Source organism: Cohnella lupini, from assembly GCF_003386205.1.
Taxonomy (GTDB): domain Bacteria; phylum Bacillota; class Bacilli; order Paenibacillales; family Paenibacillaceae; genus Cohnella; species Cohnella lupini.
Genome location: NZ_QRDY01000017.1, coordinates 1 through 112965 on the forward strand (window position 1 = coordinate 1; position 112965 = coordinate 112965).

General features: G+C 51.5%; 99 protein-coding genes. 28 read left to right on the top strand and 71 right to left on the bottom strand.

Annotation, left to right across the window (positions count from 1 at the left end; genetic code table 11):
• The first annotated feature begins 160 nt into the window (after positions 1–160).
• Complete coding sequence (locus DFP95_RS21430; RefSeq protein ID WP_115994744.1) at positions 161–379, top strand: hypothetical protein; 219 nt, start codon at positions 161–163, stop codon at positions 377–379.
• 82 nt (positions 380–461) lie between these two features.
• On the opposite strand, the gene DFP95_RS29495 is transcribed toward DFP95_RS21430, so the two are convergent.
• The 4 genes from DFP95_RS29495 to DFP95_RS21450 all read right to left on the bottom strand — a co-directional run bounded on the left by DFP95_RS29495 (position 462) and on the right by DFP95_RS21450 (position 3510).
• The gene (locus DFP95_RS29495) at positions 462–599 is read right to left on the bottom strand and encodes a cysteine-rich CWC family protein (protein WP_245987845.1); all 138 of its coding nucleotides are present in this window, start codon (positions 597–599) and stop codon (positions 462–464) included.
• Positions 600–689: 90 nt separating this feature from the next.
• On the bottom strand, positions 690–1571 hold the full coding sequence (locus DFP95_RS21440) for a sugar phosphate isomerase/epimerase family protein (RefSeq protein ID WP_115994746.1): 882 nt from the start codon (positions 1569–1571) through the stop codon (positions 690–692).
• A 2-nt stretch (positions 1572–1573) separates the two neighbouring features.
• On the bottom strand, positions 1574–2452 hold the full coding sequence (locus DFP95_RS21445) for a sugar phosphate isomerase/epimerase family protein (RefSeq protein ID WP_115994747.1): 879 nt from the start codon (positions 2450–2452) through the stop codon (positions 1574–1576).
• A complete protein-coding gene (locus tag DFP95_RS21450) occupies positions 2449–3510 on the bottom strand; it encodes a Gfo/Idh/MocA family protein (RefSeq protein ID WP_115994748.1) in 1062 nt (353 codons plus the stop codon). Before DFP95_RS21450 ends, DFP95_RS21445 begins: the two co-directional genes overlap by 4 nt.
• Before the next feature lie 118 nt (positions 3511–3628).
• On the opposite strand from DFP95_RS21450, the gene DFP95_RS21455 reads away from it, so the two are divergent.
• Positions 3629–4528: a helix-turn-helix transcriptional regulator gene (locus DFP95_RS21455; protein ID WP_245987830.1), complete on the top strand. Its 900-nt coding sequence runs from the start codon at positions 3629–3631 to the stop codon at positions 4526–4528.
• Positions 4529–4563: 35 nt separating this feature from the next.
• Here DFP95_RS21455 and DFP95_RS21460 read toward each other — a convergent pair whose 3' ends face one another.
• On the bottom strand, positions 4564–5133 hold the full coding sequence (locus tag DFP95_RS21460) for a ribonuclease H-like YkuK family protein (RefSeq protein ID WP_115994749.1): 570 nt from the start codon (positions 5131–5133) through the stop codon (positions 4564–4566).
• 198 nt (positions 5134–5331) lie between these two features.
• Here DFP95_RS21460 and DFP95_RS21465 point away from each other — a divergent pair, with 198 nt between their 5' ends.
• Both DFP95_RS21465 and DFP95_RS21470 read left to right on the top strand, forming a co-directional pair.
• The gene (locus tag DFP95_RS21465) at positions 5332–5985 is read left to right on the top strand and encodes a futalosine hydrolase (RefSeq protein WP_115994750.1); all 654 of its coding nucleotides are present in this window, start codon (positions 5332–5334) and stop codon (positions 5983–5985) included.
• Positions 5982–6818, top strand: a complete 837-nt coding sequence (locus DFP95_RS21470; protein WP_115994751.1) for a 1,4-dihydroxy-6-naphtoate synthase — start codon at positions 5982–5984, stop codon at positions 6816–6818. Before DFP95_RS21465 ends, DFP95_RS21470 begins: the two co-directional genes overlap by 4 nt.
• 93 nt (positions 6819–6911) lie before the next feature.
• Here the strand turns inward: DFP95_RS21470 and DFP95_RS21475 are convergent, their stop codons facing one another.
• The 6 genes from DFP95_RS21475 to DFP95_RS21500 all read right to left on the bottom strand — a co-directional run bounded on the left by DFP95_RS21475 (position 6912) and on the right by DFP95_RS21500 (position 13835).
• The gene (locus DFP95_RS21475; protein ID WP_115994752.1) at positions 6912–8306 is read right to left on the bottom strand and encodes an S-layer homology domain-containing protein; all 1395 of its coding nucleotides are present in this window, start codon (positions 8304–8306) and stop codon (positions 6912–6914) included.
• A 132-nt stretch (positions 8307–8438) separates the two neighbouring features.
• On the bottom strand, positions 8439–9524 hold the full coding sequence (locus DFP95_RS21480) for a Gfo/Idh/MocA family protein (RefSeq protein WP_115994837.1): 1086 nt from the start codon (positions 9522–9524) through the stop codon (positions 8439–8441).
• Between the two features lie 95 nt (positions 9525–9619).
• Positions 9620–10138, bottom strand: coding sequence for a CcdC protein domain-containing protein (locus DFP95_RS21485; RefSeq protein WP_115994753.1), 519 nt, complete (start codon positions 10136–10138; stop codon positions 9620–9622).
• Positions 10139–10285: 147 nt separating this feature from the next.
• Positions 10286–11566 carry a GyrI-like domain-containing protein gene (locus tag DFP95_RS21490; RefSeq protein WP_115994754.1) on the bottom strand — a complete coding sequence of 427 codons (1281 nt, stop codon included), beginning with the start codon at positions 11564–11566 and terminating at the stop codon, positions 10286–10288.
• 20 nt (positions 11567–11586) lie between these two features.
• Positions 11587–12345, bottom strand: coding sequence for an RNA polymerase sigma factor (locus tag DFP95_RS21495; RefSeq protein WP_115994755.1), 759 nt, complete (start codon positions 12343–12345; stop codon positions 11587–11589).
• A 194-nt stretch (positions 12346–12539) separates the two neighbouring features.
• Entirely contained in the window at positions 12540–13835 is a 1296-nt protein-coding gene (locus tag DFP95_RS21500; RefSeq protein WP_181907553.1) for a flagellin hook IN motif-containing protein, read from the bottom strand.
• Between the two features lie 309 nt (positions 13836–14144).
• Between DFP95_RS21500 and DFP95_RS21505 the strand changes: the two genes are divergently transcribed.
• Together DFP95_RS21505 and odhB are read left to right on the top strand one after the other, a co-directional pair.
• A complete protein-coding gene (locus tag DFP95_RS21505) occupies positions 14145–17039 on the top strand; it encodes a 2-oxoglutarate dehydrogenase E1 component (protein ID WP_115994757.1) in 2895 nt (964 codons plus the stop codon).
• A 6-nt stretch (positions 17040–17045) separates the two neighbouring features.
• On the top strand, positions 17046–18314 hold the full coding sequence (gene odhB / locus DFP95_RS21510; RefSeq protein WP_115994758.1) for a 2-oxoglutarate dehydrogenase complex dihydrolipoyllysine-residue succinyltransferase: 1269 nt from the start codon (positions 17046–17048) through the stop codon (positions 18312–18314).
• A 389-nt stretch (positions 18315–18703) separates the two neighbouring features.
• Here the strand turns inward: odhB and DFP95_RS21515 are convergent, their stop codons facing one another.
• The 10 genes from DFP95_RS21515 to DFP95_RS21560 all read right to left on the bottom strand — a co-directional run bounded on the left by DFP95_RS21515 (position 18704) and on the right by DFP95_RS21560 (position 32048).
• On the bottom strand, positions 18704–19168 hold the full coding sequence (locus tag DFP95_RS21515) for a DinB family protein (RefSeq protein WP_181907554.1): 465 nt from the start codon (positions 19166–19168) through the stop codon (positions 18704–18706).
• A 169-nt stretch (positions 19169–19337) separates the two neighbouring features.
• Positions 19338–21407: a serine hydrolase domain-containing protein gene (locus DFP95_RS21520; protein WP_115994760.1), complete on the bottom strand. Its 2070-nt coding sequence runs from the start codon at positions 21405–21407 to the stop codon at positions 19338–19340.
• 151 nt (positions 21408–21558) lie between these two features.
• Positions 21559–23133 (bottom strand): FAD-dependent oxidoreductase, encoded by a 1575-nt coding sequence (locus tag DFP95_RS21525; RefSeq protein ID WP_115994761.1) that lies wholly within the window; start codon positions 23131–23133, stop codon positions 21559–21561.
• On the bottom strand, positions 23126–24352 hold the full coding sequence (locus DFP95_RS21530; RefSeq protein ID WP_115994762.1) for a glycoside hydrolase family 130 protein: 1227 nt from the start codon (positions 24350–24352) through the stop codon (positions 23126–23128). Before DFP95_RS21530 ends, DFP95_RS21525 begins: the two co-directional genes overlap by 8 nt.
• Positions 24353–24397: 45 nt before the next feature.
• Entirely contained in the window at positions 24398–25222 is an 825-nt protein-coding gene (locus DFP95_RS21535; protein ID WP_115994763.1) for a carbohydrate ABC transporter permease, read from the bottom strand.
• Positions 25219–26106 carry a carbohydrate ABC transporter permease gene (locus tag DFP95_RS21540; RefSeq protein WP_115994764.1) on the bottom strand — a complete coding sequence of 296 codons (888 nt, stop codon included), beginning with the start codon at positions 26104–26106 and terminating at the stop codon, positions 25219–25221. Before DFP95_RS21540 ends, DFP95_RS21535 begins: the two co-directional genes overlap by 4 nt.
• Positions 26107–26182: 76 nt before the next feature.
• A complete protein-coding gene (locus DFP95_RS21545) occupies positions 26183–27499 on the bottom strand; it encodes an ABC transporter substrate-binding protein (protein ID WP_181907555.1) in 1317 nt (438 codons plus the stop codon).
• Positions 27500–27656: 157 nt separating this feature from the next.
• Positions 27657–29438 carry a cache domain-containing sensor histidine kinase gene (locus DFP95_RS21550; RefSeq protein ID WP_115994766.1) on the bottom strand — a complete coding sequence of 594 codons (1782 nt, stop codon included), beginning with the start codon at positions 29436–29438 and terminating at the stop codon, positions 27657–27659.
• On the bottom strand, positions 29435–30454 hold the full coding sequence (locus DFP95_RS21555) for a response regulator (RefSeq protein ID WP_115994767.1): 1020 nt from the start codon (positions 30452–30454) through the stop codon (positions 29435–29437). Before DFP95_RS21555 ends, DFP95_RS21550 begins: the two co-directional genes overlap by 4 nt.
• A 109-nt stretch (positions 30455–30563) precedes the next feature.
• Positions 30564–32048, bottom strand: a complete 1485-nt coding sequence (locus DFP95_RS21560) for an amidase family protein (protein WP_115994768.1) — start codon at positions 32046–32048, stop codon at positions 30564–30566.
• A gap of 433 nt (positions 32049–32481) precedes the next feature.
• Here DFP95_RS21560 and DFP95_RS21565 point away from each other — a divergent pair, with 433 nt between their 5' ends.
• Positions 32482–32745, top strand: a complete 264-nt coding sequence (locus DFP95_RS21565; protein WP_115994769.1) for a hypothetical protein — start codon at positions 32482–32484, stop codon at positions 32743–32745.
• A 142-nt stretch (positions 32746–32887) separates the two neighbouring features.
• Here the strand turns inward: DFP95_RS21565 and DFP95_RS21570 are convergent, their stop codons facing one another.
• The 15 genes from DFP95_RS21570 to speD form a co-directional block, all read right to left on the bottom strand.
• Positions 32888–33586 (bottom strand): DUF4367 domain-containing protein, encoded by a 699-nt coding sequence (locus DFP95_RS21570; RefSeq protein ID WP_115994770.1) that lies wholly within the window; start codon positions 33584–33586, stop codon positions 32888–32890.
• Positions 33567–34130, bottom strand: a complete 564-nt coding sequence (locus DFP95_RS21575) for a sigma-70 family RNA polymerase sigma factor (protein ID WP_115994771.1) — start codon at positions 34128–34130, stop codon at positions 33567–33569. Before DFP95_RS21575 ends, DFP95_RS21570 begins: the two co-directional genes overlap by 20 nt.
• Before the next feature lie 121 nt (positions 34131–34251).
• On the bottom strand, positions 34252–35439 hold the full coding sequence (locus DFP95_RS21580) for an epoxide hydrolase family protein (protein WP_115994772.1): 1188 nt from the start codon (positions 35437–35439) through the stop codon (positions 34252–34254).
• A gap of 123 nt (positions 35440–35562) precedes the next feature.
• Positions 35563–36906, bottom strand: a complete 1344-nt coding sequence (locus DFP95_RS21585; protein WP_115994773.1) for a 6-phospho-beta-glucosidase — start codon at positions 36904–36906, stop codon at positions 35563–35565.
• Positions 36903–37883, bottom strand: coding sequence for an N-acetylglucosamine kinase (locus tag DFP95_RS21590; protein WP_115994838.1), 981 nt, complete (start codon positions 37881–37883; stop codon positions 36903–36905). The genes DFP95_RS21585 and DFP95_RS21590 overlap by 4 nt, the downstream gene beginning before the upstream one ends.
• A gap of 180 nt (positions 37884–38063) precedes the next feature.
• Positions 38064–39725, bottom strand: a complete 1662-nt coding sequence (locus tag DFP95_RS21595; RefSeq protein ID WP_115994774.1) for an extracellular solute-binding protein — start codon at positions 39723–39725, stop codon at positions 38064–38066.
• 66 nt (positions 39726–39791) lie between these two features.
• Positions 39792–40685, bottom strand: coding sequence for a carbohydrate ABC transporter permease (locus tag DFP95_RS21600; protein WP_115994775.1), 894 nt, complete (start codon positions 40683–40685; stop codon positions 39792–39794).
• 22 nt (positions 40686–40707) lie between these two features.
• A complete protein-coding gene (locus DFP95_RS21605; protein ID WP_115994776.1) occupies positions 40708–41661 on the bottom strand; it encodes an ABC transporter permease in 954 nt (317 codons plus the stop codon).
• 130 nt (positions 41662–41791) lie between these two features.
• The gene (locus DFP95_RS21610; RefSeq protein WP_115994777.1) at positions 41792–42691 is read right to left on the bottom strand and encodes an AraC family transcriptional regulator; all 900 of its coding nucleotides are present in this window, start codon (positions 42689–42691) and stop codon (positions 41792–41794) included.
• Positions 42692–42759: 68 nt separating this feature from the next.
• A complete protein-coding gene (locus DFP95_RS21615; protein ID WP_115994778.1) occupies positions 42760–43716 on the bottom strand; it encodes an ROK family protein in 957 nt (318 codons plus the stop codon).
• Positions 43717–43734: 18 nt separating this feature from the next.
• Positions 43735–44919, bottom strand: coding sequence for an ROK family transcriptional regulator (locus tag DFP95_RS21620; RefSeq protein WP_115994779.1), 1185 nt, complete (start codon positions 44917–44919; stop codon positions 43735–43737).
• Positions 44920–45033: 114 nt separating this feature from the next.
• A complete protein-coding gene (locus tag DFP95_RS21625) occupies positions 45034–46647 on the bottom strand; it encodes a putative bifunctional diguanylate cyclase/phosphodiesterase (RefSeq protein ID WP_115994780.1) in 1614 nt (537 codons plus the stop codon).
• Positions 46648–46876: 229 nt separating this feature from the next.
• Positions 46877–47821 carry a ribonuclease Z gene (gene rnz / locus DFP95_RS21630; RefSeq protein WP_115994781.1) on the bottom strand — a complete coding sequence of 315 codons (945 nt, stop codon included), beginning with the start codon at positions 47819–47821 and terminating at the stop codon, positions 46877–46879.
• 145 nt (positions 47822–47966) lie between these two features.
• Positions 47967–48182, bottom strand: a complete 216-nt coding sequence (locus DFP95_RS21635) for a hypothetical protein (protein WP_115994782.1) — start codon at positions 48180–48182, stop codon at positions 47967–47969.
• Between the two features lie 54 nt (positions 48183–48236).
• Positions 48237–49043, bottom strand: coding sequence for an adenosylmethionine decarboxylase (speD, locus tag DFP95_RS21640; RefSeq protein ID WP_115994783.1), 807 nt, complete (start codon positions 49041–49043; stop codon positions 48237–48239).
• 194 nt (positions 49044–49237) lie between these two features.
• On the opposite strand from speD, the gene DFP95_RS21645 reads away from it, so the two are divergent.
• From DFP95_RS21645 to katA, 4 genes are all read left to right on the top strand, one after another.
• On the top strand, positions 49238–49615 hold the full coding sequence (locus DFP95_RS21645) for a hypothetical protein (protein WP_147304203.1): 378 nt from the start codon (positions 49238–49240) through the stop codon (positions 49613–49615).
• A 24-nt stretch (positions 49616–49639) separates the two neighbouring features.
• On the top strand, positions 49640–51142 hold the full coding sequence (locus DFP95_RS21650; RefSeq protein ID WP_115994785.1) for a sensor histidine kinase: 1503 nt from the start codon (positions 49640–49642) through the stop codon (positions 51140–51142).
• A gap of 4 nt (positions 51143–51146) precedes the next feature.
• The gene (locus DFP95_RS21655; RefSeq protein ID WP_115994786.1) at positions 51147–52721 is read left to right on the top strand and encodes a DUF3369 domain-containing protein; all 1575 of its coding nucleotides are present in this window, start codon (positions 51147–51149) and stop codon (positions 52719–52721) included.
• A 369-nt stretch (positions 52722–53090) separates the two neighbouring features.
• Positions 53091–54548 (top strand): catalase KatA, encoded by a 1458-nt coding sequence (katA, locus tag DFP95_RS21660; protein ID WP_115994787.1) that lies wholly within the window; start codon positions 53091–53093, stop codon positions 54546–54548.
• An 807-nt stretch (positions 54549–55355) separates the two neighbouring features.
• Here katA and DFP95_RS21670 read toward each other — a convergent pair.
• The 8 genes from DFP95_RS21670 to DFP95_RS21705 form a co-directional block, all read right to left on the bottom strand.
• On the bottom strand, positions 55356–56231 hold the full coding sequence (locus tag DFP95_RS21670) for a carbohydrate ABC transporter permease (protein ID WP_115994789.1): 876 nt from the start codon (positions 56229–56231) through the stop codon (positions 55356–55358).
• Entirely contained in the window at positions 56228–57133 is a 906-nt protein-coding gene (locus tag DFP95_RS21675; protein WP_115994790.1) for a carbohydrate ABC transporter permease, read from the bottom strand. Before DFP95_RS21675 ends, DFP95_RS21670 begins: the two co-directional genes overlap by 4 nt.
• Positions 57134–57214: 81 nt before the next feature.
• Positions 57215–58663, bottom strand: a complete 1449-nt coding sequence (locus tag DFP95_RS21680; RefSeq protein ID WP_115994791.1) for an ABC transporter substrate-binding protein — start codon at positions 58661–58663, stop codon at positions 57215–57217.
• Between the two features lie 129 nt (positions 58664–58792).
• Entirely contained in the window at positions 58793–60124 is a 1332-nt protein-coding gene (locus DFP95_RS21685; RefSeq protein WP_181907556.1) for a response regulator, read from the bottom strand.
• 34 nt (positions 60125–60158) lie between these two features.
• Positions 60159–61907 carry a cache domain-containing sensor histidine kinase gene (locus DFP95_RS21690; protein WP_181907557.1) on the bottom strand — a complete coding sequence of 583 codons (1749 nt, stop codon included), beginning with the start codon at positions 61905–61907 and terminating at the stop codon, positions 60159–60161.
• A 141-nt stretch (positions 61908–62048) separates the two neighbouring features.
• On the bottom strand, positions 62049–62654 hold the full coding sequence (locus DFP95_RS21695; protein ID WP_115994794.1) for a DUF2087 domain-containing protein: 606 nt from the start codon (positions 62652–62654) through the stop codon (positions 62049–62051).
• A 311-nt stretch (positions 62655–62965) separates the two neighbouring features.
• Positions 62966–63544: a YcxB family protein gene (locus DFP95_RS21700; protein ID WP_115994795.1), complete on the bottom strand. Its 579-nt coding sequence runs from the start codon at positions 63542–63544 to the stop codon at positions 62966–62968.
• Positions 63545–63974: 430 nt separating this feature from the next.
• Positions 63975–64532, bottom strand: a complete 558-nt coding sequence (locus DFP95_RS21705) for an SLOG family protein (protein ID WP_115994796.1) — start codon at positions 64530–64532, stop codon at positions 63975–63977.
• Positions 64533–64845: 313 nt separating this feature from the next.
• Between DFP95_RS21705 and DFP95_RS21710 the strand changes: the two genes are divergently transcribed.
• From DFP95_RS21710 to DFP95_RS21745, 9 genes are all read left to right on the top strand, one after another.
• Entirely contained in the window at positions 64846–65970 is a 1125-nt protein-coding gene (locus DFP95_RS21710) for a Gfo/Idh/MocA family protein (protein ID WP_115994797.1), read from the top strand.
• Between the two features lie 36 nt (positions 65971–66006).
• A complete protein-coding gene (locus DFP95_RS21715; protein ID WP_181907558.1) occupies positions 66007–66777 on the top strand; it encodes a sugar phosphate isomerase/epimerase family protein in 771 nt (256 codons plus the stop codon).
• Between the two features lie 13 nt (positions 66778–66790).
• Complete coding sequence (locus DFP95_RS21720) at positions 66791–67723, top strand: helix-turn-helix domain-containing protein (RefSeq protein WP_245987839.1); 933 nt, start codon at positions 66791–66793, stop codon at positions 67721–67723.
• A 19-nt stretch (positions 67724–67742) separates the two neighbouring features.
• The gene (locus DFP95_RS21725) at positions 67743–68567 is read left to right on the top strand and encodes a sugar phosphate isomerase/epimerase family protein (protein ID WP_115994799.1); all 825 of its coding nucleotides are present in this window, start codon (positions 67743–67745) and stop codon (positions 68565–68567) included.
• A 24-nt stretch (positions 68568–68591) separates the two neighbouring features.
• Positions 68592–69422: an MATE family efflux transporter gene (locus DFP95_RS21730; protein ID WP_342768276.1), complete on the top strand. Its 831-nt coding sequence runs from the start codon at positions 68592–68594 to the stop codon at positions 69420–69422.
• Entirely contained in the window at positions 69308–69631 is a 324-nt protein-coding gene (locus DFP95_RS29730; RefSeq protein WP_342768278.1) for an MATE family efflux transporter, read from the top strand. The genes DFP95_RS21730 and DFP95_RS29730 overlap by 115 nt, the downstream gene beginning before the upstream one ends.
• Positions 69632–70312: 681 nt before the next feature.
• Complete coding sequence (gene lplA / locus DFP95_RS21735) at positions 70313–71305, top strand: lipoate--protein ligase (protein WP_115994800.1); 993 nt, start codon at positions 70313–70315, stop codon at positions 71303–71305.
• 306 nt (positions 71306–71611) lie between these two features.
• Positions 71612–73381, top strand: a complete 1770-nt coding sequence (locus DFP95_RS21740) for an ABC transporter ATP-binding protein (RefSeq protein ID WP_115994801.1) — start codon at positions 71612–71614, stop codon at positions 73379–73381.
• Positions 73374–75149, top strand: coding sequence for an ABC transporter ATP-binding protein (locus DFP95_RS21745; protein ID WP_115994802.1), 1776 nt, complete (start codon positions 73374–73376; stop codon positions 75147–75149). The genes DFP95_RS21740 and DFP95_RS21745 overlap by 8 nt, the downstream gene beginning before the upstream one ends.
• A 223-nt stretch (positions 75150–75372) precedes the next feature.
• On the opposite strand, the gene DFP95_RS21750 is transcribed toward DFP95_RS21745, so the two are convergent.
• The 13 genes from DFP95_RS21750 to DFP95_RS21810 form a co-directional block, all read right to left on the bottom strand.
• On the bottom strand, positions 75373–75675 hold the full coding sequence (locus DFP95_RS21750) for a hypothetical protein (RefSeq protein WP_115994803.1): 303 nt from the start codon (positions 75673–75675) through the stop codon (positions 75373–75375).
• A gap of 419 nt (positions 75676–76094) precedes the next feature.
• A complete protein-coding gene (locus DFP95_RS21755) occupies positions 76095–77669 on the bottom strand; it encodes an MDR family MFS transporter (protein WP_147304204.1) in 1575 nt (524 codons plus the stop codon).
• Between the two features lie 9 nt (positions 77670–77678).
• Complete coding sequence (locus DFP95_RS21760) at positions 77679–78785, bottom strand: TetR/AcrR family transcriptional regulator (protein WP_181907559.1); 1107 nt, start codon at positions 78783–78785, stop codon at positions 77679–77681.
• 14 nt (positions 78786–78799) lie between these two features.
• Positions 78800–79324 (bottom strand): NAD(P)H-dependent oxidoreductase, encoded by a 525-nt coding sequence (locus DFP95_RS21765; protein ID WP_115994806.1) that lies wholly within the window; start codon positions 79322–79324, stop codon positions 78800–78802.
• A complete protein-coding gene (locus tag DFP95_RS21770) occupies positions 79324–79827 on the bottom strand; it encodes a flavin reductase family protein (RefSeq protein ID WP_115994807.1) in 504 nt (167 codons plus the stop codon). The genes DFP95_RS21765 and DFP95_RS21770 overlap by 1 nt, the downstream gene beginning before the upstream one ends.
• A 50-nt stretch (positions 79828–79877) precedes the next feature.
• Positions 79878–81197, bottom strand: coding sequence for a zinc-binding metallopeptidase family protein (locus DFP95_RS21775; RefSeq protein WP_220376434.1), 1320 nt, complete (start codon positions 81195–81197; stop codon positions 79878–79880).
• Positions 81198–81200: 3 nt separating this feature from the next.
• Positions 81201–81830, bottom strand: coding sequence for a cysteine hydrolase family protein (locus DFP95_RS21780; RefSeq protein WP_115994808.1), 630 nt, complete (start codon positions 81828–81830; stop codon positions 81201–81203).
• A gap of 44 nt (positions 81831–81874) precedes the next feature.
• A complete protein-coding gene (locus DFP95_RS21785) occupies positions 81875–82939 on the bottom strand; it encodes an LLM class flavin-dependent oxidoreductase (protein WP_115994809.1) in 1065 nt (354 codons plus the stop codon).
• A 42-nt stretch (positions 82940–82981) separates the two neighbouring features.
• A complete protein-coding gene (locus DFP95_RS21790) occupies positions 82982–84139 on the bottom strand; it encodes an ABC transporter substrate-binding protein (protein ID WP_115994810.1) in 1158 nt (385 codons plus the stop codon).
• 178 nt (positions 84140–84317) lie between these two features.
• On the bottom strand, positions 84318–85181 hold the full coding sequence (locus DFP95_RS21795) for an ABC transporter permease (RefSeq protein WP_115994811.1): 864 nt from the start codon (positions 85179–85181) through the stop codon (positions 84318–84320).
• Position 85182: 1 nt separating this feature from the next.
• Positions 85183–85962, bottom strand: a complete 780-nt coding sequence (locus DFP95_RS21800; RefSeq protein WP_115994812.1) for an ABC transporter ATP-binding protein — start codon at positions 85960–85962, stop codon at positions 85183–85185.
• A gap of 353 nt (positions 85963–86315) precedes the next feature.
• Positions 86316–88196 (bottom strand): molecular chaperone HtpG, encoded by a 1881-nt coding sequence (htpG, locus tag DFP95_RS21805; RefSeq protein ID WP_115994813.1) that lies wholly within the window; start codon positions 88194–88196, stop codon positions 86316–86318.
• Positions 88197–88446: 250 nt separating this feature from the next.
• Positions 88447–89460 (bottom strand): AraC family transcriptional regulator, encoded by a 1014-nt coding sequence (locus tag DFP95_RS21810; RefSeq protein WP_245987841.1) that lies wholly within the window; start codon positions 89458–89460, stop codon positions 88447–88449.
• Positions 89461–89634: 174 nt separating this feature from the next.
• On the opposite strand from DFP95_RS21810, the gene DFP95_RS21815 reads away from it, so the two are divergent.
• The 5 genes from DFP95_RS21815 to DFP95_RS21835 all read left to right on the top strand — a co-directional run bounded on the left by DFP95_RS21815 (position 89635) and on the right by DFP95_RS21835 (position 94754).
• Entirely contained in the window at positions 89635–90231 is a 597-nt protein-coding gene (locus DFP95_RS21815; protein ID WP_115994814.1) for an NAD(P)H-dependent oxidoreductase, read from the top strand.
• A gap of 72 nt (positions 90232–90303) precedes the next feature.
• Positions 90304–91002 carry a metal-dependent hydrolase gene (locus tag DFP95_RS21820; protein ID WP_115994815.1) on the top strand — a complete coding sequence of 233 codons (699 nt, stop codon included), beginning with the start codon at positions 90304–90306 and terminating at the stop codon, positions 91000–91002.
• A 520-nt stretch (positions 91003–91522) separates the two neighbouring features.
• Complete coding sequence (locus DFP95_RS21825; RefSeq protein WP_115994816.1) at positions 91523–93097, top strand: histidine kinase N-terminal 7TM domain-containing diguanylate cyclase; 1575 nt, start codon at positions 91523–91525, stop codon at positions 93095–93097.
• A 202-nt stretch (positions 93098–93299) separates the two neighbouring features.
• On the top strand, positions 93300–94094 hold the full coding sequence (locus DFP95_RS21830; protein ID WP_115994817.1) for a carboxylesterase family protein: 795 nt from the start codon (positions 93300–93302) through the stop codon (positions 94092–94094).
• A 75-nt stretch (positions 94095–94169) separates the two neighbouring features.
• Positions 94170–94754: a hypothetical protein gene (locus DFP95_RS21835; RefSeq protein WP_115994818.1), complete on the top strand. Its 585-nt coding sequence runs from the start codon at positions 94170–94172 to the stop codon at positions 94752–94754.
• Here DFP95_RS21835 and DFP95_RS21840 read toward each other — a convergent pair.
• Positions 94744–95838: a threonine aldolase family protein gene (locus DFP95_RS21840; protein WP_115994819.1), complete on the bottom strand. Its 1095-nt coding sequence runs from the start codon at positions 95836–95838 to the stop codon at positions 94744–94746. The genes DFP95_RS21835 and DFP95_RS21840 overlap by 11 nt on opposite strands.
• Before the next feature lie 219 nt (positions 95839–96057).
• Between DFP95_RS21840 and DFP95_RS21845 the strand changes: the two genes are divergently transcribed.
• Positions 96058–97137, top strand: coding sequence for a family 43 glycosylhydrolase (locus DFP95_RS21845; protein WP_115994820.1), 1080 nt, complete (start codon positions 96058–96060; stop codon positions 97135–97137).
• Positions 97138–97228: 91 nt separating this feature from the next.
• On the opposite strand, the gene DFP95_RS21850 is transcribed toward DFP95_RS21845, so the two are convergent.
• The 11 genes from DFP95_RS21850 to DFP95_RS21905 all read right to left on the bottom strand — a co-directional run bounded on the left by DFP95_RS21850 (position 97229) and on the right by DFP95_RS21905 (position 110095).
• Entirely contained in the window at positions 97229–97516 is a 288-nt protein-coding gene (locus tag DFP95_RS21850) for a hypothetical protein (protein WP_115994821.1), read from the bottom strand.
• 62 nt (positions 97517–97578) lie between these two features.
• Positions 97579–99207 carry an extracellular solute-binding protein gene (locus DFP95_RS21855; RefSeq protein WP_115994822.1) on the bottom strand — a complete coding sequence of 543 codons (1629 nt, stop codon included), beginning with the start codon at positions 99205–99207 and terminating at the stop codon, positions 97579–97581.
• A gap of 35 nt (positions 99208–99242) precedes the next feature.
• Positions 99243–101594, bottom strand: a complete 2352-nt coding sequence (locus tag DFP95_RS21860; RefSeq protein WP_245987843.1) for a helix-turn-helix domain-containing protein — start codon at positions 101592–101594, stop codon at positions 99243–99245.
• A 142-nt stretch (positions 101595–101736) separates the two neighbouring features.
• The gene (locus DFP95_RS21865) at positions 101737–102864 is read right to left on the bottom strand and encodes a glycoside hydrolase family 88 protein (protein ID WP_115994824.1); all 1128 of its coding nucleotides are present in this window, start codon (positions 102862–102864) and stop codon (positions 101737–101739) included.
• A gap of 39 nt (positions 102865–102903) precedes the next feature.
• Entirely contained in the window at positions 102904–103785 is an 882-nt protein-coding gene (locus tag DFP95_RS21870) for a carbohydrate ABC transporter permease (protein WP_115994825.1), read from the bottom strand.
• 10 nt (positions 103786–103795) lie between these two features.
• Entirely contained in the window at positions 103796–104698 is a 903-nt protein-coding gene (locus DFP95_RS21875) for an ABC transporter permease (RefSeq protein WP_115994826.1), read from the bottom strand.
• Positions 104699–104766: 68 nt separating this feature from the next.
• Positions 104767–106419: an extracellular solute-binding protein gene (locus DFP95_RS21880; RefSeq protein ID WP_115994827.1), complete on the bottom strand. Its 1653-nt coding sequence runs from the start codon at positions 106417–106419 to the stop codon at positions 104767–104769.
• 230 nt (positions 106420–106649) lie between these two features.
• Positions 106650–107417: a peptidylprolyl isomerase gene (locus tag DFP95_RS21885; protein WP_115994828.1), complete on the bottom strand. Its 768-nt coding sequence runs from the start codon at positions 107415–107417 to the stop codon at positions 106650–106652.
• 258 nt (positions 107418–107675) lie between these two features.
• On the bottom strand, positions 107676–108203 hold the full coding sequence (locus DFP95_RS21890; RefSeq protein WP_115994829.1) for a hypothetical protein: 528 nt from the start codon (positions 108201–108203) through the stop codon (positions 107676–107678).
• 557 nt (positions 108204–108760) lie between these two features.
• On the bottom strand, positions 108761–109306 hold the full coding sequence (gene epsC, locus DFP95_RS21900; protein ID WP_115994831.1) for a serine O-acetyltransferase EpsC: 546 nt from the start codon (positions 109304–109306) through the stop codon (positions 108761–108763).
• Between the two features lie 249 nt (positions 109307–109555).
• Positions 109556–110095, bottom strand: a complete 540-nt coding sequence (locus DFP95_RS21905) for an NADPH-dependent FMN reductase (protein ID WP_115994832.1) — start codon at positions 110093–110095, stop codon at positions 109556–109558.
• 222 nt (positions 110096–110317) lie between these two features.
• Here DFP95_RS21905 and DFP95_RS21910 point away from each other — a divergent pair, with 222 nt between their 5' ends.
• Entirely contained in the window at positions 110318–111025 is a 708-nt protein-coding gene (locus DFP95_RS21910; protein ID WP_115994833.1) for a DNA alkylation repair protein, read from the top strand.
• Here the strand turns inward: DFP95_RS21910 and DFP95_RS21915 are convergent.
• Entirely contained in the window at positions 111022–111552 is a 531-nt protein-coding gene (locus tag DFP95_RS21915) for a GNAT family N-acetyltransferase (protein ID WP_115994834.1), read from the bottom strand. The genes DFP95_RS21910 and DFP95_RS21915 overlap by 4 nt on opposite strands.
• Positions 111553–111763: 211 nt before the next feature.
• Here DFP95_RS21915 and DFP95_RS21920 point away from each other — a divergent pair, with 211 nt between their 5' ends.
• Complete coding sequence (locus DFP95_RS21920; protein WP_115994835.1) at positions 111764–112369, top strand: GNAT family N-acetyltransferase; 606 nt, start codon at positions 111764–111766, stop codon at positions 112367–112369.
• 44 nt (positions 112370–112413) lie between these two features.
• On the opposite strand, the gene DFP95_RS21925 is transcribed toward DFP95_RS21920, so the two are convergent.
• A partial coding sequence (locus DFP95_RS21925; protein WP_147304205.1) for an ABC transporter permease occupies positions 112414–112965 on the bottom strand: 552 nt, incomplete at its 5' end.

Consider the following 112965-nt stretch of genomic DNA (forward strand, 5'->3'; position numbering starts at 1 on the left):
TAGATTGTCGAACGCATTTTCGGGTATATTAGTCATCGAGTAGGGCTCCTTCTTGGTTGGCTTCGTAACCCCGAGAATACCCTACTTTTTTGTTGCTTGAGAAGGCGCCAAATTTTGGTACACAGACTACTTTACATCACCTACTTTCGGCATAATAGCCGTGCGGGGCACGCTTATTTCCGTCGCGGGCGGTACTTTCGGCATAATAGCCGTGCGGGGCACGCTTATTTCGGCCGTGGACGGTACTTTCGGCGTAATAGCCGTGCGGGGCACGCTTATTTCCGTCGCGGGCGGTACTTTCGGCCAAATAGCCGTGCGGGGTACGCTTATTTCCGTCGCGGGGGGTCTTCGGCATAATAGCCATGCCCGGCACGGTTAATCATCATGCGATTTATTCTGCCGGGTTCGCGGTGCCGATGTGATTTTATGCTTTCTTAAATGACGAAAAAACCGCGAGCGTCTTATCGCTCGCGGTTTCCCGCCTTGTCGATGCATGCTTGGCATATGCATGCCTTGTTACGTTGTTCCGCCGGAATAAGTTCCAATATTTCTCGCGGAAACTCGACAACTTTACTGCACCAGCATTCCCCATGCGGCAAGCCCGCTTCGTTCCCGCAATGGTTGTCTTCTCCGCATAGAGGGCAAATCTTCGCGTTGCTCGCTTCCCCGCTCAAATGGCGACACCTCGATCATTTCCCCTTAAGGAATTGAACCGCGGCGGTTATATCCGCTTCCGGATTCGTCCCGACCTCGCGTTCAATCGTTAGATACCCATTATAGCCAATATCCCTAAGCGCCTTCAAATAAGAATTCCAATCGACGCCGCCTTGTCCGAGCGGAACTTCCCTGAAGGAATCTCCCGACTCCGCCTGCTCCGCCATCTTCTCATGATCCAGCGGCACGAAGCCTAATGCCCCGTAAACTTCCCGAGGATCGACTTCGCGCAATCGAATGCCGTCCTTCGCATGCGTATGAACGATGTAATCCCGCAGCGTGTATACGCCTTGTACGGGATCGTCGCCCGTTACCATGACCATGTTGGCCGGATCGAAATTCACCGAAACTCCCTTGGAGCCGAGGCCGTCCAAAAATTGCTTCAGATGAGCCGAAGTTTCCGGGCCGGTCTCGATGGCGAAATAGGCGTTCATCCCGGTGGCATACCGGCTTAGCTCATCGCATGCCAGATGCATCGACTCGTACACCTCGCCGTTTCGATCTTCCGGAACGATTCCGATATGCGTCGTCACGATGTTCGTTCCGAGCTCGACGGCCAGGTCGAGAATTCGCTTCGACTTCTCGATTTTCTCGGCATTTGCCCGTTTATCCTGAAAGCCATGGCCGCCAAGATCTCCTACCAATGCCGAGATTTGCAATCCTAGAGATTGGATATAGTCCTTCCATTCCTTGCGCGCCGCCGCGGAGAGATTCGCGGGATCCATCTCTCCCGTAACGGCATAGATTTGCACGCCGTCGGCTCCAACAGCTCTCGCTTTCAATAAACCCTCGCGAACGCCTACCCGAAAGCTGTCCACGATGACTCCGATTTTCCAAGGTTGGATAATTTCCGTCATGATTAACGCGCTCCTTCCGCTTGTTTGGTTTCTTCCCACAACCGACGCGCGTTGCTCAGCGCCAGCTTCGTTGCGTCGACGCAAGATTCCATTCCTTCGAACTCGATCGAGACGTAACCGTCGTAACCCGACTCTCTAACGATGCGGACCGCGGAACGGATGTCCAAATCTCCGTGCCCTACGATAGCCCCGCGCAAGTAAGCGCCTCCGCTAGAACGGAACCAGCCCTCTCCCGGATCGAGCGCCGCCGGTCTGATATAGAAATCCTTGAAATGCACGATGGAAGCAAAGGGAATATTATTGCGAACGGCTACGGTCGGATTCTCGTCGACGCATACGAAATTTCCGATATCCAGAGTCGTACGGAAATTATCGCGGCCGACTTCGTTGACTAACGCCTGAACTCTATCGCTGGCCTGGATATAATAGCCGTGGTTTTCCACGCTTGTCGTGATTCCGAGCGGCGCGGCATAATCGGCGATCCTCCTGCAAGCTTCCGCGAGTTTAGGCAGATCCTCCATGAATCGACCAATGGAGGTATCCCGGGATGAAGCTACGTCATGACGCATGAGCTTCGCTCCCAGCGCGGCCGCTATGTCGACCTCCCGCTTCACCCTGTCTATTTCCCGTTCGTAAGCTTCCGCGTCCAAGCCCGCGAAGTTGGCTCCGATCGCGTAATTGGATATCGCGATGCCGACCTCCGTCGCCTTGGCTTTAATGGCGTCTATCAGCTCCGGATTGGCGGTCAGATCGAACCCCATCGGAACGATCTCGACGTGTTCGCCGCCCATGTCCCCGATGTGGCCGATCGCTTGGATGACGTCCATCTCGCCGGTTTGCATCGCCTGCCAGAAGGAATAAGTACTTACTCCCCATTTCATAGCCGGATCTCCTCGCCTTTCGCCGCTGATTCGTATATTCCGCATAGGATCTTCATGATTTCTACACCGTCTTCTACCGGGCTGATCTGCTTGGTACCGTTAACGATACAATCGATGAAATGATTGATTTCCTCGACGAATGCCGGGTCTCCCGTAAATCCGGCCTCGCTGTCGGTTTGAGGCTGGATGTTCAGGATCGTATCGTACTTCTCCGTCACGATGGAAATCTTCGGATCGATTTCGAATCCGCCCTTGTCCCCGTATAGCTTAACCGAGCCCTCGTCCTGCTTGGCATGCAGCGAAAAGCTGACATCGACCATCAATGAAGCGCCGTTCTCGAAGCGGATGATTGCATTGGCCAAATCTTCGACCGTATTCTTGGAAGCATCGTAATCGGCCGCTTTGTAGAAGGATAGGTGCTTGACGTTCGACCGGTTTCCAAGCTTATGGTAAGTATTCGCGCTGATCGTCGTCGCCTTCGGGCGTCCCATCAAGTACCAGCATAGATCGATGACATGTACTCCGATATCGATCAGCGGTCCGCCGCCGGAGCGCTCTATGTCCGCGAACCAGCCCCCCGGATTGCCGAGACGGCGGATCGTCGACGCTTTGGCATAATACAGCTCTCCGAACTCTCCGTTATCGGCGAACCGGCGCAGCATCTGAACGTTGGGGTCGTACCTGCGGACGAACCCTACTTGAAGCAGCTTGCCGGAAGCGCGTACGGCCTTCTCGATAAGAAGAGCTTCCTCGACCGTGCGCGCAAGCGGCTTCTCCACGAGTACGTGCTTGCCTGCTTCCAAAGCGGCTATGCTGATCGGCGCGTGCGTATTGTTCCAAGTACAGATGCTCACGGCGTCGATATCGGGGTCGGCCAACAGCTCGCGATAGTCGGAATACGTCTTATCCGCTCCGTATTTCTTCGCGACTTGCCGAGCCCTCTCTTCGTTGACGTCGCAGATTGCCGTGATGACGGATTTGGGATTGCGGGAATAGGCGTTCAAATGCGATTCCGAGATCGAACCGGTGCCGATGACACCTATGCGGATGGGTTTCATTACTCTCAACGCTCCCTTTCAGTGGTTGTTAATTCGTATTATAATGGGATGAGCTTCGCAAACCATGAAGAAGCATGCTCTTTATTTGTACAATCGTGCGATTCAGGGAGTGAACCCATTGAACAGACTTGACTTGGATTCCTTGCGCGAATCCATGCCGATGCCGGATCCGTCCTTTCCGATCAAGATCCACCCTCGCCAGACGCACAAAATGGTCGTAGGCTCTACTTTGTTCCCCCATCATTGGCACGAGCATTTGGAGTTTCTGTATTTCGTGTCGGGAACGGCCACCATCGAGTGCGGCTCCGTTCCGATTTCTCTTCAATCCGGAGACCTGTGCGTCGTAAATAGCAATGAGCTTCATTATGGAATTAGCACCTCCGAGGATTTATCCTTTTATGCGATGATCGTGGATATCTCGTTGCTTCACAGTCACTCCGCGGACGCCATAGAAACGAAGTTCATTACTCCGATTATCCAGAACCGGATTTTGTTCCAGAACCGGATAACGGAAGACGCGGAGATCACTCGTTGCATGGTCTCGATAATCGGGGAGCTGGAGCGGAAGGAATTGGGGTACGAGCTATCCATTAAATCGCATCTTTACGGTCTGCTGTCGCTCCTCGTGCGCAATTACGTCGCCACGCTGAAGGAGTTGGACGTGTATCGGCACAAGTTAAAGGACTTGGAACGCCTTGCGCCCGTCTTTACTTATATCGACGAATATTATCGGGATAAAATTACCGTGGAGCAGCTTGCGAATATCGCCGGTCTAAGCAGATTCCATTTCAGCCGACTATTCAAGCAAGTAACGGACAAATCTTTGGTCGAATATATCAATTTGGTCCGAATCAATAAATCGGAAAGCATGCTCCGCGGTACGGGCATGACCATCTCGGAAATCGCTCTCGCTTCCGGATTCAGCGACATCTATTATTTCAGCCGCACGTTCAAGAAATTAAAAAAAACGCCCCCTACGGAATGGAGAAAAACCGAGCATAACGGAGTCGATAAATGAAGCGCGCAAGCCTCTCGGCCGGCGCGCTTCGTCTTTTACAGCACCATACGATGCTTAGTGAACCGATTGGCGTACGAAGACGCGACGCAGGCTTCCGGCTTAACTCTCGGCGCGTACATTCCCATCGCCTCAACCCGGTCGACCATCTCCTGGACGTATAGCGCCGTCTTATTAACGACCGGCTCCGTCCCCGCATCGATGTCGATGAACGTTTCGAGCATAGCTCCTTGATAGATGTAGGGGAGCAGCAAATCTTCCATCCGGTTAACCGCGCATGCGTCGAAGTAACCCGCCACTCTCTGCGAGAACGAGGTTTCTAGCGTCAGCTTCTCCCTAATAGACGTTAATTGCCTCGGGACGGCCAATTGTCGATAACAAGCCCAAGCTCCCCTCCCGATCCGATGGATCACGATACCCGTCACGAATTTGGTATGGCCGCGATGGACCTGGCTATCCGTGCCGATCACGAAATGATAGGAACCCTTGGGATCCATGCTAATAAAGCGAAGAATCCGCTCGTATACGTCATCAAGACTCAGGTTGTTTTCCGACAAATTCTGAAAGCTCAGCTCGTCGCATCCGGAAATCGTGCTCATCATGGTCATGCCATCACCTCTGCTATGCATGCTGTGTTTATAGATTATTGTATGGCGAGGTCGACCGGACTCGAACCTTTACCTTTTCTGAAACCGACACCAGTTGCGTTGGCTTGTTCGCCGGCTATTTTACTCCTCATCCGCAGGGGTCTATAATAAGTAAAGTCGTTTTCGATTCCGAACTGAATAAAGGGGATTCATCTTCTTATGAAAATACTTATCATGACCGCCGTGGAGGCGGAAAAGGATGCCGTGTGCAGAGGACTTCGAGGTGATAGCCGATTCGAGGTTCTGACCGCGGGCGTCGGCCCGGTCGCCGCCGCGGTGAGCACGGCGACTGCTCTAACCACGGCACCGCAAGGCGTACGCTACGACCTCGTCGTAAGCGCCGGGATAGCCGGAGGCTTCGCGGATCAAGCCGCGATAGGCACGATCGTCGTCGCCAGCGATGTCGTCGCCGCGGATCTGGGCGCGGAAACTCCGGACGGATTCGCCGGAGTGGACAAGCTCGGCTTCGGCTCGAATCGTATTCCCGTGGAGCGCCTTCTATCCTCCAAGCTGGCCGATGCTCTGAACCTGGCGGGAATAACGGTTCGATTCGGTCCGGTTCTCACGCTCTCGACCGTCACGGGCACGGCTGCAAGCGCCGTCGAGCTGGCGGAACGAGTCCCGGGAGCCGCCGCGGAAGCGATGGAAGGTTTCGGAGTGGCCGCGGCCGCGCAAAGCCGAGGTATTCCGTTCATGGAAATTCGCGCCATCTCGAATGCGGTCGGACCGCGCGACCGATCGGCGTGGCGCATCGGAGATGCTCTTGACGCTTTGGAAGCCGCATGTACACACTTACCGGAGGTACTCTCATGAAAATCGCCTATTCTCCATGTCCCAACGACACTTTCGTATTTCATGCACTTGTCCACGGACTCATTCCGGACGCGCCTTCGTTTGAAGTCGCCTATGCGGATATCGATATCACGAACCGGTTAGCCGCGACTACGAACGATCTCGATATCATGAAAATTTCATATGCCGCGTTACCGTGGATTCTCCCCGAATACAAGCTCATTCCATGCGGCGGAGCGCTCGGTCGGGGATGCGGGCCGTTGGTGCTAACCGCCGGCGGCGAGAATATCGACGCAACCGCCCTCTCGGGCAAAAGAGTCGCCGTACCGAGCGAACGCTCGACCGCTTATCTTCTATTCCGGCTATGGGCTACTCGGAACGTACCGGGCGGCGTCGGCGAAATCGTCGTCATGCCGTTCCATGAGATTATGCCCGCCGTGCGCGACGGTCTCATCGACGCGGGTCTCGTCATTCACGAAGCCCGTTTCACCTATCAGAATTACGGACTCTCCCAGGTCGTCGACTTGGGAAGTTGGTGGGAGTCCGATACGGGCCTGCCTATTCCTCTAGGCGCGATCATTGCCCGCCGGACGCTTGATCTTCCCTCGATTACGAAATGGATTCAGGCCTCCGTCGCCTACGCATGGGAGCATCCGGACGCTTCGAGAGAATACGTACTGGCTCATTCTCAGGAGATGGAGCCGAGCGTAGCCCAGTCGCACATCGATCTCTACGTGAACGAGTTTACGGCGAGCTTGGGAGAAGACGGTTTTGCCGCCGTATCCAGCTTGCTACAGCGCGCCATGGACGAACAACTCGTTCCGCGAATGGACTTGTCGACCCTGTTAGGGTAATGTCGAGCCGACGCGAAGAAGACCCCCGACCGCCATAGAGGCGATACGGGGGTCTTCTTTTTGTTTTGTTGGCGGTTTTACGGAAGCCCGGTGTTAGGTGGATTCGCCGTTCAAGTATCTAAAGAACGGTGCATCTACCCAGAAGTCGTAGTTGATGACCGTAATCGAAGGATCGAGCTTTTTGAATCCTTCTGTGACGGCTGCCGATTTTTCTTTCAAGGAGAACGACTGAGCGTAATAATGGCCTTTTTCGATTTTGTTGTTGGAGATTTTCTCATAGCCGGTTAGTTCAGTCAAAGAGAAGTAAAGCGGCTGCCACCAAGATCCGTAGATGAGACCAGGTTGCTTGTCTTCGTTCTTCTTCGCGTAGTAGAGAATGACTTTGTCGAACCGGGCTTTGTCTGCCGCGGTGGAAAATTCGAAAGCAATATCGTATTCTTTGGCATATTCGATATAATTGCCGTTCTCGATTTGGACGACCTCGTACAAGTCGGAGACACCCGGCTCGCCCCATTCCTTCAAGTAAATGAAGGCGGAGGTTTTAGGCTCGAACTGTACCTTGGCGTTTATTTTCTCGCTGCGCAGAAGACCGATCAATTGAAGCGCATGCTGGAAATCCGAATGGCCGTAAACCAGAGAAAGCGAATCTATGAAGCCTGCGTCGTAACGGGCGTCTTTCAGGTTGTAGCCCGTTACCAAATCCTGCTTCAGCGCTTCGTCGACGATTTTCTGCAGCTCGGGGGATTTAATGATGTCCGAAGTGGCGTATGCATCGTTCAGCTTGGCGTAGATGTCGGAATCGGACGAGTAGCCGAGGTAGTGCTTGTATTGGCCTTTGATCTCCAAAACCTTGCCTATCAGATAGGTGGAAAGAGACGCGGAAGCGGCTGCTCCGCTTGTAACGTCCTTATAGAATTCCGCGGGAATCAAGCCGGTATCTACTGCGGCAGCCAACTCTTGGGCGCCTTTAGTTCCATAGACATCCGGCTTCCAAGTCAATTTCAGCTTGGTTAGCGATGCTTTTACTTTAGCTGCAGGATAAGTGTAAGCAAGCTCTTCTAAGTCCGCTGCTCTCAAGGCGAACTGCACCGCATTCAAGGAAGTCAAACGCGCGGAGGCTTTCACGGTCGTCGAGGACAAGATTCCTTTCTCGTAAGCTGCGGCGGCATCCTCGTAATAAGGAGAGCTAGCCGCGACGTCCGTGAAGGAAACGGCTTCTGCAGGTGCTTCGTAACCGAGGGAATCGGCGATCGCGGAAATGAACTGGCCTCTCGTCAATTGATCTTGAAGAACGACGTCGTGCTTCTCCTTCAAGAACGTCGCGTATTCCTTAACGACGGGCGAAGCAGCGGGTGCTACTGGCGGTTTAGCCGCGACGGCGGCTTGGGCGGAACCGGACCAAGCGATGGCACCGACGGATGAAGACGTTAGCAGGACCGAAGCGGCTAGCGCAAGCTTGGTTCCTACTTTGTAAGTATGACTTTTCATTACTAAAACCTCCATAACCTATATGTATAATAAGAATTATTGAGGATGATCATATCATCCTCTCTTAAATTCTGTCAAACCAAAAAAACAAAATCTCTCAAGCCTGCGATATCGCAGCTCCGGCGCCGGTCGTTACGATTCGGACCAGGGTTGCCGAACCGACTTTACCGTCTCTCCGCTCGCAACGGCTTGTTCGATCAGCATTCCGATATAGTGATCTTGAGACGCATCCGGAAGACCGTAAAATTCGGGGCCACCCGCGGCATAAATCGCCATCTTGCTCAAGCAGGAGGCAATCGCTATTTCATCGTCGTAGAGCCTTGCCGGCATGAACGGGTTTTCGTACACCCATCGTTCTCCCGCCGTAATACCCTTTAGGAAGTAACCTTCCGCGTTCTCGTATTCGCCTTTGTTCATTCGCTTCAATTCCATGCTTATTTGTGTGCAGGAAGGATCCTGAATGCTAATCCGGTTGTCGAATATTTCCCCCCGCTCTCCCCTAACGCTTAAATGATTAGAACGGATCCATGAACGGTGTTGGTCCTTGGTGAAATCATAAATGCCCAGCTTACCGCCGAAATCCAACCATGCCAAGTCCCGCTCCGACTTGACGATCCGGTCATCCGTAGGCGGTCCCCCGCGGTTGGGTCCGGCTACCCAATCGGATTCGAACCTCATTCCTTTAACGGCCACATCCTCGAATCGGATTCCAAGAATCTTCCTTATGAGACTTACGGCATGATACATATGGGATATGGACACGGACACCTGATTTACTTTGCCTAGCCGCCCGGACTCGATGATCGATTGACGGGCTTCTTGAACGGGGTGGAACTGATATTGTTCGGCGATTTGGATCTTCGCTCCTTGAAGCGTGAGCTTATCATGTAGCTGCAGCAAACCCTCCAAAGTAGGCGCGGGGGGCGTTTCCGCAAGAACGGGAATCCCTCGTTCCGCAAGCTGCAGCATATACTCCATGGCGGCCGACGGGGCAACCGAGAGAACGACGAAATCCGGTTTTTCGTTATCAAGTAGTTCATCTAAAGTTCTGTATGTACCTACTTTCCATTGTTCTTCTAATACCTTGCCTTTGTGCTCCTCACGGACTACCATGCCGCTTACTCGGAATCGTTCCGGAAGCGCTTTCGATATTCTCAGAAAATACTGCGCTCGAAACGATCCGCCGCCAACGATACTGAAGCTAACCGATTTGTGCATACATGTCTCCGCCTTCGAAGTTTTCATAAAAACCGTGAAAGCCCCTCCGGATTGCGGCGTCAAACGCATCGGAAGGGGCTTCCACGGTTAGGGTATCAGAGTTCCTTTAAACTATAATGCTTTTCCTGCCGCAACAGGAACACGTAGTAACCCAAGTAATAGGCTACCAGAATGAAAAATATCGCTGCCGTCCACGGATCGGAGGAAAATTGCTGCGTAAATTCCTGACCCGAGCCAGTCGGCGTCGATCCGTCGTACATGAAGATTAGTCGGTAAGCCAGCCTGCCGACGAACAGAATGACAACGGCCGCTTGAATGCCCGTGTGCGTGTTATAGTACAGATTGCCATCGCCACTCCGCTCGAATTCGGAATAACGAATGGCCAAGTAAGCAAGCACGGCTCCGATCGCGATGCCTGCCGCGTCCGCGATGTACCGGATCGGGTGGGAAAACCCTGTAGCTATCAGCAGCACGCCGATCACCGCGAATATCCCGATGCGAAATTTCATTCTTCTCGCGCTGTATTTCTGAAACCCGATCGATCTTCGGATTCGGCGATACATAATTAATCCGATAAGCAACACGGGAATCGCGACCGAGCCGAAATGGTTCATACGATTGTGCCTCCTGCAGCGGTTATTGGCTGTTCTCTCGCCGCTATTGTAACATACGTAACGCCTAGCGAAAAAGCCGCTTACGTCCTAAGAAGCAACGTAAACGGCTAGCGTTATTCCATGAGATGGCGCATGAATCCGAATCTGCTACGGGTGGGATTTGAGTAGCTTAAGCATACTCTCCAGAGTCTCCACTCCCTGCCTCTCGGCTTCCCGCGCTCGTTCCAGATAATCGATCGAATAGGCCGCGTTCGCTTCCACGTTAGGATTGCCTCCCTGCGGGAATGGATACAACGACGGCAATCGGACCAGAGCGTTGAATACGTCCCGATAATGATTCTCCGCCAGCGCGGCTAGCCTCGATACTTCTTGCTCTTCCCGCGAGTCGCCGTCCCATCTCTGTTGAAGTTCCTGCAAGAACCGAACCGCGTAAGCGCGCGAATCGCAGACGACCGCGACGTTATAGGCATTGCCGAAGGGATCGACCGTACCTTTGCGGAAGGCTTCGATCCAAGCATCGTATGCGTCAAGTCCGTTCTGGAACGGAGGTTCGGAATGAAGATGATAGCGGACGCGGGCATGTTCGACTATCGATTCGAGCGTTTCGACTAAAACCGTTCTCTTATCCGTTTCGAAGAATCCGTCAAACGTCAGCACGAACAGTTCGCCGACCTGACCGCGTCCGAGCTTGGCGTACGGTAAAACACCTTCGCCGCTGACGTCCTTTACGTGGAGCTCCTGTTTGTCGTCGTCATATCCGTAGATAACGCCGAATTCCGGGATCAACAAGTCCCAGGCCACGGCAGGAATACCGCGGTCCAGGCTCGATTGAACTTTCTCGATGGCTTGGCCGAGAAGCTCCGGCGTCGGTGGCGTATAATTCGGCTCGCCCACGTATGAGCAACGGATGCCCAACCGGAGCAAATCTTTTTCGAGCACGGGTCCCCAATCCCATGCGGTCGGACCCGCAGGATCCACGTTGTTTCCGTTAATGTTGATCCGGAAGGCGTGTCCCGTATAGCCCATGACGTCGACCAACGACAGCTCCTTCTTCGGAGTAAACTTAATCGCTTCCCTCAGCGCCTGCGCGATCGTCGTCCAACTATTCTGATAGCTTCCGCAATGGGCAGGTTTCGTATAATCGACTGGAATCCATACCTCGTCCGCGGATTGTTCATCTGGCCCCTTTTCGCCACGCGCTTCTACATAATAGGGGCCCGGAACGTACATCGTCTTGGTGAACCATTCTTCGTATATTCGCTTGATAAACGACTCGAAAGCTTCACTAGGATCTTCATGTTTAAACACCGCGTAAGTTCCCGCTTCCGCGACATGCGGATCAACCGTCGTTTGACCGTCTCGAACGCGTAAACGTTTCTTTACTCCGTCGATGGCCACTCGTTCCTGCCAAATCATCATCGCTTCCATTGCCTTGATCTCCTCCGTCGCTAATTAAAATGGATAATGGAAACATCGAGGATTTTTTTGACCGGCAGCCCGCGAGTCCGACGCTGCCGCACGTAACCGTTAACGTAGACCCGTAGCCGCTCGTTCTGAAGCTTCGCTTTAGCCCGGGAAATGTTGTTGTACACGTTCGCCGGCGTTATCCGGAAAAGCTCGGCGATTTCCTTGGGCGACAATTCTCCGAAAAAATGCGCCTCGAAAATCTCGCGTTCTTTGCCGCTCAGACAAACCAACAAGCCGCCGATCGTATCCAACATCTCCTTGCGAAGAAGTTCCTCGGACGGATCTCCCGAGATCCGGATTCGTTCCTCCGAACGCCGACGCATATGGAACAAGACGCGGTCTAAACTCTCCCAATGCCCCCTATCGGAATCGACCCCCGTAGCAGTAGGAGCGATCAGCCCGGAAAACGGCATTTCCCGGCGGTACCGCCCTCCTCTTCGCAGCTTCATCCACGCTTGCGTTCTCACGATGCGATGAAACCACGGAAGAAACCGATTGCCGTCGACGAGGGTTCCCAGCCTAAGAAAAGCTCTCACCAAGGCTTCCTGGACGATATCCTCGGCCAAATGTTCGTCCTGCATCATAGAACGCGCAATGCCGCATGCTTTGGCCCGGTGGCGCCTGACCAGATCATAGAACGCGGCATGATCTCCCTCGCGGGCTCTTGCGACGAGTTGTCGATCATCCGGCTCTTCGGTATTTTCGTCGACTTCCGGGAACGTTATCGATAACGGCTTCATGGCGTCCTCCCTCCGATTCCATTACCCTAGATGCCATAACTTCGGAAAATCTATCAGAACGAAAACGCCTCTTTCCATATTCATCGGATTTCGCCTTAGGCGTGATTACCAATGTTTACTGAAAGAGGCGCGTTTCTTCGCGCGGAACGCCTAATCGGCGGTTATCCGCTATCGGATTCGTTTCCATATTCCAATTAGATGATGCCGTTCAACAATAAGCCCTTGGCCGGAATCTGCAAAACTTGCTGCATGGATGCTTGATAAGACGCGAATTGCTGCATATCGCGCATTTGCTTATTAAGAAGACTGCTCGCCGGAATGTCGTTGAACCGGGCCGTCGCCTTTTCCAGGCTTTGGGCCAATCCGTTAAAGCCGGCCAATGCTTTGCTCGTTCGCTCGAAGTTAAGCTCCAAGCTAGCCGAGAGCTTCGTCGCGTCGAACCTGAGAGATCCGTCGGAATTTCGTCCGACGATGCCGATCTGCTCGAACGAGTTGGAATCGATCGAATGATCGAAGCTTCTCTTCACCGCCGGGCTCAGATATCCCCCGGCTTCGCTCAGCCGTTCCTGCATGGCGTTGTAGTCGGACACGAGCTTTCCGATCTGCTTCGTCACTTGACCTTCGTCCGGACGGATTCGAACCTCGACCGCATCGGTAGTCGGTTTGAGCAATGTAGCGCTAGCTTTTCCCTTCTCCAGCTCGATCATATTGGAACCCGAGGTTTGCGTCGCGCCTCCGTTAACCGAATATTCGGCGTCCGACGCCGTCGTCGTTGCCGAAACGATCCCGCTTTTCGCCGCAGCATCGCCGACCTCGTCCGCGATCTCGAACCGACTGCCCGCCCCCGTCGCGTCGCTTCTAAGCTCAAGTCTACGGGTTCCGGCATTCGAATCGGATACGATAACGGCGGTTACTCCCGTCTTCGCATCGTTAATAGCGTTCCTCAGCTTGGTTAACGCCTGTTCGTTCGTATCCGTCGAGGAAATATTACTCGTTATCGTTGAGGATTTGCCGCCGATCGTCAGCTTGAACCGATTTGTCCCGCTCTGAATCGACGTGAGATCTTCCTTGTCCAGATCCGAACCGATATTCGTTTGCGCCCGGGCAAGAGACTGTACCTTCACTTGATAAGACTTTACGGTTGCCCCGCTCTGAGCCGCTCCCCATATCGAAGATCGATCGGACGAGTCGGCCTCTCTCGATTGCAGGGCCGAGGTGTTTTTCTGCAAAATATCTTTCGCCGAGGCTTGTACGGTCTGTACGGATTTAAGAAAATTAGCGATCACAGACGCCGCCGTTTTCGCGATTTGTTCGAAAGGTTGAGAATAAGACTTAGAAGGAGGCTTTAGCCAAGCTCCCGAAGCCATAGGCTGCCAGAACGCCGTTTGGTTAAACGGAGTCGGCATGTAAGGAGTTACCGGCGGTACGGCGTTATTGACCGTTCTTGCCGAATAATACCCGACGGGATACAAACCTGCGGAATAAATCATCCTGTCACCACCCTTAATCGATAAGAGCATCTGTATACCAACTATATCACCCTGTATTTTTTTACACAATCATCCAGTTATCGAAACAAAAGCCGTTCGCCGGATCTAAAAATCGGGAGAGTCAAATCCGTCCGAATGGCGCAATCTATCTTTATTGAGGGAATTTACGGATCGATCTACTTATTAGATCATTCTAATGCATAATAATGTCTATTTCCGAACATAAAAATGCTTTAGAATGGAATCAGGTGCGCAAGGCTTCATAGTTGGCACCCGAGTATGACTAACATGAATGCAGAGGGATGCACAATGTCTGACGACAATGAAAAGATGCAAGGACTATGGCAGCAATTTTTCGGCCCTAATCTAGGCTACATCCAAGAGCAATACGATATTTACTTACAGAATGCGGACTCGGTAAGCCCGCAGTATCGCGATTTATTCGCGCAATACGGTGCTCCGCCACGGACCGAATCGGGAATCGCTGCATCGGAACCTGCGCAGCAGCAAGGCGGATCAGCTTCCGCACCGACGGATACCCAGTTACTTAAGAAAGCAATAGCTGCCGGCCAGTTGGCCTGGAATATACGCGCCTTCGGCCATCTTGCCGCCGATATCGATCCGCTCGGCCTTAGCATTAAAGCAAGCTCCGAGATGATCGAGCCCGGCACGTACGGTTTAACCGAAGCGGATCTAACGAAGCTTCCGCCCGAATGCGTTTGGGAGGATGCTCCTTATGCGTTCAAGAACGCTTGGGAAGCCGTCGGAAAGTTGCGGGAGATTTACACGGGACCGATCGCTTTCGAATTCGGCCACGTACACTCCGAAGCGGAACGCAAATGGTTGAACCATCGCGCGGAAACCGTTATCCCATCCAATAAACTGCTCGCCTCCGAACGCGAAGCGTTGCTCCGGAAGTTGCTCGAAGCGGAACAATTCGAGGATTTCCTTCAACGCACGTTCGTCGGACAGAAGCGTTTCTCCGCCGAAGGGATCGAAGCGCTTATTCCGCTTGCGGACGAAATCGTGCACGAGCTTACGAACGACGGCGCTCGCCACATCGTCATGGGCATGGCGCATCGCGGTCGTCTGAACGTGCTTGCCCATGTGTTGGGCAAGCCATACGGCAATATATTCTCGGAGTTCCATCATTCTCCGAACAAGAATCTCATTCCGTCCGAAGGTTCGATCGGCATCAACTACGGCTGGACCGGAGACGTGAAATACCATCTGGGAGCTAACCGTTCCATCCAAACCGGCGAAACGGCGGAAACTCGCCTGACCTTAGCCAACAATCCAAGCCATCTCGAGTACGTAAACCCGGTCGTCGGCGGATTCGCCCGCGCGGCGCAAGAAGACCGGAGCAAACCCGGATATCCGGTGCAAAACCTTGATCTTGCTGCTTCCATCGTCATGCATGGCGATGCGGCATTCTCCGGCGAAGGCATCGTTGCCGAGACGCTTAACTTCAATAACCTTAGAGGATATACGAGCGGCGGAACGATCCACATCATCGCGAACAACCGGATCGGCTTCACGACGGAGAGCCACGACTCGCGTTCGACTCATTACGCCAGCGACTTGGCCAAGGGCTTCGAAATTCCGATTATCCACGTCAACGCCGACGATCCGGAAGCTTGCATCGCCGCGGCGCGTATGGCCAGCGAATATCGGACCCTGTTCAAGAAGGATTTCCTGATCGACTTGATCGGTTATCGCCGATATGGTCATAATGAAACTGACGATCCGGAAACGACGCAGCCGTTGATTTACAAAAAAGTCAAAGCGCACCTGCCTGTAAGCCGCCTGTATGCGGACAAACTCGTTCGCGACGGCTCTCTTTCGGCGGAAGGCGCGGAGCAAATCAAACGCGACGTACAGAACAAGCTGAAAACCGCTTACGAGCAAGTTAAAGGGCAAGAGCACAAGGATCCCGTCCATCAGTCTCATCCGACGGTGTACAATCCCGGCGAAGCCAAGCCTGCGACCGCCGTCTCCATGGAGAAGCTCCGCCAAATCAACAAAGGCTTGCTGACATGGCCCGAAACTTTCAAGGTTTACGGAAAATTGCAACGTATTCTCGAACGGCGCGCAGATGCGCTGAACGATGGCGAGAAGGTCGATTGGGGCCATGCCGAAACGCTCGCGTTCGCATCCATCTTGGCGGACGGTACTCCGATTCGCTTGAGCGGGCAGGACGTGGAGAGGGCAACTTTCGCGCACCGGAATCTCGTCCTTCACGATTCCGAGACGGGCGATACATTCTCCCCGTTACATGAATTGCCGGAAGCTCGAGCGTCCTTCGCCATTCATAACAGCCCGTTGTCCGAGGCCGGCGTGCTTGGCTTGGAATACGGATACAACGTGTACGCTCCCGAAACGATGGTCATCTGGGAAGCGCAGTACGGAGACTTCACGAATGCGGCTCAAGTCCTGATCGACCAATTCATTTCCGCCGGACAGTCCAAGTGGACGCAACGCTCCGGCTTGATCATGCTGTTGCCGCACGGATACGAAGGTCAAGGGCCGGAGCACTCCAGCGCGCGGATGGAACGATTCCTCCAATTGTCCGGCGAGGAGAACTGGACTGTCGCTTATTTGTCCAGCGCTGCCCAATATTTCCACTTGCTTCGCAGGCAGGCTTCCATCATGAATACGGAGTCGGCACGTCCGCTAGTCGTTATGGCTCCCAAGAGCATGATTCGCAACCCGTACGTTGCTTCCCCCGCTTCTCTGTTAAGCGAAGGTTCATTCCAAACCGTCGTCGAGCAGCCGGGGCTCGGAGAAAATCCGCAACGCGTGGAAAGACTGGTTCTTTGCACGGGTAAAGTCGCCATTGATTTGGCGGAAGAGCTCGACAAGTCGGCCGACGTCAACCGCGATTGGCTGCACATCGTCCGTATCGAGCAGTTGTATCCATTCCCGCAGCAAGAGGTTCAAGCGATCATCGATCGCTTCCCGAACTTGATTGACGTCCAATGGGTTCAAGAAGAACCGAAGAACATGGGCGCATGGAGCTACATGGAACCTCGCATCCGCGAGTTGCTCGAGTCCAAGAAAGACGCCACGGTAGGCTACAACGGACGTCCTAAACGTTCGAGCCCTGCGAGCGGATATCAGCAAATCCATAGCTTCGAGCAACAATTCATTATCAATCAAGCATTGGTCCAGAAGAAGAAAGCGGCCATTAAAACCGGGAGGTAAACAGCAATGCATGACATTATAGTACCAGCGATGGGCGAATCCATTACCGAAGGAACGATTTCGAAATGGATCGTCAAGGTAGGAGACTCCGTCAGTCAAGGCGACCTTCTGCTGGAGCTGGAAACCGACAAAGTAAACTTGGAGATCAGCGCCGAGCAAGACGGCGTTATTACTGAAATCCTGATGAACGAGGGCGACAACGTGAAAATCGGCGAAGCCGTCGGCAGAATCGGCGAAGCCGGCCAAGCCGCAGCTCCTAAAGCGAATGCACCGGCTGCAGCTCCGCAAAAAGAAAGCGTTCCGGCACCGGCTCAAGTCGCCGCTCCGGTCGCGACGCCAGCCGCACCTGCTGCCGCAGTGAACAGCGTCGACGCTAACTCTACGCTCGCGACTCCCGCGGCTAGGAAGCTCGCTCGGGAAAAAGGCATCGATCTGAACGCTGTCTCTGCTCGCGATCCGATCGGACGCATTCATTCCAGCGACGTGCAATCCGCTGGATCCGCGCCTGCTGCTGCGCAACCTGCCGCTGCCGCCGCTAAACCGGCCGTGGACAAACCGACTTCGAATTCGAATAAGCCGGAAGAGCGCAAACGCATGTCGCGCCGCCGCCTGACGATAGCTAAGCGCTTGGTCGAAGCCCAGCAAACCGCGGCGATGCTTACGACTTTTAACGAAGTCGATATGACCGCCATTCTCGAAGTTCGCAAACGCCGCAAGGATTCGTTCAAAGAGAAGCATGACGTCGGCTTAGGCTTCATGTCCTTCTTCACGAAAGCGGTCGTCGGCGCGTTGAAAGCATTCCCGCATCTGAACGCGGAAATCAACGGCGAAGATATCATCGTCAAGAAGTACTACGACATCGGAATTGCCGTATCCGCCAAAGAAGGACTCGTCGTTCCGGTACTTCGCGAAGCGGATCGCCTCGGATTCGCCGAGATCGAGCGTACGATCGTTGAATTGGCCGGCAAAGCCCGTAACAATACCCTGGAATTGTCCGAGCTTCAAGGCGGAACGTTCACGATCACGAATGGCGGCGTATTCGGTTCCCTGCTGTCCACTCCGATCCTTAACGCACCGCAAGTCGGAATTCTCGGCATGCACAAAATCCAGCTTCGTCCTGTTGCGCTCGACGCGACTCGCATGGAGAACCGCCCGATGATGTACATCGCGCTTTCCTACGACCACAGAATCGTCGACGGCGCCGAAGCCGTGCAATTCCTCGTGAAGATCAAGGAAATGCTCGAAGATCCGGAAACCCTTCTTCTTGAAGGTTAATTCTTAAGAGAACAAACCCACATCCTCGTTGCCTTATCGGCGCGCGGATGTGGGTTTTTTGTTGGGTCCTTGCAGTGTTACCGTGAGTGAGGTTTCGCCGAACTGCGGAATCATTTTGGTTTTTTCGATCGCTCCAGCTATAAAATTTATGGTTGCGGTACGTTTGTTAGGTGCACGTCCGCTCCAGCTATAAAATTTATGGTTGCGATACGTTTGGTCGGGTGCATGTGCGCTCTAGCTATAGATTTTATGGTTGCGGTACGCTTGGTGGAATGTTCGTCTGCTATAGCTATAGATTTTATGGTTGCGGCACTTTAGGCGGCATTGGCCTTAACCAATTATGTCTTTCGGATGCTTGTCCTTTATCGAGTATAATCGGTTCCCATTGGTTACGCGCGCATCATCGCAACGATCTGCCCTACATGGAAGGCTTCATGAACAATGACAAATCCTGCGATCTCGCCGTAATTAGAAAAGCCGTAGTAAGGGGCATCCAAGATGCTGTCAAATTCCTCTGGGGCAATGTCAAGAATACGCTTTTGCTGACTTCTCAACATCGTAATCAACTCCGTTAGAGAAGGAGGCTGTTCTACCCAATCGCTCGGCCTCGATCCCGAATCGAACCACTTTGTGAATGCGGAAGGCAGCATTCCCGTCGATGGAGGGACATGGAACAACATCCGTTCAGCTACCGAAAGGATATGCCCCGTCTGCCAGCGAATCGTATTGTTGAAGGCTTTCAACTGAACGTCGACACTCTCTGCTGGACATATCTCCAAGATTTCGATACACCAATCCCGTGCCATCTTCAACTGATAACTGATTGGATGCAGTATAGCCCCTCCTGTTTCCATTGGCATTTGCACTTCCTTAGCGTTGTGAACAGGTTACCCGCTGATAATCCTTCGGTGCCTGCTCCTGACATAGATATCTGCAATTAAACGCCGTAAAAAAAGGAGGACCGCCGAACCTGGCAAGTCCTCCGCTATAGAGAATATTCCGAGAAGCTTATATGATTAAGAATTATTTCAGTGAAACGTTGTATGCCGATCCCGCTTCTCCCGCGAAAATAAGGACGCCTTTTTGAGGCAGAACGACTTTATTGTTGCCGCTGATTACGCTGAAGTTGACTAATGCGCCGTTCGCGTCGTACACGGTAAACGAGCCTTTTGCCGGCAGCTTCACCGTCATCGTCTTGCCCGCCGCCTTTTCGGGAATCGTATACCATTTGGCCAAGCCGCTCCGCGGAATCGTTGCCAACGATTTTTTGCCGGCATAGATGGGCTTTAACGCGTCCTCGCTTACATACAGACTGCCGGCGGCTTCGAGATATTCCACGCCGTCCTGCATCAAGAATCGATACTCCATCGTATCTCTTCCGCCGACCATCGGAATTTGCAGGTCACTCGCCGCCGTGTCTGGTCCCGTTATTTTTTTGTCCTTGACGTAACCGGGAGCTTCTTCGAGCAAATCGATTTGTAGGGCCGGCAACAGCAGATACGCCAGCGACGTATATTTCTCGTTTACGAGATAATATTTGTTGCCGTCGCGCTTCTCCCAAGCCGCCGCCGTCGCGTCCGTGATTTCATTGGCCGAGAGTTTCTCCGCGGAATAATGCGACAGCGCCGTTTGGCCCAGATTCGGCAACGAAGCATACATTCTTACCCAAATGTAGGTACGACCGTTCTCTTCCGTCACGAAGCTGACCTTGGCCGTACCATCCTCGCTCATGAACGAGCCGTCCGTCGTATAGACGTACTTTTCCGCCGGCAGGTTTGGCATGAGAGGCAGGGATACCGACAATTCGCCGGTCTTGGCAATGTCGACCTGAATCAACTGATTCGTCGAGCCGTACATGCCCGCATAGTTCGGCACATCCTCCGGCATAACCGCTTTCGCCGCTTCGCCGAACGACTTTTCGTGCTTGAACTCCGCGATCTCGCCTTTTTCCTTAAGTGCGTGCAGCAGCATTTCGTTCGCCAGCAGCTGATTGGTCGAGCTGGATCCTCCGGAGGATAGAACGGCTGCCGCCATATTTTCCTCGGGAAGTACGACTAGCGCTGCATGATAGAGAATCGTGTCTCCGCCTTTGGCTACCGCCTGAATGCCGTATTCGTCGAACGGGTACAGGTCGACGCTGTCCCAGCCTAGCCCGAAGCCGAAAGAGTTGTCTGCTTCGTCCGGCCACATGCCGTTGTTATACTCGGCTTGTTCCATGGCCTCCACCGACTCGTCGGAGAGGATACCCTCTTTTTGCCCGCTGAAGATTTGCGAGAACCGGACCAGGTCCTCCGCCGTCGAATAGATACCGCCCGCGCCGATCGCATTAATCGTCTCGGTTGGCAGCTGCCCTTGATAAACCGGGAAATAAGTGGCTGCCATGCCGAATCCGTCCGTATTATCCAGGGGCGTCTTCGTATCGGCCATGCCGAGCGATTCAGTGAAATTTGTATGGATATAGGCCGAAAAGCCCGTGCCGCTGACTCTTTCCACTATAATTTCGGCTAACGTAAAACCGTCGTTGCAGTAAACCGAGTACGCTCCCGGGTCCGCCTTCAACGTTTGGTCGGCCAATTGCTCCAGTAGGCGATCATGGACGTAAGTATCGTTGTCTTCGAATAAGAAAGAGTTGGCGAACGAAGAACCTTGAAGACCGGAAGAGTGATTCAGCAGCATGCGAGTCGTGATTTCCTTGTAACGTTCGTCCTTCATCTTAAACTCGGGGACGTATGCCGTAACCGGGTTATCCAAGTCGATTTTGCCATCGTCCACCAGTTTCATCACGGCAGCCGTCGTGAACATCTTGCTTGTCGAACCTGTACCGTACGTCGTTTTTGCCGTCAGCGGCACCTTTCCTTCTTCGTCGTTCTTTCCGGATTGGCCAGATACGAGGATCCTTCCTTGATCGATCAAGGCGTATTGTACGCTTGTCGTTCCGTAGGTTCCCGTAAGCAGAGCAGCTTTCTCCGCCACCGCCTTTTGCGTTTCCACGTAGGCTTGTCCCTGGCTTGGTTCGGCCGCGATCGCCTCCGTCGGAACGAGCAAGGCTGCTACAAGTGCGGCAGTCAGCATCCCATTTTGTTTCATTCTCATTATTAACCTCCTTAGGCAAGTTTATAGTAATACGGGAAAAGAGCGGTAAGATTTCATTTTATTCCATATTATACGAGATCTTTATAAAGAAAATAAGGCTGCCCCCTCATTAAGAGGGGACAGCCTTATTTTCTTTAACGAATCGACAGCGTTACATTATCCACATTGAAGGCTCGGCGTCCAGAACCTGACCCGCTTCCAGCAGCTTGGCTCGAAGCACTTCGTACGGCAGGTCTTGAACCGTTACGCCAAGCTCCAAGCATAGCGAGGCTGCGATCGCCGCGGATTGCCCCAGCACCATATAGACAGGCTCCATCCGGATGGAACCGTAGGCCGCATGCGAGGATGACAGCGTCACGGGCAGGAGCAGATTCGTGCATTCCTCCCGCTTCGGACGGATCGACTGATAGCTGATCGGATAGAGAAGCTCATCATCCTCCCAGAAGGTACCCTCGAGATGAACCAGTCCGTCTCTAGCATAATGAGATACGTAGTGAGAGTCGAAATAATAAGTGCCGAGCCCGACCGATTCCGGCGCGGTTCGTTGCTTCACAGACATCTCCGTCATGACATAGTCGCTTACCATCCGGCGCCCTTCCCGCACATAGATCTGCACGGGAAACCCGCCGTTGTCCGTAAACTCATCGGCTGCGAGTCCCCATCCGCGCATATCGGCGCGGACAAGCTCAGGTACCCGTTCGTCATTAGCCAGGAACCATAGCGTTCCGAGCGTGAATGCCCTATGCTCCGCTTCGATCCGCTCTCTGTCCGCGTAATGGCCATTCGCGTAAGCATAGTTAGCCCCGACGAAATCGACATGATTCGTATCCGTCTTCCGGTTCGGAATCGGCGTAAGCGTCAGAATATCGTCCAGCGTCAGCTTCGGGTTCACGGCGAACCGACGGGCTAACAGCTCGTGATGCTTCGGATCATATCCTTCCGGCTTCTCGATCGGCAGCCGATTGTCCGGATCGGAGCTTAACGTGAATCGATAGCAATACGCTTGTACGCGATGATCCGCTTCTCCCTTCTCGCCCGGACTATTCGGCAGGACGTAAGGAAGCAGGCCGCTATCCGGATCCCCGCTTACATGATACGCGCTGACTCCTCCGCCTTCCAGCGGGCCGTTGTCGAAGACGCCGTTCGTCTTCTCGCCATACTGCGAGTTAGCTTCGCGGCCTGTCGTATACGAGACTCCTGCCAGCGCCATCAGGTCCCCTTCATAACCGGCATCTATATAGAGATCGGCAGCGTAGACCTTACCGCTCTCCATCCGGATACCGACAATCCGCCCGTCCTTCTTCTCGACGGCGTCCTCCGCGCCAAGCGCAAGCCGCTCATTCCGGATGACCTCCACGCCAGCCTCGGTCAACATGTTCAGATAGATTGCGGTAGCCACCTTCGGCTCGAACATCCAGCGTATCTTAAGCTCTTCATCGCGTCCGAACCAGAATCGGGTTCCCAACAGCCGATCGTAAGTCTCGGGCGTCTGACTAACCCAACTCTTCGCAGACTCATAGTGACGGTACACCTGTCCGTAAAATTCCCGGGCAATCCCGCCGATCCCCCGGCGGTTATTGATGTCGGTTGCGCCAAGCCCCGAACTGGTCATTCCTCCGATATGTTCGGTATTCGCGATCAGGAGGACCTTCCGGCCAAGGCGGGCAGCTTGAACGGCTGCCGCAACGCCTGCGCTTGTAGCGCCATAAACGATGATGTTATACATGAGCGAGACTGCCTCCTTGCGCGTCGAAGCGTTTGACGTAAGCAATCAGCGACTCGAAGTTAACCCATGAGATGCCTACCTTCTGATCGGCGGCGCCATAAGCCATGATCAGCTCGTCGCCCACCACGATTCCCCCCGTCGTGAACAGGCATGGCGTCGGATAATCCGTAGGAAGCTCCCACTCCTGCTGAGCATACATAAGGCGATCCGGGCAGCGGTGAATAATCTCGGGAAACGAACCCGGAACGTTCCGGGCAATCATGAACGACTGCGTATACCCGAATTCGGCATCCTTCTTGCCATGATAGGAGATCAACCACTCCTCGTCCTTGATCGCAATAGGAGGCCAGCTGGCCCCGATCCGGTTCTCCTCCCAATCCAGAATGCTGGAAGCCAGCAACTGATGGACGGCTTGATCCGTTGCCAAGTCTTCCAGCCGCTCCGCAGCGGCTATATAGATCGAGGGCGTCGATACAGCGTCTCCACCCGGGAAAGCGCTTGGCGTCATCGGACGATGCAGCGTTACGTATTGCGGTCTCCCATCTATCTGCATTCGCTGTGGGAATAGGAACACATCGCGATTATCGCTTCGGCTACCGTCCGTCAAAGGGCAAACGTAGGTGAACGCATCTTCATATTGCCCCGCCGTCAGCTTAGCCAGATCCAGCTTGAACAACACCGTAACCGTGTTGTTCGTGCGGGCCGCTTGGTGGAACGGCGTGTCCTGTTCATGCACCCAGGACGGAATATAGTCATATCGGGTTTCGATCGGCGGATCCTGATCCAACATCCAGTAAGGTCCCGGCGGAAACATCCGGCAGGCTACCGAGACGTACAGTTCGTCCTCGACGGGGAATATGCGAGGATCCTCAATACAACCGTTCGCGTAATTACGGACGCGTTCGCCTCTAATATCGGTAATATAAATTTCTTCTTTCGCTTGCTTCAATGCCGGAGCCAACGCCGGGCGGCTAAAGTCCGCCGACCAGTTCTCGCCCCGGTCATCGCTATATGCATAACCGAGAAAGATCGGATACGGATCATAAGAGCCTTCCTTGCGCGCCTCGGGCCACGGGCCGGTCGCGCGGAAGAGCATGTGCAGACGGCTGCTGTCCGGATCTTGGATAATGGCAGGGTTCAGCACCATTTTGCTTGCCCAATCGCAACCGGGCTGAGGCACGAGTACGGGACCGGGAGAATATTTGAATTGCGGGATCATAGATGAACCTCACCTTCCTAATCATTGTTGTGTAATGCTATTAACCTAGCCTTTCAACGCGCCGCTGCTAACCCCGCTTATAATATATTTCTGCAGGAACAGGTAGACGAGCACGAGCGGAGTGACCACGATAACGATACCTGCCGCAAGAACGGTCCAATCGGTCGAGAACTCCCCGACGAACAAATACAAGCCCGAAGTGAGCGGACGCTTCTCTTTATCCGTCAGATATAGGTACGGATTAATGAAGTCATTCCAGACATTAATAATCTTAAGCATGGCCACGGTCGTAAGGGCCGGCTTCAACAATGGCATGATAATCGTCAGAATGTAACGGAAATAGCCGCATCCGTCGAGTGCTGCCGCTTCGTCGAGCTCTGCCGGAATGTTTTTGACGAAACCAACCAGAATGAACACCATCAACGCCATATTAATGCCGGAGCTGAGCAGGATATACCCTGTGTACGTATTCAGCAAAGCCGTATATTTCATGAAGAAGAGCATGGGGACTATCCCATCCGGAAGAAACAGCGTGATGCCGATCAACCCGAGCAGGAATCCCGTGCCTCGAATATGCTTACGTGAGATCGGATAAGCCGCGAGTGCCGCTACCAGGCAAGTCAGCACCGTAGAGAATCCGGTATAGAGCAGGCTGTTCTTGAAGTTCGTGACCATATCGCCTTGCTTCCACGCTTCGGCGAAGTTATCGAAGTTCAAAGACGAGGCGATGGATAACGGCGAATTCAGGAATTCGGTATTGGTCTTCAGCGCGATATTTACGATCATTAGAATCGGAAGCAGCATGCACAAGCTGAACAAGACCAAGATGACATGAACAAAGGTATAAGGGAGCTTTGCCGTTAATCTCAAGAGAGCTTCTCCTCCCGTCTGCGCATGTACGTCTGTACAATGACGACGACAATGGATATAACCAGGAAATGAATGATGCCAAGAGCAGATGCGTAACCTTGCGTTCCGTTCGAATCGAAGATGGTCTTGAAGACGAACATGCCTAGCGTCATCGTGGAATCATTCGGTCCGCCGTTCGTCAGGATGAGAATGAGGTCGAACACGCGCAAGCTTCCGATAATGCTCAGCAGAATGTTAACGCCGATAATCGGCTGTAGCAGCGGAAGGGTCAAGTACCGGAAAGCTCTCCAGCCTACCGCTCCGTCCATACTTCCCGCTTCATAAATATCCTGGGAGATGCCTTGAAGCCCGGCGAGGTACAGGACCATCGCATATCCTACCGACGTCCATACCTGAACGAGGATAACGAGCGACAGCGACAGTTGCGAATCCCCAAGCATGCTGGAGCTAGTGCCGAACAGACCTAGGATCTGATTGACCGGTCCGGAATACGGGTCGAAGATAAGCGTCCATATGAGACCGATGATGACGACCCCTAGGACGTTGGGCATAAACAAGATCGAGCGGTACACGTTCCTGCCGCGGATCTTCATATTGACCAATACGGCCAGAGCCACGCCTAGGATGTTCTGAATAACCGTTGTGAAAAAAGCAAACGTAAACGAGATGCCGATCGCATTCGTCAAGTCATCGAAGTTAATCGTAAGAGCGTTCTTATAATTTCTCAGACCGATCCAGCTGAAATGATCAATGTTGCCGTTAAAGTCCGTCATCGAGAAAAAGAGCGTGCCGAGCGCTGGATAAATCTTAAAGACGGAAAACAGCAGCAGCGCCGGCAATATGGCCATCCAAGGTGCCCATGAACGGTAAGTCTTGACCATCATTCCACTCCTTCCTTATGTGTAGTTACAAAATGTGTAATTACAAGTCCCGCGAAGTCCGCGGGACTTGTATGCCGAATCATTTCCAGTTAGCCTTACTGTCTTCATAATTCTTCTGCCATTGTTGCGCTGCCTCTTCCGGCTTCAGATCGCTGGTTGCGAGCTGATTGAGAAGATCCAGATCATAAGTGGAGCCCGAGTTCTGAATGTTGGTGAACTGGTCCACTGCATCCTTCGCGGATAGCTGATCATTGATTTGTTGAGCAAGCGGATCCTTCATCGTGATGCCGTCCATAACCGGGAATTGGTTGACCGTATCGATGTAGAGCTGGTAATTGTCTTTCTGGCTGAACGCTTCGAGATACTTCATAGCCGCCTCTTTGTTCGGCGAATTATTCGCGATGAACCAGGCTCCGCCGATCTTGGCATAACCGATCTTATTCTTGGCCTCATCGTCCGTAGCCGGAATCATGAAAGTACCCACTTCGAAATTCGGCTTCGCATCGTTAATCTGAGTGAGGCTGAACGTGCCGTCGATCATCATAGCCGCTTTGCCTTGCGCGAACAGTCCCGGCGCTTGTCCATAAGCGAGGCCGAGGGCGTTCTTCTGGAAGTTCTGGCTGAGCGTCTTGAACTTCGTGAACACTTCTACCCATTCCGGATCGGTGAACTTGCTCGTGAGCGCCATCACATTCGCATTGTCTTTGCCGTAGAAGTCCGGCTTCGCCCCGCGCACGATGGAAGGCTCCAGCGTATGGACGATTTGCTGCATTGGCCAGCCGTCCTTGCCTCCTACGAGAATCGGATCAATGCCACCGGCCTTGATCTTATCCAGCAACGCCGTGAACTCCGTCCATGTCTTGGGCTCTTGTTGCCCCAGATCGCTGAACATCTTCTTATTGTAGAAAGCAACCAGGCTTACCTTGTTCCAAGGCAGGCCGTATTGCTTGCCGTCATAGCTCAGGTTCTCCAAGGCATCCTTCTTATAACTGCTAAGGAAGCTTTGTCCCGATAGGTCCATCCACAGCTCGCGCTGGTCGGCGGAGTTCATCGTCTTGTAATCGCCGGCTACGATGTCTACTTCGTTAGCGGCAATGCGCGAGTTTTTGAGTTGCGCGTAACTTTGGGTAGGCGTCGCGTCGTATCGAATTTTAATATTTGGATTTTCCTTTTCGAACTTGGCATTGAATTGGTCGAAGAAGGCTTTATCCTCTACGCGCCAGTTAATGATCCGAAGCTCGACCTGCTTACCGGAGTCATTGGAGTTCGAGGCTGATGCTCCTGCCGTCGCTACCGAATTCCCCGCATCGTTTCCGTTATTGGTGCCGCAGGCGGACAATAAGGCCGTGGAGATAACCGTTGTTAATGCCACAGAAGCTAATTTTTTTCTATTCATTCTCTTTCCCCTTTTCGAAAGTCTTTGTTTACTACCTCTACATCTTATCCGAAGCAGACTCCGGCCTGAATTCTCAATCCTCTGCATTTCGATTCTATTTTCTTCACTTTGGCTATAAAAATAGCGGCGCAGGAAACCTCCCGCACCGCTCGCCGAACTATTGAATAAATGGAACCGTAATCGTTACGACCGTCCCTCTGCCTTCAAACGCATGCAGCCCCAGACCGTAACCCTCCCCGTATTGCAAGTAGAGACGGGAATGCACGTTGACCAAACCATACGAATCCTCGCCCTTGTAGCTGTCGGGATCAGATACGACTCTCGTTAACCGTTCCTGCAGCGTCCGCAGCAGCGGATCCGGTATGCCGGGTCCATTGTCCATGACTTCGATAATCAGCTTGGAATTCTCGCTGTATGCGCTGATTCGGATGACGCCCTTCCCGCCTCGCGGCTCGATCGCGTATTTAACTGCGTTCTCCACAATCGGCTGCAAAGTAAGCTTAACCATCCGGCAGCCATGGTATTTCTCGTTCACTAGCACTTCGCTGGAGAACTCCTCGGGAAATCGGATATGGATAATATGGAGATACTGATCCAGCGCCTTAATCTCCTCTGCCAGCGTTACTTCCTTCTCGCGCACATTCGCCGTATAACGGTAGAAATCCGCGAGGTTATGCGTCATGTCAACGACGCGCCGATTGCCTTCGAGGTACGCGATACTTTTAATGATATCGAGCGTGTTATACAGAAAGTGAGGGTTGATCTGATTTTGCAATGCCTGTATGGCCGCCTCATTCTGCCTGATTTGCAGATGCATCTCTTTCTTGGATAGTTCCATGACCTCATCGATAAGGGTAACGAGCCGATCCGTCATGCGATTGAATTTCATGCTTAGAATTTGGATCTCATCCGGTCCGGGCCTGAATTCCGTCCTAACGGTCAGATCGCCATGCTCCATCCGGTTAACCGCCGTCATCAATCGGCCGATGGGCGATACGAACCGTCTGGCCAAGACGGGCACCAGCAGCAGCACAAGCAAAAGAATGACCGCCATCATGAGGATCGTGGTCCGATCGGCTGCTCTAAGTCCGGAAGCCATCTCGCCTAGCGGCACTACCGAGACAATGGTCCAGCCTTGGCTTGGCATCTCTCTCGTGCCAATCAACATTCGGGTATGGTCGACGGATTGCATCGTAGCATTCCCCTTGATGCTTAGATCAATGCCGGACAGATTGGTCTCCGTGATCTTCCTGCCGATGAGCGCCGAATTCGGATGGAACACCATTCGGTTCTGTTGCTTGTCCAGCACATAGAATTTTCCCGTTTGCCCCAGTTTCGTCTGCGTGAACAACCGCTCCAGCTCGATAAACTGCAGATTCAGAACCAAATGCCCTACCAGTCGTCCATTGTTAACGCTATATATGGGGATCGAGATCGAGATAAACGGGAATTCCTCATTGCGGTAAAATCCGGTCTGGCGAACAATCGAAATTTGAGGTGTCGTATTGGCGTATTGCGCCTGCGGAATTTCGATATCCGTTACACTGGATTCCATTCTTCCGTCCCCGGCTACAACCCAAAGTCCGGCAATATCCCAGGAGTTAAAAATCCGGTATTTCTCTAGCGTATTCTGGACTTCGGCAATGCTCGCCTGGTTGGACTCGCCGGTCTTTTCCAACCACTGCTGAATCTTCAAATCGCCGATCATGTTCCAGGTGGAATGCTCGACTTGCTCCAGATAATAGTCCAACTGATAGCCAAGCCGGCTTGTCGCTTCATCAGAAGTGGCTTGATAATCGCGAAGCACGGCCGTGCTGTAGTTATGGTTAATCAGGTATCCCGTGACGAACGTACATAGAATACAACTGACGAGCATCATGAAAGTCAGCTTGAACTTGATCGAGTAGTTATACCATGAGAAGCGGCTCCCGAGGCTCATACTCCTCTCGCCTTACGGTACTCGTTTGGCGATACGCCTTCCGATTCCTTAAAGATGCGGTTGAAATACGACATCGTCGTATATCCGACCAGATCCGCGATATCGTATATTTTGAGATCCGGCTCCAGAAGCAGCTGCTTCACCTTCTCCACCCGGATCTTGTTAACGTAATTAATAAGTGTCATCCCCGTCTGGCGCTTGAACACGTTGCAGAAATGCGAGACGCTCATATGGCATCTCTCGGCCATCTCGGTTAGCGAGACGTTCTTACGGTATTGCTGCTCCAGATAGGCGCATACTTCCCGAATAACCTTCTTATCCAGCTGATAGCTCTCCGAAGACGGGAACTGCATTGACCGGCTTAGCAGATCGTCGAAGTGAGTCCGGATCTGCTCGATCGTCAAGGCATCATCGACATGAAAATGTTGGCTCGTCCCGCTCGAAGGATGACCGATTCGCTCCATCCAATTGTTATGCAATAGCCGCAGCAATGCCGCGTAATAAGCCGGGTAGGCATCGCGAATCGACCATACGGACTCCAGAAGCTTATGGAGCGAATCATGAAGGTGAGCAGGCATTTCTCTCGTTGCAAGTTCTTCCAAGAAAGATTGGACCTTCACTAAGTACATATGCCATTTGTCGTTATCCTCAAGCCGGGTGTAAAGACGCTGCATTGCTTCTCTTAATTCATTCTCCTTAACCGGCTTAAGCAAATATTCGGAAACTTGATACTTCATCGCCTGCTGAGCATACTGGAATTTATCGTAACCGCTAATAATAATCGTTTCCATCGGGAGTTTCTTCTCCGCAATCTGCTCAACCAGCCATAATCCATCACGCTGAGGCATCATAATGTCAGTCACAATTAAGGTTGGCCATAGCTCCTGAAGCATATCCCATGCCTCTTGGCCATTCCGGGCTTCCCCCACGACCTGGAATCCTTCTGTAGTCTCGATAATGTCTACTATCATCTTCCGAATCCAAATCTCATCTTCCGCTACCAATACTTGGAACACCCGTCATCCTCCCCCCGGATATGGCTGTTGTCCTAGTATAGCACCAACTAAATGATTCTATTTTACGGAAAGCTCCTCAATATTGGGGTATGCCGTGGTGCAATCAAGACTAAACCGGATCGGTAGGCGCAAAACGGTATTTGCTCGCTTGTTCGTAGGCATAAGCAAGTCGGAATAGCATAGGTTCGCTGTAGGCGGTTCCAACGAAAGTGATTCCCTGCGGGCCTTTGGTCGTATAGCCGCCTTCAGCAATGATGCCTGTTTCTGCATACCCGCCAGGCACGGTAATAGCAGGATAACCCGCACGGGCGGACAAATCGAGGCCCTCCTCGTTCCCTAAGAACAGCAATGCGTCCAGCCGGTATTCTCGGATCGCGTGGTCGATGCCTTGGTCCCGGGATACCTTAAGGTTAAGGCGCAAACTCTCGGCGTACTCCGTTTCAGTCAATGTTCCGCTTGTTTCATTGGAAGAGATCAATGTGTCTTGCCCGTATTTCATCGCGACGTCGCGATTCGCTTCGTTATAGGCGATGAGTTCATCTAACGAACGAACGGAAGCGCCGGGACCTGCTTTGTCCAGATAGTCGTTCAGCCCTTTTTTGAACTCGAACCGCATGACGTCCCAATCCCACTTCGCACTCTCGCAAGGCATTGATATCGGGTCGACAACGATCGCCCCGCGTTCCTTCATCAAGATAATCGCCCTCTCGATAATCTCCGCGCGAGCTCCGTCCAATCCGCTATAATAATGGCGAGGAACTCCGATCCTTGCTCCTTGCAATCCATTCGCGTCCAAGAAATTCGTATAATTCGAATACGCCAATCGCCCATTCTCTTGCATGGCCGTATCTTCTGCATCTGCTGCCGTCATGGCGCCGAGCAAGGTCGCGGCATCCCTGACCGTACGCGTCATCGGACCGGCCGAATCTTGACTATGCGTTATCGGGATGATGCCTGTTCGACTTACGAGCCCGATAGTCGGCTTTAGACCGACTAGTCCGTTTTGCGAGGATGGGCTTATGATCGATCCCGAAGTTTCTGTGCCAATGGCGGCGGTACAAAGATTCGCGGCAACAGCCGCCCCGGATCCCGAACTCGAGCCTCCCACGAATAACTCGCCGGGGCCGTAGGGATTAAGCGTCAGGCCGCCCCTGGAGCTATACCCCGCCCACATCGTGCTCGACATAAAATTCGCCCATTCCGTCATGTTCGCCTTGCCGAGGAATACAGTTCCCGCAGTTCTTAATTGCGCGGCCAAGACCGAATCCGTCTTTGCAAAATGTTCCGCAAGAGCGACCGAACCGGCACTCGTATGCATACGGTCGCCTGTATCGATATTATCCTTTAGCAAGATCGGGATGCCGTGAAGGGGTCCGCGAGAACCGCGTTCCCGACGCTCCTCGTCAAGCTCCACCGCGATAGCGATAGCGTCCGGATTGACTTCCAGTACCGCTCTCAACTCCGGGTTGAGCCGTTCAATCCTCTCCAAGTACCAGCGAACGCAAGCTTCCGACGTTAACGAACCCGATTCCATCGCCAGTCGCAACGAATCGATGTCTGCCTCTATTAATCTTTCATTTATTGTTCCATCCATTTAGAATCTCTCCCTTTTTGGTAGCACCGCTGTCGTCATGAGCGTTCCGGTAATAAAGTAAAGTTCCTTGCCCTCCAGCGTAGGCGATTAGCTGACCGCAACGTCCCCTGAATATCCATATCGTAGCACGTTGACGAAGCTTCCAAAAGTATCTAATTAATATTGGTGGGCACACCCTATTCAGCAATATCAAAGCGGGCGCCGGATACCGGCGCCCGCTACTTTCTAATCGATGTGCGTCCTTACAGCGCTACTAAAGGAGCGCCAATCCTTCCTTGCCCAGAAAGCTCTCGACGATAAACGCCAATTGCGCATCGAGCGAGATCGGGTCGTTCTTGTTAACTTCTATTTAATTTCTAAGGACAAGCCGCCCATACTTCTGTTGACCGAACCTCATATACTATCTTAGTTGAATCGCGAAGGAGGTTTGGCATTGCATAAATATAAGAAACAGGAAATTGCGAAAAAGTATTTGAATCGCTACGTGAAGATCAAAACCGTTCACGGGACGTATAAGGGTAAAATCGTCAACGTCGATAACGGCAAAGTTTATCTGTCTAATGTCGTCTCCGCTCGCAGGAACGGCAAAGACGGGAAAGCCCATATTTCCTTCTTTCCCTTTATTCTCCCGCTCGTCTTATTTGAATTGTTGGTTATCGTTCTGATTCCGACACCGGGAAGAGGCTGTTGTTGCTGACTTAATAAAAGAAAAAAGCATGTGCGCCGAGGCTCCATGCTTTTTTTGTCAGTCACCGCTTGCGGTTCGCCCCCGGCATGCAATCTCCTCCTCGATCATTCCGCGAACGATGACATCGATTGCTAGAGGGCAATTCCACCACTTATCCTTCTAACGATTCAGCGATCTTCAACGCAGCATCGGCCGAAACGTTCCCCGTAACGGAGTATTGAATGTCGCTTTGTACCCAGAATAATTCGGTAAGATTTGTCTGTTCGAACACTAATCCATCCACACCGTTCACTTGAGTAGGAGAAAACAGATCTTCCGGGAATGCAGCCGGCATTCGGCTAGCAACGAAGGTGATCGTTTTCTCACCCGAAACATAAGTGAAGTTCACGTCCCTCGCCGGTTCCCCCTTCATCCCCACCGCCGTGATATCCGAAAGCTTGTATCCCTCCGGTAAATAGGTGGGAGCATTCAAGCCCGGTCCAAAAGCCGCTTTCGCTTCTTCCGCTGTGTTCAACCGGGTTGTGATCAATTGAGACAGTTCCGATCCGGTAGTTCCTGCATTTCCAGCGTTCGACGGGACAGAGCTTTCGATCGGACTCGCAGCGGGAGCCTGAACCGTCGGCTGCTGCAACATAGGGAGCCATGCGATGATCATGAACGCAGCTGCCAGCCCCGCCGCACCCATGATCCAAGTTTTTTTCCGGAAGACGAATCGACGACCTACCTTTTCCGTAACCGCTAGTTGCCGTATTTTCCTCTTCGCTTGATCGCTTAATTCCATAGGGGAGAACAAAATCTCATCCGACTCCTTTCGAAGTTGCTGACGCAAATTACGATCCGTGTCGTTCATGGGTCGGTTCCTCCTTTTTCATCTGCCGAGCCAACGCCTCGCGCGCCCGGTGAAGTCTGTTTCGCACGGTTCCTTCGGGAGACGATATCGCTTCCGCGATCTCTCGCGTTCCAAGGTCCAAATAATAATACAAATACAACACTTCTTGGTATGGTAAGGGCAAGATTAGCAAATGCTGTAGCACTTCACTCTTCTCTAATCTGATTAGAGCCTCATCCTCAACGCTGATCGTTCGCCCTTGTTCCATATGAATTGGGTCGGTTGGTTGCTCCGTAAACATCCGAACGCCCATCTTGTCTCTGCATAAGTTGACGGTGATCGTCGTTAACCAGGTTGTTACGGTGCTGTCTCCCCGGAACGAGTTCCACTTTCGATAGGCGCGCAGGAATACTTCCTGGCTTATATCCTCCGCAAGATGCCGATCGCCGATATAGAAATAAGCGGTTCGCATGACAATTGAGCCATAACTATCCATGAGTTGCTCAAGCGCTTGATCGGGATCTTTCGAGAAATCTTCCTTGGGTTTAAAGCCGGCCGGCTTCATGGGATAACCACCTCCTATCTATTAGACGGTCTTAGTCTGCGATCCGCTTCATTTTAAAATAAGTCTGCTCCAAGAAAAGCAAAAAGCCCGAACCGAGATTCGGGTTTCTTCGATTTTCTCTTTAACGAAATGGTCGGAACGCCATGCGAAGCTCTTCGGAGAAAAGCATCGGCACCTGCCACGCGGCGTAGTGTCCTCCCCTGGCAACACGGTTGTAATAAAACAGCTTCGGGTAGGCTTCCTTCGCCCAACTAAGAGGAGCCTGATAGAGTTCGTCGGGAAAGACGCTTATGGCGACCGGGATATGATTGACGCCTTTGACCGAGAAGAACGGGAGCTTATTTTCCCAATAGAGGCGTGCGGCAGAGACGGGCGTGTTCGTCAGCCAATAGAGCGTGATGTTATCGAGGAAATCGTCTCGCGATATACCCCCGGGGTGACCATAGAACGCTCCCGATATGAGCTCTAGGCTTTTCGCGTCATGGTCGAGATTAAATGCCGCGAGACCTGCCGGCGAATCCGCCAGCCCAGTCAGCGTTTGCGGGCGCCTACTCATGATCTGGGCGTAACCGACATGCTGATAGAAGAAATCCAGCTGCATCCAAGCGTTTTTCTGTTCTTGCGTTAAATCGGGGGGCATCGGATTCCCGTTAATAATCGCTGTTTCGTAGGCGGGAGGTACCGTACCGGGCATGTTGCTATGAATGGCGAACAACCCCGGAACCTGTTGCACCCCCATCATGTCCGCGACGAGCGCGCCCCAATCGCCACCTTGGGCCGCGTAATTCTTATAGCCTAACCGGTTCATTAACACTGCCCAAGCCCTGGCGATTTGAGGAATGTCCCAACCGGGCTTGGTCGGCTTGCCGGAGAATCCGTAACCCGGCAGCGAAGGAATTACGACGTGGAACGCGTCCGATGCCGGAGCTCCGTACGCCGTCGGCCGGGTCAACGGATCGATGACTTTCAGCAGTTCGACGATCGAGCCCGCCCATCCGTGCGTCAGAATCATTGGGATCGCTCCCTCGTGACTCGATCGAACGTGAATGAATTGAATATCCAAGCCGTCGATTTCCGTCACGAACTGCGGGAGGGAGTTAAGCCCTGCTTCGAATTTGCGCCAATCGTATTTAGTTGCCCAATAGCGCGCGATCGTTTGAATAGTCTCAAGCGGCACGCCTTGCGACTGACCCGGAGAGGTTTCCTTGTCGGGCCATCTGGTCGCGGCGACACGCCGACGCAGATCCATTAGAAGCGACTCCGGTGCGAATCCGGGTCGAAACGGTCTAACAGCGGTATTGTCTCTCATCGGAAATCTCCCTTTTACAAACGGCAGCTTTTCCCTATTGATACTATGTTCAAATCCGAATTATTCACAATCCGTTATAAATGGTCGGCTTCGATGGGCGTCAATACGACGATCTTGCCAAAGTCAGGTCCATTCATTTGCTGAATGAAGGCTGATTTCGCTTATCACGCCTTGAAAGCGCGGTAAAAAGGCCTTGTTTCTAATCAACATCTCGTCTAGCATCTTCTCCGCGTCGTTTACGGAAGCAACTAGCGGATGGTGCGCCAACGCCAGCAACGCCTTATCCCTGCTTCCGGTAACGGCCGCCTCGATCGTGAGCTGCTCATACGTTTTCACGGCTTGAACGAGACCTTTCACCGAGGCGGGAACTTCGCTAAGCGGTTGAGGAATCGGCCCTTGTTTCGTTATGATGCAGTTGACTTCGATACAGGCATCGTCGGAAAGGAAGTCGAGAATACCCCTGTTGGACACATTCAAGGTTTGAATATCGCGCGTATCGTTATGAAGGGAATTCATTAGCCGAACCGCGGCTTCCGAATAGTAAGCGCCTCCGCGTTGCTCAAGCTGCTTAGGCTTCTCGGACAAATCCGGATTCCGATAGATTTCGAATAATTCGTCCTCGAGACGTTTAACCGTCTCGGCGCGAGTCTCGCCTTTAAGCGCGGCAGCCTGCTGCTCCGCAAGGATTTCCCTGTGAAGGTAAAAGTACTTCAAGTAATAAGAAGGCACCGCTCCAAGAGAGCGCAGAAGGGTGGGGTTCCAGTCGTATTGAGGTACGTTCTTGGCCGAGTAGCCATCGCGATTGCTTAGCAATTCGGGAAGCTTCTGTTCGCCGTCGACCGTAATCCGATTGATCCAGTGCAAATGGTTAAGTCCGACGAACTCGCAGCGAATTCGATCGACCGGCACGGAATACAACGACGAGAGCCACTTGTAAGCCGCGATCGGAGAATTGCAGAGTCCGATCGAACGAATACTAGAGTACTTATGGATCGCTTCGGTAACCATCCCTGCGGGATTCGTAAAATTAAGCAACCAGGCGTTCGGGCATAGCTCCTCCATATCCTTGCAAATATCAAGTAGGACGGGAATCGTGCGGAGACCTTTCATCATGCCTCCCGGTCCCGTCGTTTCCTGCCCGATCATGCCGTACTTCAACGGGATCGTTTCATCCCAAGCTCTGGCTTCGAGCAATCCGACCCGCATTTGCGTCGACACGTAGTCGGCTCCCTCCAGCGCGGATCTCCGATCCAGCGTTAATCTGACCTGAATCGGCAAGCCCGACTTGGCGATCATCCGTTGCGCCAATTGACCCACGATGGTTAGCTTCCGCTGTCCTTCCGGAATATCCAGCAGTACGATTTCGGTAACGGGGAACGTCTCGTAGCTATCGATAAAACCTTCGATCAACTCCGGAGTATAGGATGAACCTCCGCCGATTACCGCTACTTTCAACGAGTTTCTCATGCCGTTCTGATCCCCTTCACCGATAATCTCTCTTCCAGATGCTCGTAAACGGCGCTCCCGACGGTATCGCCCGAGTGCTCCATAGCTAATAAAATCGCTCCCGCAACTGGCTCCATCGTCAACAAGCGCAATGTGCACCCGCCGGTTACCGATTGAATCTCTTTCTCGATATACGGTGTTACGTATTCGCTATCTCCTCTGGTCAACACGCTACCAACAAGAACCAAATCGAACTTGTCATGTTCCATGCCTAGCTTCCGTATGACCGCGCTTGCCGCCAATCCGAGCTCCGTACCCTGGCGTTGCAGAATCCCCCGGGCAACCTCGTCGTCATTCGCTACTTGGAACAAAAGCTTGGCCAGATGATGAGAGATTCCCTTGCCTTCATCCAAATAATCGTTGAACATCTCCTCGACGGAAGTATAGCCGAGCGTTGCGAGTACCGCTTCGGTCAGCAACGTCGGTCTCTCTCTTCCTTCCCATGAGCGGATGACGGATCGGAACGCTTCTATGGCCAAGTCCGAACCTCCGCCGAAATCGCCGAAGGCGTATCCGAAGCCGCCGCATTGAAGCGAATCGCCTCGCTTGTTAACCCCGAAGCAATTCGTGCCGCTGCCGCAGATGACGACGACCCCGTCCGGCTGTTTCGTCCCCGCCCTTAATCCGATCACGGTATCGCATACGATTCCGTGCTTGCTAAAGCCTAACTCGGCAATCATCGGGCGGAGGATTCGGAAATCCGGCTCCCTGTCCGCGCCGGCCAAGCCGAACATCGCATACTCGATGTCGGCATGCTCCACGTTGGCCTGCTTCATGGCCGCGACTGCCGCTTCCCTTATGTTGCGGATTGCTAGCTCGACTCCAAGCTGGTGATTGCCGCACCCGCTTTCGCCTCTTCCTAAGATGCGCCCTGCCGAATCCGATACGACGGCCAACGTCTTGCTACCTCCGCCGTCAACGCCCAAGTAATAGTTCAAATATGCTCTCTCCCATATCAAATACCGGGCTTCGGAAGCCGGGAACCCCATGCGCGGATGCTTGGCGCTAAGCGCATGCTGGCATGTCGTTCCGGCTTCCAAACCCGTTACGTCGATTTGTTTTCTGTTTTCTTCACCTAATGCGATCGTTGCAAGGAAATGCCGACGATTGCTTTATCTTTATTGTTTAAGCTTGCTCACGTTTTCCTGCCACTTCTCGGTTTTGAACTTGAGCAGTTGATCATAACCCAGCTTCTGGGCATCCTTCTCCGCTTGGTCGAGAATCGATAATACTTCGTCTTCGGACTTGGCCCCGATAACAGCTTGAGCTCTTGCCTTTTCGTAGATTTCGGTAACTCCTTGAGAGATGATTCCCTCATCCGAGTCGCCGGCAGGCTCTAAATTCACGTATTCCGTCGCATTGAACTGCGTCTTCCAAGTGATCTCCGACTGCCAGAACGTTTCCCAGCTGCGCTTCTCCGGCGGAAGCGTCGATTCGAATTTCGATTTGGATTTATCCACGTACACCGTATTGCCGTTCCACTGAAAATTGACCGTGGAATTCATGAGCGCGTCGCGTCCTTCGATATCGCTCGTGAACTTATCCGTGAACAGCGGCGCTTCTTCGGCGTCCGTTCCTTCCCAATACAGGCCTTCGGGTCCCCACATGATCGTTCTTTGTCCTTCCGGACCCGTGAACCAATCCAGGAAGGCGAAGATCGCTTCCGGGTCCTTCGCGTTCTTAGTGATGACGTTAACGTTCCATCCCAGTTGCTTGAAATCTCCCGGGAAGATCTTCGTCTTATCCAGCCCGGCCTTATGAATAGGCCAGACCATGATGTACCCGGCGTTAGGATCTTGCGCCTTCAGGGCCGAGTTCCCCTTCGCTCCGAATTCCGTCGGACTGGACGCCGCATACACGGCGATTTGGCCCGTAACGATCTTCTGTTCGACCTGCTCAAGCTTTTGCGTAAACGCATCTTGGGAAATCAGCTTTTCCCGATAGAGCTTGTTGGCGAATTGAAGCGACTCGCGGAAAGAAGGATCCTTGAATACGGATGTCAGTTCGTTGCCGACCGGCACCGCCATCATGCTCTGCGCGCTGAACAGGTATGGACGGTTTTCCGCGTAGGCGGAAGACAGGATGTCGACGCCTTCGGCTCCTTGGCCGACTTCGAACGGCACGACGTCCGGATATTTGGCTTTTACCTGCTGCAGATAGGCATAGAAATCGTCCGTCGTTTCCAGACTCGGAGATCCCAGCTCCTCGTAAATCTTCTTATTGACCAAGTAACCCGCGTTTCCGTTAGGCTGGGAAGTATACCAGTTCGGGAATTGATACAGCTTGCCGTCCGGCGAACGGAGCATGTTCAAGGTGGATTCGCCCGCCCACTTCTTCAGGTTCGGATATTTGTTCAAATAATCGTCGAAGGGAACGAGCATGCCTTCCGAACGAAGCTTCTCCACGTCCGCTCCTCGTTCCATCCAGATCACGTCCGGCAGCTCGTCGGAGACGATCATCGTGCTCAGCTTTTGTTTGGCGTTACCGCCCGAGCTTACGGGCAGAACGTTGACCTTCTTATTTTCCTTGATCCATTTCGTTGCCAGATCCTCGCCCCAATTAGGCATCGTATACCAATCGTAATGGCCATAGAACGAGAATTCCAACGGCTGATCCCCGAGTACGTAGGTAGCCGGCTGTTCTCCCGAGCTTTCCCCCGTGCTTTCCGACGTGCCCGACCCTGCAGGCGATTCGTTGTTCTTCGAGCAACCCGTTATTACCATGATGGCGATAAGCGTACAAATCAGAACGTAATTCAGGCTCTTCTTTTCGGATATCATTGATTAGACTCCTTTCTGAATGTTCATCTATGGTTAAAGCAAAGTCGACTGCTTTAAGCCCTCCGTTTATTCCTTCAGTGAACCAATCAATACGCCTTTAACGAAGTACTTCTGAACGAAAGGATAGACGCAGAGAATCGGCACGGTCGCGACCATCATCGTAGCCATGGACAACGATTTCGAAGTGACGGATCTCATTTGATTCAGATGGCTGCTCGCGCTCGAGTCCATCTTGGACATTTGCTCGTTCATGATATTGGAGTTAAGAATTTGCTGCAGCTTGGTCTGAATAGGCAGCAGATCGACATTGGAAATATAGATGCCCGGTGCGAACCAATCGTTCCAGTGATAGACTGCCGTGAACAGCGATAATGTCGCGAGTACCGGACCCGATAAAGGAAAAATGATACGGAAGAATACTCCCCAATTGGAACTACCGTCGATTTTCGCCGATTCTTCCAGCCCGGCCGGCATTCCCATGAAGAAGGCGCGGAAGATGATCATGTTCCATACGCTGATTAATCCCGGAATAACCATCACCCAGAATGAATTCATCAATCCGAGCTCCCGGATAAGCAAGTAACTCGGAATAAGTCCACCGCTGAAATACATGGTGAATATGCACGCGATCATGTAGAACTTACGGCCGATTAATTCCCGTTTGGTCATGCCGTAAGCGAAGATCGAAGTGGCCAATATGGTTAATACCGTACCGATAACCGTTCGAAGTATGGAAATGACGAATCCGTCGATCAATCGTTTGTCCTTGAACACGACCTCGTAATTTTCCAACGAGAACGCGCGCGGCCAGAACGTGATCCCGCCCTTCATCGTGTCCGTCCCCAAGTTGAAGGAGACGACGCCCGCATTCCAGAACGGATAGAACGCGGTGAAGCCCAGAATGCAGAGCAGGACGTAAATCGTGACCGATAAGACTTTATCTCCGCCAGAAAGTTTCATAGAGTCGTCCCCTCTTTCTCCGTTACCACAGGCTGTTACCCGATCGGCGCGCTACATAATTGGCCCCCGCAAGCAATCCGACGCTGATTACCGCTTTGAAGATACCTGCCGCCGTAGCGTAAGAGTAACGGGAGTTCTCGATGCCGATTCGATACACGTAGGTATCCAACACGTCGCTTACGTCCCGGAGGATCGGATTAGAGCCTAGCAAGAGAATGTCCTCGAAACCAGCGTTTAATAAATTCCCGATCGCGAGAATGGAGAACACGATAACTACCGGCAAAATAGAAGGAAGGGTGATAGTGAACATTTGTCTGAATCTGCTCGCCCCGTCCATGGACGCGGCTTCGTAGAGATGAGGATCGACGCCGGCGATAGCCGCCAGATAGACGATGGAAGCGAATCCGATTTCCTTCCAAACTCCCGTCGTAACGAGAATCCCCCAGAAATATTCCGGCATGGAGAGAAAGTTGATCGGTTCTTCGATGAGGTTGAGTTTCTGAAGCAGGATGTTCAAGCTTCCGTTGTCCGTAGATAACAAGGAGAGTACGAATCCGGACACGATAACCCATGATAGAAAGTGAGGGAGGTAACTAATCGTTTGAATGGTTCTCTTGAAGGTTCTGTTACCGATTTCGTTCAGCATTAACGCCAATAGGATCGGCGCGGGGAACCCCACGATTAATTTCAGCAAACTGATGACCAAAGTGTTCCGCATGATATCCCAGAACACGGGTGCATTGAAGAACATCTCGAAATGCTTGAACCCGACCCAAGGACTGCCCAGAAATCCTTTGAACAGGCTATAGTCCTGAAAGGCGGTCAGCACGCCGTACATGGGGACGTAACTGAAGAGGAAGATGAATAGCAATGCCGGCAAAACCATGAGTTGAATATCCCATTGACGCAGCAATCTTACGATTCCATTAGGCTTCGAATAAGTTTCCCTCGCGGTTCGGATACTCGTCTGCGACATTCATAACCTCCGTCCGTGAAGTTTCCACAATATTAACTGCAGATTAACTCTGTGTTAAATATGCTCTTTCTTCTTGTATTTTACGGACTTGCTTAGGTCATTTCTCCGCTTAAACGCTTGTTTTATGACACTATCTTACTGTTATCTGATAATTCTTTTTTTTGGAGATACGTGGCGATACTCCGTACTGTTGCTTAAATAACCGATTGAAATTGGACAACGTACGAAACCCGCATTCGTAAGCGACCTCCATAATTTTCATATTCGTAGTTTCCAGAAGGATCATCGCGCGCTCTAGACGGATATGAATCAAGTACACCAAAGGCGCCGATCCGACCACCCTTCGGAAAATATCGCTGAATCGCGACGGACTTAAATAGACAAGAGCGGCCAGTTCCTCCAGCGTCCATGGATGCCCGAATTTCTCCTCCATCGCATAGATGACTTGCCTCACTTTCTCTAACTGCGCGGAATTCACCTTTTCCTTGGGCTTCCCCACGCCTTCCATACGAAATTCCCGGTTAACGAGGGCAAGGAAGCGCAGCAACTGGGAATACACCATGGAAGCAAACGATTGCCGTTCATTCTCGTGCTCTACTTGCAATTCGAGCAAGATATCGCGAAGAAGTCCGATGCTTGGATGGTCGCGATCGAGCAGGTTCGTGAAGTGAGCTCCCATCTCCTTGAATGGCGACAAAATTTCGGAATCGTAACGCAGGTTGCCAAGCAGCCAAAAAGGAGCGAAGGAAATGACCAGCATGACCAGATTGTCCTTTTCGTACGCGCAATGTAGATCATTGGAGTTGATCATAAGAATATCGCCTTCCCGAAATTCAAATCTCTGACCGTTGATCATATAATAGCCGCTACCCGATTTGATAAGATTAATCTCCAGCACGTCATGCCAATGCAGCTTCTGGTAATACGTTGTGACCCCGATAGTGTCCCCGACGTAAATCGGATACTGCTTGGGCCATATGACTTTCTCTTTGGGAATAGCTTCATTCCTGGTAAAGGTCAATAAGATCATTCCTTCCTCGGCGATTGTTATAAAAAAGCCCGCGCCGCGTAAACGCGGAACGGGACGATATCCATTGACTATTCGCTAGGCGCGGCAACCAGCAAAGCCGCGCCGATAGCTCCGGCTTCCTTGCCAAGCAACGGACCGACGATCTTGACGCCGGCCTTCATGGAGGCGATTCCGAGATCGGAAATCGCTTGATTCATCGGCTCCAGCAATGGGGCGCCGATGTTAGCCGCGCCGCCGCCAAGCACGATGACCTCGGGATTCACCATATGAATGATGCTGACGAGGCCCGTGCCGAGCGCGCGTCCTGCTTCCCGAAGAACGCCCGCGGACAATTCGTCCCCCGCGGAAGCAGCCTCGGCCACGTGGCGGGACGTAATAGGGCTTCCCTTTGCGGCTTTCATTAACGTAGCGGCTTGATCGGGCGATTCCGTCGCGAGTTGTTGGGCTCGTCTCGCGATCGCCGTCCCGGACGCGTACAGCTCCATGCATCCGACATTCCCGCATGGACAGCGCGGCCCGTTCCAATCGATCGTAATATGGCCTAACTCGCTAGCGCTCGAATCCCGGCCCCGAATCAATCTGCCCGAGCTGATGACGCCGGCTCCGATTCCGGTCGAAACGGTAATATATACGCAGTTCTTCGTCCCTTTCCCTGCACCGACGGCCCACTCTCCGTAAGCGGCCGCGTTAGCGTCGTTCTCCAGGTTGACTGGCACGCCGAATTCTTGTTGCAGCCTTATGCCGAGCGGAACCTGGTTCCAACCTAAGTTGGCTGCATAAGCCACGATTCCCTCTTTTGCGTTTAACGTCCCGGCGGTCGCTACTCCGATGCTCGCCAGTTCATGCTCGGGAGCTAAGCACCTTTGGATCAGATCGAACATCCTTAGGATCACGGATTCGGGTCCTTCATGGGCGTTCGTGCTTGCCTCCGATTTATTCAAGATGGTACCCTGCTCGTCCAGAACGACGGCGAGTATTTTCGTGCCGCCGAGATCTATACCCGCGTATACTTTTTTCCTGTTCATATATGATTAACCTCCAAATTAATCCAATACGGATGCGCTAAAGATTTTTTGCAGCATTAACGTAGCCGAGCCGTATAGGGCGCCCTTCTCGCCGAAAGAGGCCGGCAAAACTCTGTCCCGCGTGAATTCGAACGGAAACGGAAAGTTCTCCAGCGCGTCCTTGATTTTATCCAAAAGCCTAGAAGATCGGTTCATCCAACCTTCGATAATGACGACTTCGGGACTGATAAAATTAATCGCGCTTGCGATCATGAGCATCGTCGCGTTAATAATCCGGTTAAATAAGGGTTCTAACCAAGGCTCTCCGGCATCGTATCTGGCGATGATCTCGTCGATCGTCCGAGGGATGGCTACACCGTGCTCCCGAGCTAACGCTTGGCATTTGATGAGAATATAGGGATTGGTCAATACTGTCTCCACGCATCCTCGTTGACCGCAGTTGCAAATCTCTCCGTTCGGCTCTACGGGGATATGGCCGATTTCTCCCGCTCCTCCCATATACCCGGAATGAATCTGCGAATGGAGAACGATCCCGGCTCCGATTCCTTCGTTAATCGTCAAATAGACGAGGCTGGTCTTATCTTTCCCCGCGCCGGAATAATGCTCGGCAAAAGCGGCTGCGTTGGAGTCGTTGACGATTTTCACGGGAACATTGGGAAATACAGCGGATATCTGTTTCCTCAGATTGAAATTAGTAAGTTTCAGCAAGCTGGAATACAGAACGGTCTCTTCCAATTCGTCGATAATGCCCGGGGTTGAAATGCCGATACCCATAATGAGCTCCGCGTTCAACGACTCGACTTGGTTCAGGCAAGCGTACAATGCGGTATTGATCTGTTCCCCCAACGAATCGTTGCCTATGGCGATCTTCGTCTTAAACTCCGTTATGCATTGGCCATGGAGATTCATTACCGCGCATATCAAGTAGTTATTGCCGATGGATATTCCGATCACGTAACCGCCGTCTTTATTGATTTGCAACGATATCGCTCTTCGGCCGGCTCCCGAGGATGGCTTCTCCCCGACTTCCTCCACGAACCTTTTTGCAATGAGCTCCTCGATCAATACCGAAACCGTCGTCGCGCTTAACTTGGTAATCTTGGTGAGCTCGGCGCGAGTGAGTCTACCTTCTTTATGAAGTAAATTCATGATCATAGCCGTATTAATTTCTTTCATCAGCTGCAAATTACCTTTAATGGGCACCTCAGCCTATCCTCCCGACGTAATTCTATAAACGTCCGCAGTCTCTTGAGTAGGATTATTTCATTCACTGGACTTAATATATTATAAACGAAGATTCGTAAGCAGTAAAACAGATTACTGACTAATCGAGCCGGGTAAACTCGCCGTTCTGACCCAGTCTCTCGCCAACGTCGCGGGTAAGGGTTTGCTGAATAAATAACCTTGAATGCAATCGCAGTCGTATTTCTTTAAGTAATCCAATTGGCTGTACGTTTCCACGCCTTCCGCGATTACCTTCAACCCTATGCCTTGGGCTAGGCGGATGATAAGGCCCGTTAACGGTTGATCTTCAGCGCTTTCCGGTATTTGCTCGATGAAGCTTTTGTCGATCTTCAGCGTCGTGATCGGCAGCCTCATAAGGTGGCTTAACGAAGAGAAACCTCTCCCGAAGTCGTCCAGCGCGATGTTCACGCCATGCTCTCTTAGTCGGCTTAATTTATCCGCGATCAAGTCCAACGATTCGATAACCATCGATTCCGTAATCTCCAGCTCCAGATATCGCGGTTCCAAGCCCGTTTCCCTTAAAATATCCAAAACCCGTTCGACGTAGCGTTGCCCGATCAATTGGACGACGGAAACGTTCACCGAAATAATAGGCCTGTCGGTTCCGTTCTCGTGCAGCGAGCGAATAAACTGACAGGCCGTGCGGAGCACCCATTCCCCGATTGGAATAATCAATTGTGTCTCTTCCGCGATTCGAATGAATTGATCGGGCGCGACCCTTCCCAGCACCGGGCTGTTCCACCGAATTAAAGCTTCCAGCCCATCGATTCGCGGACTACCTAGACTGATTTGCGGCTGATAATGCAGCTCGAACTCCATGTTCTCCAACGCATGCCGAAGAAGACGCTCCATATCGGCCCGATGCTGAAGCGGAACGCTCAATGCTCCGTCATAGAAGGCATACCCGTTCTTGCCTCTATTCTTTACATAGTACAGGGCGATATCGGCATTCTGCAGCAACTGGTCCAGCGTTCTGCCATGAGAAGGAAAGTGGGAAATCCCGATGCTTCCGGTCGTATGCATTCGATGCTCGCCTACGGCGACCGCACGTTCGAATAGGCCGATAAGTCTTTCGGCTCTCTCCTGAAGGCGATCTTTGGCCAGTCTCGTCACTAATACCCATTCGTCCCCTCCTAGGCGATAAAGCTGCTCCGAAGGAGATAAGTCTTCGGCTAGCCGCGTGGAGATTTCCCGGATTAATCGATCGCCGAACGCATGTCCTAAAGTATCGTTCGTATATTTGAAATCATCCAAATCCACGTAGAATAGCGATGCATCCTTTAATAATGTCATATTCTCGTACAACGCCAGCCGGTTAGGCAGACCGGTTAGCTGATCTTTGAATGCCACCTGGCGGAGCTCTTCGCGGCTGCTCAATAGCTCCGTGTATTGATTATGCAGCTTCCTTTCCGTAAAGCTCATGCGGAGAGTAGTCCTATATATCAAATAGAACAAGAAAATTGCGGTAATCGCAATGAATAACCAGCCTTTAATCAAGCTGAATCTGGTGAACAGCTGCTTGTTAGTCACGAATGCGTTTAACGCCTGATCGGAGAATAGGATCCATAACGCGCCGGAAATTAAATAAATCGATGAAATTTTAAGCGACGCCACGACCGGTAAGCGAGTAATGTTGGATTTAGAACTTTCCCTTTGAGAGTCTTCGTTTGCTTCGTAGTTCGACATCGTTCGACCTCCATGCCTGCCAGTTCGCTCTTAATTATTTGTCCTTATGTCGAATTATGTCGGTTTTCTATCATTCGACATCTGCAGGTTACATTCCTACTTTATGGAAATAAAATTCGAAAAATATTTCGGCACGATTTCCCCGGCGACTGTGGCCAACGAATACGCAAAATCGAATAAAAAAGAGCCGTCCTTGGTCGGCGCGGCGACCTTCGGAACGGCTCGTATTTTATTGACGATTATCGTCGACGTTGCCGCGAGGTATCGAATAAGGCTTGAGCTCCGTCGCTGCTTCCGTATTCGGAAACGCGCTTCTCGCTTCCGATTCCAATTCAGCTAAATCCTCCTGCTTATATCGCGAGCTGAAATGGGTAATCAACAGTCGTTTTGCCCCTGCTTTTCGTGCGGTCTCGGCCGCTTGAATGGAGGTGGAGTGTCCGTACTCTCCAGCTTTTTCGGCAAGATCGGCCAGAAAAGTCGCCTCGTGAACAAGCATATCCGCATCCTTGGCGAGCGCTACGGCATTCCCGCACGGCTTGGTATCCCCCAACACCGTGATGACGCGCCCATGCAACGAGCTTCCGACCGCCTCTTCCGAGCGAATGATTCGACCGTCCTCCAACGCGACGTCTTGCCCCGACTTTAGGAGACCGAATAGCGGCCCGGCCGGGACGCCAATCTCAAGAAGCCAATCCGTTCGGAGCGCTCCGGTCCGCGGACGCTCGGTAATTCGATATCCGAAGCATTCGATACGATGATCCAACGCGGCCGCTTCCACGATGAAGTCTTCGTCGCGATACGCTTCCCCTTCTCCGATCTCGTATATCCGTAACGGATACCCCAAGTGCGAATCCGAGATTCGGAAAGCATTTTCCACGAAATCTCGGATACCCGGAGGTCCGTATAACTCCATCTCGGCGGTTACGCCTAGCGAAGAACGGCTGCTTAGCAAGCCGGGAAGCCCGAAAATATGATCCCCGTGCAGATGGGTGACGAACAGCTTCTCTAGCTTGCTAAGCTTGAAGGGCGTCCGCAGCAGTTGATGCTGGGTCCCCTCTCCGCAATCGAACAACCAGAACGTTCCCCTGTTCTGAGGCATTCGCAGGACGATGGAGGTTACGTTCCTCTCCGCGATAGGCATTCCCGCATTCGTTCCCATAAACCACAGCTCCATCCGATACGCCTCCATTAAGACTAGGTTGTGCCTGCCTCGTTTTACCTTTAATGCTTATGTTTATCGAAAAAGGAAGCATTCCTTCAAGCCGTTATCGGCTTTCCGGATGCTTCCGCGTTATAGGAACGATATGGACCCTCCGGTATTAAACGCCGGTGCGCCTCTTTTGATTATTTTGTACCTTATGGATCTGCGTCTTCATCTTCTTCGGACCGGAATCCATATTCCCTTGCTGGCCGTTAGCCTGAAGCTGGGCTTGTTTCTTCTTCTCGAGAATGCGTTTGATCGCGTCCGCTTGGCTTTGTTTCTTCGGTTGTTCTCCGGCTTCTTTATCCGCCGGATTCGTATTGTTGTCGCTCATCTAATCACCCCATGTAATATGCCTGTACTTCTCTATTCTACAACATCGGAATGTTTATTTAATGTTTTTACCGTAAAAAATTTCATCCATCTCTTCTTTCAATTGCTCGGCGATGTCAGCTTGCTCCTGAGTGCCGAGCTTTTCCTTCGTGTATCCGAATAAATAATTGTTCAGATCGAATTCGCGAAGCTTGCATTTCGTATGAAAAATATTTTCCTGATATACGTTTACGTCGATCATGTCGTACTGTTGGATGATTTCCTGAGGGATGTAATTCTGGATCGAATTAATGTCGTGGTCGATAAATAGCTTCTGCCCTTCGATATCCCGGGTAAAACCCCTGACGCGATAATCGATCGTCATGATGTCCGTGTCGAATGAACGAATCAAATAATTCAGCGCCTTAAGCGGAGAAATCTCCCCGCAAGTGGATACGTCGATATCCGCCCGGAAGGTGCTGATCCCCTCGCTGGGATGGAATTCCGGATAGGTATGTACCGTGATGTGGCTCTTATCCAGCTGCAGCACGACATTTCCCGGCAACGGACCCGGAGATTCATCGTAGGACTCATTCGGAACTTCTACCACGGGACCTTCGGATACGAGTATCGTAACGCTTGCCCCTTGAGGGACGTAATCCTGCTTGGCCGTGTTCAGCACATGCGCTCCGATAATATCGGCTACGTTGTTAAGTATTTTCGTTAGTCTCTCCGAGTTGTATTGCTCGTCTATGTAAGCAATGTAAGCCTCGCGTTCTTCTCTCGTTTTCGTATAGCATACGTCGTACATATTGAAGCTCAAAGATTTCGTTAAGTTGTTAAACCCGTGCAAGGTGACTCGTTGTTCCGGCGTTAGCTTCATGTTGTCCCCCCGTTCTTAACACATATTACCCTTCTTTTCCTTTTCTGATTCCGTATGGCCGACTTCTAAGCAAATAGCCGCGCGAGGAACCAAACAGAATAAAACAAACACCTCAAACACGGAAACAAATTCCAACAAATTTACACAAAAAACCTTATAATAGAGTCGATAGAATATATAGACGGGGTGTATATATGAGATTTCTCAGTGTTATGCTCGTTTGTTGTCTGATCTTGGCGGGATGCGGCGATAGCTCCCCATCGAGCAACGCAAACGAACATGCCGGGCACAAGCCCACGATGGACGTTAAGCTCGATGTCGTCGGCGATCAGGTTACGGTAACCGTGACTACCGACATGACGATATCCCCCGAGCATTACGGAATGGCGCGCAATGCCGGAGAAGGTCACATCCATATGTATTTGGACAACGATCCTAAGGTAGCCGTCAAGGAAGACCATATGGTCTTCAAGGATCTGCCGATAGGCAAACACACATTAAAGGTCTCGCTTCATAATAATGACCATACTCCATATGACGTCACGCAAACGTTTGATTTCGAGATTGTATAATCTTCTAATAACAGGAGAACTGCCGTGCCCAGAAAACTAAGTCTACAGAACCGAATATTGATACTCGTAACGACGGTAACGATTCTCTTGATGTCCGTCATCGTTTGGTTCGACTCGTACAGCCTGCAGAAGTCCGTCGAAGAAACCTACGTTAGCCAGTTGGACGGAATGACGATCGCGATTAACGGAAGATACGAAGAATCCCATTCCATGCAAGACGTTCAGCAAATCTTCGACTATATCCAGTATAAGAACGCTAACGTCCTGAAGCTTACTTTATACGGGCAAGAAGAGATCTACGCTTCGACGGACAGAGAAATAGTCGGGCAGGCATCCCCGCCTGATTTGCTGACCCGGATACATAACGCGGATAACGAGACATTGATCTCCCATATTCGCAACGATGCCGACGGAATCCCCAAAGACCTGCTCACCGCGCCATTGAAGGAAGACGGTGTTACGATCGGCGCGATTGAACTGCTCGTGAACACTTCTGAGAGCGCGGATCTTATCCGCGACCGAGTTCGGTTCATCATCGGAGTAGGACTGGCGATTGCCGTGCTTCTCTTGATCACGCTGGCTTATATCATTCGCAGGCTGCTCATACGTCCGTTGCTGAAAATCCGCGAAGCTGCGATCACGGTAAAAAAAGGTTCTACTTATAAGGAAATCCCCCTCGATTCTAGCCATGAGATTAACGAAGTCGCATCGGCATTCAACGAAATGGTATACAACCTGGAAGGGCGTATCAAAGAACTGCAGCTTGCCCAGAAGCAACTGGTGGAATCGGAGAAAATGGTTGCACTGGGCAATCTCGTCGCAGGCGTTTCACACGAGATCAATACCCCGATCGGAATTGGCGTAACCGCCGCTTCGTACATGGACGAGAAATCCCGGGCTTTCCAAACCTTGTTCCAGGATAGCAAGATGAAACGTACGGACTTGGAGGATTATCTTCGCACCGTTCGCGAAACCACTGGAATGATTCAGACGAATCTTTTTCGAGCCTCGGAGCTCATTCGAAGCTTTAAGCAAGTCGCGGTAGACAGATCCATCGAGACGAAGAGAAGCTTCGGGATCAAGGAATACATCCAGGAAGTCCTAATCAGCTTAAAGCCGAACTTGAAGAAAACGAAGCATGAAGTAACCGTTAGCGGCGATGACGGGATTATTTTATTCAGCGATCCGGGTGCCATCTCGCAGATTATTACCAATCTAATCATGAATTCCATCATCCATGCTTTCGGACCTGAAGAGGAAGGCCGGATTTCCATCCATATTTTCGCCCAATATACCGACCTCGTCCTGCATTATTCCGATAACGGCAAAGGCATGTCCGAATCCGTAGTCGAGCAAATCTTCAATCCTTTCTTCACCACCAATCGCGGCGGAGGCGGAACCGGACTCGGTATGCATATCGTCTATAACTTGGCAACGCAATCGCTGAACGGAACGATCAGATGCGAGAGTACATTAGGTTCGGGAACCCACTTCATAATTCAATTTCCAATGATGAGCGAGGGATGACGCAATGGAACGCGAAAGCGAACAACAAGAGGACTATCTAATCTTCGCGGATGACGATCAAACACCAATTCCCGAGCCGGAATCCTCCAAGGAAAAATGGAAGGTCATCGTCGTCGACGATGAAATCGAAATTCATAACGTTACCCGGATGGTGCTGAGCGATTTCGAATTCGACGGCAAACGACTTGAGCTGATTAGCGCCCATACCGAGAAGGAAGCCCTTCAGGTCATTCTGGATCACCCGGACGCCGCGATCATTCTGCTGGACGTCGTAATGGACCAGGACGACTCCGGGCTGAAAATCGTCAAATACATACGCGAGCAGTTGAAACGGCAGTCGGTTCGGATCATCCTGCGCACGGGTCAGCCCGGACAAGCGCCCGAGAAGATCGTGATCACGAACTACGACATCAACGACTACAAGGAAAAAACCGAACTGACTTCCCAAAAGCTTTTTACGACCGTGATGTCGGCGCTGCGCTCCTATCGGGATATTATGGTGATCGAGAATAATAAAATCGGATTAGAGAAAATCATTAATTCATCGGCGGATTTGTTCGAGCTGAAGTCTATGAGGAAATTCGCTTCCGGCGTTCTGACACAGCTCACCTCCATCATGAATCTGAATAAGAACGCTCTCCATTGCAACAGCTACGCCGTATCGAAAGGGCAGGAAACGATCTACATTCTAGCGGCATCCGGCGATTATTCCCCGAACGAGAACGAGAAGATCGAAGACGTCGTCCCCTCTCATGTTCTTAGGAGCATCGAGAATACGTTCCGGAATCAGAAGGGAGATTTCTTCGACGACCACTTCACTTGTTATTTCCAGAGCAAGACGGGAAGCGAGAACGTCATCTACTTCGAAGGCTCCACCAAGCTGAACGAATGGAATCGGTACCTTATCGAAATATACAGCTCCAACGTATCCGTCGCCTTCGAGAACATTTACTTGAACGAGGAAGTCGAGAATACGCAAAAGGAAATTATTTTCACGTTGGGCGAGATCGCGGAAACCCGTTCCAAGGAAACCGGCAATCACGTCAAACGGGTTGCGGAATATTCCAAGCTCTTGGCCCTTAAGTACGGCATACCCGAAGACGAGGCCGAGATCGTCAGGCTGGCATCATCGATGCACGATGTAGGCAAGGTCGCCGTTCCGGACGCGATATTGAACAAGCCGGGCAAGCTTACACCGGAGGAGTTCGACACGATCAAGAATCACACTAACCACGGTTACGCTATGTTGAACCACTCGAACAGGGATATCATCAAGACTGCCGCCATTATCGCATATCAGCATCACGAGAAGTATAACGGACAAGGGTATCCGAACGGTCTTGCCGGCGAAGAGATCCATATCTATGGCAGGATTGCGGCGATTGCCGACGTATTCGACGCTCTCGGAAGCGAAAGAGTGTACAAAAGGGCTTGGCCCCTCGAGGACATTCTGGACTATTTCCGCAAGGAAAGCGGACAGCATTTCGACCCCTCGCTCGTGACTCTTTTCTTCGATAATCTAGAGGGAATATTGAAGATACGGGATCAATACGCGGATTCTATGAATAGCTCGTTATAGCGGAGAAATAAGGATGGGCTGCGGTGGATACCGCAGCCCATTCGAGTTGTATGGAGGAGCATCGAATGGAAGAACTCTCCGTGCTGTAGCCATACTTTCTATGCTTGGAGCTTCGGAAGAACGACCACTCCGTGCTGTAGCCATACTTTCTATGCTTAATATTCGTGCGTGCGCCTCCATCTCTTCTCCTTTTCCTCCCCGAAAAATTTTTCTGATCCTAACCGGATTTTCCGCCGTTCTCTCATCATCATCAATAATCGCTAGCATAAATTCAATCAATTTAGAATAATTCTAATTTAGCGTTGAAAAATCATTGATAGAGAGTATCATTAGATTCGTGGTTCAAATCATTTAAGGAGTGATTCTGTCATGACTACCGATCGCAACCATTTGACGACCAGCTGGGGGGCTCCCGTGGGAGACAACCAAAACTCGATGACGGCAGGTTCTCGAGGTCCGACCTTGATTCAAGATGTCCATCTTCTAGAGAAACTAGCTCATTTTAATAGAGAACGCGTTCCCGAACGGGTCGTTCATGCCAAAGGTGCCGGAGCGCATGGGTACTTCGAGGTGACGAACGATCTATCGGAATACACGAAAGCTAGCTTTCTATCCGAGATTGGCAAGAAAACACCTATGTTCATCCGTTTCTCCACGGTTGCGGGAGAGTTGGGCTCGGCGGATACGGTCCGCGACCCGCGCGGCTTCGCCGTAAAGTTCTACACGGACGAAGGAAACTACGATCTGGTAGGCAATAATACTCCCGTCTTCTTCATTCGCGATGCGATCAAATTTCCCGACTTCATCCATACGCAGAAACGCCATCCGCAGACCCATCTGAAAAACCCGAATGCGGTATGGGATTTTTGGTCCCTCTCCCCCGAATCGCTGCATCAAGTCACGATTCTTATGTCCGACCGCGGTATTCCGGCGACTCTCAGGCACATGCACGGCTTCGGCAGCCATACCTTTAAGTGGGTCAACGCCCAAGGCGAAGCCGTGTGGGTCAAATATCATTTCAAGACGGAACAAGGCGTCAAAAACCTGGACGTGAACCTAGCCGCCAAGCTGGCCGGCGAGAATCCCGATTACCATACGGAGGATCTGTTCAACGCGATTGCGAACGGGGACTTCCCGGCATGGAAGCTGCATGTGCAAATCATGCCGATCGAGGACGCGAATACTTACCGGTTCGATCCGTTCGACGTCACGAAAGTATGGTCGCAGAAGGATTACCCGCTGATCGAAGTCGGTCGCATGGTGCTCGACAGAAACCCCGAGAACTATTTCGCCGAAGTCGAACAGGCGACCTTCTCTCCGGGCTCCTTCGTTCCGGGCATCGAGGCATCTCCCGATAAAATGCTGCAAGGACGACTCTTCGCCTATTCCGACGCGCATCGTTACCGGGTCGGCGCGAACCATAACGCGTTACCGATCAACCGTCCGCAGACCGAAGTGAACACGTATCAACGTGACGGCCAAATGCGTTCCGACGGCAACGGCGGAAGCTCCGTCTATTACGAGCCCAACAGCTATGGCGGGCCGAAAGAAACGCCGCAAAACAAGCCGGCTGCTTACGAGGTGACGGGCGAAGCCGACAGCGTCGGTTACGATCATCACGACCATTACACGCAGCCCGGTGACCTCTACAGGTTGCTCAGTACGGAAGAACGCGCCCGTCTCGTCCAGAATATCGTCGGCGCCATGCTTCCGGTCGAGAAGGACGAGATCAAGCTTCGCCAGATCGGGCACTTCTACAAAGCCGACCCCGAGTTCGGCCAAGGAATCGCCGACGGTCTCGGGTTATCGGTTACCCGCGAAGCTTAAGAACGATAGTTAACGACAATCAGCCAGCCCCTCCTGCAAATAGGAGGGGCTGGCTGATTTCGTTTATTGCTCTTCGCGGAACGATTGCTCGCAGTTAACCGTCTAGTGGTTACTATTGAAGTGAGAGGTATTTTCGGCGGGTTTAGAGCGGCTACACCGCTTTAAATCGACAGCTGAGGCTCTTCGGCGGAATTAGTGCGGCTACGCCGCTTTAAATCGACAGTTGAGGCACTTTCGATGGAATTAGAGTGGCTACACCGCATTAAATTGACAGCCGAGGCACTCTCGATCGAATTAGAGCGGCTACACCGCTTTAAATCGACAGCCGAGGGCACTTTCAGCTAGTCGCTCTAACTCCTTAGATCTCCTTAACCTAAGGATACCTATTTTCACCAAGCGACTTCGGTTCCCCAACGGCTGCAAGGGTGGAGTTAGCTCGATTTCGTTACTAATTCGGTTCCCCAACGGCTGCGAGGGTAGAGTTAGCTCGATTTCGTTACTAATTCGGTTCCCCAACGGCTGCGAGGGCGGAGTTAGCTCGATTTCGTTACTATTTCGGTTCCCCAACGGCTGCGAGGGCAGAGTTAGCTCGATTTCGTTACTAATTCGGTTCCCAAACTGCTGCGAGGGCGGAGTTAGCTCGATTTCGTTACTATTTCGGTTCCCCAACGGCTGCGAGGGCAGAGTTAGCTCGATTTCGTTACTAATTCGGTTCCCAAACGGCTGCGAGGGCGGAGTTAGCTCGATTTCGTTACTAATTCGGTTCCCCAATGGCTGAGAGGGCGGAGTTAGGTCCATGACAGGCACCTACCCTTTAACCGCGCCAACGCTCAATCCGCCGATTATAAACCGCTGGAAAAATAAAAAGAGGACGACAGGCGGAATCAGAGTCATGGTCAGAATAGCAAAACGTATGTTCCAATTAATCGTCGAACCCGGATAGATGATCTTAGAATATATCGCGGCGGCCAGAGGCAACTTATCTTCCTTCATAACCAAGTAAGACCAGTAGAAATCGTTCCATGTTGTCGAGAATCCCAGCAACACGAGGGTAACTAGTATAGGCGCGGATAAAGGAATAGCTATGCCCAAGAAGCACCTTAGCTCCGAAGCGCCATCGATTCTGGCCGATTCGAACAGCTCCTTATGGATGCCGTCGAAGAAGTTCTTCAAAAGCAACAAGAAAAACGCGTTAGCGCCGGCGGGCAGCCAAAAAGCCCAATAAGTATTCAACAAGCCGAAGCCCTTCAGGTTAAGGTAGTTCGGAATCAAGTAGGATGCGGCCGGAATCAATAGGGTTGAGAGGAAATACAAGGTGATCCACTTCTTCATGGGCACTCTCAAGTGAGACAAGCTGTAAGCCGCTAATCCTATGAAAGTCAGAGAGAACACCGTGTTTCCGAAAAATATAAAAAGAGTGTTCTTAAAATACTTGGTTATGTTGAACAAGGTTAACGATTCTTTATAATTCTCCCATAACCAGTTACTCGGAAAAAATGGCGTAGGAAACGTGAAAAATTCCTTCGTCGTTTTAAGGGAACCCAAAAAGGTGTTCACGAACGGATATAACATCGATAGAGAGATAAGCGCAATGCATATAACCATCAAGCCATATACAAGTTTCACGCTGGTTTTTCTGAAGTCGTATCGGGACATGATCGCGCGTTCCCGCGTGTTCTTCATCCTCCATCGCCTCCGCGTCTCAGCTTAATCGTAACCACGGAGCAGACGACCAAAACTACGAACATGATGCTTCCCATGGCGCTTGCATTCCCGAAGTTAAAGTTGTTGAACGCTTCTCTTGTCGTCAACAGGAGGTAAGTCAGCGTCGCATTGTCGGGTCCGCCGTTAGTCATCGTCAATTGGGATTGGAAGGACTGCGATGTGGCGATCAACTGTAGCCCGAGGAGTACCAGAATCAAGCCTTTAATGCTTGGAAGCGTAATGTAACGGATACGTGCCCATACGCCCGCGCCGTCCAATTCCGACGCCTCGTATAAATCCTTGGGAACAGCGGTTAAAGCGGCAATATAGATCAAGGTAGCGCTTCCGAAGTTTTGCCAAGTTTCCAGAATAATTAAAGACAATACGGCATGCTCTCTGCTATAGAAATCAAAGCTCGGCAAACCCAAGAAATTCAAGAACGAGTTGATCGGACCTATCGGGTCATAGAACCACTTCCACATCGCGTACAGCACGATCGCCGGAATGATACTCGGCAAGTAGCCGATGACTCGGGCGGATCCCTGAAACCACTTCAATTCCGACACCGCTATCGCCATCGCGATCGGCATCCAAAATCCGATCAACACGGCCAGTCCCATGTATACTAACGTGTTTTTTACTGCCGTGTAATAATCAGGATTGCTCAGAACGTCCGCGAAATTTTTCCAGCCGACAAACACGTTGCCGCTGACGAAATCCACGCTATAGAAGCTATAAACAATCCCTTTGAATATCGGAACCCATAAAAACAGAAAAAAGATGAGGATTTCCGGAATTAAAAAAAGCAGCCCCCAAAAATACCACCGTGTCTTCCTGCGTAATCCCGGCTTCGCGATCGGAGTTCCCAGTTGCAGTTCCATCTCTTTCACTCCCAATTTGGTTGTAAAAAAGAGGTCTAGTACTGTATCAGCCTAGACCCCTCTCCTGGATTAAGACACGGACTACTCTGGGATTACGACTTTATCGAAGATATTTTTCTGCACCTTCGCGGCCGCATCGTCGAGAAGCTGCTGCAAATCGATATCGCCTTTGCTCGTGAATACTTTCTGGATGACGTTGGCCATTTCGCCATAGTAGGCTTGCACCTCATAAGTCGCTTCCAGCTTGGATTCAAGCAAACCGTTTAAGGCAGGATCGAATTTGTACACGTTGTCGTGTTTGGCTAGTACCTCTTCGTATTTCTTGCCGAACTCCGAGCTATCGTTCCAATAGTTGATCATCTGCGGAACGAAAATTTCGTTTTTCGCTTTTTTCGCCGCGATCTGAGCATCGATCGATTCCAGGTAAGCATCCGTAAAGTATTCGTTTACGACGAAATCGAAAGCGGCTTTCTGCTGTTCTTTCGTGGCTAAACCGTTGATAACCTTATAGTTACCGCCGGCAATGCCGAGATGCTTGCCGCCCTTGGTCACGGACGGAATAGGATACAGTGCGATGTCGTCTTTATTTAATCCGCCTTGGTTAATCGCCTGGTCGGCAGCATTACCGTTTCCGACCAAAATCATCCCGCCTCGGCCTTGTTGAAATAGCGTCATCGCATCTCCGTAACCTATCGCCCAAGTTTTCGGAATGACGTTGGCATCCTTCAAATCTTTGTAGAGTTGCAGCGCCTTAAGTCCCGCTTCCGAATTAAAAGCAGCCGTAACCTTGCCGTCCGCTACGGTCTGAACGTCTCCGCCCGCCGAGTACAAGAAATTCGTCCAGTTCCATCCCGATTCCGTACCCGTGCCCATCGGAATGATCCCTGCGATCCCTTTGGCGGGATCATTGATCGCTTTAGCCGCCTCGATAAGTTCATCCCAAGTCCAATCTAGCGGCGGTAGCGGAACCCCTTTGTCGGCGAACAGCTTCTTGTTGATCGTGACCGTCACGCCGTAGGCATCGATTGGAACTCCGTATGTTTTGCCATCGATAACGTATGGCTCCATGGCCTTTTCGTTCAAATCTTTGCCGAACTCCCAATTTGCCATGTAGTCGGTTAAATCCGCGATCCACTTTTTCCCGGTTAGCAATCTTGCTTCGGTCGCCCAAGTGGTAAATTCGGTTTGAGCGCTATTGGAAGCCATTTTGATTGCGATCTGCGTGTTCTCGTACTTCCAATATTCCGGCGTTATCGTGACATGGGGTTGCTTCTCTTGGAATCTCTTGATTTGAGCATCCAAAGAGATATTCTCTTGCGTCTTATCGGGCGGAAAAGCGTAAGCTATAATGCTTACCGGCTCCGCGTTCGCGGATTCCGACGGCGTTGCCTCCTCCGTCGCGGACGATGACGCCGAAGGCGTCTCGCTTGATGCCGCAGGACTACTCCTATTCCCCTTGTTATCGCCGTTTCCGCATCCTGCGATAATCAGGATGAGCACCAGAGCGCTAATCAGCAAGCTTTTCTTCATTTTTGTTCTATCCCCTCTCGAATGGCTAAATAATTTACATTTTTATTATAAAACGCCATTATGTTCCACTGCGAGGTGTGATATATCGTTTACGAAGGGATAAATTATGATCAGACGCGCGACCATTCCTCAACTTTTGATTTCAGACGGGTTGACGCCGAAATGCTTCTTGAATATTTTGCTGAAGTGCTCCGGCGATTCATATCCGATCTCGTCGGAAATCTCGTATCTCCTCATATCCGTCGTCAGAATCAGCCTCTTGGCCTCTTCCATCCGCAGCTTGGTTACGTAATCCCATAAGTTAATGCCGACGATTTTCTTGAATAGATAGCTTAAATAGTTTGGACTCAAGCAAATCGCCTCCGCGATTTCTTGCAGCTTCAAGCTCTTCTGCCGGTAGTTCTCGTCGATGTACTGAATCGCGCTCTGAATAAAAGAATTGTTGTCGTCCAAGATTTGTTTCGTCACGGGAATGCCTCCGGCGGACGGCGGATTCTCGTATTTGTCGAAGTCCTCGATGTAGAACACATTATGGTCCTTATGCACGTCGCTCCATCGAACGGCTTCCTTGGCTTCCTTGGCAATATCCACCCAGCTTTGCATGCCTTCCCGAATGCGGCTGATGCCGATTACGCTTTCCATGTTAAGAAATTTCCGAAGATGGTTATGCAGCAGTTGCGCGGTCATCGTCTGCTCGTTCAATCGAGTGATAGAATTGTTCATTTCCTCCATCGTGAATTGCAGGATGACGGAAATCGAATGGCTGCCGCTATGGAAAACGATTCTCTCCCATCCGTTAAGCGTCTCTTCGATAACGTTAAGCGCAGCGTACCTGAGCAGGTTCCTATCGCGGAACGAACGAATGTCGGCCCCGTGAAGGCCCGCCTTCGCGAGGTTGAGCTTGATGGAGAGCAAGCAATAGAACGGTCCGTCGAACCGACGGCCGAGATATTGAAATACTTCCTCCGCCTCCGAATCGCTGAATCCTTCGGAGACGAGCTCGTTCAAGATATGATTACGATTCGAACTCATTTCCTCGAAGGAAAATTTCTGATTGAAGGTCGAATCGGTCAGCGACCGAAGCTGCGAATCCCTTTCCGCCAGCAGATTGCGAACGACCCGGACCAGCTCCGCGGGAATGACCGGTTTGACGATATACTCCTTCACGCCGAATTTCAACGCTTTCTGCGCGTATTCGAACTCGCCGTGCGCGGACAGAACGACGGTCGGAATCATCGGATTCTCGGCGAATATCGTTTCGATCAGTTCGATGCCGTTCATTAAATCCATCTGGATATCGGTAATAATAAGATCGATTTTCTCGAGCCGAATGTAATCCAAAGCTTCGAAGCCGTTATTGGCCGCGAATACCTCCGCGATATCGATACCGGCATTCATGAGCACCGTCGCCACTCCCATGCAGATCATCGGCTCGTCATCCACGACCAGAACGTTGTACATGTCGATTATCGCTCCCTTCCTATGCATTAAGCGGTTAAATTTCCTCTGCCCTCGCCGGAATGACCATATACACGCAAGTCCCGCCCCCCGGACGGAATTCGTAGCTTAAGCCGTATGTCTCCCCGAAGTGGAGCTTGATCCTCTTGTTCACGTTCTGAATGCCGAAGCCTTCCTGCTCGCGTTCCCCGTTCACGATTTCGTTCAACTTGCCGATATCCGCCGTCTTGTACCCATTGTCCTCTATAGCTATTTTGATCAGATCATCGCACTTGCTGATAGATATCCAAAGCTTGCCTTCGTTGTCCATTTTACGGATGCCATGCATGATCGCGTTCTCCACGAGCGGCTGCAAGACAACCTTCGGAATCAAATACGGTTTCGCTTCTTCTTGGATATCCCAATGGATCTCGAATTCATAGTTGTTGCGCTTTAATTGCAATCTGAGATAAGCCTCGATATGATTCAATTCTTCGGAGATCGGAATCAGGGTTTTACCGCGGCTCAAGCCGATGCGCATTAATAGCGAGAGATCGCGGATCATCTCGGCGGACTCGGCGTTCCCTTCGATCGTCGTTCTCCAGAATATCGATTCCAGCGTGTTGTATAGCAAATGAGGATTTATCTGCGAGTGAAGAATAGTCAGTTCAGCTTCCTTGTGCTTGAGCTCCAGATCGTATTTATCGTGTATCGTCTGGTTGAGCCGTTTGGTCATGTCTATGAACGCGTTATTCAAGAGACCGATTTCGTCCCGACGATTATCCTTGTATTCGTTCGTTAACGGCCTTCCCGGTTCGAACGACCGGCTTAACCTCGCTAACCGCGACAAGGGACTCAGAATATGCCTGAAAAAGTAAACGCTCGCAATCAGCAGCACGCAGAAGTAAACGATCATCAGATAATTAACCAGCTGCCTCATCGCCTCATGTTCGCCTATGATCGAGCTGATCGGAATTTTGAACAGAAGCTTCGTATCGCTGTTCCTGCTCGTATGAACGGCGTACAACGAGGAAGCTCCGCTTTTACGATCGATGTACACGCCTTCAGACGAACGGAATATTTCCTGCGGCAGCGAGAACGTCGAGCCGATCTCCAGTCCGGATGAATTCGCGAGCACGATGTTCCCTTTGTTCAACAGCACGATCTGACCGTCTTTCGGAATTTTGAGCGATTCCAAATCCCTCTGCAGCAGCACATCCAACCCGGTCATCACGAATACGCCCGCCGGCGAGCGATCGTCCAAATAATTGTTCATGCTCCTGATATAGGCAGCGGTCTTGATGCCGCTTTGATTATCGCCCAATTGGTTCATGATCCGAATAATACCGGTTCCCCTGGCATTGACCGCATCTTGGAACCAACTGGACGCCGAAGTATCGCATGCGAAAAATACCCCGTTCGACTTCACGTCCGAGTGGAGAGCGAAGGGGTAATCGTCGGCAACTTCAGGGATGAACATCGAGAAGTTCATTGCATTCTTGGAATAACCGGTCAACAGCTTATCCAGTACGAGATATTTCTGCAATCGTTCGAACTCGTTTAACGGAGTCGTATCGAACATTCGCTGCGTCTCGGGCGTAAACATCAACTTCTCCGTCGTACCGTCGACGGATGTGATATCGCGATCCAAGGTCAAATGGCTTGTTTTGACCAGTTGAAACAGCGTATCGCCCATCTGATCCTCCGTGATTTCCGCGACCTTGACCGATACGATCCAATAAGCCGCCAAAATCGGGATAACGATAAGAAAGACGATGAACACGATCAGTTTCTGAATTAAGTTCATTCGCGAAAACCACTTGAACATCGACACCTCATCCGCTCCCGAAACCATCATGTGACTCTATCATATGATTGTACTCGACCTAGTACGATGTTAGATATTATGAATATTCGGTGCGATATTACGGATTCGCAAGAAATTTCCTCAGGAAAGTTCCTCCCAGCGTGCCCACATCTCCCGTGGATTCAGTTCGTAGATTTGCTCTTCCCTGTACATATACTGGTGCATAATGAATTCTCGGCGAATCGTGGCGAAATCCTCGTGGAAAGCTTTAATGAATTCGTTAATTTCCTTCTCCCCGTATTTCCTGCCCAAGTCCAGCTTCGACACGAGATGCTCCAATACGATCAGTTTTTTCTTCAGTTGTGCCGGTAAATGCTTCAGCTTGCCTTCCATCGTGAAGAAGTTCTTCAAGACGGCTTCCCTCGTTCTTGCTTGGTCGTTTATGCTCATATCCGCTTCTCCTTGGGAACCCGCCCGACGGTATATCAAATTTTCCGTTGCGGTCGAGCTGTTCTTAATAAAATAATCGTTCAACGAAAAATAAATCGCGTTTTTCTCCCTGCGTTCGTTAATCAAACTGGCTTCCCTCAGCTTGGCTGCGTGGTGGGTGATCGTCGCCGGGGTAACGGATAACTTCTCCGCGAGAGTCAGCCCATTTCGTTCTCCGTCGGCAAGCAGAATTAGAATCTTGATTCTCGTCGGATCGGCGAGAGCTTTATGGTAACCGACTATTTTGTCTAATTGCATGCTCGAGTCATCTCCTCAAAGCTATTTAATAACCTTCTAATTAGATATTTGTTAAATTACATAATAAGGGAGATACAAAGGGCTGTCAATAAAATTCCCCTCACAGCCAGTTTGCGGTTAAAGACCATTAACAAATATCAAAGAAGGTTTGCTCGAAGTCGTACTAGCGGAACGGTTCCGAGTATCTCTCATTTCAAAAACCCTTGATGAAACCGTAACCTCCGGCCTCATCAAGGGTTTTGGCGTTATCTCGCTAGCTTCAATGCTCTGTCCAACAGAGCTTACGTTAAGAACCGAACCCTAACCCCGTTTTACGAAAGGAAAAATTGCACGATACCGACCGTGACGAGGAAGATGAGCAAGTACACCGCCAGTAACTTCGGCAACTTCGATTTTCCCCTTGTACGGCTTTTAGGCGTAGTATATTGTAGGACCATCGTCCGGATTCGATCCTTCCCCTCCAGAAATCTCCGCGGAAAAAGATGCCCGGCATTACTCGCGATAAATAGGTAAATTCCCTTCTTGCTTACGATCACTCTCTGCACGTCCGGCCACAGCACCTTTGAAGTAGTGGACTCGGAATCCATTCTAAAGCCTTCTGAAGTAAAATCGTAACTCTTCTTCTCCTGCAGGAACTTGTTCTGAGAGCTGCGAACCGCTCCGCGATAGAGCATTACGGGGTACAATGCGCTGATCAACACAAAGAAAATGCTGAACGCATACGATTCGAACGGTCTCCCGAGTGACAACTGGATGATGAAATTGGCGAAGAAACCGATCCCCAGAAAGGCGATGACCCACAGTCCGCCGTTTCTCTTCACATACGTAAAATTAAAATCTACCACATCGCGGCTTGTAAGCTCGACTTCGATTTTCTCTTGTTCTCCCATTTGAATTCTCCTCGATTTTTATATTTACATTTCAATCTCCCGGTCGGGACACTTCAGACACCACCATTTGTTATTTTTCTACAGAAATGTCGGAATATCCTGCCAATGTGGTTGCTTACCTGATCGAGCAGATTGAATTCACTTCCGAGAGGACAATGGCTAATTTCCGCATTGAACCCGATGTCCATGCTGATGGAACTTCCTGAGGACATCGACGAGCAGCAAGTCGTGCTGGTAGATCTCAGAAACTACTACAATGCGTACAACGAGAAAACCACGAGGTAATGGTGAAGTCATTAATGGGAACTATTACGACGAGCTTGACATTGATCAGGATTACGATGAAAGCGAACGATAAAAAGCCCCGAAGGCCGTTTAACCGGCTTTTGGGGCTTTGCTCTCTTACAGATCTATTCAAATTAACCTCTTATTAATCGAATCTTCCGTACTCCTCTTCGTTCGCGATGCTCTGAATATCCTCGGCGCTAATATTGAAATACCGATAGCCGTCGCTCGCATTCTTCTTAAGCGCTCTATCCTTCGTGAATTTAGGACTGCCTTCGCCCGCGTCGTCGTCGTATACGAGAAGAATGCCGTCCGTCTTGCGGAATAGCAGCTCGTCCCTCGCGGTAAATTGCCACACTCCGCTATAGGGCTGTTTGCTGACCGAACCGTGGAAATCCACGCCCTTCAGAATATCTTGATAGTACTGCTTCTTGTCGTCCTTCCACTTCTCTTCTTGGTTCAGGAAAGCCGTTAAGATCGATAGCTTCAGTTCGGGATACGTCTTCTTCAACTCTATTACCACTTCGCACGCCCACAAATCCACGCCGTATTGACCCGGAGTGATGACCCATTCCAAGCCTTCTTCGACAAGGGGAACTAGCTTGGCTTCGATGGCTTTTTTAATATAGATAATCCCTTTATGCTTCTGATCGAAAATACTCAGCTCATGGGCGCGATAACCGGTGACCAGCAGATTTTTCATTTGGGGCTCCTTAAGATTCGTAAACGATCGGTATATCCCTTTTTCTCATAGTAACAGAAGAGACTCCTAAAATCCCGCAGTCTCTTGCTTAAAGTAAACATCTGCCTTTTGACCTTCTTCTACTTTACTCGCATCAAATGCGAGCGTAATTCTTACCGGTTCCATAAAGTTAAAATCACTCTGTTATTATTTTAGGAGTTATTTTACATATCAGATTCGTCCAGTTGATCTGTTGCTTTCTCCATTGAGGTATACGCTGAATTGAGCAATAATGAGAGCAAGCAATGCTATCTATGGAAGAGAGGGATCACCTATGCGCAAGGTAAAAGTCGGAGTCGTCGGCACGGGGCAAATCAGCGGAATCTACTTGAAGAACGCCACGGAATCGTTCGACGGCATTTTGGAAGTGAAAGCGGTTGCGGACGTCGTTCCCGAGCTTGCCCGCAAACGCGCCGAGCAGTTCGGAATCGCGAATGCGATAACGGTCGACGAATTGCTGGACGATCCCGAAATCGAGATCGTCCTGAATCTGACCGCACCTGCCGTGCATGCGGCCATCAACATAAGAGCCTTGCAAGCCGGCAAACACGTGTATACGGAGAAGCCTTTCGCTTTAACAAGGGAAGACGCCGACGAGGTCATTAATCTCGCGGATGCAAAGGGGTTGCTCGTCGGTTGCGCACCCGACACGTTCTTGGGTGCCGGTCTGCAAACTTGCCGCAAGCTGATCGACGAAGGCTGGATCGGAACGCCATACTCCGCTAACGGAACGATTATCATGGGTAACTCTTCTAACGGCATGCATCCGAATTTTCAGAACTTCCTTAAGCTCGGCGGAGATCCGATCATGGACATGGCTCCTTATTACTTGACCGCTCTGGTCTTCCTGCTCGGACCCGTTCGGCGCGTTACCGGCACGGCCCAGCAACTGCACCAAGAAATAACGGTCATCAATCCCAAATCGCCCCGATACGGCGACAAGGTGGCGATCGAAGCGCCGACCAACGTATCCGCCGTACTGGATTTCCACAGCGGAGCCGTCGCCAGCCTGCAAGCGGCGAAGGAAAGCTTCGGCTACTTCCCCCGGCTGGAAATCTTCGGTACGGAAGGCAACCTGACCGTGCCCGATCCGAACTTCTTCGGAGGTCGGATCATGATCCAATTCCCTAACGGAGAGACCAAAGAAATCCCATACTCCCACGGCTTCACGGAAGATAGCAGAGCCATCGGACTGGCGGATATGGCCTATGCCATTCGCGCCGGACGTCCTCATCGCGCGAGCGGACAGCTTGCCCGTCACGTGCTCGATATTTCCTTGAGCATTTTCGAAGCTTCGCAAGAAGGTCGGCACGTCTCGGTGGAATCCCATGTCGATCGTCCCGCTCCGCTCCCTATCGGATTGAAATACAATCGTCTTGACGCTGCGGATATCGTGTAATCTCAATCGCATTTCGAGAAAAGGATGTGTTCCCAAATGAGTCAATTTCCCATCGCCATCCAGCCCTACACCGTTCGCGACGCCATAAGCCAAGATTACGTTGGCACGCTTGAGAAACTAGCTGCCATCGGTTTCCAAGGAATCGAGCTCGGATTGCCTCCCGAAGGAATGACGATCGCCCGTCAGAAGGAGATTCTGGATCGGCTTAACCTGCAAGTGATCGGAACGCATGCCTCGTTCGACAATCTTGACGTCGATTATAATCGTCTTACTGACTATCTGCACCAAGTCGGAGGCAAGTACATCACGATCTCGATGCGTTTCGATTCGAAGGAAGACGTGCTTCGCAAATCGGAGCAATTCAATCGGATCGGAGAAATATGCCGAGCCGCGAACACTACGTTCCTCTATCACAATCACGATTGGGAATTCGAACGTTTCGACGAGGAATACGTGCTGGATATTATCCTTCGCGAAACCGACTCTCGGTTGGTAAAGCTGGAGTTGGATACTTATTGGGTGCGCAAAGGCGGACTGGACCCTTCCGAATATTTAAGCAAGCTGAAAGACCGCTGTCCCTTGCTGCACATTAAGGACGTGGAGGCCGGCGAGGAGCAGTTTTTCGCGGAGATCGGCGAAGGGATTCTAGATTTCAAGGCGATCGCTGACACCGCGGCCTCGGTCGGAACGGAATGGCTCATCGTGGAACAGGATCTATGCCGTCGCGACCCGTTCGAGAGCTTGGCGATCAGCTACCGAAATTTGGCTGCCATGGACTTGATCAAGAAACCCGCCAACCGGATTTAAGAGGAGCATAACCATGCCGGATAACATGCGGGACGACAGCTTCGAAGACGGCAAAACATCCATTCGTTCGGCGATTCACCTCCCATCCATCCGCCTTCTCGGCGACTTCGTAATGAAGGCGGGAACGGCCCTCGGAGAGCGGGATATTCCGGACTACGAGCTACTTTATTTCCCTGAAGGGAACGGAACGATCTATCGGGTTGGCGAGCGCGAAATCGCGCTTAGCCAGCCTAGTTTCATTATTACGCGCCCCGGAGAGCTCCACAGATATCGTTACGATCCGTTGCATTCGACTCGGCACCTGTTCATCCATTTCTGGCTACTGGCATTTCCCGCCTCATCGCTTCCGGTCTTGCTTCCGAACGGGCCATCCGTCATTCCGTACGAAGGGGAGTTTCTTGTCGCGATGATGAAACAGATCATGGCCATCGCCCACATGAATCCGGATCGGCTGCAAGAGCGAGGTAGCTTGCTGCTTCTCGCTCTTCTATCGGAGATCCATTCCCTTTCCGTCGAGGAGCCGTTAGCCGGAGAAACCAAGCGATTGCCTCCGCAGGTGCTGCAAGCGCTGGACGCTATCGATATGTCCCTTGCGTTTCCGTTAACCGTCGAAGGTCTAGCTAAGCAGGTCGGATGGACGCCGGAGCATCTTTCCCGATCATTCGCCCGCCATCTCGGTCTTTCCCCGAAGGAGACGATAGTGAGAAGGCGCATCGATCGAGCCTGTCAGCTTCTGCTCTACGGGCACAAAAGCATCAAGGAAATCGCCTACGAGGTAGGCTACACGGATGAAAACTACTTCTGTCGCGTCTTCAAGACGACGAAAGCCGTAACGGCGACGGAATATCGAGCCAAGCACTACAACCCCAGATACGGGGATCTGGCTCCCTTCATCGACGGGGATTCGCTCTATCCGGCCAATCAATTATTTTACGGAGATCAATAACGAAAAGGAGATTACGCTCATGTTTCCATTCCGCGCATCGCTTAATGCTTCTACTTTATTTCCGTTCGAATTGGATATCCTCCAACAAATGAGTATCGCCGCCGAGGCCGGCTATGAAGGAATAGAGATATGGATGAAGGATCTCCAAGCTTACGTGGAGACTGGCGGATCGACGGCAAACGTCAAGAGTCGGGCCGCCGATCTTGGCATCGAGATCGTCAACGCCATCTCCTTCATCCCTTGGGCGGATTCAGACGAAAAGGTTCGCTCGCAAGCCTTAATACAGGCTGACCAGGAGCTTACGCTTCTCTCAGAGATCGGCTGCCCATCGTTCGCCGCTCCTCCCTTCGGAGATGTAGAGAACTCGACTCTTAGCGAACTTGCGAATAGGTTCGCAACGTTGCACGAGCATATCCGGGACTACAACGTAGCTCCGATCCTCGAATTCTGGGGCAGAGCCAAGAGGCTCTCCCGTTTAAGCGAAGCAGTCTATGTCGCCATGCAGAGTCGGGTTCCTGACGTCAAATTGTTGCTCGATCCGTTCCATATGTACACGGGAGGGAGTTCGCTCGGCGATCTCGCCTTTGTACCCGGGCATCGAATAGGCATCGTTCACGCGAACGATTATCCGACTAGTCCGGCGCAGGATTCGATTGGCGACGCGGAGCGCGTGTTTCCCGGAGACGGCATTGCTCCTTCCGCCGAATTCGCGAATTTGTTGGCCTCCAGCGGTTATGAAGGATACTTGTCTCTTGAACTGTTCGTACCCGACTTCGGAGGAAAATCGGCCCTGGAGGTCGCCAGCCACGGTCTAGCGAAAATCAAAAGCGCGTACGCCATTTAACTGACGACCGAGAAGGAGCACAACTTGAACAACGGCAAGATTCGCAACATCTCGTTATTCGCCATCACATGGCCGATCTTCATCGAATCCGGCCTGCAGATGTTCATGCGCATCGCGGATACGTTCATGCTGAGCCGTGTTTCGGACGAAGCGGTCGCCGCGGTCGGCGTCGCCAACCAAATCATCCAATTCGCTATGCTTATTTTCAATTTCGTGGCGATCGGCTCGGCCGTCGTTGTCTCTCAATATTTAGGCGCGAGAAAAGAAAGAGATCTCGGGCAGTTGGCGGCTTCTTCGATCAGCGTCAATTTTCTGTTCGGGGTCGTGATCAGCGTTCTGGTCGTCTCGTTGAGCGGACCATTATTGAATGTATTCGGGCTCGACGATTCCCTCTTCCGTCTCGCCCGCAGTTACTTGTACATCGCCGGCGGAGCCTTGTTCATCCAAGCCGTGCTTACCGCGCTAGTGGCAATCATCCAATCTTACGGCTACACGCGTCAGACGATGATGGTCACTATAGGCATGAACGTCATAAACATCGTCGGCAATTGTTTGTTTATTTACGGATTGTTCGGCGTGCCAAAGCTTGGTGTGACGGGAGTCGCTATCTCCACCGCGGTCAGTCAGTGCATCGGACTTACCGTCAACTTCTTCCTGTTGCGCAAAGTGGCCGGCGTGCCGATCTTATGGCGTTATTTCGTCCATTGTTGCTCGAGCTCTTTACGGATGATCGGGCAATCATTAAGCTCGGAGCAACCCTTTTGCTGCTCAGCTTCTTGCTCGAACCGGGACGCAATTTTAACATTATCATTGAAAAATCACTGCAAGCGGCCGGCGACGCGCGTTTCCCGATGATCGTCTCGATTTCCGTCACTTGGCTGTTCAGCCTTCCGCTTACTTATTTCCTTGGCATCCGCATGGGGTACGGGCTAGTCGGAATCTGGACGGCATTCATCGTCGACGAATGGTTAAGAGGAATCATCCTGTTCGTACGCTGGCGAAGCAGGGCATGGGAAAGCAAATCTCTCGTCCAGCGAAGCGACAGGAAGGAAGCCGCCATGTAGTTTATTCTCCTCGGGTGCTAACCTGAGGAGAATGACGTCGGTTGCGCGAGTTGACGGTGAGTGGCGATGGCGACGAGTTGGCGACGAGATAGCTAACTTTCTTCGCCGACTCGTCGCACTCTGGCTTCTTTGCACGGACTTAGCTAACTTGCATCGCTAACTCCTCCCACTCTGGCTCCTTAGCTCGGACTTAGCTAACTTGCTTCGCTAACTCTTCGATCCTCAGCCTCTTTGCACGGACTTAGCTAACTTTCTTCGCTAATTACTCTCATTCCGCTATCCTCGCACGGGGAGATAGTCCGCTTTCGTTACTATCTCGGTTCGATTCGACCGCAGAGATCGGAAATAGTCCGATTTCGTTACTATCTCGTTTCGATTCGACCGCAGAGATCGGAAATAGTCCGCTTTCGTTACTAACTCGGCTCGTTCTGCTTCGGTGAACCGGAGTTAGTATGATTTCGTTGCTACCTTGGAATGATGAGCTTATGTGCGATAGAGTTACTCTAGGGTTACTACGGGGTTACTATTTGGTTGGTGCAGCGTTGTTAATGGGTTGGTACAGCGTTGTAACTGGGTTGCTACATGGTACCCTTCTGAGTCGATTTGAGGAGTTCGTGCGGAGAATACGCGTGTGGTATAATGTTTCATCAATTCACCTCACATACCGGAGGAGTGCAGCCCATGCGTTTCATAAGCAACCGCAACATCACCGATCCCACCCTTAACCTAGCGTTAGAGGAGTACGCATTGCGGAATCTTCCCGACGACGAGGACTACTTGTTATTTTATATCAACGAGCCCTCCATCATTATCGGGAAAAACCAGAATACCGTCGAAGAAATCAATGCGGAGTACGTCGAGGAAAAAGGCATTCACGTCGTGCGCAGGCTTTCGGGCGGAGGAGCCGTCTACCACGACCTCGGCAACTTGAACTTCAGCTTCATCATGAAGGACGACGGCCGATCGTTCCACAACTTCAAGAAATTTACCGAGCCGGTAGTTCGCGCCTTGCGAAATTTAGGCGTCGAGGCGGAATTGACCGGACGCAACGACCTTCAAGTCGGTGAACGCAAAATATCCGGAAACGCTCAATTCTCCACCAAAGGTAAAATGTTCAGCCATGGTACGCTTCTATTCGACTCGGAGATCGATCACGTCGTCTCCGCTCTAAAGGCGAACGCCGAGAAGTTCGTCTCCAAATCGACTAAATCAATCCGCAGCAGGGTCGCCAATATCACGGAGTTCTTACCCGAGCCGATGACTATAGAACAATTCAGGCAGAGCCTGCTCTCCTCTTTATTCGAAGGCGAAGCCCAAATTCCGTATTACGAGCTATCCGAGCAGGATTGGGATAACGTTCGCAAATTGGCGGACGAGCGTTACAGAAGCTGGGATTGGAACTATGGCCGTTCTCCCGCGTTTAACGTACGTCAGACGAAACGAATCGAAGGCGCGGGAACCTTCGACGTTAGACTGCAGGTCGAAGAAGGCGTCATCGCCAACGCTATGATATATGGCGATTTCTTCGGAAGAGGCGACAGCGACGAATTAGCCGAAAAGTTCATAGGCGTCCGTTATGATGCTGCCTCGCTGAATCGTCTCCTCGACGGAATCGACTTGGCTTACTATTGCGGTCCGGTCACGAAGGAGCAATGGCTGGAGCTTATGCTCTGACTAACCGCCGAATCAATGCTTATTACGACCGGCAGTTTCCTCTTCACGGTATTGCTGCGGGGGAGACTCAGGTCTTTTTCTTGCCACTCCATCCGATCCTTCGAGAACGCATACTCGGCGCCTACATCGGCTAGAAACGCTTTATCGGCGCTCGATCCTGCCGGTACGTTCGGTATAATTTTCTGCCGGTACTTAATTTTCCATCATTCTATAACAAAATCGCCGCTAGTTTTCAAAATTTCTCGTGTTATAATTTCCGTAGTTTGCAAACTCGGAATTCATAAACTCGCAGAAGTCGGTGATCGAATGTTTCAGCTCAAATGGTTATGGCACAATTTAATAGGAGACCGGATTCGGTATATTATCGCGTTATTGCTCTCGGTCGTCGGCTCCTCGCTTACGATCGTTAACCCGTACATCGGCCAGCGCATCGTCGATACGTTCATCGCGGGCGAAAACGCGTCGAGCAATCTGGCGAGCGAAAGGGCGCTCTTGATCGGCCTTTGTTTGGGCATGATCGGCTTTTCCTTGCTGCGGACGGGATTGGCCTATTTTACGACCATTCTCTACGAACGCGCGTCGCAGAACATGCTGTTCCGCGTCCGCGTTTATCTGTACAACAAAATCCAAGGCCAGGACATGAAATATTACGACCATAACCGCACCGGAGACCTCATGACCAAGATGACGGGCGACCTCGAAATGGTGCGTCACTCCATCGCGTGGATTATCAAGACGATTATCGAATCGCTCACGGTTTTCGCGGCGGCGGTCGTCTATTTTTTCTTCATCGACGTCGGGCTGACTTTGTGGTTGCTCCTTCTTTCTCCTCCGATCTTTATCGTGGCGTTTATTTTCGCAAGGCGCGTCCGTCCGATGTATATGGACCTTCGGGAGCGTCTGTCCCAACTCAACACCACTACCCAAGAAAACATCGCGGGCAATCGCGTCGTTAAGGCTTTCGCGCGCGAGGAGTACGAGGTCAAGAAGTTCACCGACAAGAACGTCAATTACTCCGAGGCCAACAAAGCCGCGGCTATGGTGTGGCTGGATTACTTTCCTTATCTCGAAACGTTGGCCCAAGCGTTCAACGTCATCCTCATGCTTGCGGGCGGCGTGCTCGTCATGAACGGCCGGCTCACCTTCGGTGAGTTCTCCGCGTTCTCCGCTTTGATATGGGGCTTGTCCAACCCGATGCGCAACATCGGTATCATTATTAACGATATCCAACGTTTTTTCGCGAGCCTTAGCAAGGTCATCGAAGTGTATTACGCTCATCCCGATATCGTCAACGAGCACAAGGCCGCCGTGAAGAAGCGATATCGCGGCCGCATCCAATTCGATCAAGTCAGCTTCAAATACGATAACGCCATGGTTCTTCAGGACATCAGCTTCTCGGTCGAGCCCGGCGAAACTCTCGCCATCATGGGGGCCACGGGGGCGGGCAAAACGACGCTCATCAATCTGATTCCGCGATTCTACGACGTGGCCAAAGGCCGGGTGCTGGTGGACGGTACCGATGTACGCAAGCTGGAGTTGGACGAGCTGCGCGGGAATATCGGCGTCGCGACGCAGGACGTCCTGCTGTTCTCCGATACGATCGACGGCAACATTGCGTACGGCAATCCGGAAATGCCGGAGGAGGACGTCGTTAAATTCGCCGGGCTCGCCGCGGCCCACGGCTTCATCCGCAAAATCCCCGACGGCTACGACACCATCGTCGGAGAACGCGGCGTCGGCTTGTCCGGCGGGCAGAAGCAACGCATCGCCCTAGCCAGAGCGATGGCCGTGCAGCCTCCTATCCTTATCCTTGACGACACCACCTCCGCCGTCGATCTCGAGACCGAGGAGCATATCCAGAAAAGCCTGCGGGAGCTTGAGTTCGATTGTACGAAAATCATTATCGCGCAGCGGGTGTCCACGACCTCGCAAGCCGACCGTATCCTTATTCTGGAGAACGGCCGCGTGATCGAAACGGGCAGCCACGCCGAGCTCTTGGCGAAGCGCGGTTATTATTACGACGTATTCATGCTGCAGACAGAAGGCATCGGAAGGCAGGCGAACGCAATTGGCTAGGAATAAATTCGACATCGACGAAAATCTGGAGTCGCCGTTCAACATCCGGCACTTCCGGCGCGCGATCGTCTACATTAAAAAGCAGAAAACGCCGATGATCGTCGCGTTCGTGCTGAGCGCCCTCTCGGCAGGCATCGCGCTCTCCGCGCCACTCATTATGCAGCACGTCGTCGACGTGACCATTCCGGAGAAGGATACGTTATCGCTGGTCGGCTGGTCCGCGGTCACGCTAGCTACCATCGTCATCAGCGTCATACTGGCGACGATCCGTTCGCGCATCATGACCCGCGTCGGCCAGGATATCATCTTCGAAATCCGCACCGATCTATTCAAGCACCTGCAAGAGCTGCCGTTCCAATACTACGACGATCGTCCGCAGGGCAAAATTCTCATCCGCGTCGTCAATTACGTCAACTCCGTATCCGACGTTCTATCTAACGGCATCATTAACTTTATCCTTGAGATTCTGAACTTACTGTTCATCGCCGCTTTTATGTTCGCCGTCGACGTCAAGCTGTCTCTTGTCATTCTAGCGGGGCTGCCCGTCTTCATCGCCGTTATCCTGCTTATCAAGACCAGGCAACGCCGGGCGTGGCAAGCGGTATCCAATAAGAGCTCCAACCTGAACGCTTACTTGCAGGAGAGTATCAGCGGCATTCGCGTCACTCAGATTTTCACGAGGGAAAAACGCAACGAAGGAATCTTCACCCGCCTGTCCGTCAACTACCGCTCGGCTTGGATGAAGACGATGTATCTCAACTTCCTCGTCCCGTTCTCGGTCGATAACCTGACGACGATGGTCACCACGGCCATCTTCTTCGTGGGATTGCTTGCCATGGGTCCGGAAGAAGCGACCTTCGGCGTCATTCTCGCCATGAGCAGCTACGCGAGCCGTTTCTGGCAGCCGATTCTCAACCTCTCGAACATCTATAATAGCTTCGTCAACTCCGTCGCCTATTTGGAACGTATCTTTGAAACGCTCGATGAGCCGGTAACAGTCAGCGACGTTCCCAAGGCGCGGGAGCTTCCGCCTATTCAAGGCAGCGTCTCCTTCGACGACGTGACCTTCGCCTACGATCCGGGTCTCAACATCCTGGAGAACTTGTCCTTCAACGTCAAGGCGGGCGAGAGCATCGCCCTCGTCGGACCGACGGGCGCGGGCAAGACGACCGTCGTTAACTTGCTCTCGCGTTTCTACAACGTTACGGGCGGTAAAATACTCATCGATGGCCACGACATCTCGGAAGTAAAGCTTAAGTCCTTGCGCAGTCAAATGGGCATCATGCTTCAGGATAGCTTCATCTTCTCCGGCACTATCCTGGATAATATCCGCTACGGCAAGCTCGACGCCACCGAGGAAGAAGTTATCGCCGCCGCCAAAACCGTGTGCGCCGACGACTTCATCCGCGAGTTCGAGAAAGGTTACTTAACGGAGGTCAACGAACGAGGCTCGAAGCTCTCCCAAGGACAGCGGCAACTGATCTCTTTCGCCCGCACGCTCCTCGCCGACCCGCGCATCCTCATTCTGGACGAAGCCACTTCGTCCATCGACGCGCAGACCGAGCGCCTGCTTCAGAAGGGTCTCAACGAGTTGCTCAAGGGAAGAACCTCGTTCATTATCGCTCACCGCCTGTCTACGGTTAGAAACTGCGACCGGATTCTGTACGTGGCGGACCGGGGCGTCGCCGAGAGCGGGTCGCATGACCAACTGATTGCGAAGCAAGGCCGATATTACAAGCTGCACACGGCTCAGAAGATGGAAGCTTGACCAGCCAGCTTATCGCTCTCCCGAGACCCACGAACGAGTATTTAAAGGCTAAATAAAGCAAAAAGCGCATTCTCCGGAGTGCGCTTTTTGCTTGTTCTTTATTTGAAAATTTGATTCGGTCCGTCTTCGCGATCCGACTTTCTTTTAAAAGCAAATAACCTTGATTGACCAAGGTGGTAACCGGTCATCAAGGTTCAAAATTTGTCTCGCGATCGAGCAAACATTACCGTTCGAGCTTAAACACGTTATCCAGCGCAACGCCAAGCCGTTTCTTCAACGGAACCTTGATATCTCTTCCCAGTTCCCGGAAGAAAACGTCGATATCGCATTCCACGTTGGACAGAACAAGCTTGATGACGCCGTCGCTTACAATATTCTCATTCATCGTCACCGGTATGGAAATATCGACGGCATACTTCTTCGTTAACGTGTTCGAGTACCTGGTAAACAATTCGATTAATTCTTCGTTCGAAAAATTCGCGATGGCGATTTTCCCTTTGGCGGTAAAATTCAATTTAATGTTCACTTTCGTAATTTCCCCTTTTCTTCTTAACCTTAATTATCCCCGTGTGTGTTCAATCTTGCTGTATAAGGGTCTTAAAATGAAAAGGTTCGTTAACCGGACTTACTCATCTTACTTATCATACTAATCTTTCGCCAATTAGTACACCTTTGCTTCTGCTCCAATTGCTGGACGAGGCCGAAAGTGGGTACATCTATTTATAGAATACCCAATAATCGACATTAAGCTTGTCCGGTTAAACCCTCTCCGATGAAGAAACTTATCTCCATTATACACCTCCCGTCGATCAAGGCTACCGGCACATGGCAAATAAGCTGCAAAAAGCCGTCCGTCAGGGTCGTAAACAACCTTGACGGACGGCTTCTTCGGATGCCGAAATTGCCGTTTTTTGATTCCGCAGCTTGCCGATTCCCATCCCCGCGTCAATGTCCGATGCCCGGCATCGCTGCCGAATTGCTCGAGTTATCCTTCACCGGCGACGATGGAACGTCCGTCTCGAAGCGAGCCGTTCCCGTCCACAATGCGGCGATGATTCCCAAACCGGCGACGACGACCAAGAACCAAAATCCCAACTGCACCGAGTCTCCCAACGCTTGCCGGAACAAGCCTGTGGCTGCAGCGGACAACGTGGAATCCGCGCTTAACAGCAGCTGCGGATCGGTCAGCCCGGCCAACTCGTCGCCTTGGACGTTGAACTCCGCCGCGTGCTCTTGAACGGCCGCGGACAACCGGTTATTCACGATAGCCGCCAATACCGCGGATCCGAACACCCCTCCGACCGCGCGGCTGAAGCCGACCGTCGAAGTCGCAATGCCCTTGATGCGATCCGCCGCGCTGTATGTGACGGCCATTTGGGCTAACGGCATTAAAATGCCTATCCCGATGCCCATCAGAAGCATTACGAACGCCACTATCCAGAAGCTAACGTCGAGAGGCATATAAGACATGCCCAGCATACCTAATCCGGCCATCGTCATAGAAGCGATAATACCCGCTCGGTAGGTCCATCTCTTCAGAAGCACGTTGCTTAACGTCGCGCCGATCATCATGGAGAACATCATCGGAGTTAGAGTATTGCCGGCATCGCCGACATCGCCCCCCATGCTTCCCTGCACGAACAACGGAATATAGAGCAAGGCCCCGTACATGATCATTCCTTGCAGGAACGTCGCCGTTAACGTACCCGATATAACTTTGCTGCGGAATAATTCGGGAGGCAATATCGGCTCCGCGACCCTCTTCTCCACGAAAAGGAACAACGCCAGGCCAACCGCTCCAAGCGCGATCAGACCGATAATCGGCACGGAAAGCCAAGCGAACTGCTCCCCGCCCATTTTCAAAGCCAGCAATATCGACAACGTGGTCAAGGAAAGCAACAAAGCTCCTTTGACGTCCACGGACGGCCGAGTCGCCTTATCCCGGTTGTCATGCAATCGTCTGCTCAATATCGCGAAAATATAGAGCCCGATCGGAATGTTGATATAGAAATTCCAGCGCCAGTCGAGATGCTCCGTAATCAGCGCGCCCAAGGAGGGTCCGACGATCGAAGACAACGCGAATACGCTCATATAAAAAGCTTGGTATCTACCCGCTTTTTCTTTCGGCATGATGGTGAATACGAGAGTGAACGTAATCGGAATAATAAATCCTGCCCCTAGCCCTTGAATGCCCCGAAAAAGAATCAATTGCGTCATGTTGTCGGCCAATCCGCATAATATCGAACCCGCCATGAACAAGAACAATCCGAGCATGTAGAAGCTTTTTCTTCCGAAAATATCCGATAGCTTGCCCGCGATGGGCATAACCACGGTCGAAGCGAGCATGTAGACGGTAAATACCCAAGACATTTGGTTCAGGCCGTCCAGCTCGGAAACGATGGTCGGCAACGCCGTCGACACGATCGTCTGATCCACTTGCGTCAAAAAAATACTGATAAGCAGCGCCGACATCATCCAGTTCAATTGCGATTTCGTACGACGATCATCATCCGGATTCAAATCGACCACCTAGATTTCTGCTAGTTTAGCGCAGCGGCTCGCGTAATCGCGGCCCGATTGGCCCGGTACCCGCGCTACCGCGTAAGCGCCGATTCGGTTAAGCGCTTCCTCTAATGTCCGTTGAAGAGATTCTCCGGCCGGCTTGTCCCGAACGGTCCATATTCCGACGAACCGGCTGTCCATCCAAGCCGGATTTTGCTCGAGCCTCACGAGCAATTCATGCGTCGAAGCCGGAATCTCCCCGAAATTCGTTGCCGTGCATACGACGACGAGACGAGGGTTGTCCTGGCCCGATTGGTCCAGAAAATCATCCTCCCGCTCGAAGACGCGAAGCTCCATGCCGTGCTGAATGCGAAAGCCGTCGAGCAGCTCTTCGATTTCGCCTTTTCCCTGCGACGATCTAACCTCCGCCGGCAGAAGAACGTACACCCTTTTCGCCGAGCCGTCGTTCGCCCGGGCTTCCGAGGTTCCCTTTTTACCCGTTTCGTCTCGCGGAAGCACCCCGTAAAGCGTCAATCGGATCATTTGATCGGCAAGGATGTCTTTTAGTTCCTCGTACGTGCCTTGAAGCTTAAGCTCGTCCCGCATATCTTCCGCGCTTCGATAGTAGAATTGATTCATCATTCCCCATATCAAATGCAGGAGCACTTGCTCGTGCATCTGTTCTTGAATGATGCCTTCTTTTTTCCAAGCAGCCAGAATTTGCGACTTCTCTTCCGTGTCCATGGTCCATTTGGTCGAGGCGTACTTAGAGAAGAGACTACCGCCTTCCAAGGACTCCCGATGATAGATTTTATACAGGTTAGGCAGCTTGCATTTCAGCTCGAAATGCTCCTTGATGTACTTGCGAAGCAATACCTGCGGCGCTTCTTGCTCGAGCAGAATGTCGTTGACGTGAAACTCCCATTGCTTGAAAAGCCTCGTTACCACTTCCATGTACAGCTTTTCCTTGGAGTCGAAATAATAGTGTATAAGCGCCTGGTTGACGCCCGCTTTAATCGCGATCTCGCTCATTCGGCTTCCCGCGAATCCGATCTTGGCGAAAATCTGCTCCGCCGCGTTCAGAATTCGTAGCTGAACCGATGTTTTGACTTCGTCTATGCTTTCGGTTTCCAACGGTTTTGCTCCTCTCATGCCCCCTTGCCGTGAACGACGTTGCGAAGAGCCAACGCCGACGTTTCGTACCAGTCGCCTATTACGGCCGGCAGAACGTCGATCTGGGAGTCTAATACGTACAATCCGCGAGTCGGGCAGACCGCGCCCGTTTCGACGAGCAGAGGGCGTAAGTAAGCCTCTACTGCCAGACTATGGTGAGGCGAGCCGCCGACCATGACGGGTATGGCGGCGATATTGGCAAGCGCTTGTTGGGGAAGCTGATCGATGAATAGCTTCAGCAGCCCCGTGTAAGTCGCTTTGTAAGTCGGACTTGCGAATATAACTACGTCGGAGCTGGTTACCCGCTCCAATTGGCGAATGACCTCCGCGTTCCCCCACTCCAGCAACGAAGGGGCGAAATCCGCGAGATCGACGATCGCTTCGTCCGCCGTCTCGCCTTCCGACGTTAAGCCTTCGCTAATTCGTTTGAGAACCTCGCCCGCTATGGCGTAAGTTTTGGAGCGGCTTTTCGGATTGCCTACGATGGCCGTGATTTTCATTAGGCGCTCGCCCCCTGCGGGAGGTTGTCCGTCAAATAGCCGTACTTGCCGCCGTAGAATACGAGAGGGGTTGCATCCGCTTGCTGCACGTTCAAATGCAAAGCGTCTCCCAGCAGAATCTGATGATCGCCGCCTTCAACGGCCTTGTGCAGTCCGCACACCACGTAAGCCAAGCAAGCGTCCAGAACGGGAACTCCGGCTACGCCTTCCAGGTAAGGAATGCCTTCGAACTTGTCCACGTCTCCCCTGCGCGCGAAGGAACGGGAAACGTTTTCTTGATCTGCCGATAAAATATTAACGCAAAACGACTTCGATTCCAAGATATGCTTAAGCGTTGCGCTCTTGTTATCCAAGCAAACCAGCAGCATCGGAGGGTCCAGGGAAAGCGAGGTAAAAGCGTTAACGGTCATCCCTTGCGGCTTCCCCTCGGCATCCCTGGTCGTAATGACGGTAATTCCCGTCGCGAACTTGCCCATTGCGCTTCTCCATGTCTTTGAATCCAATTTTAATTCCTCCTTGTCTAAAAAGAAAGAAGCTTTCTTCCATTCCCTGCTTAGCCTTCCAATCCGTTGCAAATCAACCAAGCGGTAGTCGCGTACACGACGGCGGCGTCTATCATATCGTCCACCGTCGGACCGAACCTGCTAGGACCGTAAGTAACGGCGGGGATATGGTACATATTGAACACGTTATGGTCTCGCCACATGCTCGAATAAATCGGATGGCCTTGCTTCGTCTCCCCTTTGCCGATCGAGACGCTGGATTGGCTTAACGCGCGATGCAGTCCGCCGACCTGCTCTTCGTCGGCTTCGAAGCCTTGACGGTAAACGATTGGCTCTACCTTGCTGTCGAAGCCTTCGGCGGCCATCAGCGCTTCAAGCTGGCGTTGGACGTCCGCGATGTTCTGCACGGGAGTGAGAGTCAGCCCCAGATAGACCGAGCAAACTTCGCTGCCGCTTCCCATCACGTGCGGGTCTCCGCCGCGAATCGCGCCGATTTGAACTTTAGGCACCGCGGTTCCGCCGGGAGAATGATAGGTGTTATCCTTCTCGAAGTCGATGCACCATTGTTGCAGGACTTCTATTAACGGGGCCACCTGCACAAGTGGACTCGGATGCTTGCGCAGCTCCGCCGGATGCTCGAGCAGAGGCGTAAATACGTCTTCTCCGTAAATGTCGATCCGGAAATTGGCATGTCCGCACGATACCCACGAAATTCCGAAATCCGTACCTTCTGCGGCAATCGCGAAATCCGGGGCAACGCCGCCGTGAGTCATCATGAACTGAGCTCCGATTTCCTTGCCCAAATATTGCGGCCCTTGGAATTGCTCCACGTGCTCCGGGCCGATCTCGGCCGGACATGCGGTCAAGTACAAGGTTCCCGCCAGCGGGAGTCCCGTTTTCTTCAATGCTTTGGCACCGATCAGGAAGCAAGCCATCGGTCCTCTATCGTTCTCGACCGGTCTCCCGGAAAATACGCCGTTCTCGAGCTTCGCTTCCAGCCACTCGGGACGTTCGACCGAGCCCGGACGATATTTCCAGCTATCGAGATAATTGTATTGCGGCGACTCGGTGTCCAGATGACTCGTGAACAGTAGATTTTTCCCTTGCGTCGGATTTTGTCCGCCGTAACGCCCGATGACGTTGAAGCGGTCAGGAACCATTCCGATCTTCTTCGGCGTAAATTGCTCCCGCTTCATCCATTCGTATACGTATTCTCCCGCTTCCTTCTCGTATCCGGCGACGGAGCGGATATTGCCTAGCTCTAGAATCAAATCGATCAATTCCTGCTTATCGATAGCTTGACGGATCGTATCGGCAACCTCTTGAATTTCAAGACTCGTAATCGGACTATTCGGCTTCAAAGCGATCATCTATTAACCTCCAATTACGGTGTCCCAGCTTCGGACGACCTGATCTGTCGTTACGTTAGTGGAAAAGTTCAGTTCCATAGCCCTGAGTGAAGCCTCGTGTATGTCCGGCGAATAAGCCGCGCAGGCATCCGAGACGACGAAGCACTCGTAATCTCGCATGAAACCGTCCCTCACGGTCGATTCCACGCAGCATTCCGTCGTAAATCCCGTGACCGTGATTTTCTTGATTCCGTTGCTCTTCAAGATCAATTCCAGATTCGTCTCGACGAATCCGCTGTAGCGTTGCTTGTGAACGACGCTATCCCCGGGAAGGGGGGCAATCCGGTAGAAATCCGACCCCCGCTCCCCCTTCCTGCATATCGCGACTCCCGAGAGATCTTGCCCCTGACGCGCATACCAGTCCAACATCGCCGGCGAATCCGTCTCGGGAGCGGTCATCAGCGCGATGAATATGATCGGAATGCGATGAGACCGAGCCGCCGCGATCAATCGTTCGATTCTGTCCACGGCGGGATCTACCGCGGAAAGGTCGGCATTCCATTCCCCGACCTTCCCGTCGGCCGAGCAGAAATCGATCTGCACGTCCACCAGCACTAAAGCATTGCCTTCTATGGGAATATCAACGATATTCATCCTTCACCCGCCATCCGATGAACGATCCATCTGAATATATTCGGTTACCCGCGCAATTGCGTAAGTACCTTCTCTCCGAAAAAGCGCATGTCCGCGTCGTAGTCCGGGAACGTCAGCATCATGCCGTCCAAATTAGCCGTTTCCACGATGTACCTGATTTTCCGGGTGATCTGATCCGCGGTTCCGGATATCGGCTCCGACATGAACGCCGTCTTCGCCCTGGCAGCGATTGAGGTCTCCGTTCCGTCGACGGCCATGCCGTAGCTTTCCAGCAAGCCCATGATCGCTTCGCGATCCACGCCTTCTTGGTAGAGCTTCATCTTGTCGTTGGCTTCTTCTTCGGTTTCGCCCGGATAGATACCGAACATAGCGTATGTCTTGATCGGTTTGTTACGCTCGCGGGCTAGCTCCTTCGCTCTCGCGCTAACCTTGGCCAAATCCGCGATATCCTTGCCGCCGATGAAGCAGGCGTCTCCTTCGTCGATCGTAAAGCCCATGCCCTTATCCGATTGCCCCGCGCAAATAATGGTCGGGCGAGGCTTCTGAACCGGCTTCGGATATGACATGCAATCCGTCAGTTGAAAGAATTCCCCTTGATGATCGACGCGATCTTCGCTCCATAGGCGTTTGACTAACTGCATCCATTCCTTGGCCAGCTCGTAACGCCCATCGTGATCGAGGTGCTCGGGCCACATGCCCATCTGCCGAAATTCCTTGGAGAACGAACCGGATACGACGTTCATTCCGATTCTGCCGTTGCTGATCTGATCCAGCGTCGCGAACATTTTCGCCGCGACGGCGGGATGATAGAGCAACGTATGCACGGTTGCGTACACCTTCACCCGGGAAGTAGCTTCGGCCAATCCCGCCATCATCGTCATCGATTCCAGCGATGTCCCCCAATGGTTCGTCCTTCCGCCGTAGCCCCTCCACTTAGCCATCGACATGATGAAATCCATGCCGATCTCTTCCGCCAACATAGCCGCGCTCCGGTTCTGCGCATAGCTGCCATCTACTTTCGGAGTCGTATCCGATATGATCCATCCGCCGTTCGAAATGGGAAGAAACACTCCGAAATCGATTTTGTTGTAATCCACGTTGCTGCTCATGTTTCATCCACTCCAAATGATTTTTTTAATGATAGATGATCTTTATTCGGGCCATATCAAGTTCGTGCCCTCGTAAATGGAATCGATATAAGAGTTATCCATAACTTTATCGAGAGCGATCGGCGCCTTAATGACTTCCGCCTTGACCAGCATGTCTACCTCGCGCTGCCATTGCTCGTCCGTCTGCCACGCCACGCCGTGACCTTCCGGCAAGTTATCCTGCACCAGCTTGCTTTCCACTGCCCAACGGTTCGTTTCCGCTTCCAGATCGTATCCGGACTGCGAACGCGATTCCATGACTTTCAACGCTTCCTCCGGATGCTGCAGCACGTATTCGTGCGCCTTGGACAACGCCCTCAGGAAGTCCTCAACCGCCGTCGGATTGTCCGTCGCGAACTTGGAATTTACCGCCACGACTCCGAAAGAAGTCTCTCCGTCGAATTCGCCGGGATCGATCAAACGCACTTTGACTCCTGCTTTTTCCATAATGTACGGCTCGTTCGTCTTGTAAACCGTTAGAGCATCGAGCTGCTTCCCGTCCAAGATGCGAGGATCGTAACCGACGGATACCGCTTTGATCTGATCGCGGGTAACTCCTTCGGAGTTCAGCATCGAAATGACGTAAGAAGGAATCGCGCCTTTGTAGCCCAATGTCTTGCCGACTAAATCCTTAGGGCTGTGAATATCGGAATCATCAAGAACCATAAGAGCGTTAACGCCTACCGAACCGAATGAAGCTACGCCTTTGATCTCCGCGCCGCTTTCCACGGAAGTGATAACCAGGCTCGGGTTACCCGCGCTGGAGAACTGCGCTTGTCCGGCAGCCAGAAATTTCATGCCCTGGGAATCGAGTCCGGGCTGAATGTCTACGTCCAGTCCGAGCTGTTCGAAGTAGCCAAGCTCGTCCGCCATAACGGTCTGCACGTCCGGCGAGGACGCCGCGAAATAGTAACCCGTCGTGTATCGGATAGTACCCGCCGCTTGGTTCGCGGCTTTGCGAGCTGCCCAGTCGATACCCGCGGGAGGAGCCTCGGAAGCACCGCCGCTTGAAGCAGCTGCCGGGCTTTCCGACGCGGAAGCGCTCGGCGTCGACGAAGGAGAGGAATTCGAGTTATTGTTGCCGCAAGCCGTTACCAAGATCAAAACCAAAGTCAGCATGGAAGCCAGTACCGCGTGTTTTCTTCTTCTCTTTGTCAGCATGGTTACATTCTCCTATCCTCTGATGGACATATTGGGCGATGGTAAAGATGATCGTTAAATTCCAAGCTTCGTTGAAAGCGATCGTTACTCATAACGCTTGTCCTACGGCGTAACGCCGAACGACACCACCACCTTAAAAGAGGAGTCTCGCAAGCTGCTGACTGACAGGGGAGAGTTGTTATCCGTTGCGTTTATTCGTGGAGCTATGCCAATAGAGGGCCCGTTGCTCGATAAAACGAACAAGCGTCGTTAGAACGATGCCCATGACCGCGAGCATCAGAATCGCCGCGAACATTTTCTCCATCTGCATATAGTTGCTGAACATCTGAATGAGGTTGCCCAGCCCCTTGTCGGAGCCGCTCCATTCCGCCACTACCGCGCCGATGACGCTTAGGCTGATGCAAGTCTTGGAAGCGGAGAATAAGTAAGGGAGACTGTTGGGAAGTCTGAGCTTCAAGAAAATCTCCAGCTTGTTCGCATGAAGGGAGCGCAAGTATTCGTAGTTGTTCTGATCGATCGAACGGAATCCCGTGATGGAGTTGACCAGCATCGGGAAGAAGGTGATGATCGCCGCGATGATGATTTTCGGCAACGCCCCGAAACCGAACCAGATGATAAGTAGCGGAGCGATGGCGACGATAGGCGTGACGCTAGCCAGCACGGCGATCGGTAGCAGCGTTCGCTCCAGAAACCTGGAATGGGACATCAGCACGCCGCCGATCAACGCCACGAACGTCCCGACGGAAAATCCGATAACCGCTTCTTTCAACGTCACGCCCGCATGCTCCAAGTAAAATCCAAAATCCGAGAATAATACTTTCAGAACCCCCGACGGCGCGGGTAGCGTGAGCGGATTGACGTTGAATATCCGTACGACAAGCTCCCATGTACCGAACAAGACGATAAAGGCGAGCGCGGGCTGAATGTAATGGCTCCAATTCCCTTCGCTTCCGAACAGCTTTCCGAGCTTCACCCTCGGCACCGCCTTACCGCGAGGAGACGCGGACACTCTGTTTTCCATTGCGTTCTCAGTAGAAGACATTTCATTGCTCCCACCTTTCTCTCAACAATCCTTTGATATGGTGAACGTAACGTTGATATTCGCTCGTTTCCTCTAATTCGTGCGACCTTGGTCTTGGCAGATCGACGTCGACGATTTCGGAAATTCTGCCCGGCCGATTCGACATCACCACGATCTTATCCGAGAGGAATACGGCCTCCCGAATGCTATGGGTTACGAACACGACGGTTTTCTTGTGCTTCTCCCATATCTCCACTAGCTGGTAGCGAATCATTTCCCGCGTTATTTCGTCCAATGCCGAGAACGGCTCGTCCATGAGCAGTATCGGAGCTCCGGAAGCGAATGCCCGGACAATGCCTACCCGCTGCTGCATTCCTCCCGACAACTCCTTCGGGTAAGCGTCCAGGAACTCTCCCAGCCCGACGGATCTGAGCAGCTCCTTCGCCTCTTCGCTCTGTTCCGGGGTCTGACGCCCGCCTTTACGATTGACCTCGAACGGCAGCCGCATATTCTCGATGACCGTCCGCCAAGGAAACAATGCCGGGGCTTGCGGCACGAATCCGAATTGCTTATCGGATTGCGCCTCGATCGGCGTGACCCCTCCGACCCTTATATCGCCGTCATCCGCCGTTTCCAAGCCTCCGATAATTCGGAGCAACGTCGATTTGCCGCAACCGCTCGGTCCGATCAAGCTGACGAACGTTCCTTGCTCGATTTCGATGCCCACGTCTCTCAACGCTTCCGTGATTTGATCCCGTCGCTTAAACTTCTTGGAAATTCGATTAACCGTGATGTAGGTCATGTGAGATCACCACTCTGATTGTATTTTTGTTATGGGCCCGCCTACGTTTTAACCAGATAATTAATTGTTTTATCGTTTAGTTAAACTTCTTGGTTAAAAATTTAACACACACCTAATTATGTGTCAACATAGCTAACATTTAAATAAAATTTATGTCGTTTTATACTTATTTACAGTGGATTGCGTCAGGAAAAGTGCATAAAACTAACTAAATCATTAGTGTCTTTTAATTAAATGTTATGTACACGCACGGATATATTACATTAATGTTACATTAATTTAACGCAAAAAAGCCGCTCTCAAGGTCAGAAACAACCCTAAGAACGGCTTTCCGGATCTATTTAATTGTCGGATTAAACCATAACCTTGCAGATGTCGTTCGTGAATTCGACCGGATCCTGGATCGGCAGACCTTCGATAAGAAGCGCTTGGTTATAGAGCAAGCTCGTATACAGGTTCAGCTTCTCTTTATCCTTCTCGTGCGCATCCTTAAGCGATTGGAACACCGCGTGGTTCACGTTGATTTCCAATACCTTATCGGCCTTCACGTTCGGATTGTTCGGCATCGCGTTTAGAATTTTCTCCATCTCGATCGTCACGTCGCCTTCGGTGGTGAGACATACCGGATGGCTTCTCAGCCTCTTGGAAGCTCTGACGTTCTTTACTTTGCCGGACAGGAACTCCGTCATCGAGTCGAATAATTCCTTGCTGTCGTTCGACTCGGATTCCGCTTCCTTGTCCTTCTCGTCGGCTTCGATGCCCAGATCGCCGCTCGATACGGATTTGAATTCCTTTTCCTTGTAGGTCATCAGCATCTTGATCGCGAATTCATCGATATCGTCGGTGAAGTACAGAATCTCGTAGCCCTTATCGGACACCATCTCCGTCTGAGGCAACTTCTCGATACGCTCGTTCGACTCCCCGGACGCGTAGTAAATATACTTCTGATCTTCCGGCATTCTCAAGACGTATTCGTCCAGCGTGACCAGCTTTTTCTCCTTGGAAGAGTAGAACAGGAGCAAGTCTTGAAGAACGTCCTTATGCGTGCCGTAATCGTTGTAGATGCCGAATTTCAGCTGTCTGCCGAACGCTTTGTAGAACGTTTCGTATTTCTCGCGCTCGTCCTTCAGCAAGCTCTGAAGCTGGCCTTTGATCTTGCTTTGGATGTTCTTCGCGATGAGCTTCAGCTGGCGATCATGCTGCAGCATTTCCCGCGAGATATTCAGGGACAGGTCCTCGGAATCGACCATCCCCTTCACGAAGCTGAAGTAATCGGGAAGCAGATCCGCGCACTTGTTCATGATGAGAACGCCGTTAGAGTAAAGCTCCAATCCCTTCTCGAATTCCTTGGAGTAATAATCGAAAGGCATGCTCTCCGGAATGAATAGAATGGAATGGTATCTTACCGCGCCGTCGACGCTAATGTGAATATGCTTAAGCGGCTTGTCGAAGCCGTAGTGCTTCTCGGAGTAAAATTTCTCGTAATCGTCCGCCGTCAGCTCGCTCTTGTTCTTTTTCCAGATCGGCACGAGGCTGTTGACCGTTTGCTCTTCCTCGTATTCTTCGAACTCGGTGTCGCTGCCTTCCTTGCGACGAGAGCTCTTCATATCCATCTTGATCGGATAACGGATAAAATCGGAGTACTTCTTGATGATCGACTTCAGACGATACTCCTCGAGGAATTCGTCGTAGCTATCGTCCTCCGTGTTGTCTTTGATCTTCAGGATGACTTCCGTGCCTACCGAATCCTTCTCGACAGGTTCGATGGTGTATCCGTCAGCGCCGGTGGATTCCCACTTGTACGCGCCGTCTCCGTCCAAAGCTTTACTGATGACGGTAACAACGTCCGCGACCATGAATGCCGAATAGAAACCGACTCCGAATTGGCCGATGATATCATGTCCGTCTTTGGATTCGTTCTCTTTCTTGAACGCCAGCGAGCCGCTCTTGGCGATGATTCCGAGGTTGTTCTCCAGATCTTCCTTCGTCATTCCGATTCCGGTATCGCGGATCGTTAGCGTTCTATTCTCTTTGTCCGCGGTCACTTTAATAAAATAGCTGTCTTTGTCGAAAACCAGGCGATCGTCCGTAAGAGCTTTGTAGTATATCTTATCGATCGCGTCGCTGGCATTGGATACGAGTTCCCGAAGAAAAATTTCCCGTTGCGTGTAAATGGAATTAATCATCATTTCCAATAATCTCTTGGATTCCGCTTTGAACTGCTGCTTAGCCATGGTAAATCTCCTTTCGATGTATGGAGCCTTAATGATTATGGAGACGACTGACCGCGATCGAGTCGCTTGGCAGAAGTCGCACAATAAGTAGTTATCGCTAAGTTTAGCACTCTTAGCCCGCGAGTGCCAACACTTATTATTTATCATTTATAGTAGGACGATGTCAATATGGAAAAACAAAAACTGGCGTAAGAGTGTTATCAGCGCCATTAACGGAGTGAATACGGAGTCCTACTGAGATTAGTCGGCATTAAGTTAAGACTCGTTGCCTGTACTCTCTCGGAGTCGCATCCGTCCATTTTCGAAATGCGGTCTGAAAAGCGCTCGGTTCGGAGAAATGCAATAAATAGGCAATCTCTCCCACCGAATATTCGGGTTGCGCCAAGTAACGAATGGCTAGCTCCTTCCTCACTTCGTTGGCGAGCCGGTTGTAGGACGTATTCTCCGTCTTCAGTCGGGACTGCAGCGTCCTTGCGCTCATCAGCAATTCCCGGGCAGCTTCTCGCAAGGTCGGAAAACGGGACGGCATGCTTTCGAGAATCCACCGGCTCAGCTTGTTAGCCAAGTCGGAGCCCCGAGTCAGCCGCCCCCTTACTTCCTCCGCCAAAGCCTTGAAAACGCCGAAAAGCCGCTCATCCGAACCGACGACCGCATAATCGAGCGCTTCTTTACGGAAAACCAACGCGTTCGACTCTTGATTGAAGGTCGGAGCAACCCCGAATATGTCCGAATATTCCTCCACGCGAGCCGAAGGAGGAGCATGCATGAAATGTACGGCTTGAATGGGGAGCGGCCTGCAGCATAATCCCAACATGATTTGATAGAAGGAAACGGTCATGTCCTCGATGCAATGTCGGTTAGGCAAGCCCTCCGAATTGCCGATGAACAAGGAAATGACGGCGTCTTTCCCTTGAATTTTGAGGTCGGCATTGAAGCCGCTGCAGACGATGAAGTTATATTTCCGGTAGGCGGCCAGCGCGTTTGCCAGCTTCTCGGAATGCAGCATTACGTACCCGAGCACTCCGAGATCGGAGATGCTCATGCTCAAGCCCTGGTGCAGCCCGAACAGTTCATTTCCCGTATATCCGGCGGCAGCTTTGATGACCTTCTCGAACTCCCCTTGCCCGATGCGAGCTTCCGCGTTGCGGAACAAACTCGCGTCGATATTCGCGTAAGCGCAGAATTCCGCCCAATCGCGGCCGGCCTTGGCCATTGTCTTCATTACGGGAAACAACATAGACACGGAAACGCCGTTGTCGTCCACTCTGCCCCTCCTTCCTTGCGCGAATGATCAATTCTCTCGCGTTTTTAATCATTTGTTCGCGTCGCCAGCAGGCTTATGATTGCTTTATTGAGATCATATCACGGACCTCACCCAAAGTGGAGTCGTCCTACGGTGTTCCATGCAGCGCGTCAAATAACGAAGGAGGAACAATATATGACAACCAGTAAAATAGCCCTCATCATAGGCCACCCTTATCCGGAAAGCTACTGCAACTCCCTGGCCCAAGCTTACGCGAGAGGGGCAGCCGGCAACGGCGCGGAGGTGCGCGTACTTGATCTCGGGCGAATCGGTTTCGATCCCAACTTGAAATACGGCTACCATAAACGCACCGATCTGGAGCCCGATTTGATCTCCGCGCAAGAGACGATTCGTTGGGCGGATCATCTCGTCTTCGTCTATCCCAACTGGTGGGGGACGATGCCGGCCCTTCTTAAAGGATTCATCGACCGTGTTTTCTTGCCCGGCTTCGCGTTCCAATCCCGACCGGATTCCCTCCTCGTCAAGAAACTTCTGAAAGGCAAGACGGCACGTTTGATCGTGACGATGGATTCGCCGCCTTGGTATTATCGCCTCGTCCTAAGAAGATCCGGTCATCACGTCATGAGGCGCGGGGTTCTGCAATTTTGCGGAATCACGCCGGTTAAAATCACCGAGATTGGAACCGTTAAAACGAAGTCGGCAGAGTCAAGAACCAAGTGGCTACGGAAGATAGAAAGTCTGGGTTTCAAAGAAGGTACACCGACAAAATAACCGGAATTGATTCGCGTTCGGAAATCCGTCATTATTAGAGGAGAAATACGAAATAGGAGGAGAGATTCCACGATGAAAATCACTTATCACGGCCATTCCTGCATTCAACTCCATACAGGCGGCAAATCTCTTATTATCGACCCGTTCCTCAGCGGCAACGCTCTGGCCGTAGTCAAGCCCGAAGACGTTAAGGTGGATGCCGTATTATTGACTCACGCCCATATGGATCACATTCTGGACGCAGCGCCAATCGCCAAAGCCAACGGCGTTCCCGTCGTGTCCATCGTGGAGCTCGCTGCCTACATGAGCTGGCAAGGCGTCGAAACGGTTGGAATGAACATGGGGGGAACCTATGATCTCGGCTTCGCTAAGGCGAAGATGGTCCAAGCCTTCCATAGCTCTGGAATCGTGGACGAGGCTACCAAACAAATTTTGTACGCGGGAATGCCCGCCGGCTACCTCATATTCGCCGAAGGCTTGACGATCCTGCACGCGGGCGACACTTCCTTGTTCAGCGATATGAAGCTGATCGGCGAACGCCATCCGATCGACGTCGTATTCCTTCCTATCGGGGACCATTACACGATGGGTCCCGAGGACGCGCTTCAAGCCGCGGAATGGTATAACGCGAAGCTCGTGATTCCGGTGCACCATAATACTTTCCCGTTGATTAAACAGGATGCCGATCTATTCGTGAAGCAACTGGAAGAACGGGGTCTGAAAGGCAAAGTCATGGCGCCAGGAGACTCTCTGGAAATAGAATCGAAGTAATTACATCGCGGATTCCCCAATAAAACCCAACAAAGAACCTTAGGGCTCTTTGTTGGGTTTTATTTCATTTATGGTAGTAAAATCGAGCTGATTTAGCATACCGCAGCTACTGGCTAGGAACCGAGCTAGTAACGATATCGGACTATCTCTGGTCTCTGCAGTCGAATCTAGCCGAGATGGTAACGATATCGGACTATCTCTGGTCTCTGCCGTCGAATCGAGCCGAGATGGTAACGATATCGGACTATCTCTGTCTCTACGGTGGTGCTCGGCGGGGGCGGAGTTAGCTAACTTGCTTCGTTAATTCGGCGCATGGTGCTCGGCGGGGGCGGAGTTAGCTAACTTGCTTCGTTAATTCGGCGCATGGTGCTCGGCGGGGGCGGAGTTAACGAACTTGCTTCCCGTAGTGCAGTTTGAGCTTTATGTGTTAGGATGGAGTTAATCGACATTTATCGCGTTTTTGGACAAATGGAAAGCGGCGACAAACAATCATATTACATAATAATGGGGAACGAACATTATGGGATCCCAGCTTACGATGTATATTTCGTTGATTGCGACATCCGGAGTGCTCTGCTCTTTTCTGGCTTTTTACGCTTATTTCAAGAGAAAAGAAATTCCGGGATCGCGTACTTTCATCGTCTATTTGGCCGTACAAACTATTTATATTTTTGCATACGCCTTCCAGCTATCCAGCGATACGATCGTAGAGATCAAACGATGGACTATCGTGGAATACGTGGGCATTTCTTTCGCGCCGGTACTCGGCATTATCGTTATCCTGCGATACATCGACCGGCCGATCTCGCGCTCGTTGGCCGCCTCCCTGTTCGTCATTCCCGTTATAACGATGATTATGGTGTCTACGAACGACTACCATCATTTGTTCTATAAGACGATTGAGTTCAGAGACGGAATTCCCGGCCCCTTTACCGAAGTGACCATCGGAGAATGGTATATCGTGCACGGGGCGTTCACTTTCGGCAGCTTGCTGGCGGGAGTGGTGTTGCTTGCCAGCCAGTGGAGGAAAACAAAGAGAGCCTACCGCAAGCAGCTAGCGACGCTAATCTGCGGACAATTCCTTCCGATGATAGCCGCCTTCGTCTACTTGATGGGAATAACGCCAAGCGGAACGGACCCGGTGCCGTTCGTCATGTGCATCACGTCCGGGATGTACATATGGGCCATCGCTACGACGCGAATGCTAACGATCGTTCCGATCGCCAAGGAGAGCATATTCGAGAGCATGAGAGAAGGCGTAATCGTGCTGGACTACGCGGGGCGTCTTATCGATTTCAACGGCGCCGTGGGCAGAATGCTACCCGGGCTTAACGCCGGGTTGATCGGAACCAAGCTGGAGGAAAGCTGGCCCGGCTTGACCGGATCGCCTTATCCCGACGTATATAGCCCGGATCAAGCGCAGGAAGCAGTCGTCGAGAAGGAAGACGGGTCGCCGGCTTACTACCAGATCCGCTCCTCCGTCGTTCGTAGCCGCGGCGGCGAACAGGCGGGAAGTCTGCTTATGCTGATCGACGTAACGGAACAGAAGTTGCTTCAGGAGCAACTGACCATGCTCGCTTATTACGACGGCATGACCAAAATCTACAATCGAACGCAATTCCTTAAGCGCAGTAAAGAGATTCTGAGGGAAGGCAGCGATCGAAAAGAGCCTACGTCGTTCATTCTGTTCGACATCGATTCCTTTAAGCAGGTCAACGACACGTACGGGCACGATACGGGTGACCAAGTCATCGTGCACGTCGTAACCGTCTGCCAGCAGATCATTAACGCGGACATGCTGTTCGCCCGCTATGGCGGCGAGGAATTCGTTCTGGCTTTGCCCAATTCCACCCTTCAGGAAGCCGGAGCGATTGCTGAATCGATTAGAGCTAAGCTGGAAGGCACGCCTTTGGTTACGAGTCACGGGCAGATCGTCGTAACCTCCAGCTTCGGCGTCTCGCAGTCCTCGGAGGACGGTCAATCGCTCCAGCACCTGCTCCGCGACGCGGATGCCGCTCTATACGAAGCCAAGAGAAGCGGTCGTAATCGCGTCGGATTGGCGCAACATCCCCTTTCGCGGCACGCATTACGCTAACCCTATCTCGAGAATATAAATACCGCCGGATGACCAGGAACGTCCTGGGTCATCCGGCGGTATTTTCGTTAGGTTAGGATCGAAAACCAACTCCCGCGATAATGCGCCTAATCTAGGTAGGTACGCACATGGTAAACCGATCCGCGCATCGCTACAATGAAAGCTGAATTCCACGGTTAACCCACTCAAGGAGGAGTCGGCAATGTTCTCTGAACCGTTAAATCGATTACGGGCTATCGTCGCTTTGGTTACGATGCTTATGTTCGTTGGGGTGGCTTGCAGCAACAACGGGAATGCCGGCAATGGAAGCATGGAAACCAACCCAACGAAGCAAGCTTTGGCGAGCGAAGAACGGAGCTCTCCTGCAGAAGAAGTAGTCTCGGTTATCGAAGGAGATCGGGAAGGCTTGCCCTACGTACTCACGATTCCTATAGGTTATGAATCCGAACAGGACAAAAAGTGGCCGCTGATCGTCATGCTGAACGGTTACGGGAGCGCTTATTCCAGCCTCAAAAACGGCCTTGTCGCGAAAGCGGCGGTCACGCAACGACTGCCTATGCTTACGCTATCGCCGCATAGGGAAAGGGGCTGGGACTCTCCGGGAACCGAAGTCATAAAATTAATCAATGAAGTATCCGACCAGTATAGGGTCGACCCTTCTCGCGTCTACTTGACCGGTTTCAGTTACGGCGGCGTAGGCACATGGGCTTTGGCCGGATTATATCCGGAGAAATTCGCCGCTATCGCACCCATTGCCGCAGGCAAAATCTCTTCATCCTACGTTTTGAAGTTAGTCCATACTCCCATTTGGGCATTCCATAACGAAGGCGACGACTCCATGCCGTTAGCCGATCATCAAGCCGCCGTAGACGCCGTTCGCAAGGCGGGCAATACGGAAGTAAACTTCACCGTCTACCCTCGGCGAGGTCACGATTCTTGGACCGATACTTACTCGAATTCCGATCTTTACGATTGGTTGTTGACGCACTCCTTGTAATTCCGGACAATTTATTATGAAAAAAATGGCAACCGACAGCCCCTCCTAGACGTCTAACTATCCGAGGTGGTCTTGATGGGCAACTGGATGAATAAAATCTTCGCGTGTCTTCTCGGTATGGCAATCTTATTCGGGGCCGACCTTCTGCTAGAGCCCCAATCCGCCTACGCTTGCTCCTGCGCGGCTCCGGAGTCCCCCGAGAAGCAGGTGAAAGCAGAGCTCGATTATAGATCCGCGATCTTCGCCGGCACGGTACAGAAGATCACGCCTCCGTCTTGGTTTAGAATCATCCGGCCAACAGCCGATCCGGTTAAAGTGACCTTCAAGGTATCCGAAGTATGGAAGGGCAATATTGGGCGTCAAACGATCGTGTACACCGCATTGGGTTCAGACAGCTGCGGCGTGGAATATCTCAAAGGCACGGAATATATCGTTTCCGCTTCCTTGAATTCCAAATCCATGGAAACGAATCTATGCAGCATGACGAAGCCTCTTGCAGATGCCTCTAACGAGTTGGCCGTTCTCGGCGAGGGATATCCTCCGGCCGACAACGATTCCGGCAAGGTCGTCTTCTCGATCATTGCGATTACGGCGACAATCATCGTAGGCGGCGCAGTCGTCATCAGAATTATCCGCCATCGCCGGAAATTCAGTCCTTAACGGACAATTTTTCGTCGAGTAAGGCAAATGCCTCCCTCAGCTTCTCCTGAGGGAGAGACGCATAACGATCTCCGATATTGACCTCGAATACGCAGCCCTTATCGTCTTTCTCCGTAATATATCCCGCAAATCCAATGTCCGTTAATTCGCTTACGTCGATAAGAATCCGTTCTAACTCCTCCTTCGGCAAGTCCACGTGTACATGGAACATATTCGATACCGGCACCTCCGGAATCGTATAGACCGCATGGCATTGATTGTACATCGCCGCCATTTCGATCGCTTCCTTGTAATACCGCTCCATCTTCGGAAGTCTCAGCTTCATATAATAATCCGCGCTCAGGATATAGGGATACAAGCTGATCAAATCTCCGCCATGGCGTCTTTTCCAGGTTTTCGATTGCTCCGTGAAATCGCTCTCCCCCGCCAGAATCGCTCCGGCGACTCCTCCGAGTCCTTTGTAGAACGAAATATATACGCTGTCGAAGAGCCGGCAGATCTCTTCCGCCGATTTGCCGTAGTACGGGAGAATCTCGAACAGCCTTGCTCCATCCAGATGAAGCTTGATGCCCTTCTCCCGGCATAACGCGGATATCGCTTCCAACTCCTCATACTCCGGCAGCTGTCCGCCGATCTCTCGTTGAGGCAGCTCCAGCAGCAAGCAGGCGATGTCTTCCTTCAGGCTCAGCACGTCCGATAAAAGCACCGGCCGGGTCTTATCCGCCAGAAGAACGGGCTCCAGATGGTGGAGCTCCTTCATCCCGTCCTTCTCGTGAATCTCCAAATGCGACAACGGGTGATACGCCACTTTCCGCGATCCCGCCTCATCGCACCAAATACGGAGAGCGATCTGTTGCGCCATCGTTCCGGACGGGAAGAACACCGCCGCAGGTTTGCCGAGCAATTGCGCCATCCGTTCTTGGAATTGCTCGATGACCGCTCCCGAACCGTACATATCGCTGTCGAGATCTCCTTCGAATTGTTCCAATGCTTCTTTCAATACTTGAACGTTCCGTTTGCCGTGTCCGATCGTCGGATAGGCGACGCTTTTATACGCCTCGGATAATGATATGTATTTTTGCATGATGTTTCTCCCATCGAGACCTAGCGACCTCTTTACTACCCATCATTTTACCATGACGAGGAATCCGATGCCCGTCGCACCTGTATCGCCGATAAAATCAAGGTCAAACTCCTGTAGCACGGTTCTACAAGGTCTGACCTCCTCGAAGTATAATGAAATGTAAGCGCTTTTCTCTTCTGTGAGCAACTCAACACCACTAAAAAAGGAGGTGGATAACCGATGCCGTTGAACGGAAAAAGGGTCAATACTCTCTCCGCGCTCTTGATTCTTATCCTCCTAGCCCTCGTTGCTTGGGCTATTCCGAACAAGAACTTCCGGGGGGAGATGAAGAACGCATACGCCAACCCGGTTTTCGAGCCCGTCTTGGCCGATCCTTCCATCGTTAGAGGCGAAGATGGTTTCTTCTATGCTTACGGAACGGAAGACGAGTGGAATGCGGGGGAGAAAAGCAAGCTCGTACCCATCGTGAAATCCGCCGATCTCGTAAAGTGGGATTACGTCGGAGATGCTTTCGCGACGAGGCCCGATTGGAAGAAGGACGGCGGAATTTGGGCACCCGATATCAGCTTCTTCAACGGAAAATATTATTTGTATTATTCGATATCCGATTGGGGAGATCAGAATCCGGGGATCGGGGTAGCCGTTTCCGATGCTCCAACGGGCCCGTTCGAAGATAAGGGTAAATTGCTCGAAAGCGATGAAATCGGAGTGGAAAATTCCATCGACCCGATGCTGTACGTCGAAGAGGACGGAACGCCGTATTTATTCTGGGGCAGCTTCAACGGTATATTCGGAATCCGTTTAAGCGCCGACGGACTCTCCTACCAAGGAGAGAAGTTCCAAATCGCGGGGAAGGATTTCGAAGGGCCCTATATCGTAAAACGCGGAACTTATTATTACTTCTTCGGTTCCATCGGCTCCTGTTGCGCGGGAAAAGACAGCATGTACCTAGTCAGCGTAGGGAGATCCGAATCGCTCGCCGGTCCTTATCTCGATGCCGAGGACAGAGATATCAAGGAGGCCTCTGGAACGGTGATCTTGCATGGTGAGAGTGCGAACGAGGAAGACGGCAATGCCGGACGATTCGTCGGGCCGGGCCATAACTCCATCATTCGCGACGATTCGGGAACCGATTGGATCGTCTACCACGCCATCGACACCTCCGATCCGTTGCTGACCAACGAAGCGACTCGCCGTCCTCTCATGATCGATCCGATCCGCTGGGTCGACGGTTGGCCGACGATCAAGGATCAAGTTCCGAGCAAGGAGCGACAAGCCGGTCCGGTTTGGACGGATTAATATGAAGATCGGAAACATGAAATAACCCCTGCATCGGCTTCCGCCGTCGCAGGGGTTGAGTTTAACGATACCAGTACTTGCGTCCGCCAAGTTACGAAGAAACCTCGACGTCGTATTTCTCTGCCACCTTAAGCAAGTAATCCTCTACCCGGTCGAAATCTCCGACCTTGCTGCTGATGATAACGATCGGCTCCTCCAGCCCGCGGGCGTGGACTTCGATTCCTTTAACCTCGATCGTCCGAAGCAGCTTTCGAACGGGCTCCTTCACCATCACCAACCGGTCCAGCTTGTTGTACCCGATGTGCGTCGGCTCGGTTTCCTTCTCGATCTTAAGCACCATCTCGTCCGCGTCCAAGTTGACATCCACTGCCTTCAGCATTTCCCATCGCCTCCTGTGCAGATAGAATCTAAAACCTATTGGACGTATTTTCGGTTTTTCAATCAGTGCGACAAGCTGTCGAGGGCGGTTTCCTGAATTTCGATGGCGCGTTCGATTCTAAGCTCCCGAATCCGGGCGACGTAATCCTCGAAGCTATCCAGCGGCTCGATGCCGAAAATAATCTTCAGCGACATCTCGTCCACGAGCGTTCCGACATCCTGCATGATGGCCGAAAACTCCGCGCTGTCTTGTTCCGTCTTGGGAACCTGGGACAGCATATGCAGATCGGCATCCGTATCGGACCACACGCGGATCGCATCCTTCTGCTCCGGCAGTACGTAGTACTGCTCCAAGTAACGAATGTCCTGAACGAAAGGACCGAAATAACTCGCCCGCGTATACATCGCGAGCGCTTGCGAAGGCGCCAGCTTATCCGGATTTCGCAGGATCAGGTCGGTGTATGCGGGATAACCGTCCTTCATCTCGTAGCTTAATCCCTCGATGCCGAAGTTGAACAGCAAGTGCCCTTCCGGGCCGTAGCCGTAATCCAGCATTCTGGCAGCCGCTTCGACGTTAGGGCTCTTGGCGGATATCGCAACGCCGCCCGTTCCGACGTATTCGTAGCTTCTCTGCCCGAATTTCGGTCTCTCGCCTCTGTTCAGGACGGGGTACGGCGCGGGAACGAATTGCGCGTCGGGCTCCTCCTCGCGCACGAACGGCTGCCACGTTCCGATTCCCGCTCCGGCGTTCCACACGCTTGCTCCGCTTCTTCCCGAGATCATGTTTGCATCCAGCGTTTTCGTATCGACCGTCGCGATATTTCTGTCGAGCAGCCCTTCGGCATACCACTTCCGGAACAAGGCCAGGAAAGACTTGTATTCCGGCTCCATTGGCCCGAATTCGACTTGTCCCTCATCCAAATAGAATCCTTTCTTGATGCCGAATGCACCTACGAAGGCGCCTCCTTCCACTCCGAATAACGGACTGGGCATACCGAGAAAGGTAAGCGGCGCTTCGGCGCCCTTGCGTTCTTTGAACGCCTTCAGAACCGCATACCAATCGTCGATCGTCTCGGGTATCCGCAATCCCAGCTCGTCAAGCCAATCCTTGCGGATAATAGGCCCCTGATACGTACGCAGCAGATCGTCCCCGCGAATGAACGGAAACACATAGTAGCTGCCGGCGCCGGTTTTGACCTGCTTGTCGATCTCGGGATGCTCGTCCAAGTATTTTCTCAAATTAGGAGCATAGCGCTCGATGACATCGTTCAGTCGCAAAATATAGCCGTCGGCGATGGCCTTTTCCGGACCTCCCGGAAACTTGTCCCACTCGAACTCCATCATATCGGGCAAATCTCCTGAAGCGAGCATGACGTTCATAGCTTCTTTAGCTTGATTAGCAGGCGGCTGAATGAAGCTCAGACTGCCTCCCGTACGACTTTGCCACTCCTGAAAGAAGGGAACCTCTTTGAAGCTGGGCTTAATGCTGGCCGCGTTGCCGTTCAATTCGCTCCAATACGTCAGTTTCCCGGCAACGGGATCGGCTGACGTCCGATCCGAAGACTCCGCGGAGCTCCCGCTTCCGGCTTGCTCGGATAGATGGTCATTCGAATTCGATTTCGAGCAGGATAATAACAGAGCGACAATGAGAAGAAGCGGAACGATGGCCGACCGATTCGTTTTCGTTCTCATCCAATCCCCCCAAGTCGATTGTCGTTCCGATCGGATCAAATCATTTCCTTGAATTTGCCGGGCGTAATCCCCTCGTATTTCTTGAAAACGCGGATGAAGGTCGCAACTTCGTTGTACCCGACATGCTTAGCCACTTCGGCAATGGAATCCTGCCTGCATTTGATCATTCGCTTCGCCTGATCGATACGGAACTTATTGATGTAATCGAGCAAGCCTTCGCCTTTCTGCGTTTTGAACAATTTCGATAAGTAGCTGCCTTTCAAGTCGAAGCGCTCCCCGATCGTATTCACGTTTAAGCTCGAATCGTCGTAATGCTCCTCGATATGGCGAGACACCTTCTCCACCAGGTCGCGCAGAGATTCCGCTCGCTCATAGGAAACGTTCTTCTCTACCATCGCAGCCGCGAATGCGCATACTTCCTCGAGTAAGCCGAACAGTTCAAGCTGCATCTCCTGTATCGTATCGCACGCGAGGATCTTATCCATCCATAGCGGATTGTCCCCCAGAACGCCGCCCTCCCCTTCCCCAAGCTCGTTAATGGCTTTCACCATCGTTCCGACGAGATTAAAGATCAAGCATCTGGCCAGCGTAAGCGACACGATCGGCTTATCGAAGTTGCGTCGCGTGATATCGCTCATGGATTGGGAAGCCTGGCCGAAGTCGCCGATTTTGATCCAATTGATAATCTGCTGCTCCAGTTGGAGCGGATAATAATAACCGAACCGCGGGTTGTCCGCCGGATCGATTCGAATTTCGTCATAGGTTATGATCTCCCGCTTGCCGAGCACCATCTTGTATTCCATCGCGTCGACCGCTTCTTGATAAGCCTGGGCAATTCCTACTAATGAAAAGTGAATGCCGCCTATCGATATGGTCAGATCCATCTGAAATCGGAGCAGAAACGACTGCGCTTCCATGGCGATGTCGCGTATATCTTCTTTGAAGCTCCGCGTTTCCTCTTCCGAGAAATTGACCAAGCAGACCATCATATCGTCAATCTCCGCTACGTAGCCCGCATGCTGATATCGGCCGGTCAGCTCCTCCACGACGTTCGTAATGATAAACTGTACCAGCTTGCGCCGTTCGTTTCCATCGATGCCGGACAGCTTGGAGGATAGGCTCTCGTCGTTCTCCACCATGAACAAAATGACCGCGAATCGATCCGAAAGCAGCTTCATGTCGAATGATTTGAACGCTTCCTCGTAAGGAACGGGCGAGTCGGGCTTTCCCTTCAGCAATCGATTGAGCATATTGGAACGCAAGGCATGCTGATGCAATTGCAGCTGCAGCGCGATGTGCTCCTTCTCGTTGCGAGTCTGGGATATCGCTTTTTGGATGAAGCTCAGCTCGTTGATTTCCGAACGCTCCCCGTTCTTGTCCGACAAAGACCGTACGAGCTGCTGAATCGGAGAATAGTTGCGGCGCATGAAAAACCAAGTCAGCACGCCTGCGCCGATCAGGCTGATCATAATGCTGATATAGGTGAACTTCCGAACATACTCGGCTTTCTCCCAATAAACGTTGCTGGGAATAACAAGCGCGTACTTCAAATCGGAGACGGACGACGATATGGCGAACAGCTCCGAGCCGCCTTCCCCGGCGGATGAGAGCATCGACCCATCGCCGGCCGAGAGCTGCTCGACAATGCGATCCTGGTCGACCGATACCGGCAGATTGGACAGCAGTACCTCGTTGTCCTTATTCAGAATAAGCACCTGACCCCCGCTGAAATCCGAGATGCTCTCGACCGCCTCCTGAAACCGAACCATATCGGTCATCACGACGACCGTCCCCGTTCGATTACCGTTCAAATCTTTGGGCAAATGCGTTAAATAGGCGATCGAAGTTCGGGAAGCCGTCGAATCCAGGCGGGGGAGCAACAGAAACCGATTGCTCTCCGATTCGTTAATCGTCCGCATCCATTGCTCGTAGCCGATCTCGCCCGTATTATGAATCGTGTTGAAAGCGGTTTCCAAATCGCGTACGTTGCCGGGTCTCAACAGGGAATCTTCCTGCTCCCATGTCACGTAGAACTCGTCGATCGTGGCATACGAGGTCTGATAGGTCAATAGATCCTTCACCAATTGATAGGCGGAATATTGCGCGTCTCCGGAAGACAGGGTCGAATACATCAAGCTTTGCAGCTTCGCGTTCCAAGTGATTTCCATATTCAGACGCTTCATTAAATCGATCTGCGTATCGATCGTATACCGGGCCTGCTTCAGCAACGAATCGTTTGCCCGGTGAATTTCGCTCTTGAGCGCTTTGCTCGACTGCGCATAGACGATCAAGCTGATCATCGTCATCACCAGCAGAACGACGCTATAGGAAATAAGCCAAGCAAAGACGATGCTTTTCCGTTTCTGCCACAACAATCGAATCTTCAAATCGAGCGCTCCTCGCATTTCGTAGATTCCGGGAAACGGACGGCCAGCCCTCTATCCTGTCCTCATTTTACAGGAGCGACCCGATATGCGAAATGACGAAATCGTTCAATTCGATTGATAATTTATCCAATCGCGCTTGCGATTAGAAAATACGATGCTTCCATCCCTTCAGCTTGGCGATGGCTTCCACGAAGAAATAATCCCCGTAAATCAGCGAAACGTCGACGTTCTGCCCGGCCGGCTTATGCCCCGTGCCGTGCCGCAATATCGCTTCGTGGCCGGCATCGTCCCATGTGCCGTAATCGCGGTAAAGCGACTGCAGAATACGCTCCGCGGCGTCACGGTATACCCGCCCCGTCTTCTCGGTCAGCAGCATCGACAGCTCGATCAACCCCGACGCCGCGCAGGCTCCCGCCGAGCTGTCGCGCGGCTCGTCGTCAAGCCGGCCATCCGCTCTGAAGTCCCAATGGGGCACATGATCCTCCGGCAAGTGGGCGATGAAATAATGGGCGACGCGCTGAGCCGCATGCAAGTAGGCGGTTTTCCCCGTATAGCGGTACGCGATCGTCATGCCGTACAGAGCCCATGCCGTTCCCCTGCTCCAGCCGGAGTCGGGCGCGGCACCCTGGCCGCCGAGAGACTCCAGTACTTCGCCTGTCTCCGGGTCGAAGCTGACGATATGGTTAACCGAACCGTCGTCGCGAATAAAAGCCCGAACTACCGTGTCAGCATGCGCCTCCGCGATCTGACCGAATCTAGGATCCCCGCTTTCCTTCGTAGCCCAGAATAGCAGCGCCAAATTCATGGCCGTGTCGACGATGGACCAGCCCGACTGATGATCGCCGTTCCAGGCGCGTATGAAGCCGCCGTTCAGATTAAAGCGGCCCGCCATGAAATTGGCGGCGAACAGTCCGCGACGAACGGCATCCTCGTCCCGGGTAACCTTATGCTTGATGACCGCCGTCGGCAGAAAATGAAAACCGACGTCGTGATCGAAATGATTCGGCTCCAGCATAAATCGCTCCAGGCGCTCGTCCCAATGCCAAGCAACCTCCTTATAGCGATCGTCTCCCGTCATATCGTGCATAATCCAGAGAATACCCGGCCAGAAGCCGGACGTCCACCAGTCGATTCGTTTGTCGTCGTATTTGCCGTCCGCGCCGGCGACATGCGGAGATTTATCCCCGATCTGCGCGATCATTCGGTCTACCTTAGGCATGATTTGCTCCCATATCGCACTGAAGTCGAGTAATTCCGTCTTGTCTCCCATGATTTTGTTTCCTCCCTATTTCGCTTGAAAGTTACCTTCTTACCCCTTCAACGAACCGATCATGACGCCCTTCACGAAATAGCGCTGCACGAACGGATATACGCAAAGAATCGGAACGGTGGCGACCATGATCGTCGCGTATTTAATCGTTTCCCCGATCTGGAAACGATCCCCCGCATCGGCTCCGGCGGACATGCCGTCCGTGGCGTTCGCGATCAGGATTTCCCTGAGCACGAGTTGCAGCGGAAACAGCTCCCTGCTCTGGATGAACACCGAGGCGTAAAACCACCCGTTCCATTTGTCTACCGCGTAATATAAAATCATGACGGCTATTACCGGCATGGAGAGCGGGATGACGATACGAAACAGAATCGTAAAATGGTTCGCTCCGTCTATCTTCGCGGACTCCTCGAGACTATCGGGAACGCCCATGAAAGCCGTTCGCATAATGATGAGGTTAAAGGTTCCGACCGCGAACGGAATGATGGTCGACCATAACGAATCTAGCAGGCCGACACCCTTCACGACCAGATAAAGAGGAATTAACCCCCCGCCGAAAAACATCGTGAACACGATGAAGATCATAAAGGCATTGTTCCACAGCACGTTTTTCCTGGAAAGCACGTAAGCGCCAAGCGCCGTCATCGTCAGATTAACGGCCAATCCGGCCACGACTATGAATAACGTATTGCGGTATCCGTTCAGAATGCCGGGGTTCCGCATGACACTCTTGTAAGCTTCGAGACTGAAGCCGAGAGGTTTCCATAGAATGCCTTTGTTGACGATTAACTGATTGGCTTCGCTGAAAGACGCGAACAGCACGTATAGCAACGGATACAAGGTCGCGGCTATAAGAACGATTAACACCGAATACACTCCGATATCGAATACTCGTTCTCCGAATCCTATTTTATTCCTCACCGATCTCACCTCACCATAAACTGCTGTTGTTTATTCTCCGGCTAATATAGTTGGCCATTACCAGTAAAAATAGATTAATGACGGAGTTGAATAGACCTACCGCCGAGCTGTAGCTCCAGCCGAACTCCAGAAGCCCCTTCCGATAGACGAAGGAAGAGATTACGTCCGCGGTCTCGTAAGTCGCCGGGTTGTACAGCAGAATGATCTTCTCGAAGCCTACGTTCAGGAGATTGCCCATTCGCAGTATAAGCATGATCGCGATCGTAGGCATAATACCCGGTATCGTAATGTAAAAGAGCTGCTTCAGCCGGCTCGCGCCGTCTATCCTCGACGCCTCGTATTGCTCCATATCGACGCTCATCAACGCCGCGATATAGATGATGGACTCCCACCCGATGCGTTGCCAAATTTCCGATAAAATATAGATCGGACGGAACAGATGCGCTTTCTGCAGCATCGCCTGTCCGTCGTAACCTAGCGACACGAACAATCGATTAATGATTCCGTCCGCGTTCGTAAAGTCGGTAACGATACCGCAAATGACGACTAGCGATATGAAGTAAGGCATATAAGTGATCGTCTGCGCCGCGCGCTTGAAAGCCTTGTTGCGAACCTCATTGATAAGCAGAGCCAATATAATGGGTGCGGGAAATTCGAATATGAGCGAATAAAAGCTAATGACGATCGTATTTTTCAAGATGCGCCAGAAGTAGTAGCTGTTAAAAAAATCGTAAAAATGCTTGAGGCCGACCCAGTCGCTGCCCCATATCCCCTTCATGGGGGAGTAATCCTTGAAGGCGATCAGCGCCCCGTACATCGGAGCGTAATGAAATACGGCATAGTAAGCGATAACCGGAATCATCATGACGTACAAATATTTGTTCATCGCGAAATCGCGTACGAATCTGTTCATGCGACGTCTCTCACCTCAGTTCGAATAAAGGAGGGCGGAAGCTCGCTCGCCCTCCTTCGTCTCATTTCCTACCTAGCGTTATAACGTTGCAACGCGGCGCTCTGGATTTCGATTGCCCGATCCAGCTTCAACGATTTCATTTTGTCCACGTAGCTTTCGAATTTGTCTATCGGCTCCGAACCCAAGATGATCTTCAGCGTCATCTCGTCGACCAGCGTGTTGATATCGTTCATGATCGTGGCATACTCCGAGCTTTCTTCCGGAGTCGGCGTCAGAGGAGGCAACGCGTACTTGGCGACGTCCGTATTCTGCCAGATGCCGATGGCATCCCGCTGCGTCTGCAAGGCGAAAAATTGCTCGGCGTAACGCTTGTCTTGAATGAACGGACCGTTGTAGCTGCCGCGTACGTACAGCGACATCGCTTGCGCCGGAGCCAGCTTATCCGGATTCTTCATCAGCAGATCGGTATATTTCGGATATCCGTCCACCATGTTGTAGCTGACGCCTTCCGTTCCGAAATTGAAGAACATTCTGCCTTCCTCGCTATAGCCGTAGTCCAGCAGCTTGACCGCAAGCTCCGGATCCTTCGCCGAAGCCGTAACGGCGACGATTCCGCCGGAGGAATACGCGTTATCCTTCTGGCCGAACTTAGGCGTATCCCCCTTGTTTAACACCGGATAAGGAGCCGCGACTAATACGGCTTTCGGGTCGTTGCTTGCGACGAGAGGCTGCCACTTTCCAATGCCTCCGCCGGCGTTGCCGATCGATGCGCCGGTTGCTCCGGAAGCCATGTTGCCGTCCACCGCTTTGCCGTCCGCGGTCGCGATGTTTTTATCTATCAATCCCTCTTTGTACCACGACTGGAACAAGCGCAAGTATTCCTTGAAGCCGCTCTCGGAAGGGCCGAACTTAATGGCTCCGTCCTCCGTATAGAAGCCTCGGTTAACGCCGAATGCACCCATGAAGGCTCCGTTGCCGGAGTCGTTGAAGAATCGAGGCTTGCTATTGACCGAGAAGGGAGCGGCCGCTCCTTTCTTCTCTTTGAACGCCCGCAGCATAGCCGTCCAATCTTCAATCGTCTCGGGGACGGGCAAGCCTAGATCGTCCAGCCAATCCTTGCGGACGATCGGCCCTTGGAACACGCGTAAGTATTCGTCGTAACGAATGAACGGGAAGGCGTAGTAGCTGCCGTTGTCCGTTTTGACCATCTTGTCTATGTCCGGATTTTCCTGCAGGAACTTCTTCAAATTAGGCGCGTGCTGGTCGATCAAGTCGTTCAGCTTCAGGATATAGCCGTCTCCGATCGCCTTCTCGGGTCCGCCCGGGAAATCGTTAAGGAAATTGTACTCGATCATGTCCGGCAGGTTACCGGAAGCCAGCATGACGTTCAGCGCTTCCTTCGTCTGACCGGCGGGCGGCGCCGTGAATTTAAGCTTCACGCCCGTCTTTTTCTGCCAATCCTGAAAGAACGGCACCTCGGCGTGAGTTGCTTTTACGCCTACCAGATTCCCCGTGATTTCTCCCCAATAAACGAGAGTTTTGTCCGTCTTGATCGGGTATGCGGTTGCCTCCGTTCCTTCTTCAGCTTCCGTCGAAGTTGCCGGACTACTTGCGCTGCCCGTATTCTCTGCCGCGGATTCGTTATCCCCTTTCGAAGAACAAGCGATTAACAATGTGCCCAGCATCATGACGATCAAAGTACCCGTTATCAATCTCTTCATCCATCCAACCTCCGCCATTTGAATATGAGATGCATCTCTCCCACAGACTAACGGAAACTTCTTGAACGGCGATATGAGCAAAATCGATAAACGGATGACGAAATGCTGCCGGCGAGATGACGATTTCTCCAAAACGATTCGCAAAATCGGAAATCGGGCGTAGCAAAAAAGCGCAAGCTCGAAAGCCTGCGCCTTATTCGGTTTCGGTTATTTCCTGATCTACGATTCTATTAGTCTTCATTCCATAAAGAAACATTGACGTTTGCTTGCTTTCGTCTGAGAGAAAGCCATTCTTCGAACAGGATTCCTTCGATTCTCGCTCGAGTCGCTTCATTTAGTTCGGCAGGATACACTTCTTCTATCTTGACCACGTAAAATTTCTTGTCAATCTCGAAAGGTCCGGCGATCGTTCCCGGAATCACTCCGAAAGCATGCGCGGCAATCGCTTGGGGAAGTTGCGTCCTTTCGATCCTCCCGACGAACCCTCCGGCAAGCCGGGTGGATTCGTCGATGGAGTACTGACGCGCAAGCGAGAAGAACTCTGCACCCTCCATCGTCCTGAATCTAAGCTCGCGCGCAAGCACCCTGTCGTTTACGACGATTTGCGAGAATGCCACCGCGTCGAATAGGGATCGCCGATCCGCGAAATATGGCTCTACCTTGCCGGAAACCACGTGTTTCCGAACTCGATCGTTCAATATTTTCCTTCGGGCAAAATCAACCAAATCGGATGTAGACAGCAAACGTTCCGCCAGCCATTTTTCCGTATCCAAGCTTTGATACATCCCTTTTTCCATCTTCCAGTCCGTGACGGCCGCCCGGATTTCCTCCTGACTTGCCGTAATGCTATGCTCGTCCGCATAAGTAGCAATGAGCGAAATCGTAATATAATCGTCAATCAAGTCAAACTTGCCTTGCAGATTGGCAAATCGCAGAACAGTTCCCAGAGAATAATTTTCCCCTTCGATTTGAAGCGCAATAACTTGATCAATCTTCATGATGTCAGACCCCTCTACTCGGTAATTTCTATAGACATGAATGGATTGTATAGAGAGTTTACCAGAACGCAATGAAAGAATAATGAAAAATTTCGCTAAAAAAAGCAAAAAACCACGTAGCCTCGAGCTTTACGCGGTTTTTGTACGAAAATATTTTATTTTTCGGAATTTTCTCATTCATATCGTTTCTTCTTCCGTCTCAGCCCTGGTATCCGGCAGCCTAGGAAAGAGACCCTCCTCGACTGCCGCTTTTTATTATCAATCTACGTTAGCAAGCTTCCCTAATCCTTTGAATGCCTCGAATATTTTAGTATCGATTCTAGGAACCGGATTTTTTCCATAATTGATTTTGTACGTATCGATTCCACTTCTTTTAAGCCACAAAGAAGAGATAATTGGAATATCGACACGATAAGATTGAGAAGAATAAGTAGCCCAAAAACTCCCTAGATATATTCTTTCATTACCCGCGACCACAACGAAAGGTTTACCATTTGAAGATATCTTTCCTTCCAACCTTTCCTCTAAACTAATGCCTTCCTTCATCATAAATTCATGATTCGTCCAATTGTATGATTTCATTTCCTTGTCGTTAAGCACTGGTATAGTTTCTAAGGGAAGATCATTAAGCTTTTTACTCATAGCTTCGGCTGCAGAAAGGTCTTTAACCAAATAAATTGAGAATTTATTTGCAACGCTCTCCTTTTTACCGATATTACAGCCAACAATTAGGAATAGCATTACATTCAGAATTACAAATAATTTTATTTTGTTGGATGATATCATAAGAATCCCTCTCTTTAATTTAGACGCTCATGATAGTTTAGACGTTAGATATTTATAAAGGTTTTATTTTATGGAATTTCATCCAGTATTAACATTACCGTTACGAAGTTCCCCCGCTTTAAAAGAAAAAGACACCTCTTTGTATTAAGGGGTGTCAACTCGGTATACCTGTGGTAAGGAGGTGTAGACCCACGCGAAGCCGCACTATAGTCGGGTTTTCCGACCATAACAAACGCCAATCCTAAACGAAGCCCCGCCATGGTCGGGTTTTCCGACCATAACAAACCCAACCCCATGCGATGCCGCACTATAGTCGGGTTTTCCGACCATAAAAAGCCCAATCCCACGCGAAGCCCCGCCATGGTCGGGTTTTCCGACCATAACAAACCCAACCCCACGCGATGCCGCGCCATAGTCGGATTTTCCGACCATCACAAACGCAAACCCTCGCGATGCCCCGCCATGGTCGGGTTTTCCGACCATCACAAACGCAAACCCTCGCGATGCCGCGCCATAGTCGGATTTTCCGACCAGAACAAACCCAAATCGGGGATAGTCTATCCTACTTGTTCAACGCTTTGCGTAACGGATTTTTTGGCAATGATTCTTGCGGGAATGCCTACTGCGACGGTATTCGGAGGCACGTCTTGAAGAACGACTGCGTTCGCTCCAATAATGGCGTTATCACCGACAACAATGCCTCCAATTAGTTTAGCACCTGCGCTAATGGTCACCCCATTACCTACAATTGGATTCGAATGATTGTGATCTGACCCATCACCGTCACGTTCACCAAGTGTAACTTGCTGAAGAAGAGTGCAATTTTCTCCTATAACCGAAAGTCCTCCAACCACTATTCCATTAGAGTGTCGAATTATAAGACCTTTACCGATAACGCAGCCTAAACAAAAATCAGCGCCTGTTAACGAAATGTTTAGCATTCTTATTAGTTTTGCCGGTAGATATAATTTGCGATTGTACAGCTTTGATTGTAACCTCAACAACGCGATTGATAGAACGCCCGAATCAGTAACGATATGTTTCAAAATGGTTAGTGTTCTTGGACGACGACCAATCAGCCTCTTGACGTCATCACGCAACAAATCCTTCACCTCTTCGTAGTGTGATACATGGACACTCTTTGTGTTTCATATCGTATCATACTATAAGATCCTTTTATACCATTTTTAAACATTTCAGAGTCCCACTCTCTAAGTTGCTAAGTTTACATTTATGGCATTACAGCTATAGGCGCTTTGGGTCAATAAAAGATTCTGAAAAAAAAAGAGATGGCTACCAAATGGCAACCATCTCTTCTATCTATATTCCAACAACAATTATGCAGACAGAAATTAACGCAGGGTTTTCAACGCGCCGCTCCATGCCAACACTTGATCAAGCATTCCGTTAACGTTCGTAAGGTGGTAATCCGCAGGTTTCAGCACGGAACCGTTCTCGAAATCGGTGTATAAGGATAAAGCTACTTGCACGCGAACGTCCGCAACGGACAATTCTCCCAAGATACCTCTTAGATGTTCAGCGGCGCGAGCTCCGCCAACAGATCCGTAACTTACGATACCAGCCGCTTTATTGTACCAAGCGTCCCGTGCATAATCCAATGCATTCTTCAAGGCTCCAGAAATGCTATGATTGTATTCTTGAGCGATGAATACGAAACCGTCCAAGCTTGCGAGCTTAGTATTCCAAGCCGTCGCTTGTTCCGTTGCATCGGCTTCGCCTAGAAGGGGAAGTTTATAATCTGCAATATCAACGATCTCATAGTTCGCATCTCCGCGTTTGTCGGCAAGGCCTTTCAGCCAATTTCCTACTTGCGGACTTAAGCGACCTTGACGAGTGCTTCCTAGAATAATACCGATATTAAGCTTTGACATTTGATATTCCTCCTTAAAATTTATATATGTTTTGCCTTCAACTTAAAAGACAGACCATTCATTTTTATTATAGAAGTTACCCTATCAATAGTCAAGTTAACAGCTACTATAGACGAAATTACAGCTGGTAGTGCGATCACAAACTATTAAATCTGATATAGTAATCATAATAGAATACTGATTCCTAAACGCAAATCCACAATTGAGAAGGAAGTGCTAATAATGAATTTAGAACTGGTAATGCAGGAGCTTGAAGCTCTCGGAAAGCAACGAACCAAGAAAATTTACGAATCCAATGGCGCTCTCGAACCGCTTTTTGGAGTAGCTACAGGCGAAATGAAGCCCATCTTCAAAAAAACAAAAATAAATCAAGCTTTGGCCGAACAGCTTTACGCAACAGGGAACTACGATGCCATGTATTTTGCCGGAATAATCGCAGATCCCAAAGCGATGACTGAAGCGGATTTCGAACGTTGGATCGATGCCGCTTATTTCTATATGCTGTCCGATTTTGTAGTAGCGGTAACTTTGGCGGAAACGGACATTGCGCAAAATGTGGCCGATAAATGGATTGCAAGCGGCGATGAGCTAAGAATGTCGGCTGGCTGGAGCTGTTACTGTTGGCTAATGGGAAATCGTCCGGATGGTGAATTTGCCGTAAGCAAGATTGCCGATTTGCTTGAACTTGCGAAAAATACGATTCACGAATCTCCCGAACGCGCTAAATTCGCTATGAATAATTTTATATTCACGGTGGCGACATCCTATTTGCCGCTCCATGATGAGGCAGTCGAAACCGCTAAAGCAGTCGGCCCAGTAGAAGTCATACGTGACAAGAAAAAAAGCAGCTTCCTGCTCGCTTCCGAACGTATTCAAAAGGAAGTAGAAAAGGGGAGAATTGGATTCAAACGCAAACATGTAAGATGTTAGACTGTATCAAACTTAGTTAAAACCTCGCCTATATTACTCCACTCATATGTAAGCATCATCAAATCAGCGCCTGCGATTTTTATCTTCTCTGATTTGATTAAACTAGCACCGTAATATTCATAAAAAAAGCGGGTTTTATTATTTTCCAATACCTCGACGAAAATTCTAGTAAAGTCGAGTTCTTCAAATTGGAGAAAAAGTTGTTTCAGCAGTTGCTTTCCAATGCCTCTTCCTTGATATTCTTCAAGCAAGTAAATGGAAGTTATATCGCCGGAATTATCGGCATTATTGCTCTCCCTTTTTCCGCAATCCGCAAATCCTACGATTTCCCCCGCATTGTTTAATGCAACATATACATGGGTTCCTTCTTTAGAGATATTACGATTCCACAAGTCAGTTCGTTCGGCATAGGACAGCTTCCTTAAAAATTCATCGGGAATAATGTTTTTATAAGTTGATCTCCAACTATCGACGTGTACCTTCGCTATTCCCCTTGCGTCCATTAAATTAGCTTTTCTTATGCACATTGAATCCGCCTCCCTGCATTAACAAGATCATATTTTAAACATCTATTACAAAATAATCCATCTACTTATATTCAATACCCAAATTCTTAATCCTGCCCTGCAGAATTGGACTATTAATAAATTAGGAAATTGGCACTTTTCAAGTGTCAGTCTTCCTTGTATCTTAATTAACTATGATCATTAAAAATGGACTACAAAAGGGGACAAGCCTATGAAGGTTGAACCGATTATTTTGCAAGGAGTACGAGTAACCCTCGTTCCCATGGAAGCTTCTCATATAGCTGCGCTTTACGATGCGTTGAACGATCCGGAAATATGGACGTTTTCCCCTCCCGGTATGCGAAATGTAGCTGATATGAAAACTTATGTGGAGACAGCTTTGGAGGAACGAGCTAGAGGAGTCTGCATGCCCTTCGTCATTTATGACATGGAGGCAGATCGTCTAGTGGGTACAACCAGGTTTGCTGACATTTCCGCCCCCCATCGACATCTGGAAATTGGTTGGACGGCTCTTGCCCGAGAAGTATGGAGAACTCGAGTCAATACCGAGTGCAAATATTTGCTATTGAAACATTGCTTCGAGACATTGGGTACGGTTCGCGTGCAGCTTAAGGCCGATTCCCGAAACACCCGATCATTAAGGGCGATGGAGCGTATTGGGGCTACTCCGGAAGGAATCCACCGCAGCAATCGGATTTTAGGCGATGGCTACATCAGAGACACTGCCTACTATAGCTTCATAGCTTCAGAATGGGCGAACGTAAAAAAAAATCTGGAAAGCATGCTTGGCGGTCAGACAACCATAGGAACAAAATAAAGCCCGCGGTTTCCGCGGACTTCATTCGGACATGATGTCCTTCTTTACACTTTCTTCTTATACACCCTCATTGCGAAGAAATAGGCTACTAGCAAAATCCCGACGCACCACGCAAGAGCGACCCAAATCTCATTGCCTACCGGCTGACCTGACAGCAGCGCACGGATGGCGTTCACGATTGATGTCACCGGCTGGTTTTCGGCGAAGGCGCGAACGACCTTCGGCATCGACTCGGTCGGCACGAACGCCGAGCTGATAAACGGTAGGAAGATAAGCGGATAGGAAAACGCGCTTGCACCTTCTACCGTTTTCGCGGATAGTCCGGCAATCGCCGCGACCCAAGTTAAGGCCAGCGTGAACAACGCGAGTATGCCGGCTACTGCAAGCCATGGCAGTATTCCCGCGGAAGAACGAAAACCCATAACTAGCGCTACAAGAATGATGACGATTACCGATATGGCGTTGGACACAAGAGAGGTCAGCACATGCCCCCAAAGCAAAGCGGAACGTGAAATCGGCATGGTGTGAAACCGCTCGAATATGCCCCTCTGCTTATCCATAAACAGGCGATAAGCCGTATAGGCTATTCCGCTTGC

What these genes read in the sequence shown, in the direction of transcription:
- DFP95_RS21635 (WP_115994782.1), bottom strand. Translation starts at nt 48,182, where the DNA reads ATGAGCGACAACAATACGAATCCGGCGGATAAAGAAGCCGGAGAACAA.
- DFP95_RS21705 (WP_115994796.1), bottom strand. Translation starts at nt 64,532, where the DNA reads ATGAAAAATCTGCTGGTCACCGGTTATCGCGCCCATGAGCTGAGTATT.
- DFP95_RS21580 (WP_115994772.1), bottom strand. Translation starts at nt 35,439, where the DNA reads ATGAGAGACAATACCGCTGTTAGACCGTTTCGACCCGGATTCGCACCG.
- DFP95_RS21845 (WP_115994820.1), top strand. Translation starts at nt 96,058, where the DNA reads ATGCCGTTGAACGGAAAAAGGGTCAATACTCTCTCCGCGCTCTTGATT.
- DFP95_RS21560 (WP_115994768.1), bottom strand. Translation starts at nt 32,048, where the DNA reads ATGGATGGAACAATAAATGAAAGATTAATAGAGGCAGACATCGATTCG.
- DFP95_RS21915 (WP_115994834.1), bottom strand. Translation starts at nt 111,552, where the DNA reads ATGTGCATAAGAAAAGCTAATTTAATGGACGCAAGGGGAATAGCGAAG.
- katA (WP_115994787.1), top strand. Translation starts at nt 53,091, where the DNA reads ATGACTACCGATCGCAACCATTTGACGACCAGCTGGGGGGCTCCCGTG.
- htpG (WP_115994813.1), bottom strand. Translation starts at nt 88,196, where the DNA reads ATGGCTAAGCAGCAGTTCAAAGCGGAATCCAAGAGATTATTGGAAATG.
- DFP95_RS21815 (WP_115994814.1), top strand. Translation starts at nt 89,635, where the DNA reads ATGACAACCAGTAAAATAGCCCTCATCATAGGCCACCCTTATCCGGAA.
- DFP95_RS21795 (WP_115994811.1), bottom strand. Translation starts at nt 85,181, where the DNA reads ATGTCTTCTACTGAGAACGCAATGGAAAACAGAGTGTCCGCGTCTCCT.
- DFP95_RS21695 (WP_115994794.1), bottom strand. Translation starts at nt 62,654, where the DNA reads ATGCAATTAGACAAAATAGTCGGTTACCATAAAGCTCTCGCCGATCCG.
- DFP95_RS21775 (WP_220376434.1), bottom strand. Translation starts at nt 81,197, where the DNA reads ATGATCGCTTTGAAGCCGAATAGTCCGATTACGAGTCTTGAAATTCAA.
- DFP95_RS21890 (WP_115994829.1), bottom strand. Translation starts at nt 108,203, where the DNA reads ATGATATCATCCAACAAAATAAAATTATTTGTAATTCTGAATGTAATG.
- DFP95_RS21905 (WP_115994832.1), bottom strand. Translation starts at nt 110,095, where the DNA reads ATGTCAAAGCTTAATATCGGTATTATTCTAGGAAGCACTCGTCAAGGT.
- DFP95_RS21725 (WP_115994799.1), top strand. Translation starts at nt 67,743, where the DNA reads ATGTTTCCATTCCGCGCATCGCTTAATGCTTCTACTTTATTTCCGTTC.
- DFP95_RS21605 (WP_115994776.1), bottom strand. Translation starts at nt 41,661, where the DNA reads ATGTCGCAGACGAGTATCCGAACCGCGAGGGAAACTTATTCGAAGCCT.
- DFP95_RS21615 (WP_115994778.1), bottom strand. Translation starts at nt 43,716, where the DNA reads ATGAACAGGAAAAAAGTATACGCGGGTATAGATCTCGGCGGCACGAAA.
- DFP95_RS21675 (WP_115994790.1), bottom strand. Translation starts at nt 57,133, where the DNA reads ATGGAACTGCAACTGGGAACTCCGATCGCGAAGCCGGGATTACGCAGG.
- DFP95_RS21465 (WP_115994750.1), top strand. Translation starts at nt 5,332, where the DNA reads ATGAAAATACTTATCATGACCGCCGTGGAGGCGGAAAAGGATGCCGTG.
- DFP95_RS21525 (WP_115994761.1), bottom strand. Translation starts at nt 23,133, where the DNA reads ATGTATAACATCATCGTTTATGGCGCTACAAGCGCAGGCGTTGCGGCA.
- DFP95_RS21690 (WP_181907557.1), bottom strand. Translation starts at nt 61,907, where the DNA reads ATGAACTTAATTCAGAAACTGATCGTGTTCATCGTCTTTCTTATCGTT.
- DFP95_RS21820 (WP_115994815.1), top strand. Translation starts at nt 90,304, where the DNA reads ATGAAAATCACTTATCACGGCCATTCCTGCATTCAACTCCATACAGGC.
- rnz (WP_115994781.1), bottom strand. Translation starts at nt 47,821, where the DNA reads ATGGAGCTGTGGTTTATGGGAACGAATGCGGGAATGCCTATCGCGGAG.
- DFP95_RS21505 (WP_115994757.1), top strand. Translation starts at nt 14,145, where the DNA reads ATGTCTGACGACAATGAAAAGATGCAAGGACTATGGCAGCAATTTTTC.
- lplA (WP_115994800.1), top strand. Translation starts at nt 70,313, where the DNA reads ATGCGTTTCATAAGCAACCGCAACATCACCGATCCCACCCTTAACCTA.
- DFP95_RS21885 (WP_115994828.1), bottom strand. Translation starts at nt 107,417, where the DNA reads ATGAAGATTGATCAAGTTATTGCGCTTCAAATCGAAGGGGAAAATTAT.
- DFP95_RS21655 (WP_115994786.1), top strand. Translation starts at nt 51,147, where the DNA reads ATGGAACGCGAAAGCGAACAACAAGAGGACTATCTAATCTTCGCGGAT.
- DFP95_RS21515 (WP_181907554.1), bottom strand. Translation starts at nt 19,168, where the DNA reads ATGGAAACAGGAGGGGCTATACTGCATCCAATCAGTTATCAGTTGAAG.
- speD (WP_115994783.1), bottom strand. Translation starts at nt 49,043, where the DNA reads ATGAAGCTAACGCCGGAACAACGAGTCACCTTGCACGGGTTTAACAAC.
- DFP95_RS21685 (WP_181907556.1), bottom strand. Translation starts at nt 60,124, where the DNA reads ATGTACAACGTTCTGGTCGTGGATGACGAGCCGATGATCTGCATGGGA.
- DFP95_RS21575 (WP_115994771.1), bottom strand. Translation starts at nt 34,130, where the DNA reads ATGAAGCCGGCCGGCTTTAAACCCAAGGAAGATTTCTCGAAAGATCCC.
- DFP95_RS21480 (WP_115994837.1), bottom strand. Translation starts at nt 9,524, where the DNA reads ATGCACAAATCGGTTAGCTTCAGTATCGTTGGCGGCGGATCGTTTCGA.
- DFP95_RS21825 (WP_115994816.1), top strand. Translation starts at nt 91,523, where the DNA reads ATGGGATCCCAGCTTACGATGTATATTTCGTTGATTGCGACATCCGGA.
- DFP95_RS21785 (WP_115994809.1), bottom strand. Translation starts at nt 82,939, where the DNA reads ATGAGCAGCAACGTGGATTACAACAAAATCGATTTCGGAGTGTTTCTT.
- DFP95_RS21610 (WP_115994777.1), bottom strand. Translation starts at nt 42,691, where the DNA reads ATGATCTTATTGACCTTTACCAGGAATGAAGCTATTCCCAAAGAGAAA.
- DFP95_RS21720 (WP_245987839.1), top strand. Translation starts at nt 66,791, where the DNA reads ATGCCGGATAACATGCGGGACGACAGCTTCGAAGACGGCAAAACATCC.
- DFP95_RS21585 (WP_115994773.1), bottom strand. Translation starts at nt 36,906, where the DNA reads ATGAGAAACTCGTTGAAAGTAGCGGTAATCGGCGGAGGTTCATCCTAT.
- DFP95_RS21840 (WP_115994819.1), bottom strand. Translation starts at nt 95,838, where the DNA reads ATGCAAAAATACATATCATTATCCGAGGCGTATAAAAGCGTCGCCTAT.
- DFP95_RS21700 (WP_115994795.1), bottom strand. Translation starts at nt 63,544, where the DNA reads ATGGGAGAACAAGAGAAAATCGAAGTCGAGCTTACAAGCCGCGATGTG.
- DFP95_RS21550 (WP_115994766.1), bottom strand. Translation starts at nt 29,438, where the DNA reads ATGAGCCTCGGGAGCCGCTTCTCATGGTATAACTACTCGATCAAGTTC.
- DFP95_RS21495 (WP_115994755.1), bottom strand. Translation starts at nt 12,345, where the DNA reads ATGAAGCCGTTATCGATAACGTTCCCGGAAGTCGACGAAAATACCGAA.
- DFP95_RS21680 (WP_115994791.1), bottom strand. Translation starts at nt 58,663, where the DNA reads ATGAAGAAAAGCTTGCTGATTAGCGCTCTGGTGCTCATCCTGATTATC.
- DFP95_RS21570 (WP_115994770.1), bottom strand. Translation starts at nt 33,586, where the DNA reads ATGAACGACACGGATCGTAATTTGCGTCAGCAACTTCGAAAGGAGTCG.
- DFP95_RS21780 (WP_115994808.1), bottom strand. Translation starts at nt 81,830, where the DNA reads ATGAATATCGTTGATATTCCCATAGAAGGCAATGCTTTAGTGCTGGTG.
- DFP95_RS21740 (WP_115994801.1), top strand. Translation starts at nt 71,612, where the DNA reads ATGTTTCAGCTCAAATGGTTATGGCACAATTTAATAGGAGACCGGATT.
- DFP95_RS21830 (WP_115994817.1), top strand. Translation starts at nt 93,300, where the DNA reads ATGTTCTCTGAACCGTTAAATCGATTACGGGCTATCGTCGCTTTGGTT.
- DFP95_RS21490 (WP_115994754.1), bottom strand. Translation starts at nt 11,566, where the DNA reads ATGGAAGCGATGATGATTTGGCAGGAACGAGTGGCCATCGACGGAGTA.
- DFP95_RS21625 (WP_115994780.1), bottom strand. Translation starts at nt 46,647, where the DNA reads ATGTCGAACTACGAAGCAAACGAAGACTCTCAAAGGGAAAGTTCTAAA.
- DFP95_RS21500 (WP_181907553.1), bottom strand. Translation starts at nt 13,835, where the DNA reads ATGATTTATTCCGCAGGTTTGTATCCCGTCGGGTATTATTCGGCAAGA.
- DFP95_RS21865 (WP_115994824.1), bottom strand. Translation starts at nt 102,864, where the DNA reads ATGGGAGACAAGACGGAATTACTCGACTTCAGTGCGATATGGGAGCAA.
- DFP95_RS21790 (WP_115994810.1), bottom strand. Translation starts at nt 84,139, where the DNA reads ATGCTGACAAAGAGAAGAAGAAAACACGCGGTACTGGCTTCCATGCTG.
- DFP95_RS21670 (WP_115994789.1), bottom strand. Translation starts at nt 56,231, where the DNA reads ATGAAGAACACGCGGGAACGCGCGATCATGTCCCGATACGACTTCAGA.
- DFP95_RS21485 (WP_115994753.1), bottom strand. Translation starts at nt 10,138, where the DNA reads ATGAACCATTTCGGCTCGGTCGCGATTCCCGTGTTGCTTATCGGATTA.
- DFP95_RS21595 (WP_115994774.1), bottom strand. Translation starts at nt 39,725, where the DNA reads ATGATATCCGAAAAGAAGAGCCTGAATTACGTTCTGATTTGTACGCTT.
- DFP95_RS21600 (WP_115994775.1), bottom strand. Translation starts at nt 40,685, where the DNA reads ATGAAACTTTCTGGCGGAGATAAAGTCTTATCGGTCACGATTTACGTC.
- DFP95_RS21710 (WP_115994797.1), top strand. Translation starts at nt 64,846, where the DNA reads ATGCGCAAGGTAAAAGTCGGAGTCGTCGGCACGGGGCAAATCAGCGGA.
- DFP95_RS21475 (WP_115994752.1), bottom strand. Translation starts at nt 8,306, where the DNA reads ATGAAAAGTCATACTTACAAAGTAGGAACCAAGCTTGCGCTAGCCGCT.
- DFP95_RS21920 (WP_115994835.1), top strand. Translation starts at nt 111,764, where the DNA reads ATGAAGGTTGAACCGATTATTTTGCAAGGAGTACGAGTAACCCTCGTT.
- DFP95_RS21440 (WP_115994746.1), bottom strand. Translation starts at nt 1,571, where the DNA reads ATGACGGAAATTATCCAACCTTGGAAAATCGGAGTCATCGTGGACAGC.
- DFP95_RS21460 (WP_115994749.1), bottom strand. Translation starts at nt 5,133, where the DNA reads ATGACCATGATGAGCACGATTTCCGGATGCGACGAGCTGAGCTTTCAG.
- DFP95_RS21855 (WP_115994822.1), bottom strand. Translation starts at nt 99,207, where the DNA reads ATGAGAACGAAAACGAATCGGTCGGCCATCGTTCCGCTTCTTCTCATT.
- DFP95_RS21445 (WP_115994747.1), bottom strand. Translation starts at nt 2,452, where the DNA reads ATGAAATGGGGAGTAAGTACTTATTCCTTCTGGCAGGCGATGCAAACC.
- DFP95_RS21715 (WP_181907558.1), top strand. Translation starts at nt 66,007, where the DNA reads ATGAGTCAATTTCCCATCGCCATCCAGCCCTACACCGTTCGCGACGCC.
- DFP95_RS21910 (WP_115994833.1), top strand. Translation starts at nt 110,318, where the DNA reads ATGAATTTAGAACTGGTAATGCAGGAGCTTGAAGCTCTCGGAAAGCAA.
- DFP95_RS21450 (WP_115994748.1), bottom strand. Translation starts at nt 3,510, where the DNA reads ATGAAACCCATCCGCATAGGTGTCATCGGCACCGGTTCGATCTCGGAA.
- DFP95_RS21470 (WP_115994751.1), top strand. Translation starts at nt 5,982, where the DNA reads ATGAAAATCGCCTATTCTCCATGTCCCAACGACACTTTCGTATTTCAT.
- DFP95_RS21645 (WP_147304203.1), top strand. Translation starts at nt 49,238, where the DNA reads ATGAGATTTCTCAGTGTTATGCTCGTTTGTTGTCTGATCTTGGCGGGA.
- DFP95_RS21835 (WP_115994818.1), top strand. Translation starts at nt 94,170, where the DNA reads ATGGGCAACTGGATGAATAAAATCTTCGCGTGTCTTCTCGGTATGGCA.
- DFP95_RS21530 (WP_115994762.1), bottom strand. Translation starts at nt 24,352, where the DNA reads ATGATCCCGCAATTCAAATATTCTCCCGGTCCCGTACTCGTGCCTCAG.
- DFP95_RS21540 (WP_115994764.1), bottom strand. Translation starts at nt 26,106, where the DNA reads ATGATGGTCAAGACTTACCGTTCATGGGCACCTTGGATGGCCATATTG.
- DFP95_RS21850 (WP_115994821.1), bottom strand. Translation starts at nt 97,516, where the DNA reads ATGCTGAAGGCAGTGGATGTCAACTTGGACGCGGACGAGATGGTGCTT.
- DFP95_RS21520 (WP_115994760.1), bottom strand. Translation starts at nt 21,407, where the DNA reads ATGAGAATGAAACAAAATGGGATGCTGACTGCCGCACTTGTAGCAGCC.
- DFP95_RS21765 (WP_115994806.1), bottom strand. Translation starts at nt 79,324, where the DNA reads ATGAAAATCACGGCCATCGTAGGCAATCCGAAAAGCCGCTCCAAAACT.
- DFP95_RS21545 (WP_181907555.1), bottom strand. Translation starts at nt 27,499, where the DNA reads ATGAATAGAAAAAAATTAGCTTCTGTGGCATTAACAACGGTTATCTCC.
- DFP95_RS21880 (WP_115994827.1), bottom strand. Translation starts at nt 106,419, where the DNA reads ATGAAGAGATTGATAACGGGTACTTTGATCGTCATGATGCTGGGCACA.
- odhB (WP_115994758.1), top strand. Translation starts at nt 17,046, where the DNA reads ATGCATGACATTATAGTACCAGCGATGGGCGAATCCATTACCGAAGGA.
- DFP95_RS21875 (WP_115994826.1), bottom strand. Translation starts at nt 104,698, where the DNA reads ATGAACAGATTCGTACGCGATTTCGCGATGAACAAATATTTGTACGTC.
- DFP95_RS21800 (WP_115994812.1), bottom strand. Translation starts at nt 85,962, where the DNA reads ATGACCTACATCACGGTTAATCGAATTTCCAAGAAGTTTAAGCGACGG.